Source organism: Actibacterium lipolyticum, from assembly GCF_900184935.1.
Lineage (GTDB): Bacteria > Pseudomonadota > Alphaproteobacteria > Rhodobacterales > Rhodobacteraceae > Actibacterium_A > Actibacterium_A lipolyticum.
Genome location: NZ_FXYE01000001.1, coordinates 395483 through 508815 on the forward strand (window position 1 = coordinate 395483; position 113333 = coordinate 508815).

Sequence of the window (113333 nt, forward strand, 5' to 3'; positions counted from 1 at the left end):
CCCCGTCGACGCCCGCCTGCACCGCAATATCACCCCGGCCTTCACAGTGTCGGAACCCTACGTTTTCGACGGGTTGGAGTTCGGATTTGATTACCGGTCTCACCGCTTTGCCACAGCGATCTATCAGGCCCAAGAGGCGCGCTTCCGCGAGACGGGGCAGTTGACAGCTGTCAGTGAATCCCACCTCGATGAAGCTCCATATTTTGCCTATTCGACCGTCTGGGGCGGTGGCGCGCCTTGGGCTGTCATGACATTCAGCGGCGACCGGATCGATAGCAAACGGACAATCACCGTGAAGACGGCCTTTGCTTGGGATGCCCTGTTTGGCACGGACTACACGGCCGAACTTGTGGATGCACTGTCCGAACTGGGCGATCCTGAACGCGGCTGGCCCGAAGGCATCTATGAGGCGGATGGGGTCGTGAATGGCTCGTTCACGACGAACACCAATGCTGTTGTGCTGGCGTCACTCGCCTTTCGGGCTTTCGGCCCATTGTCACGCGTAAATCAGTGAGCGGCGCTGTGAGGGTGGTAATTCTTGGTGGGGTGGCTCTCACGCTTTGCATCGGGGTCAGTGCCGGGCAGGCGGCCCCCTGCGTCGGGAGCGATTTTACGACGCCGTTTCCGGGCGCGTCGAACGTCACAACACATGTTGTCGACGTCCCATCGCCGCGCTTTCCAGGGTTTTGGCAAGAGGGGACGAAAGACGGATATTTCTATATGCTCTTTGCCAATGGGGATGCCGTCTTGACGGCAGGTCGGGATAGCACTTGGCATATCTCGTATAGTTGTGACGCTGGTTTGGGTGAATGCTCAGCGCATATCGAAGGCACCCCTCCAGGCGAGGCAATGCAAGTTGCAGAGCAACTTAAACAATGCCTGCTGGAGGGCGAGGTTTCCCAAGCCGTCCAAGAGCCCGAAACGCGCCTCGTCGAAGAGGAGCCTCCAAACGTGCCTTCAGAAGAACCGGTTTCGCCCGCTCCACCTGAAGACCCCGCAACCTGCAGTGTGGAGACAATCGACGACGAAAATCTGACCCGCAAGCTGCAAGGCATGTTAGTCTTGGCAGGCGCTGATCCTGGCCCTTTGGACGGCATCCCCGGTGCCATGACCACCAACGCTTTGATTAGTGTTCTCGGCGAAACGGCGGCTCAGCTTCCCACTGAAGACGCAATCGCGGCACTGCGAGAGCTCATGTGCTCTGACAGTGATCGATAGGGGTGGACTGAACGCTGGAAGAATCTTCCGCAAGCCGATGCCGCAGAAGTGCTCAATTTCTGGCTTTCTAGATACAACCGCAGTATCGGTGAGCAATACCGAAGGTCCGGAAAGGGCCGTTACGCCCTCCCAGCTTTCGAGCAGTTCATTGCGTTTTGACAATCAAGTTTAACACATCCTAATTGGCATCATGAAGATATCTGTCGCAGTTGCTTTTATGTTGTGTGCCTCTGCCGCTGCTCTGGCTGCTTTCGTCTGGTCAGGTCCGTCCCAGATCAGGCATTACACCTTCGATGAACTGTCAGAATTGACGTGCGAGGAGCTTGGCGAACGCCACACCGAAGTCATCGATGCATACCATGACGCCGAGATTGCCCACTATGGGCGGACAGCTGCGTTTCATGCTGACCTTGGCATCCCATCCGAAGACGTTTTGCCATATGCTGTTCTGATGATGCGTTTTATGCGCGATAACAACATCAGCGAAACCAACCTAGTAACGCGGTCAATGCCCTGGCCTCTGCTCTATTCAGATTTTTATTATGAGATTTCGGGCACATGCGCGGCGAACCCGTCATGGCAAGCCGTCGAAGCGATGCGGCAGTCTGCATTGAAACTCGGTTTGATTGGCAGAAACGAAATTGATTAGGCTCAAGGACATGAAACAGAAATTTGGGCTGTATCTCGCCTCTTGCTGCGCACTTATCGGCAACATGGCGCAGGCGGGTTGTCCGGCAGGACAGGAACCCTTCACATCCTGCCAGATAGATGGCCGCAACACCGAGATCTTTGTCTGTTTCGACGATCAGGTCGTGACCTATAGCTATGGGTCTGTCGGCGGCACACCTGATCTGTTCCTGTCAGAACCTGTTGAGCGTGTTGACTATGAACCGTGGTCGGGTGTGGGGAAAGCGATCAGCGAAAGTGTTACCTTTTACAACGGAGACTTTGCCTATGACGTTGGTGGCGGCTTTGACCGTCCGTTTTCTGAAGAAGAAATGCGAGAGCCAATCAGGCGCTTTGGCTGGGTAGAGGTGACCCAGAGCGGTGAAATAGCCGCCAGTCTCGAATGCATCCCTGAAACGGTGAGCTACGGTTTTGGCGGCGGCATCCATGACATCAAAGTGGCGGCTGGGCAGTCGTGGGACTCGGCCTCCTTTACATGGGTATCCGACAGTATTGTGCCGCCGGTCACGCCGCTTCTGCTGGAAAGCCATCTGTATGAGACAGTCGAAGATTGCCTGCCCGCATCAGAGTTCAGTCTGAATGGCATCAGCATGGGCGATCCGTTGGATACGCTCGGCAAGCTTGGATCACCAGAAACGGTCACAGACCCTTTTGGGAGCGGCGAGTTGATAGATCGGATGGTCCTTGTTGGCGCGAATATCGATATTTTCCAGGATAAGGTTTATGGAATGTCCACCACATCGCCAGGTTGGGACACGCCCGCAGGGCTTAGGGTTGGTCTGACCCGTGGCGAAGTGATCCGTATTCTGGGGCGGGTGCCAAACGGATATACTGCCACGTCAGATAGGTATTATACCCACGTCTGCTCTGACGTGCGAGATGCTGAGGACGAATGGGGTATCTTGATTGAATTTGGACAGGACAAACGTGTGGGCAGTATCAGCTTTGTAAGTCCTTCGTATTAGCATCAGACCGCCGTTTGCGTCGCTTCCTGCGATAGTGTTCCCAAGCAGCCCAAGCCAGACACATTGTGATCGCACCAGCATACACGGCGAGGATCGGACGTTCGCCCTGATCTGGCAAAAGCAGAAACGTCGGCACGGTGATGATGGTCACGAATATGGCCAATGCATACCGAATTGGAATGGTCCGAAAAACAAAGACCATTGCAAGCCCATAGATGCTGAGGAAGACCCAATAATAGTAGCCGAAGATTCCATAGGCGACAGTCAGCAATTGCTCAACCAATAACTGCGCACGCGCTATTGAAACCACAGCAGATTACTTGAAGTCTGTGACCCTACCGCCGAAGCCGACGTTCCTGCAGCTTGCAGCATCGAACACTATGGGCTCCAATCGGACATTCGCTGCGTTATGAGGCAGCTTCCGCAATGCGAAATGGCTCAGTCGTGGCGAACTTCCTGCCAAAAAAATAGTAACGACCCAAATTTTGAGCTTTGCACTTGAATGGCAACTTTATGGGGACAAGAAAGGCAAGATCACTAACAATGTCATTTAGTGGGGTCAGAGAATTCAAAGGCTTAAGAATGTGAAATGGCAATACTACGGGACAATCCACACCCCGTTGTTGTCGCGATCCGGACCCCATTATTCCCGAAGGGCCAGCGCGGCGTTGCGTCACTTCGGTGGATCGCGTTCAACAGTTCTCGGACAGGAGAACCCTGAATGGAAATTCCCGCTTGATCCACAATGATTGCTCTGCGCCCGAGGCCCACTCGGCGATCGCAGAGATTGCGCCTGCCATGATCTCGAGACCAGGATGTTCGAGGATCACGTGGACCTGTCCCGACTTCAACATCGCGCGGGTTGTCTCTGTCAGCTCGTTGCCCACGACACAAATGTCTGACCTGCGGGCGTCGCGCAGGGCGGCGACAGCGCCTTCGAGCCCGCCGCCGATGACAAAGATGCCGCGCAAGCGACTGCCTGCCTGGCCCAGCAAGGTGGTGACGGCTCGCGCTGCACCGATGTCGCATTCGTCGCTCGACAAGGCGGGAAGGACGGACAACCGGCTGTCTCTTTCTCTTAGGAAGGCGCGAAAACCCTCTTCTTCTGTCTGTTGATTGTGGAAGAACGCGCCTCCATTGACCAATCCGATACAGCCCTCGGGACCCGCCAGTCGCGCCATGAACCAGGCCGCAGTGCGCCCCAGTTCCATTTCGTTGCTAGCGATCAAACCCGGGGTGGTTTCGCAGGTCAGCCCGGAAATTACCGGCAGCGCCGGGACGCCGCGGTGGGCCAGATCCTGAACGGCTGACCGGACCTTTGGATGGTCGATGCAGTGGCAGGCAATAACGTCACATTGTCTCTCAAGATCCAGAAGCGCTGCAACCGTGGTGTCAGGGTCCGGGCTGGTCAGGTGTCGGGTGATAAGCCGAGCCTGTATATCATGACGCGATTCAGCGATGGATTGTGCGTGGTGCGCCATATCCAGAAACGTGCGCCTTTCCCGGGTGTTCAGCAACAGACCGATGCGGCAGGCCGGCGCTTCGGTGCGCAGGCGGCTGCGGATGATCGCGACGCCGTGAAAGCCTATATGTTCAGCGACCTCCAGCACCTGCTCCACCGTGGCGCGTTTGACCGGCAGGCGTCCGGTCATAATCCGGTCGATGGTCGAGACGCTGACGCCGCAGGTCGCGGCCAGCGCCTTGTGTGTGATCCTGTCCACGTCGCCTCCTGCGGCCTCCCTGAAACGGGCCATACCTTCGGATCTCATAATCTTTCATTTTGACGTTTTGTGAAAGCCTCCAGCGTGGATCGCTTGCTGGTGGCCAGTGGCGTTGATCTAACAGCCCTCCAACGGAGGGTGAGCGATGGATCGCTGGGCGGAATTTCAGATATTTGTGAAGATCGCCGAAGAACGCAGCATGACCCGTGCCGCCGAGGTGCTCAACAGCTCGACCTCGGGCGTGAGCCGCCAGTTGACTAATCTGGAAAGCCGTCTTGGCGTGCGTCTCATCCAGCGCTCCACCCGTCAGCTCAGCCTGACCGACGAGGGAGAACGCCTTTATGGTCAGGCGCGTGATCTGCTGTCCATCTGGGAAGAGGCCGAAGCCAACATTCGCCTTGGCTCGCACGAGCCCACGGGGCGTCTGCGGATCGGGGCTTCTTTGTCGTTTTCCCTTCTGCATCTGATGCCCGCCGTGGCCGAGTTCCGGCAGCGGTATCCTCAGCTGGCGGTCGAGATCGTCTCGTCCAACCGCTATTATGACATCATCGAAAACGGGCTGGATCTGGCGATCCGCCTGCGCCGGGTCGAGGCGGACAGTTCGATCACTATCCGCAGGCTGGCCGAAACGCGCCGCCTTCTGGCGGCCTCGCCGGCCTATCTGGCACAGCGCGGCGTGCCGCAGCGGCCCGAGGATCTGCTGTCGCACGACATGATCCTTTATACGCTGGCCGACAATTGGAACGATCTGCAGTTCACCAAAGGCACCCAAAGCGCCAAAATCGCCGTATCCGGCACGCTGAACATGAACGACGGTCAGCTGATCTGCGAGGCCGCGCGCAAGGGGCTGGGGATTGTGGCGCAGCCCACCTACATCCTGCAAAGCGATCTGGAGGCAGGCCGACTGGTGCGGGTTCTGGACGATTGGGATCTGCCGCGCCTGACCATGAACATCGCCTATCCCAGCAAGTATTTCGTGCCGCTGCGAACGCGGCTGTTCATCGACCATCTAGTGCAGACGTTTCGCGAGCTGGGCCTTGAAGAGAGGTGGACGGCATGAGCTACGCTTTTTGCAAAATCTGCAAGAATGTTTCCCGGACTCGGTTGTTAATCCCGTTTCGGGAAACTGTTACCACCATCACTAGGCTGAAGGCGTGCCTCCAAACAGCGGGGCACATGATGGAGATCAGCCCTCAAAACTCTCTGGGAGGAGAATGGATATGAAAAAAGCACTGGCTCTGGCCATCCTTTCGTCGAGCGGGCTTGCCGGCCCTGCAGCGGCTACCGAAGCAGGCAAGGTGTTCTTCCTGCTGCCGAACACCACAACCATCCGCTTTGAAAGCCGCGATGCGCCGTTCTTTGTCGAGGCGCTGAAAGAGCGCGCGCCGGATGCGGTTGTGACCGTGCAGAACGCACAGGGCGATCCTCAACAGCAGCAACGCCAGATCGAAGATGCGATTGCTCAGGGCGCGGATTTGATCCTGCTGACCTCGGCGGATGCAAACCTTGTGGCCGGCGGTTTGGCTGCCGCGCAGGCCGATGACGTGCCCGTTGTACTGTATGACCACGACGCCATTGGCGGCAAGGCAGAGGCGCATGTGGTGTTTGACTCTCTTTCGGTTGGGCAGGCACAGGGCCGCCGCGCCGCTGAGCTGATCAAAGGTCTGGAAAAGACCCCGGTGAAGGTCGCACGCGTTAAGGGCAACCAAGGCGAATACGGCACCGGCCAATATGAAAAAGGGCAGGACGAATTCCTGATGCCGCTGGTTGAGCAGGGCAAGGTTGAAATCGTCTGTGACCAATACACCCAGAACTGGGATCCGACCCTTGCACAAACCTTTGCCGAAGACTGTCTGACCCGCAACGGCGGCGATGTGGACGTGTTTCTTGGCATGAACGATGGCACCACCGGCGGCTCAGTCGCGGCTCTGATCAGTCAGGGCTATGCTCCGGGTGACAAGATCGTCACCGGCGGTCAGGATGCCACAGTCGAGGCGCTGCGTTACATCGCGCAGGGCTGGCAGGACAACTCGGTCCTGAAGGATCTGCGCCTTGAGGCAAATGCCGCTGCAGACGTGGCTGCCTCGATCCTAAGCGGAGAGGGCGTGCCCGCCAGCCTGATCAACGGCAAGGTGAACAACGAGTTCATGGACGTTCCAGCGGTCTTCCTGCCTGTCAGCAACATCACGGCTGACAGCCTGAGCGACGTTGTCACGGCCGGTGTCTGGACCTGGGGCGAGATCTGCCAGGGTGTCGAAGACACCGCCATTTGCCAGCAGAACCAATAAATCAAGACCGCAGGCGGCGCGATCCGCCGTCTGCACCACCACACATGGGAGGACCCATCATGACGGACATGAGTGTCGGTCGGGAGAGGCATGTCCAGGCGCAGGGCGCTGCGCCGCTGATCTCGATGCGTAACATCCACAAAAAATTCGGTTCGCTGCACGCGCTGAGAGGGGCGTCTTTGGATGTCCATGCAGGCGAGGTTGTGGCCCTTGTGGGGGACAATGGCGCGGGCAAGTCCACCATGGTCAAGGTCATGGCGGGCGCCCATATGGCCACCTCGGGCGAGTATGACTTTGAAGGCAAGCCGGTCAAAATTAACTCACCCACCGATGCCAATGCGCTTGGCATCCAGACGGTTTATCAGGATCTGGCCCTGTGCTCGAACCTTGACGCTGTGCAGAACCTGTTTCTGGGCCGCGAACTGACCGGATCGGGCCTGTTTGGCCGTCGGATCAAACGGGCTGAGTGCGAGGTCAAGGCCCGCGAGGTTCTGTCCCGTATGCGCCTTGGCAACCTGTCCCTGACCCGCCCCGTGGGGGCCATGTCGGGCGGGCAACGTCAGAACATCGCCATTGCGCGCTCCATCTTGTGGACGCCCAAGGTGGTGATCTTGGATGAACCTACTGCTGCGCTTAGCCATTCGGCCGCCGAGCAGGTGGGCGATCTGATCCGCAGGCTGGCCGATCAGGGCCTAGGTATCGTGGTGGTCAGCCACGACATCCACAATTTCGTCGTCAACGCCACCGACCGCATTGAGGTCATGCGTCTTGGTGCCAATGCCGCCAGCTTCCGCACCGGCGATGTGACGGGCGAACAGGTCGTCAACGCCATGGTCGGTGGCAACGAAGGCGTCAATCTCGCGGGGTGACCGCGGCACAAATCGAAGGAATTCCCCATGGCAGAAGCCATCACATCCGCGCCGCCTCTGGTGCGCCGCCGCAGCATCGGCGAACTTCTGGCCCGCGATCTGCGCGCCCTTCCCATCGTCATCGGCCTTGTGGCGCTGTGGATCTTTTTCGCCACGCAAAGCGACGTCTTCCTGACCGCACGCAACCTGTCCAACCTTCTGGTGCAAAGCACCGTGGTTGGCATCATGGCGCTTGGCATCATGTTTGTGCTGCTGGTCAAGGAAATTGACCTCTCGGTGGCCGCGATCAATGGCGTCACATCCGTCTTTATGGCCAAGATCATCGTGGAGGCCGGGGTAAACCCTTGGGTCGCCGTGCCTCTGGCCATTTTGCTTGGCGCGCTGATCGGCAGCCTGTCGGCGCGGTGGGTCACGTATGTGGGTGTGCCGTCCTTTGTGGTTACGCTGGGCCTTGGCCTTGCGCTCAACGGATTGCAACTGATCCTGCTGCCGGCAACCGCACGTTATAGCCTCAATGGCACCGGCCTTGAGAAGATCGCCCTGATCAACATCAGCGGCAATGGAGCCTGGCTGGTTCTGGCAATTGGAGTTCTGGCCTTTGCCACGCTGGTCCTGTCCGAGGCGACAAGCCGCACCAAGGCCGGGCTTGAGACGCCCATGATGCGCGCGGTGATTTTGCCGGTTGCGGCTGCGGCGGTTTTTGGTCTGATCGTGGTGTCGATCCTTTCGGCGCATAAGGGTATTCCGCTGATCGTTTTGATCTTTGGCATCCTGCTGGGGCTTGGCGGTTATGTGCTCAAGCAGACGCAGTTTGGGCTGTATCTCTATGCTGTTGGCAACAATGACGAAGCGGCGCGCCGTTCCGGGATCAAGGTTCACCAGATCAAGATGGCGGCCTTTGCCATCGCGGGCGGTGTTGCGGCGCTCGCCGGTGTGATCGCCGCCTCGCGGACCCTGGGTGTGGGCGTCTTTTCCGGCGGCGGTGTAGGCGGTGGCACGCTGCTGTTAGAATCCATCGCAGCGGCAGTGATCGGCGGGGTCAGCCTGTTCGGCGGACGCGGTTCGATTCATGCGGCGCTTCTAGGGGCGCTGGTCATCGGCACCGTCAGTAACGGTCTGAACCTTATGGGGGTCGAGAACGAGATCCGTCTAATCGTCACCGGTCTGCTGCTGGTGCTCGCGGTTTCCATCGACAAGCTGATCGAAAAGGCCACCGGCCAGCAGAGCTTCTGATCCGAAGCCTGTGCCCAAGGGATCCGCGCCGCCCTCCCTCCTCCCGGCGCGGATCCTACAGTTTCAATTGTGGCGCGCGCCACCACGCATAGGAAAAGGCCATGTTGCAGACCACAGACGACAGCTTTGACGGCGGCTATTTCGAAGAGGAACGCTCCTCCGAGGTGGTCAACTCCCGTATCGGTGACGCCGCAGATCCGCGGTTGAAAGAGGTGCTGAGCGTGCTGACCAAGCACTTGCACAATGCAGTGAAGGAGATCGAGCCCACGCATGAGGAATGGTTCGCCGCGATCCGCTTTCTGACCGAGACGGGCCAGATGTGCAGCGACTGGCGGCAGGAATATATCCTGCTTTCCGATGTGCTGGGCGTGACCATGCTGGTGGATGCGATCAACCACCGCCGTCCGTCAGGCGCGACGCCCAACACCATTCTCGGGCCATTCTATATCGAAGGAGCACCGGAGTACCCCAACGGCGCGAACATCTGCCTTGATCACAAGGGCGAGCCAACATTGGTGCGCGGGCGCGTCACGGATGTGGATGGCAACCCGGTCGCAGGCGCGCGGATCGACGTTTGGCAGACCAATGATGACGGGTTCTACGACGTTCAGCAGAAAGAAGAGCAGCCCGAATACAACCTGCGCGGCGTCTTCACCTCGGATGCCAACGGGGACTACTGGTTCCAGACGGTCAAGCCGCGCTTTTATCCGATCCCTGATGACGGGCCGGTGGGCAAGCTGCTGGGCGATCTGGACCGTCACCCCAACCGCGCTGCCCATATGCATTTCATTGTGACGGCAGAGGGCTATGACGAGATCATCACCCATATCTTCACGCCCGATTGCCCCTACCTGAAGGAAGACACGGTTTTTGGCGTCAAGAAGGATCTTGTGGCCGAATTTCACACCGTAGACGATCCCGCGATGGCTGCGCAATACGGTCTGCCGAACCCGTTTCTGTTGACGGACTGGAACTTCGTGCTGGCACCGAAACCCCAGCCTACATCCCCAAGGGACCCCCAATGAACATCACCGATATCGAGCTTTGCGCCTCTTACTGGACTGTGGCGGGCAATACCTATCCCGGCGCGCCGTCCGAGATTAGCCCGTTTCCCCTGACCGAACGGGCCGAGATCTGCGGGCGCACCGGATGGCGGGGCATGGGCTTTGTCATGGACGATATGGAGGCTTCGATCGACCGCTACGGCCTGTCTGGTGTGCGGCATATCTTTGCGGACAACAACATTCGCCACGTGGAGCTTGAGTTCCTTTTGGACTGGCACCTGACGGGCGAACGGCGAGCGGCCTCGAACAGGATGTATGCCCGTATGCTCGAGATCAGCGACGCGCTTGGGGTGGGCAAGATCAAGCTGGGCGGCGGCGTCTTTGAGACCAAAGCGCCGGACACAGGTGCGATGCGCGCGGCGCTGTTTGACATCTGCGAGGCGGCAAAGCCGTTGGGCATCGACATCGTGATCGAGTTTCTGCCCTTTGCCTCCATCAACACCATCGAGCGTGGGCTGGATCTGTTCCGCGATCTGGGCGTGAGCAATGGCGGGCTTTTGGTGGACACTTGGCACGTTCAACGCGGCGGGATGAGCGCCGAAGACATCCGCAAGATCCCCACAGAATTTCTGCGCGCCGCCGAGCTGGACGATGCCGGCCCCGAGGTTATCGGCGATCTGTTCAACGATTCCACCCATTACCGCCGCCCCTGCGGAGAGGGCGCAATTGATATCGCGGGCCAGATTCAGGCGATGCTGGATCAGGGCTACCGCAGCTATTGGGGGGTCGAGCTGATCTCGGCCCACCACCGCCACCTTCCGCTACAGATGGCGGCCACCCATGCCTATGACACCACTTTGCGCCAGTTTGATGCCGTGACCCTACCGGCCGACTGACGCCCCAAAAGGACCAAACACATGATCGGAATTGCCGTTCTTGGCGCTGGCCGCATTGGTAAGATCCATGCGGTCAACGCAGCCACCAACCCTGATGCCCGCCTAATTGCCGTGGCAGACCCCTTTGCCGAGGCCTGCGGGCCGCTGGCCGCCCAGCATGGGGCGGAGGCGATGACAGACCCGATGGCCGCCATTGCGCGCGATGACGTGGACGCCGTGGTGATCGGCACGCCCACGGACACCCACATTGGTCTGCTGACGCGCGCGGTCGAGCTGGGCAAGGCGGTCTTGTGCGAAAAGCCAATTGATCTGGACATTGGCAAAAGCGCCGAGGCCGCAGCAAAGGTCGAGGCGTTGAAGGGCCGCGTGATGCTGGCCTTCAATCGCCGCTTTGATCCCACCTTTGCCGAGGTGCGCCGCGCCATTGACGCGGGCAAGATCGGCGCGGTGCGGCAGGTGGTGATCTCAAGCCGTGATCCGGGAATGCCGCCCGAAGGCTATGTGAAATCCTCTGGTGGGTTGTTCCGGGACATGACGATCCACGATCTGGATATGGCCCGCTGGCTGCTGGGCGAAGAGCCGGTCAGCGTCACCGCCATGGCCTCGCGCGTGGTCGATCCGGCGCTGGTTGAACGCTATGACGATTACGACACCGCGATGGTGATCCTGCAAACCGCAAGCGGCAAACAGGCCCACATCAACAACTGCCGTGAGGCGGTATATGGCTATGACCAGCGGATCGAGGTTCTGGGCGAAACCGGCATGCTGTCGCATGACAACCTGCGCCCCACCACCATGCGGCTGACCACCGCCTACATGACCGATGCGCAGCAGCCGCTGCTGAACTTTTTCCTCGAACGCTACACCGCCGCCTACCGAGCCGAGATGGACGCCTTTGTGGCCGCTCTGGCGGGTGGCACTCCGCTGCCCACCACCGCCGCCGACGGGGTGCAGGCGCTTCGGCTGGCCGAGGCCGCGCTGGAATCGGTGCGCAGCGGCAAAACCGTTTCGGTTTGATTTTTACAGGGAGAACAAAGACATGACCTACGCCATTGGCTCTGACACCCCGCTTGGTATTGCCTGCCTGGGGATCACCCACCCGCACACCTCGGGCCGCGTCAAAGCGTTCAAACGCATGGCTAACGCCCGCGTTCTCGGCGCCTATGATGACAGCCCACTTCTACAGGCCTTTGTGGACGCGATGGAGATTGAGGCCCGCAGCAAGGACGAGATCCTGTCAGATCCCAATGTCCATGCGGTGATGATCCATCCCAAAAGCTATCGCATGGCCGATTGGGCGATCGAGGCCATGGAGGCGGGCAAGGCCGTTCTTTGCGAAAAGCCCGCTGGGCGCGGATCTACCGACACCGCCCGGCTTGTTGAGGCGGCAGAGCGCACTGGTCAGCTGTTTCAGGTGGGCTATTGCTGGCGTTATGCACCATCCGTCGACAAAATGCAGGAGGTTCTGCAAAAGGGCCAGCTGGGCAAGATCCTGCAGGTGCGCGCCCATGCGGGTTGTTCCCACAATGAGGCCGACACAGACCACATGCGCCAGCCGGGCGACATCGGCGGGGCCTTTTACGTCATCGGCTGCCACACCATTGACCGACTGCTTTTGCACTTTGGCATGCCCAAATCAGTCAACGCGCGGATCTCCAAGTTTGACGGCGTGATGCCCGACAACGCCCGTGAAGACGCCGCCGGGGCGATCCTGAATTACGATGACAAGATGATCACCGTGGACTTTATGTCCTGGGAGCCGATGCCCTGGACCGAAAGCTGGGACATCACCGCCTATGGCACAGAGGGCGTAATGCATTCGCGCCCCATGCCCTCGACCTATAAGATCTATAGCACTGGAAAACACGGGCTGCCGCAGGGCTGGACCGAGTATAACGAAAACTCATTCCCCGAGATCTGGGCCGTGCGCAAAACCGTCTATTCGCCCGAGATCGCCGAGATCGGCAATCCGGTCTACTTTGACCGCGAAGCGACGGCCTTTGAACAGTCGCTGCGCACGGGGGCGGCCTCCAACGTGCCGGCCACTCAGGCGCACAACATCAACCTGATCCTCGAAGCCTTGTTTGCCTCGTCCCAGCAGGGCGGCGGTGAAGTCGTGCTCTGACACAGCGGTCAGACAAAACAGCGCTGTGTCCCATGCCGGGACGCGGCACGAGATTGGTGAGGACAGAATGATCAAGCATATCGTCATGTGGAACATGGCCGGCGACACCGCCGAAGAACGCATCCGCGCCGCAGAGCATCTGCGCGCCCGGTTCGAGGAAATCCGGGAAGAGATTCCGGGGCTTTTGCATCTGGAAGTGGGCTTTGATCACAGCGGCGTGGACTATGCCTGTGACGTTGTCCTGTACACCGAATTCGACAGTCAGGAAGCGCTGGATGCCTATGCGACCCATCCGGCGCATCTGCGGGTCAAAGACGCGCTCGGCGCATCCCGGATTGCGCGCCATCAGGTGGATTACCGCCCCTACCAAAGGTTGAACCATGATTAATTTCACTTACACCGCTTTGCCCTCCCGCGTGGTTTTTGGCGCGGGAAAGCTGGCTAGCGTGGCCGAGGAGGTTCGCGCCATCGGGGCCAGCCGCGCTCTGGTGCTTTGCACGCCGCAGCAAACCAAGCAGGCCGAGCAGGTGGCCGCGCTTTTGGGCGACTGTTCGGCGGGCATCCATGACGGTGCCGAAATGCATGTGCCGATCGAAAGTGCCCGCAAAGCGCGCGAGATCGCCCGCGCGCTTGGGGCCGATTGCGCGGTGGCGGTGGGCGGCGGTTCGACCATCGGGTTGGGTAAGGCGATTGCGCTCGATTCGGGCCTGCCGATCATCGCGGTGCCCACCACCTATGCCGGATCCGAGATGACGCCGGTGTACGGCATCACGGAAAACGGCATCAAGACAACGGGTAAAGACGAGCGTGTGGTGCCCAAATCAGTGATCTATGACCCCGAACTGACCTATTCCCTTCCGTTGGGCATGTCGCTTGTCAGCGGGATGAACGCCATCGCCCATGCGGCCGAGGGGCTATATGCCAAGGACGGCAATCCGGTGATGTCGCTGATCGCAGAGGAGGGCATCCGCGCGCTGGCCGCCGGGCTGCCTGCGCTGCGCGCCGGGGCACAGGACGCCGAGGCGCGAGCGCAATGCCTGTATGGCGCGTGGCTCTGCAGCAGTGTTCTGGGCCATGTGGGCATGGCTCTGCACCACAAACTTTGCCACACGCTGGGCGGGAGTTTTAACCTGCCCCACGCCGAAACCCACAGCATCGTTCTGCCCCACTCGCTGGCCTACAACAGCCCCGCCGCGCCGGACGCAATGGCGCGCATTGCCCGCGCTATCGGAGCCAAGGACGGGCCAAAGGGCCTGCATGCGCTGGCGCAGCAGCTCGGGGTGCCCATGGCGCTGCGGGATTTGGGTGTGGTCGAATCCGATCTGGACCGGGCCTGCGATATTGCGCTGTCCAACCCCTACTGGAACCCGCGTCCTATCGAGGCCATGCCCCTGCGTGCGGTGCTTCAACGCGCATGGGAAGGCTCCGCGCCTCAGCCCTGATCCGTCCGGCTCGCCACCCCACAAACAATTAGTCCGGCCATTGAGCGCGAAACTCGAAGTGCCGGACCGCCCGTGACCAGCATGTGCTGCAGATGAAAAATGTTCACATCCCGCGCTTGGACCAGCAGTCAGTGGGAGGAATGGGTCGGGATACAGACATCATGTGATTAGTTCCATTTCCTGCACTGTGCTGCCTGCCCGGTGTAGCACGTAGACTGTCCGTTTCCGGCGTGTCGTTACCACTCCTGCGCAATGCAGCATCAAGTGCTAGGGGCTCGGAGCTGCCACTCACTGCAAAATGCGTCAACGTCGGCTTTTGCGCCGAAGACCTAGGGTGAACCTATTTGACTGCAACGGGTGGCAGGGGATTGGTTTGAATTTAGTGGAAGCTGGTGAGTTTTTTGATTGCGATGTGGCTGAGGTAGGTCCTTACGGTTTTTTTGGTCAAGGGCTGCGGTGAGGTGATAGATGTGCCTTGAAATAGAAGGGATTTTTGGGTGTGGGTAGGTAATGTCGAATGGAGCGTCACAGTTGTTGTGGCGTGTCACGCGACATGACCTAAACGTTTCAATAGGTCATTTTGACGGGTGATACGAAAGAGTGGCCTCGGGTATCATCCGAGGCAGTTTCAATGTCTGGCTGGGACTGGTGAACTGTGAAGGTAGGGGGCTGAAGGTGCCGCCGTTTCAACATACGCGGCGGAAGCTGGGCTTTCACTGCGAGTTCGGTGTCCGCCGCCTTTGGCTCCAAAAAAAACCTGACGACGTACAGCGGGTAACTATGTCATGACCGTCATTTAGCTTGTTGAATCTATTGGATAACTATAGTCAAAATCGCGACGATAGTTACTTTCACAAACAGGGCAGGAAGCATCATGAAGGCAGTGACAGGCGTAATTGTCGATCTTGAGGGTAGCAATCAGCAGATCGACAAACGCGACGATGGGCAGCTGGGGTATTTGGAAGACAACATCGAAGGCGCTGGCGTTCTTCAAGAACTGGCAGACAATCGCGGGACGCTAAAGGCGAAGCTTCGCACGCCCGACAACGAGGTTGCCCAAGTTTCTGTGCCATCTGCGAATTTTATGAAGCATGGCGACGTCGTCACTGTTGTGAAAGATAATGACGGCTGCGAGTTCTACTATGAGAACCGCACGTCTGACCGGACATGGGGGTTTTCGCGCTGTCCCGCAGATAAGCGGCGGCTAACAAAGTTTGCCCGAGCAGGGATCAACTGGGGCCTTTTTGGTGGGTTACTTGTGGGGCTGCTGGCGAGTCTGGGTCGCGGCCAGTCGGTGGGCCTCAATTTGACCGCGGGCGCATTCATTGTGATCGCGATCACTTCGATGATTTGGAGCCTGACAGGACGTCCACGCGCGGCGCGGCGTCATCTGGCGGCAGCAAAGGATTTGGCGCGGGGCCACAAGTCTACACATGAGTATTCATTGATGAGGAAGAGAAGGCAGTTTTGTTGGGCGGTAGGGAGCGCCCTGCTGGATAACAATGATTACGTCGGGTATTTGCGGGCTGTCTTCTTCAGCGCGCATAGGCGATCCCGCGCTGTCCGTGATCAGGTTTTTTGGAACCAAAGGCGGCGTAGCCTAAGAGAGAGTTTGGCCCATCAGTGTCGTCGAAAAAATTCGAAACGTGGTTATTGCCACGATACTACTTGAAATTGTGATGAATATGAATGCTGCCAGCTTAGCAGAAAGTTCACGGTCATGGTATTTTGGCTTCGAGCCAATGTACGAAAGGCAGTTTTAAGAAATTTCCGATGGAGCTGTCGTAGAGAAAATCGAACGCCTCACAGCGGCAGATGTTTCCGAGATACTTTCCGATCTTTCGGAAAATGAAGAATTTGTAGCATTAACCAGATCATACGTTGCACGCTCGAAAGGTTCCGCTCCAGAATTGTTGGAAGCCGAAGTGGACCTGTCGCGGTTTGATGCCGCTCCTTTGATAGCATTTATTGCAACAAAGGAGACGAACTATGGGACTGAAACGGACGGACGAATTCCGCGCTGATGCGGTACGGATTGCGCTGACCAAAAAAATGCGAGATTCTTGAATTAATTTGTCACTTGCACTTGCTTGTTGGCGCAACACCGGACAATCGTTCACACGAAAATTCAATCGGAATAGGAGCATGCGTGTCCCTCTTCATTATCGTAGCTCTGCCGTTCCTCGGCGCGTTGCTTCCGGGCTTGATGAACTCCGCTGGTCGGGCGGCAACAGCTGGCGTGACTTTCGCCATCTCACTGGCGGCATTTGTCGGCCTGTTGACTAACTTGCCAACGGTACTGGCTGGCGAGGTTGTGATGGCCCGGGTCGACTGGATGCCATTGCTGGGCCTTAATTTCTCTTTGATGCTGGACGGTCTGGGCTTTTTCTTTGCGCTCCTGATCCTTGGCATTGGTCTTCTGATCATCGCTTATGCACGCCATTATCTGAGCCGCGATGACAATATGGGGCAATTTTTCACCTATCTGTTGCTTTTTCAGGGCGCAATGGTGGGGATTGTTTTAAGCAATAACATATTGCTTTTGTTGGTTTTTTGGGAATTAACGTCGTTATCATCTTTCCTGCTCATTGGTTACTGGAAGCACTTGCCTGAAGGGCGTCAGGGCGCGCGCATGGCTTTGACGGTCACAGGTATGGGCGGTCTTGCGATGATCGGTGGCATGCTCATCTTGGGCGAAATCGTCGGGAGTTATGATCTTAGCGTCATTCTGCAGAACCGTGACGCGATCCAGGCCGATCCGCTCTATGTTCCAGCACTTCTTCTGATCCTATTGGGGTGCTTTACAAAGTCGGCGCAGTTCCCGTTTCATTTTTGGCTGCCCCATGCGATGGCGGCCCCTACGCCTGTCTCCGCTTACCTGCACTCTGCCACAATGGTGAAGGCGGGAATCTTCTTGATGGCGCGCATGTGGCCGGTTCTATCTGGCACCCCAGAATGGTTCACAATCATTATGACGGTGGGACTGATCACAATGGTCTTGGGGGCGGTGATTGCGCTGTTCAAGCACGACCTGAAGGCGTTGCTAGCGTTTTCGACGGTCAGCCATTTGGGATTGATCACCATGCTTCTTGGCACGGGGACCGCCTTCGGTGCGATGGCGGCTGTGTTTCACATCCTCAACCATGCGACGTTTAAGGCTGCCTTGTTCATGTCGGCGGGGATCATTGATCACGAGGCACATACGCGTGATATCAGGCGGCTGGGTGGCTTGCGAAAATTGATGCCCGTGACCTTTGTGATCGCGAGTTTGGCGGCTTTGTCTATGGCAGGGATACCGTTGCTAAACGGATTTTTGTCCAAAGAAATGATGCTGGAAGAAGCCAATCATACCGTGCTTTTCAACTCCCCCTGGTTGGTGCCCGCATTGGCAACCTTTGGATCACTGTTTTCAGCGGCCTACTGTTTCCGCCTTATCGGGCATGTGTTTTTCGGCCCGGTGCGCGACGACTACCCCGCCAAACCACATGATCCCGGTTCCGGCCTTTGGCTGCCACCAGCAATTTTGGTTGTATTCGTCGTTCTCATCGGGGTCGCGCCGTTTATGGCTGAACCGTTCGTCAAGCTTGTCACGGCATCCTTGTTAGGTGACGCCGCAGAGGTTCCAAAGGCGTATTTCAAGATCTGGCATGGGCTTGTTCCGGCGCTTTACATGTCCCTTATAGCCGTGGTCGGTGGCTTGCTAATGCTCCTGATCTTCAAACCGTCGCTGCGCCTTTGGGACAAAGCACCGCGCCCGGAAGCCAAGGTCATTTTTGAGGCGATCGTTGAGGGTGTGGTTCGATTGGCCCGTGCATTGATCCTGCCGCTACACAATGGTGCGTTCACGCGGTATGCGGCTATCGGGGCCGTTGTGTTTGTCGTCGCTGGTTATCACGCATGGACCACCGGGACAGTCGGGGCAACAACTCGCACCTTGCAAGCCGTGAATTTCGTATCCATCGCTGGTTGGATGATGCTGGTGGCCGCGACAGTTGGCATGGTTCTCATGCATCGCAACCGCCTGCTGTCGTTGATCCTAATTGGCATTGTCGGCCTTATGGTCTCGATCGGGTTTGTATACTTTAGCGCGCCTGACTTGGCGATGACCCAATTTACGGTCGAAGTCGTGACGATCATCTTGCTACTTCTTGCGCTAAATTTTCTACCCAATACGACCCCTATCGAAAGCTCGATCTTGCGCCGTGTGCGTGACGCAGGGGTCGCCGTGATCGGAGGGCTCGCAACCTTCGCGCTATCTTACCACTATATTCTACGTGATGCGGTCAGCGCGCCTATTTCAGAGTTCCATGTGGCCAATTCCTACAAGGGTGGTGGTGGCACGAATGTGGTCAACGTGATCCTCGTCGATTTTCGTGGGTTCGACACATATGGCGAGATCATCGTGTTGGGCATCGCAGCCCTGCTGATTTATGCGCTGACAGAATCATTGTTGAGCGGGCCCGTGCGCGCACGATTGCTTAACCGTAAACCTGATCAGGCACGGGCTGGCGACAAGCATCCAATGATGATGGTTGTGATGACACGTGTCATTATGCCGGTTGTGTTGATGGTCGGCTTCTACATCTTCCTGCGGGGCCATAACGAACCCGGCGGAGGATTCATCGCTGGCCTGATCGTTTCGATCGGTGTCGTCATGCAGTATATGGCGAGCGGGTTCGGTTGGGCTTCGGCAAGACTGAGATATCCATATCACGGGGTGATTGGGGCCGGTGTTTTGATCGCCGGTCTAACGGGCATCGGGTCTTGGTTTGTAAGCAAGCCGTTCCTGACATCCGATTTCACATATGTCCGCATCCCGCCCTTTGAAAAGTTCGAGCTGGCCACTGCTGCACTGTTCGACCTGGGTGTTTTCCTTGCAGTTGTCGGTGCCGTGATGTTGTCACTTGAGAGTTTCTCTCGTCTTGCACGGCTTGCCCAAGAGCCCAGCGATGATGAACCAATGGACATTGACCCGTCACGAGACGACTTGCCAACCAGCTTGGCGTCTTCCGAAAAGGAGGGCGTGTAGCATGGAACTGCTTGTTTCTTCTGCCATTGGCATCCTGACCGCTGGTGGTCTCTACCTTTTGCTGCGCCTACGGACATTCCCTGTGATTTTGGGGATCTCACTGCTCACCTATGCAGTGAACGTCTTTCTGTTCGCTTCTGGTGGTTTGACAATCGGGGCACCGCCAATTCTACGAGACGGAATAGATGCCTACACTGATCCGCTCCCCCAAGCGTTGGTCCTGACGGCCATCGTCATATCGTTCGGGATGACGGCGGTTGTGGTTATGATAGGCCTTGGGGCCTTCCTTGGCTCGGACGATGACCATGTGGATGATCAACCAGAGCCCGACGAAGATCGGTCGGAGAGCACGTCATGACCCATTGGATTGTATTGCCCATCATTCTACCTGCTCTGGTCGCACCTTTTATCGTTCTCGCGGCGCGGTATCACATTGGGATTCAGCGCGTCTTGTCTGTGGCAGGCGTTTTGGCGTTGATTGCGGCGGCCTGTGGCCTCGCTTTGCAATCGGCTGACGGGACAATCACGTTGTACCAGATGGGCGATTGGGCCGCACCGTTTGGCATCGTTTTGGTCGGCGACAGATTGTCGACGATGATGGTTCTGTTGACGGCCGTGCTTGCGCTGTTCGTTCTTCTTTACGCCATTGGATCTGGCTGGGACGACCGAGGGCGGCATTTCCATGCCTTGTTCCAGTTCCAGCTAATGGGGATTATGGGGGCGTTCCTGACAGGTGACCTTTTCAACCTGTTCGTGTTTTTCGAAGTGCTTCTGATCGCCTCTTACGCGTTGATGATCCATGCCGGAGGGAACGCACGGCTTCGGGCTGGCGTACAATACGTGCTGTTCAACCTTATCGGCTCAACCCTTTTCCTCTTCGCGCTTGGGTCAATTTACGCCGAAACCGGCACGCTCAATATGGCCGATCTGGCCCATCGGGTGGCACTCATCGGGCCGGAAGAAACCGTTGGTATTCGTGTGGCGGCGGTTCTGTTGCTACTGGTGTTTGCGATCAAAGCCGCGATTGTGCCACTGCATTTCTGGTTACCATCCAGCTATGCAGAAGCGCCGGCTCCTGTTGCAGCTTTGTTTGCGATCATGACCAAAGTTGGGGCCTACGCAATTATCCGGGTTTATACGATGATCTTCCCTCCAGAATTGGAGGTCACTGCAGGCTTGCATGATACATGGTTGCTGCCCGCGGCCTTGGTCTCGTTGGCCCTTGGGATGGTGGGTGTTCTCGCGGCTAAAAGGCTGGACCGGCTTGTCGCTTTTTCAGTGATCGGCTCGATGGGCATGGTGATGGTGTCAATCTCGCTGTTTACGCCTGCTGGCATCGCGGCAGCGCTGTATTACATTGTGCATTCGACGTTGGCAGGGGCCACGCTTTTCCTGATCTCGGACCTTGTGCGCACGGGGCGTGCCGACCTCAAGCTCACGCAACAACCGACTATCGCGGGAAATTCTCTGACAGCGGCACTGTTTTTTGTAGGTGCCATTGCGATGGCAGGACTCCCACCATTGTCTGGTTTTCTTGGGAAGCTATTGGTGCTCGACGCTGCGTTTGATAGCAATTTGGTAGTTTGGATCTGGGTGATTGTTCTGACATCAAGCTTGATCAGTATTCTTGGGTTCGCTCGGGCTGGCAGCATCCTGTTCTGGAAGGCTCACAGTGTTGAGCGAGGAGATGATATCGAAATGATGTCACCTCCCGCGACCTTGTCTTATGTCGCAGTCGGTGGGCTGGTTTCGTTGTTGGTGGCCCATACCGTCTTCGCAGGACAAGTTCACAGGTACACCAGCACCATGGCGGCTCAGCTGTTCGCACCAGAACCATATATTTCCACAGTGCTGGATACGCCCGGAAAACTGAGCAAACCGAAAGGGGACCACTGAAGTGACACGCGCACGTAATTGGCTATTGCCGCATCCCTTTCTGACGCTCTTGCTTGCTGTCGTTTGGATGCTTCTGCAAAACGAAGTCTCTGCTGGGATGGTCGTCTTTGGCGTTATCCTGGGGATCATCATTCCAAAAATAACTGCGATCTGGTGGCCAGATACCCCAAAAGGCTTCCGCCTTGGCAAGATGATTACCTATAGCTTTATAGTGCTGTGGGATATTCTGGTGGCCAACATTCAAGTCGCTTGGATTGTTCTGTCTGTTCCGAACTCAAAGCTAAGGCCAGCTTGGATCGTGGTTCCCCTAGAACTGCGCCAACCCGAGGCGATCACCATGCTTGCCGGAACAATCACTTTGACACCCGGAACTGTTTCAGCGGATCTATCAAGCGCAGGTCACAGCCTGCTTGTGCATGTCCTGCATACCGATGATCCCGACGCAATCCGAGATGAAATCAAATCTCGCTATGAGCGACGCCTGATGGAGATATTTCAATGACAGCCGCTACGGAGTTGATGAATATCGCAATTTTCGTCGCGTTCGTGACGCTCGCCCTTGGGCAAATCCTGTCAATGGTCCGACTGGTGCTTGGGCCTACATCTGGAGACCGGATACTGGCACTGGATACAATGGTTATCAATGCTCTGGGGCTTGTTGTTCTTTTGGGAATCTATCAGGGCGTACAAATCTATTTTGAGGTTTCGCTTCTGATTGCGATGTTGGGTTTCGTGTCAACAGTCGCACTTGCACGTTTCAAATTGCGTGGGGACATAATCGAATGAGTGTTGAAATTCTTGGAACATACGCAGTCACACTTTTTTTGTTGATTGGGTCAGGATTTGCCGCGGTTGGGGTTCTCGGGCTTCTGAAGTTCAACGATTCCATGACACGCCTACATGCACCTACAAAAGTTGGGACAGTCGGGATTGGTGCTCTGCTTTTGGCGTCGGTCGGCCATTCTTTTCTTATTGGCGGCTCGTCGATGCATGAGCTGCTCATCATGGCATTTCTTTTCGTGACAGCCCCAATTTCGGCCAACTTCATCGCAAAAGTTAATATTCATTCCCGCTCTTGTGAAACACCACCTGCGCCACTGCAAGATTCGACATGGTCTACCTTGAATGTTCCTGAAGAGGAGCGCGAAGTTGAGGAGAAGCCGAGCTAAGCATCTAGCCCGAATGATAGTTGCCTAACGCATCGAAAATTTGGCGAGGTCTTTTCCTAAACGAGTCGAACGTCAGACAAGGTCAGCGTTGAAAGATACTTCGACGCCAATGCCCTCGCAATTGCCAAAGCAGCGCAACGACACCAAAACTGGGGCAGAATGGCCTTAGTGCGTGATGGGCTGCTGCCTGAAAATGGAAAACCCCGACATAAGAAACTCAAGATCCTGATGCAGAAATGCTTGGTCCACATCTTGGATCTCGTGAAAAGCTCAGCCTCGACTAAGAGCGCCAAGCAACTCGGAATCGGCATCAAAGGATTTGAGGCGTTGGTAAATGACGGTCTCCTCCGGCCGATCAGAAGCGGCCCACAAGAAATGGCGATTTCGGCCAAAAGAAATTGAGGGCTTTTCGGGTCAGCTCCGTGAGCATATTGCTGGCAACAGCCCGGCTGACGAAGAAGACGATTGCAGCATACATCAAGCGTGCTTTGCATATGGATGTACAACGCCTCAGGTCGTCCGGCTCATTCTGACGGACCAGTTGGTTGGCTCGTGTCAGCATGAAGCCGATGATGGCATCAGCGGCATCCGTATTCGTAAAACGGAGCTCGTGACCAAGCTTCCGATTTTCACCAGCGATCACGTCACCGAGCATGATCTGAACAAGCGGCTTGGCTTGACCTAGGCCGAACTCAAACAGCTGCATGAGCTCAACCTGTTGCCGTGCTATCCAACTCCATCGGGCTGCCGACGGAGAATTCGGAATAGTGTGAGCGACGTAATTCTTGACCAGTTTCTGGAGCGATTTCAAACGGTGCGCAGTGCGGCCTTTTGTTTGCTTTTAGGCTTGCAAGACTCGCGTTTTACCCGGGCGAAGTTGGGGTTCTATACGGGCAATTTGGAAAACTCATTATTTCAAAGTGTTGAAAGTGGAAAAGACGCGATTTCGGACCGGACACCACAATGAAGAGCAACAGATTCAGGCTCTTCGAGCGACCGCAAGCATGCCTTGGTCACACCGGCATGCCGGCAGCACACCTTGCCTGCCCGATCAGATTCGCGTGTCCGCTGTCTCTGGCACAAAGGCACATCGAAGCATTGAATCACTAATATGTGCCCTTGCCCAACAGGTGAAGCGCGGCCGAGATAGCGCGGGAATCCCGCCGAAATGACACAACCTATACGAAATTGCTTGTACAGTTATTCTTTTGAGCAATCGGTATGTCCATTTTTCATCCAATTTATGTGGTCTTCTAGCGTGAAATGAAAAAGACCCAAGTTGCGAGGGCGGTCCAAGCTGTTCACGACGCTTCTCCCTTGGTTCGTGAAAATGGGCGCACTCAGACTTCATGGTTCGTACTAGTACTCAGGCGTCGGCGACGTTGGACGCCGAAGATCAATTTGATAGCGAGACAGGCGCGTTCAACCAGACAAAGGTGATATTAAACACGTCTTGGGGCATCATTTTGTCATGCCTCGGCTGGATTGCCCTTTCCTACTATCTGGAAGAGTTGCTAATCGCGGCCATCATCGCCCCGGCACTGCTTGGAACTATTGTTGCAATGGTGCTTGCAAAGCTTGGCAAACCTTTGCTGGCGCGAGTCATTTGGGTGTCGTCGGGCATCGTTGCTGTGACATTGGCAAATTTCACGCTCCATCCCGCTGCCAATCCTGAAATCATGTATCTTGTGCTGATCGGCGGGCCGTTCCTTACCTTCGCAATTGGGCGTGAAAACCTACAGCTTGCCCTGACACTAAGCGCGACCGCGGTTTCCCTAAGTTCGGTATTGATCCTCGGGCACGACTATTTTGGGCCGCCTCTGGTTTCAGAAGAAGTCGCGGAAAAGTACATTGCGCCGGGCACATTGGTAATGGTGCTTGTGCTTGTCAGCCTTGAGATGGCGACCTTCGGCATCATGGCGCATCATTTCCAAGAGAAGCTGGAAGCGTCGCGCAAAAAGGCGCGGCTTGCCAGCCGTGCCAAGACGGATTTCCTTGCAGCAATGAGCCACGAGATTCGGACCCCCATGAACGGGGTCGTCGGGATGATTGAAATTCTTGAGAACAGCAATCTTTCGACCGAACAATGCCGCATCGTTGAAACCATTCACGATTCATCTATGGCGCTGCTTACAATCATCGAAGATATCCTCGACATGTCGCGGATTGAGGCTGGCAAGCTTGAGCTGGCGCTTCAAAAGACGGACATCCTGTCGGTTTTCGAGAAATCCGCAGACACACTGCGGCCCTTCGCCGAGGCGCACAATGTCTGCCTGTCGATCTATTCTGACCCGAACCTTCCACAGTACATGACATGCGACCCTGGGCGGTTGCGTCAGATCACGCTGAACCTGCTATCCAACGCCATCAAATTCTCAAAGCGGCCTGCCGAAGATGAATGCGGCCATGCCATATTGGTGGTGCAACTTGGAAAACACGGTGCGCTTGAAATCATCGTTGCCGACGACGGCATCGGCATCGACTCCAGTTTTCTGGAAAACCTGTTCGATCCGTTCGAGCAGTCGTCAAAGGTCAAGGTTAGCAATTTCGGCGGTTCCGGGCTGGGCCTTGCGATTGTCGCGCAACTTGTCGGGAAATTCGGTGGCGTGATCGAAGTGGCAAGCGAACTGGGGCAAGGCGCAACCTTCACGGTTCAGATGCCAATCGTTGATCCCGAAGGGCGCGTAGACCCACCAGACCTGCGTGGGAAGACGATCGCCTGCTACAAAGGGATGAACTGGAGTTTGGGGCATTTCCAGCAGTTTGTCGAAACCTGTAACGGTGCCTTCAAGGTCTATGAGACCAAGGAAGACCTCGTCGCTGCCGCTCAGTCGCACAGCGAAGATGTCGTTTACCTTGTCTGCTATCGCGATGAAAACAGCGGCGGAAACGGACCTACTGGACGTGATGCGTGGGATTTCCCGCCCGACACCAAAGCGATATACCTAACGCGGTCGCAGAACCATTTGTCCGATCAATACGCACGAAAACATATCGTTCTGTTGGGTGGGCCGGTTCTGCCCAGCGCCTTTGCAGATGCCCTAAGGCGCGCGTTTGATCCCACATTCGTGCCGCAGGAACCGCGCGGTGTAACCACTGAAGAGGCGCAAAAGTGCACTAAAGATCCAAGCGCCCCACGCATTCTGGCGGCTGAAGACAACAAAATTAACCGGCTGGTTTTGGTTGCCCAACTGGAAAAGCTTGGCTTCACCGCGGTCGTGGTAGAGGACGGTGCCAAAGCCTATGAGCTGTGGAAGCGCGGTAGTTTCGACTTGATCCTGACCGATTGCCAAATGCCAGAACTGGACGGGTTTGAACTGACCCGGATGATCCGCACGGAAGAGGCGCAAAATGGCGGGCGGCGCATTCCGATCATCGCGATCACGGCAAATGCTTTGCGTGGCGAGGCTGACCATTGCTTGTCCGTTGGGATGGATGGCTACTTGTCGAAACCGACCAGCCTAAGCGGGCTTGAGGACACCCTGAATCGGCACCTTGCCAAAGACGTTTTATCGGGACGCCACAGGTAGGTATCAAGCCAACGTAAATCACGCCCGGTCGGTGCCACGGGGGGGGGCGGCATTTTCAAGCATGCAGCAGGGGCGATCAACAATCATCCTCCGTCGCCTCGGCGCCTATTCCCCTGCGCTTACGCAGCAATGCCCCGGCTTCGTAGTAATCCGAAGCCGAGGCTTTGGCGTTATTACGGCGTATTCCACAAACAGGACATGTAGATGATCCCGTAGTTTGGCCGTTTCGCGACAACTGATGGAAGCGGGCTTTCGGGTGCGCAGGCTCTTATCCTGACCAGCCGGGCCGGTTCCCCAACCGATCGATAAGGAAGTCCATGAATATCCGGGTCTTTGGTGTCAGGACGTTCGAACGGGGATAGACAAGCCAGAGGACCGCGTGATCGTTCAGCTTCCAATCAGCAAGCACGCGGACCAAATGGCCTGCCGCGATCTCTGTTTCGACGTTCCAAAGCGAATTTATCGATATTCCAGCGCCAGCAACGGAAGCCGCACGCTGTGCGTCACCATCGTCGACAATGGCCCGGCATGTCATGATCGCTGGGTCCAAGGTCGCAATTTCCCCGCTGGAACTGATCAGTTCACGCGCTTCGACATTCGCCCAGGCAAGGTAGCGATGGCCTTTTAGGTCAGACGGTAGCGTGGGTATCCCATAGTCCTTCAGGTAGTCTGGCGAAGCGCATAGGACGCGAATGTCCTCCGACAGTTTCCGCCCCTTCAAGCTGCTATCGGCCAGAGGCGCGCTTCTTAGCGCTAGGTCGAAGCTGCCTTCGATGGCGTCAAACCGCGTGTCCGAGAGGCGAAGGTCCAAGGTAAGATCGGGATAGAGTGACTGAAACTCCGGCAGAAGCGGCATGATGTGGAGTTGCGCAAAACTGCTTGGAGCGGCAAAGCGCAAGGTCCCTTTTGCTCCAACGTCCTGCCCCCCAAGTGCGGCCCGTGCAGCATCGGCCTGAGCCAGCATCTCCCGCGCGTAGGGCAGAAACTCCGAGCCTTCCAACGACAGCGATACCTTGCGGGTGGTGCGACGCAGAAGTTCGACGCCCAACTCGTTCTCAAGCTTGGCAAGGCGGGCGCTGGCGACCGCAGGGGCAAGGCCAAGCGCGCGCCCGGCTGCGCTGATGTTCAACCTCTCGGCGGCCATGACGAAGAGACGCAGATTGTCGGTATCCATCCAATTATATCCAAAACCGGTAAACTGTAATCTGATTTGCCTATATTTTATAGATTTCAACAAGTGATATCTGTCGATCCAGACGCAGTAACGCCCAATGGAGCCGGCCATGAACGCCATCACCAAGATCACCTCGGATCTGCAAGCGCAGATCCTCGACGCCTTCAACTTTCGCCACGCGACCAAGTTTTTCGACCCAGATCGCAAGATCAGTGAAGAAGAATTCGAGACGATCCTCGAAGCCGCGCGCCTGTCGCCAACCTCGTTTGGCCACGAACCGTTCAAGATCGTGATGATTCAGACGCAAGAGAAGCGCGAGCTTTTGCGCGAGTTTTCTTGGGGCGCCAACGGAATGATGAGCGGCACCACGGGCCAGTTGGGCACGGCGAGCCATTTTGGTATCATCCTTGCCAGCACCGCCGAAACGATGGCCGCTGGATCGGGATACCTCCAAGACCACTATCGCAACGTCAAGAAATTGCCTGACGAGGTGATCGAAATCTTCAACGGTGCCTATGGCAACTTCCAGACCACCGACCACAAGATCACAACGGACCGCGAGATCACCGACTGGTCTGGCAAGCAAGCCTATATCGTATTGGCGAACATGATGACGGCCGGTGCGCTGATGGGCATCGACAGCTGCCCGATGGAAGGTTTCGACATGGGCCGCACTACCGAAACGCTGGCAGAGCATTTTGGCATCGACACGGGCAAATGGAAACCGGCCGTAATGTTCGCTTTCGGCTATCGCGCCAAGGATCCCGAATTTCCCAAAACCCGCCGCACCATCGCGGACACCGTCAGCTGGTTCTGACACCGAACCCGGCAGGATCGACCTGCTATCACGACCTGATCGAAGGCAATGACATCCTTGCCTGACCTGCACCGGTCGGCCTGTAACGGGCCGACCGTCCCCGCACGAAAAGGAGACACCCGATGACACGCAGTGGAACATTGAATTACCACGTCCACAAACCTTTCCGTCAGGCGTTCGAGATCGACGCGGGCGGGATTGTCGGCAACCTCATCTCGCCCGAACTCGCTGCTACCGAGGTCGCTCTGAAAGATCAGCGTGACGGCAACGTCTCAGCAGACTTCATCGAAGATGGTTTCGCCTTCGCCCATGTCCCGACCAGCGTCTCCGATTTCGAGGCCGAAGGCTGGCAGCAAACCTACGATGCCGAGTTGACCGACCTCTTGCAACGCAAGCTCGGCGCGAAAGAGGTGATCGTCTTCGATCACACGGTTCGCATCGACGGTTCAAATGCCGATCGCCGTCCTGCCCGCAACGTTCACAGCGACTATAGCCCCAAAGGCGCAGAGCAAAGGATCGTAGACATTCTGGGCGCAGAGAAGGCCGCGGACTGGTCTGCGGGCCACTATGCGTTCATCAACGTCTGGCGCCCCGTTGGTGCCCCTATAAACAGCGCGCCCTTGGGCTTTGTCAGGCCCTCAAGCGTGGCCGACGCCGACTGGATCGAAATCGACCTGATCTATCCCGATCGTAAAGGCCAGATCATGGGGCTGGCGGCGAACACGCAGCACGAGTGGGTCTATCGCTCCCGCATGACGCCAGACGAAGTGGTCTTCTTCAACATCTACGACAATTCTGGGCGGCCATCCGTTGGCCACAGTGCGATTGACCTTACCGAAGACCCGAATGTCACAACCATCCGCAAGAGCATCGAAAGTCGCACGCTTGTGCGGTTCCAGAATGCGTAAGGCGGCTTGATGTTAGACAGCAAGAAAGCCGAAACATTCTGTCGCCTGAACCGGGCCTACAACACCGTGTTTCAGCCGAACCGGCTTAGCATCGGGCTGGTGGTGCCGCTTGAAGCACATGGCAACAACCCGGTGCCCGATATGGCCCGGCATCTGGAGCGTGCCCAGATGGCCGAGGCATTGGGGTTCTCGTCGCTCTGGCTGCGCGATGTGCCGTTCAACGTGCCAAGTTTCGGTGATGCCGGGCAAGTGTTCGATCCGTTCGTCTATCTGGGGGCATTGGCGGCTTCGACCCGTGAAATCGCGCTTGGCGTCGCCAGCGTTGTCCTACCGCTGCGTCACCCAGCCCATGTCGCCAAGGCCGCCGCCTCAGCAGATGTGCTTTCGGGTGGGCGTATGCTTCTTGGGATCGCCTCGGGCGACCGGCCAGAGGAATACCCGGCTCTGAACATGAGCTTTCCCGATCGGGGGGATCGTTTCCGCGACAGTGTGGACTATCTCCGCGCCATGGCCGAGCATTACCCGCGTCTGGATGCGGCGCAGGGCACGCTTTCCGGCCAGATCGACATGCTGCCTAAACCCACGGCGGGCCGGGTTCCGCTGTTGATCACCGGCGGCAGCCAGCAATCCCCCGACTGGGTCGCGCAGAATGGTGATGGCTGGATGACTTTTCCCCGCGATGCCGCATCACAGGGACGCGTGGTCGCCGATTATCGCCGCCGGATCAGCGAGGCCGGTCTGCCGGACAAGCCGGTCATGCAGTCGCTTTATGTCGACCTTGTAGACAGGGCCGACGCCCCGCCGCGCCCGATCCACCTTGGCTTTCAATCTGGCACCGATTTTCTGCGGCAGTATCTTAACGAAGTGCAACACCTTGGCATCAACCATGTCGCTTTGAACCTAAGGTTCAATAGCGCCAATATCGAAGACACGATGCAACGGCTGGCGGACGCGCTTTTGCCCGAATTTTCCAATACGGAGAAACGAACATGACCAAGACCATTCTAATCACTGGCGCGACCGATGGCATCGGACTTTTGACGGCCAAGACGCTTGCCGCCGAGGGCCACAACGTCCTTCTGCACGGGCGCAGCGACGAAAAATTGCAGGCCGCCGCGCGTGAGGTGGGCGGCAACCCCCAGACTTATCGCGCCGATCTTTCCCGGCTGGACGAGGTCAGCGAACTGGCGGATGCGGTGCTGTCTACTCATGACCACCTTGACGTGCTGATCAACAATGCGGGCGTGTACAAGACCTCTGAAACTCGCACCAAGGATGGGCTCGACGTGCGCTTCGTCGTCAACACAATCGCGCCCTACGTGCTGACCCGCCGCCTCTTGCCAATCATCCCGAAAGACGGCCGTGTGGTAAACCTCTCTTCTGCTGCGCAAGCGCCGGTAGATCCCGCCGCTATGCGTGGCAAGACAGCGTTGGACCACATGGGCGCTTATGCCCAAAGCAAGCTGGCGATCACCATCTGGACGCAGGACATGGCGAAGGGTTACCCGGATGGCCCTGTCTTCGTAGCGGTCAATCCCGGCTCGCTTCTGGCGTCCAAGATGGTCAAAGAAGGCTTCGGTGTCGCTGGAAATGATCTGCAGATCGGGGCGGACATCCTGCGCCGCGCTGCGCTGTCCGACGCGTTCGCGGACACCTCAGGCAAGTATTTCGATAACGACGCCCACCGTTTCGGCCTGCCGCACCCAGCCGCTGACGACACGGGGCATGTTGCCGCTGTCATGGAGGTGCTTCGCAAATTGGCAAATCATCAGGATTGATTGCGGAACTGCCCCGCATCTGCGTGCGAATGGCCAGCTTAGCCACAAACAGGACAAGTTGGCCGTTTTTATTCGGTCTAGAAGGGGTCTACCTCGATACCGCGGCCAGTAGCTGGGCCCGATAGGATTCCAAACGCGCGCTGGCGTTGCTGTCGACGAACATGACGGCACAGAGGAACGCGATGGTCGTGATCAGCCCTGCGCGCCAAACCGGACTATTCATCACGATGATCAGCGCGGCCGCGGCGACGATCAACAGCGGCATCACCTTGAAGACCGCCGTTCCGTATTGCGCCACCGTTTTGTCGACGCGCATAACCTCGGACGCGACAAAGCCGGGCCCGTCCTGTGCGACCGCCGGGCCGAAACCTGCAAGACTGCTCCATGTGCCGTACAGTAGGCCACCGCCAAGGATCAGCAGCAGCATGCCTGCCACCAGCGTCGGCACCACGTAGGCGCGCGCCATATCCGTGCGCCCGATCTGCCAGAATGCAATACTCGCGGCGATAAACAGCGCGCCCAGCAGGATGAAGACGCTGTTAGAGATCATTTCGGCCTTGGCCCAGTCTGTGGCGGTTTTCAGTATATCCATCTCTGCTTCCGGTCTTGGTGGGGGCAATGCGTCCCGGGTGAAAATTCGGCCGTCAAACGGACCAGGTGAAGCCGGTGGCCTGCTCTGAGCCTTTCCAAAGGCGGGACATGACAGCCTTGTCATGCGCGTGGGGTTCAAGCGTACCACGACCCACGGGGCCCACGAATTCCATTCGCCCGGTGGGGCCATAAAGGGCGCGCTGCTCTAGCCCATCTTCGGTTGCGCACATGACTTCGGGATAGGCGCCTTTTTCGGCCGTCTGCACCATCGGCGTCTTGGCCATCAGCCACCATGTGATCCGTGTCATCAGGCCACCACTGGTACTGATCAGCGAGGTAGCGGAGGAGCCGGGATGACAGACATAGACCTCGACATTGCGAGAGGCCTGCTTGACCCTGTCCTGAAGCTCATACGCGAACATCATCTGCGCCAGCTTGCTTTGGCTGTAGGCCGTGTTCGCGCCATAGCCCTTTTCCCAGTTCATGTCGTCGAACTTAATGGTGCGCAGACCCATCTTGTAGCCGAGGCTGGCCACCACAACGATGCGGCCGGCGGCCTGCTCGATGCGATCAAACAGCATCCCGCACAGAACGAAGTGACCATAATGGTTGGTGCCCAGTTGGCTTTCGAACCCGTCCACGGTCAGTTGGCGGGTGGGCACCTGCGCGATGGCCGCGTTGCAGATCAGCGCGTCGATACACGGAACGGTGTTCAGAACCTCCTGTGCGGCGGCGCGCACGCTGGAAAGATCCGACAGGTCCATGCGGACAAAACTGACGTCAGCCTGCGGACCGAATTCGTTCTTCAATCCCTTTATGGCGGCTCCAGAACGCTCTGCGCTTCGGTTCAGCATCACCACCTTCGCGCCTTGGGTCAAAAGGATGCGCGCGGCCTGAAACCCCGCGCCTGCATTGGCACCGGTGATGAGGTAGGTCTTCCCCGCGAGGGAGGAAAGGCGATCTGGGGTCCATCCCTTAGCGCCAAAGAGCGTATCTGCCATGTGTCTGATCCTTCCAATATCTGCGCCGGTTGGGCGCTGGTGTTGATCTGGTAAATAAATCTCATAGGTCGCGCGAAATAGGTGCAATAGTCGCGAATACTTGCCCGATTGTATCAATGCCATTGCAGAGCGGCATTTGCGCGCAATACAAATGGCGCATGAGCAAGAACACCATCAGGCAGATCATCGAAACCCGGATGCCAAAGGACGGTATGATCGACACCGGCATCACGGGCGTCCAACTGTTCCGCGCGACGCAGGCTGTGCCCTGCGCCCCAGCGGTTTATGAACCCTGCGTCATCGCGATTGTCAGCGGTGGCAAGGAAACCGTGTTGGACGGGGAACGCTATGTCTATGACAACAGCGAATACATGTGCTGCCCAATGTCCATGCCGGTAGAGGCGGGGACGCCAACCGCATCCTCCGAAAACCCGCTTTATGGTGTTTATGTCGCGCTCGACCAGCGGCTGATGACAGAGCTGACGATTGAGATGGAGACCACCGGCAGCCGCCTCCCCACGACCAAGGGCATCGCACGAGGTATTCGGCTGGCCCGCTGGGACCATGGTTTCCTCGACGCACTCTTGCGTTTGGTGCAACTGGGGAACAACCCGACCGACACCGCCGTGCTGGGCGACGCCCGGCTGCGCGAGCTGTATTACGCCATCCTCAAAGGCGAGGCTGGCGCGTTTGCCCGGCAGGCCTTCGGTCCCGGCAACGCGATCGCCCGGTCCATCGCGCATGTATCTTCCCGGTTGGATGAGGCCGTCTCCATAGACGAGATGGCCGCCCACGCAGGCATGAGCCGCGCGGTGTTCCACCGCAAGTTCAAGCAGGCCACGACCCTGTCGCCCATCCAGTTCGTAAAATCCATGCGCCTGAACAACGCCGCAATGAAGATCGCAGGCGGCATGACCGTTTCAGAGGCCGCGATGGATGTCGGCTATGTCAGCCCCTCTCAGTTCAGCCGCGAGTTCAAGCGCATGTACGGCCAATCGCCAAGGCAATGGAGCGATGCACATCAATTGCCTGCGGGCATGCTGTAACGTCTGAAGGGTTCTGGCAAGCACGAGCCGCCTTGCAGATGTCGTAGGGTGACCTCAGACATCCCGATGCGTGTATGAAGGCTGGCAACAGCTTTCAAAATGTGAACGACTGATCCAAGAGCGTCCCCCGCCACCGACACAGCAGCGGCTTTCAAAGTACCGTCGGATACTTGAACGGCGGTTCTAAACAAAAGAAGCAGACGCGCATCGAAAGCGCAGCATCAAGAGCCTAGTGCGCTAAGCCGCCATTCTTCGCGCAACAGGAACCAACGTTGCTAAATCGGCACTTCCGGTCCAAGGCCCACCATAGCGGAGCCCCTGCAATCTCGGTGCGCCGCACGCCCTTCCGCTATTATACTTTACTCCCCTGCGGGATGGTCGGCGGGGCGCTGTTCAGCTTTTCAATCGCGAAACCGGCTGCGCTTTTGTATGCGGCCATGAACTCGTCGCGCTCGGCCGGCGGCACGACGGCGTCGATGTCGGCGAACTCCCCGCCACAGCGATCATCAACCAAGTTCAAAAGCCCGAATGGTCCTGCCCCACGATTTCGCAAGATCAGCTCGGATACGGGGCCGCACAACTGCTCGTCAAAGGCGGCCAGTGCCTGCACCGTTAGTCCGTGCTGCAACACCTTGGCCCCCAGGATACGCGCATCGACGATGGCTTGGCTCGCCCCGTTCGACCCTGTGGGATACATCGCATGGGCCGCGTCGCCCATCAAAGCGACAGGACCGTCCTGCCAAGTCGGGATTGGGTCGCGGTCAATCATCGGGTTTTCATACACCGTGTCGGCACCGCGCAGCAGCGCGGGCACGTCGAGCCAATCATATGTCCACCCTTCGAAATGGTGGATGAATTCGTCAATCTCGACCTGTTTGAACCAGCCGCTGTCGCGCTCGCCCGGCTTGTCATAGGTCACCTCTGCAATCCAATTGATCGCGGCCAACCCATCCTCGTCTACATGCGAGATCGGATAGATCACCATGCGATGCTTGTGAGTGCCCAGCCCAATAAATGACGATCCAGTGCGGATCGGTTTTGCCCGTGTCGTTCCGCGCCACATAACCGCACCGCCCCAGTGAATCGGCGGCTGGTCTGGGTGCATTTGGGCCCGAACGGCCGAATGGATCCCGTCCGCACCTATCAAAAGGGTCCCGGTCTCTCGTTGGGTGCTGCCATCGGACCGCTCGACAATCGCGGTCACGGTCCCGTCGCCGTTATGTTCATAGCCAGTGACACGCGCGCCTGTCTGCACCGCGTCCGGCCCCGCGCGCTCCAACAGCTTGCGATAAAGCATCATGTGGAATTCACCGCGATGCGCCGCGTATTGCGGCCAAGCATACCCGGCCTCCAAGCCGCGCGGCTCGCTGTAGATTTCGTTGCCGTTCAAACCGACAAGCGCCCATTCTAGGGCGGGTAGGCCTACACGATCCAACTCGTCGGTGGTGAACCCCAAGTCTAACAACTCGCGCACGGCGTTGGGCTGGATATTGATACCCACGCCCAAGGGGCGCAGTTCTTTGGCGGATTCGAACACGACAGAGCGAACACCGATCTGGTCAAGCGTCAGTGCCAGCGCAAGCCCCCCGATACCACCGCCGGCAATCAACACTCTCGGTTCCGTCATGCTTTCAGCCCTTCTCGTAATTTTTCTAAGTTCTACAAGGCTTTCACCTTGCTTCCAAGCATCGGCCTGCGACCAACTGGCATTGTCTCCAATGCTGGCCGCCCTGCCGCCTGTACGGGGGCGGACCTTGACCATCAGAAACGAGCCGTTTTCGACAAATCGCGATGCTACGACGAAGGCCAGACCGAGCCCATCGCTGCGGCATGGAAAACGGCCTCGCTTGCTCTGGACAGGCTGCTCTTCGGCGGCCATTCATGCGCCAAACCGCGCATGACCGCCTGCTACACCAAATCCTACTTCGCTTGTTTCAGGGCTAATTCCTGCGAAGCGCGGCGCAAATATTCCTGAGTGGATAGGCCAACCGCTTTCGAACGTCGTTTTCGCCCGTGCCAGAAACGCGTGAGTTTTGGCCGGTTCTACCGTACCGCACGCCTTCGCTGCCAAGTTGACCGAGGTCATGGCCCGCGGTCCCAGCGACGCTTAGCCTTTAGGCATGCAGGAGGGCGTCATGTCAAAAAGGTACCGCACCGAGAGCCGGGTCGCTGGCGTCCTGTTCATCATTGCGACAGCTGCGACCATGGCGAGTCAAATGATCGTCGAACCGATCCTCGACCGCGCGACTGAGGTGACCGTACTTGCCGGGCGCGAAGGGGCGTTCAGAACCGGCGTGCTGCTTGAAGTTTTGAACGCTCTGGCGAGCGCCGGGATCGCGATCGCTCTGTTCCCGATACTTTGGTGCTGCGTCAGGGGGCTGGCCGTCGCTTACGCCGGGCTGCGGACGATCGAGGCCAGCACCGGGATTGCCGCGGTTTGTGGTCTGTTGTTGCTGCTCTCGCCCGACATGGGTGAAATCGGGTTAGTCTGGCACGATTGGGCCTTCCTGTTGCTGCTGCTTGTCTTCAGCACCAGCGCTTGCGTGCTTTACCCGGTGCTTTTCGTCTTCCGGCTCGTGCCGCGCGTGCTGTCGGTTTGGGGGCTGATCGGCGGCCTCATGCTGGCGGTCTCCGTCCTGCTCATCTTGTTCGGCCGGATCGAGTTCGGCTCAATGACTGACTTGGTGCTCTCCCTGCCAATCTGGATCAACGAGATGGCGCTGGCACTGTGGCTCATCTTCCGCGGCGTAGACATGTCGGCGCTGCCGACTGAGAGGTTGATAGACTGAGAGCCCCGAAAATGCGGCTGCACGAAGTCCAATTGGGGTGCCCCTAGATTTCCCTCGCTTTGAGGCCAGGAGGCCAGCAAGGGGACGGGCAATTACAGCGACGCGTTCAAGCGGGACGCGGGGCCTCAGATCACGGTGCGGGAGGTTTCACGGCGTTTGGGCGTCAGCACACCCTCTGTGTACGACTGGATAAAGCTGTTTGGCGATCCTGCGCCGAAGAAGCCCGGCGCGGTTGAAAGCGTAGTCCATGCTTTCTAGGGCGGCGATGCCCAGAGGGTTGGTCGTTAGATATTTCATCGTGTCATTGGCATGAGCGAGTTGCGCCGCTGCCAGCCCCAATGTCAGTGCTGTTGCTGCGACCCGGACAGGGCGGGAAAGGGTCAAGGTATTCAAGCGCGGTCTCTTGATTTTTTTGACGGCGGGACACCCACCGAACGTGGTTCGGAAACAAGGGTGACGTAAGTTGTTATGAAGTAAGGCCTTTTTTGTTGGTGGGTAATTCATTGATCGTTCTCAGCCATCCCCTCCGCTTCGCGGTAACCTTGCGTTGCCGAAGTGCCCCTCTCGCATCATGCTTCAGCACCTGACCAATCGGTGAAGCGCCTTGGTGCTCTTAACACTGTCAGGCGAAACTTTGCGTTACGGGGCCTTACGCCGGGCCATCGTGAGGATCAGTGAGCGGATGCTCTCCGAGACATTGAATGCACTGGAAATTGATGGGCCGGTACATCGCGACTTTCGTTGAAGTCATGCCGCCACATGTCGAATATCGCCTGACCGACTTGGGAGTTGAAGCTGCCGCGCGTCGGCGCCGAATGGGCAGGACGGGGTGTGATCGGGCCCGATGGGATCTGTCAGGTTACCAGAATAGACGGAATCGATCGGTTTTGCCTGGTCGCGTGGGGCGAAGAAGTGTGCGAAATCAAATCGCTGTAGTGCTTGATAGGCTGAAGTGGATGCAATTTTTGAAATCATGAATTTCCTTTTTGCACATTTATGTGTAAGAATCGCTTCGGGCGACGGATTTTCCGCGCCAACGGAGGAGGAACACCATGAAATTCAAAACCACACTCACGGCCCTTTCCCTTTTGGGAGCGTTTGCAACTAGCGCAAACGCCGAAGGCAAGGAGATGTTGCTAGGCACCATGGCGGTGCCCGGCACAACCGTTGAAACCGCGTCCCATCTTTTTGCTGAAAAGGTTGCCGCCGAGATGCCCGGTCAGCTTACGGTGATAGTGAACGACTCGCTGTTGAAAGGCGCACAGCTGGCACCATCCGTCCGGGATGGGGTCGTCGACGCAGTGGTCGCAGTGCATCCCTATCTCTCTGGCTCCGAGCCTGTGATGGGGCTCCAGAACCTGCCGGGTGTCATCCGAACCGCTGAGGAATATCAAGAGGTTCTCGCTGCTTTCTGGCGAGAAGACCTGCGCTCCCTTTGGAACGACAACTGGAATTCTCATGTGGTAGCCGAAGGCGCATGGGCTACACATAATCTTTTCACCGCCAAGCCTGTGGAAACCCCCGAGGATTTCGCGGGGCTGAAAATCCGCGTCCATAATGCCGAAACCGCGCGCTTCATCAGCCAGCTCGGCGCTTTGCCCACGCCGCTGGATGCCTCTGAAATGGCAGCAGGGCTGGAACGTGGCGTGATTGATGGGCTGTTCACCCCGTCTTGCTATGCCTACAAGCAGGAGCTGTTTCGCTCTGCCTCGCACATCGGGAACTGGCAGATCGGTCCGATTCAGGGCTGGGCAATCCTGATCAACAACGACAAGTGGAATGCGCTCAGCGCGGACGAACAGGCCGCATTGACCGCCGCCGGCGAGGCCGTCGAGGCCGAGATGTGGGCAAACTTTGCAGCCAATACCGCCGAGTGCGTGGATGGCATGATCGCCGACGGCGCGACCTATTTCGAAGCTTCTGACGGGGACATGTCGGCCATCTTCACCGATGCGAACACCCAACCGGTCGTCGACGATTGGAAATCCCGCATGGCTGACAAAGGCTTTGACGGTGACAAGACACTTGATCAGGCGATGAAGGCCGCGGCGGGCGAATAAGTCCCTTTTTCCAAGGAGAACACCATGTCATCAACCGCACTTCATGCGGCGGACCAGTCCCCTGATCCCGCGGACACCGCGGGGGCAGGCGGCGGCTGGCAGGTCGCGGGTCTTCCCGGCGCGCTCTGCGTCGCAGCTCTACTGATCATCTCGGTTTTTGAAATTACCGCGCGTTACGGATTCAATGCGCCCACCTTCTGGGCGACGGAAATATCGACGTATGTCGGCGTAGCAGCTGTGTTTTTTTCACTGGCCTACGCCGAGGTGCGGGGCGAACATGTCCGCGTCGAGGCGTTTTTGGAACAGCTACCTGAGGCCCGGCGCGTCCCGATCCTGAGGCTGGCCAATTGGCTGGGCGTGGTGTTCATCGCCTTCTGCTCGGTCGAATTGAGCCGCTATATGGTGGCAGATTACACCGCAGGGACGCGGAACTGGGGGCTGATGTCGACGCTGCTGTGGATTCCACAGGTGCCGGTCGTACTGGGGTTGGTCGGGTTCACGTCAATCCTGACATGTCGCGCGGCCGACGGCGCGGGGCGGAAGCACGTGGCGGTGCTGATAGTCGCGGGCGCCGCCGTGGCGGGATTTTGTGCAGGCCGCAAGGGACTGTCGGTTGCGGGTCATACCGTCCCGTGGAGCTTGCTGATCGTTATTGGCGCGACCGCTATCTCGGCCGCGATCACCACCGGCTGGCGCAGTGGGGCGGTGATGGCCGGTTTGCTGGGCGTCGCCTGCGCCGCGATGATGCTTGCCGCCGGTGGCGGGCAGGCTGGCGCGGCCATCGTGATCCTGATCTTTGTCTTCGTTTTCCTCGCCTTGGGGATGCAGGTGGCTGTCGCGCTTGGCCTTGTCGGTGCGCTTGGTCTGATCTTCCTCCCGCCGATCCCGCAGACGGTCGTGGTGGCAGAACGCGTCTGGAACGGCGTCAACTCTTTCACTTACACAGCTGTACCCATGTTTGTTTTGATGGGTAGCCTTCTGATGCGTGCCGGCATTTCGCGCAGCCTTTTCGACGGGCTGGTCGTCTGGATGGGGCGCATTCCGGGTGGGCTGGCACAGGCCACGCTGACGGCCAGCGGGCTGTTTGCGGCCCTGTCCGGGTCCTCGATCGCCACTGCCGCCACGATTGGCAAAGCCGCAGGGCAGGAAATGCTGGATCGCGGCTACAAGCCGTCACTGGCGCTTGGCTCTATCGCCGGGGGCGGGACGCTTGGCATCCTGATCCCGCCCAGTGTACCGATGATCATTTTTGCGGCGATGGTCGGCGTCTCGGTAACGAAGCTGTTCGTTGCGGGCATCGTTCCGGGCTTGATGGTGCTGACCAGCATGATGGTAGCCGTCTGGATCTGGTGCCTGCTGAAACCCGAGGCAGGCCACACGGGCCGCGCTTATTCAATGGCCGAGAAAGCTCGTGCCTTTGTACAATTCGGCCCGTTCCTAGGTCTGATCGTGATCGTCATCGCATCGCTCTATTTCGGGGTCGTCACAGCGACCGAGGCCGGCGCACTTGGTGCTGCCCTTGCGCTGATCCTCGCGGGGTTTTCCGGCAAACTTTCGTTTGACATGATCCGGGGGGCGCTTCTGGAAACTGCCGCGCTGACCGGCGGCATCCTGTTCATTGTGATCGGGGCGGGGATGCTTAGCTGGCTGGTCGATTACCTGCGCATCGCGACGATGTTGGTCGAAGCGGTTGAGGGCAGCGGCATGCCCGTTGTGTCTGTCCTGCTGATGCTGATGGTCGTTTACCTGATCCTCGGCATGTTCATCGACCCGATTTCCATGATGCTGATGACGGTGACGATCACCTATCCGATTGTCCTACACGCGGGATATGACGCGCTGTGGTTCGGCATTGCCCTGATGATGATGATCGAAGTCGGTCTCATCACGCCGCCGGTCGGCATCATCCTGTTCGTCCTGCGCGGTCTGTTCCCACAGGCCTCGTTCAAAGAGATTTCGACCGGGTCTCTCGTCTTTGTCGGCGTCATCCTAGCCAATGTCATCCTGATTGCGGTGTTCCCGCAGATTGTCACCTGGCTGCCAAGCCTGATGCGCTGATCAACACTCAATAGGGAGGAGGAATTCCCATGCCAAACAGAGAGCTAACCCCGCAGATCACCGCCCGCGTGGCCGATCTGACCGGTACATATACTGCCCCTGACGCCTGCGCCGGTTTTTTGCTGTGCGATCGGCATCCGGCAGACCGCGTGGCCTATCGCATCATCGGTGAGGGCGCGCCCGTCGACCTGACCTTCGGTGCGCTCAAGGCACGCTCCGAAAAGCTGGCCAGCGGGCTAAGCCAACTGGGTTTTGGACCCGGCGACCGGATCGCGACGTTGATGTCGAAAGGCGACGACTACCTTGTCACGTTGCTGGCGGTTTGGCGGCTTGGCGCGGTCTACGTGCCATTGTTTACGGCCTTCGCGCGCGGCGCGATTGAAATGCGTCTTGAATCAAGTCGTGCGAAACTTGTGGTGTGCGATGCCTCCCAAAGATCGAAACTAGAAGGTCTGGTGGGTGACGCCTTGCCTGACCTGAGGGTTGGTCAGTTTGAAGAGGTCGACTGTGATCTGTCGATGCGGGCCATCGAACGCTCTGGCAAAACCGGGTTCCCGGCTTATATCGCCGGCGGGGATGGCGCTGTGATCGAGGTCTATACCTCGGGCACGACCGGCAAGCCCAAGGGTGTTGTCGTTCCCTTGCGCGCTTGGGCCGGGTTTCAGGCCTATGGCGAATTCGGTCTGGGCTTGACGCAGGGCGATGTCTTCTGGAACGCGGCGGATCCAGGTTGGGCCTACGGGCTCTATTTCGGGGTGATTTCGTCGCTCACTAATGGCGTAACCGCGATTATGCATACCGAGAAATTCTCCGCCGACGGCACTCTTGCCGTGCTGCGGGATCAAGGGGTCACGAACTTTACCGCCGCGCCAACGGTCTACCGTAGTCTTAAGGCGCATGGGGTCGAACCGGGGGGCATCCGACTGAAGAATGCCTCCAGCGCTGGGGAGCCGTTGACACCGGATGTGAACGAATGGGCTCCAAATACGCTTGGGGTCGAGGTGCATGACCACTTTGGCCAGACCGAGGCCGGAATGCTGGTGAATAACCATCACCACCCTGATCTGAAGCGACCGATCAAGCCGGGGTCGATGGGCCAATCGCTGCCCGGCTGGGACATGACGGTGGTCGACGCCGAAACACACGAAGAGCTTGGCCCCGATCAGCCAGGCCTGTTGGCGGCGCGCCTTTCGAAAAGCCCATTTGCGTGGTTTTCAGGTTACCGCAGCGCGCCCGAGAAGAACGCTGAGCGGCTAACGCCTTGTGGCCGCTGGTATCTGACTGGCGATCTGGCAAAATATGATGCCGAAGGGTCTTTCCGTTTCTCATCGCGGGATGACGACGTGATCATCATGGCGGGCTATCGGATCGGGCCGTTCGACATCGAGTCCGTGATCTCGACCCACCCGGCCGTGCGCGAGGTTGCCGTGGTTGCGGTGCCAGACGAAATCCGGGGCGAAGTTCTGGAAGCCGTCGTCGTGCTGAATACGGGGTCCGAGCCTTCGGACGTCCTGTCAGACGAGATCAAGCAGAAGGTCCGCACGGATTACGCCACCTATGCCTATCCGCGTCGGGTGCACTACCGGGAAGATCTGCCCAAGACGCCTTCAGGAAAGATTCAGCGCTTCTTAATCCGACAGGATCTGCGCCGCGCGCTGGAGGTGTCGGAATGAGGCTTCAAGGCAACGCAGGGATTGTGACCGGGGCCGCGTCCGGCCTTGGTCGCGCTACAGCCGAACGGCTGGCGGCCGAAGGCGCGCAGCTTGTCCTGATAGACATGAACAAAGACGGCCTGGAAAAAGTCCGCAGCAACTTGCCCGGCACCCATGTCACCGCCCAGGCAGACATCTGCGATCCCGATCAGGTGCGTGCGGCGATAGACGCGGGCGTTCAGGCCTTTGGTGCCCTGCGGTTTGTGGTGAACTGTGCCGGCATTCCTTCGGCAGCCAAGACTGTGTCGCGCGGAGTGGCGCATGATCTGGACCTCTGGAACCGCGTCATCGGCATCAACCTGACAGGATCGTTCAACGTGCTGCGTCTGACGGCCGAGAAAATGATCGCCAATGACGAGGGCGGTGACGGCCAGCGTGGGGTGATCGTCAATACCAGCTCCATCGCGGCGTTTGATGGGCTAAAGGGACAAGCCGCCTATACCGCCAGCAAGGCGGCGGTTGCGGGCATGACGCTGCCGATCGCGCGTGACCTAGCCGATCACGGTATCCGCTGCGTCGCCATCGCGCCGGGTGTGTTCGAAACCGAACTGACTGCCAGCGTGCCCGAAAAGGGACGCGAGGCGATGGAGCGCAACTTCCTCTTCCCGCGCCGCACGGGCCATCCGGCAGAGTTCGCCGACATGGTGTTGACGCTGATCACGAACCCTTACCTGAATGGCGACTGCTTCCGCATCGACGGCGGCACCCGCTTTGCCCCATAGCCTCCGGAGACCCTTAAATGACCAAAGATGTCTATATCCTCGGCACCGCGAGAACCCCGATCGGGGGGCTGCTGGGTGAATTGTCCGGTCTGAGTGCCGTCCAATTGGGGGCACATGCCGCCCGCGCGACGGGCGAACGCGCGGGACTTGCCCTCGAAGCGGTCGAGCAGTGTTTCATGGGCTGCGTCCTCCCTGCAGGGTTGGGGCAGGCCCCCGCGCGACAGGTTGCCCTGTCCGCGGGCCTGCCCAGATCGACGCAAGCCACGACGGTGAACAAGATGTGCGGATCCGGCTTGCAGGCCGCGATCCTGGCGCACGACCGGATCAAGGCGGGCGGCGCGTCGATCATCCTTGCCGGAGGAATGGAAAGCATGTCCAATGCTCCGCATCTGTTGCCGCGCCAACGGCAGGGGATAAAGTTCGGCAATGGGGCAATCATCGACTCCATGTCCCGTGACGGCCTTGAAGATGCTTATGAACCGGGTACGCTGATGGGGCAGTTTGCGGACCGATCCTCGGTCGCGCATCAGGTCAGCCGCGAAGAACTGGACGATTTTGCCGTCATGTCGCTGGAACGCGCCATGGCCGGGGCCTCAAGCGACGAAATCGCCGAAGTCGAGGTCACCTCGCGCCGTGGAGTGCAGGTCGTGAGCACCGACGAACAACCCCGCAACGCGGATATCGGCAAGATCCCGCAGTTGAGGCCGGCCTTTGGCCCAGAGGGGCGCACGACGGCGGCCAATGCGTCGTCGATCTCGGATGGGGCGTCGAACATGATCCTTGCGACGGCCGAAGCCGTTCCAGCGCAGGCGCCCCGCGTGCGCATTCTGGGGCATGGCTGTTATGCCGCTGATCCCGACCAGTTCTGTTCCGCGCCCGGCTTTGCGATGGCGGACCTGCTGTCCACGATCGGCTGGGAGGCCGAGGATGTCGACCTATATGAGGTGAACGAAGCCTTTGCCGTGGTCCCCATCCTTGCCGCACGCCACATCGGTGTGTCGCTGGACAGGGTGAACGTCCGTGGCGGCGCCTGCGCCCTTGGCCACCCAATCGGGACCAGCGGGGCGCGTATTGTGACGACTCTCGTCAACTCTTTGATAGCGCGCGGTGGCGGGCGGGGCATGGCCTCGATTTGCCTCGGCGGCGGAGAGGCGTTGGCCATGGCACTGGAGGTGACCGGATGACCCAGACCCAAGCACAGACAAAATCGCGCACCCTGACCCGGATCTGCCGGGTGGAGAACGGGATCGCTTGGATCACCATGGATCGACCCGACAAGGCCAATGCCGTCAGCACCGCCCTGCTGGCCGATATCCTTGAAGCACTGGATGCGGCCGAGCGAACACCCGGTGTCAACGCAGTGGTGTTCTCGGGCGAGGGGCGGCATTTCTGTGCTGGCGCGGACTTGTCCGAATTTCTGGCCGAGGGCGCGTCGGCCTTTCGTCGCCTTCTGAACGCCTTCCGCGAGGTTTGCACCCGTTTCGAAAAGTCGCCCCTGCCGATAATTGCCATGGCGCAGGGGGCCGCACGGGCCGGTGGCCTTGAGCTGATGCTTTGCTGTGATGCGGTGGTCGCCGATGAGGGCGCGACAATCGGCGACGCGCACATGTTGCGCAACCTACTGCCGGGGGGCGGCAACAGCGTCCGCCTGCCGCGCACCATCGGGCATCAACGCGCCAAGTGGATGATCCTATCGGGCCAGTCGATCTCGGCAAAGCAGGCGCAGGACTGGGGGATCGTGACCCGGTGTGTGGCGCAGGGCTCCCTGCGGTCAGAAACCCTCAGCGTCGTGGCTGAAATGACCGTGGGGCATCGCGATACCATCGCACGCGCGAAATCGCTGCTGGTCGCTGTGGACAAGCTTGGCTTTGAAGAGGCGCTGCAGAACGAGATCGTGCATCTCGAGCAACATTCCACAAGCCAGGCTCTGAGAAAGAGCTTGGCCGGGTTCCTCCGCGCCTGAATTTGGCAGGTGCGCTGGCGGCCAGGATCCGGTGCGCCAGCTCGCCTCCAAACCTCACGACGAAACGCAGTTAAGCGGACGCCTTTCCGACCACGGCGCGCACACAGAAATCCGCGATGGCCTCGACCTGGGCCAGTTGCTCTGCCTCAGTGATATCGTTGACCCGGGCCATCGGTCCAACCAACGCCTCGAACAAAGACCCAACAATGCAAGCGGCCGACACTTGCGCGGGTTGATCCACAAAGGCCCCTTCGTGAATGCCCCGGTCAATCACTGTCTCGAAAACGCGCATCAGTTTCTGGCGATAGCGCAGCCGCTCCACCTCAATCTCGCTTTCGACGGGTTCGGCGACAAGCGCATACCCCATCCGGCGCCCCCGGACCGCGCGGCTGCCGAAGGTGTAGGCGCACCGACGCAGAATTTCCTTCGCAGGCTCGTCCCCCATGGCGATGCCGGCTACGACATCGACCTCATGCTGGGATACATGCGCGACGACTTGGACCAGCAGGGCTGTGCGCGACTTGTAATTGCGATACAGCGTCCCCTGGGCAAGCCCGGCGCGTTCGGCAATTGTGCTGATCTGCGCGTCACGAAAACCCACCTCAGACACGAGTTCTATTGCGGCCGCCAAAAGCCGCGCCTTTTTGTCATGCTGCGGAAAGGCAACCATTCCCGGCGTGTCAGACAGCACAGCTGGCGCGGATGCCGGCAGTTCAGGAGCAACTCCGGAGTGCTTCGCCTCATGCTCAAGATACCAATTTTCAGCAAAACGGCGTGCTTCATCAAGATTTTCGGTTTTTGTGCTCGCCCGCTCGCTCACACCACCGAAACTGCCCTGACATTGCCAGTAGCGACTGTTTGCTCTGCGGTACAGGTTTACCCTGCCTCCGACCGCCTCGTGTTTTTCGCTTTTCATGGTGCCCAAGTCCTGCCGTGTGAAAAATTTATAATCAAAGATCAGTGTTTTCACAATGTTCTTCAATTTCAGATGCCCACGGCTGCCATGGCGGTGCGGTCCTTAACGCAAGCTGGGCCATTTCGACCTTTGGCACCCGGTTGAAGCTGTTTTTTCGCCAGAAATGCGGCAAAAATTCCGGGGAACTGCTGGGAATGGCCGTAGCTGATTTCAGTGTCGATCAGCTCCAGGTTAACTTGCAAGGCCAAGCTCAATGTCCGCTTTAGGCCGAGGACCTGAAGCGCGTTCGTGCGAGCGGCCAATGTCAGCTTCCGGCCCAAAGCTGCCGTTCATCCCGTGATCGACTTGCTGCAATGCGGCCCGCCATAGGAGACATCGCTGCAATGGCGCGATCTCGGCCTGCTCAAAAGACTGGAACGCGGGACGGAGCGGACCTTCGGAAGCTTCTAGCGCAATACCTGAGCGAGTTCGTACGCTCTCCTGCGCTCTCGGTGGAGCAAATCATTGGCTGATGCTGGTGCGTCTAAGACAAGGTCGTTGAAACTTCCCATTCCGCCATACAGACCCAAGAACAATTGGACACAATAACCATCTGAGTTTTCGGCGATCTGCCGGACACGTCGGACTTTCTTAAGCCAGTGACCTTTTTCATGTTGGGCAAGTAGCTTCTCCAAATGGGTAAGGCTTTCCATGAAGTCAACAAGGTCAGGGTGCAAATTCGGCGGTTTCATGGCACCACTCTAACTGCCCAGAGCATCGTTTCAAAGTAGGTCCTGTTTGGTAGGTCTGGGCTCCTAGCGGACCTCGGAGGCGGTTCAGCATCTTTGGTATATGGACGAAAGACCGGCTTCACTCATCGGCCCAAACCTGCCGTCCGAATTACTTTCTGTTGCTGCGTCAGCATTGACGCTTAGGGTTTTCTATGCGGAACATTATGAACTTTCTAAAAAATTACTTAGTTGGCCGCTTCTTAGAAATAGGTAGATGTGTCATCAAGGGCGGATTGATTTATCTTGATGAGAGATTCCAGTGGCCATACTTTTGGATACCGATTGGGGTGGGCCGTTTTATGACGCGATTTCGTTTGAGTATTGCAGTCGGAAAGACGCCGAGCCACTAGAGCGATACAAACAAGAGTGTGAGCAGCGCTTACGCGAGCTTGATTTCCAAAGGTTCAAAGAAAAAAAGCATCCGTTTGAGATGAGATGGGTCGAATATCCAAGATGGGCTGATCACGTGCCGAACCGGATACGGTTAACCAAGGGTGTGGCCTTACCAGATTACGTGCATGATTCCGGGTTCGGCATGTTGGCGTCCGAAACTCTCAAAGGTTTGATAGAAGACGTAGAGCCACCCGGCGCGGGCTTTTCATTGTTTCCCATCGATGTGTATTTGCCAGATAACAGTTTGTATCAGGAACAATATTACGTTTGGGATGTTTTCCGAAAGGTTGACGCCATCGACCCGAGTTCCAAAGGCGTGAAGTCGGTCGGCGGCCCTGTGGATGGGCATCATTCTTGGACCTATACAGCAGGCGGCGTCAAAAGAACTCGGGAAACGCTTGCCGTCAAACGGGATGTTATCGCAGGTATGGCGGCATGGAACGACATTCGTATGAGCAATGGCGGTTGCTTCATCGCGGATGCCTTGTTCAATAAAATGCAATTTCACGCTCTGACCGGATTTAGCCCCAGGTCCGAATGGTCGGAAGTTTAGCCACGTCGTTGTTGACTTTAGAGGCGTCGCAAAAGTTTCCTAACTTTGGGTTCAAACCTACCGTTCTCCGCTTTGCAGTATCTCAAACCTCAGGTATCCGAAGCCCGGTCACGAACGGCCCAAACCGGACCTTCATCCCGGCGTCCAGCGCAGCATTGCAGCTTCATCGAACCGGTCATTCGCTCCGCACGCGAGAATATGCGTGCCCCGATGACTGCAATGCGGGACAAAGCGGTCGTTGCCATAGCAGCAGTATCACTTAACATTGCGAGTCTCAAAACTGTTCGTAAATGCATTGTGCCGGGTTAAGCTTGCACTTCCCGATATGGAGCTGGATGAAGGCTTGGCGGCCTTGTGCCAATCCTCAATAACAGATGGAATCAAGTCGGATATTTTCACTCTGTGACCTGTAAATAGCTTTGTTCACTACGTAGTCGAAGCTGTTGATCGTGTTATCATGGACCTTTTCCCAGCGCGGGCCCCAGATCAACTCGATTATCTGTTCACGTGACCACCCTGTTCTAATGAGGGTCCGGGTCGTCGTGGACAGCAATTTAGCTCTTTGCTTATACGGTATTGCGGACAATCGCGTGACCAGTCCCGACGTCACCTCTTGAGGGTATTCGTCTGTTAACAAGCACAGTCCCACAACGATATTATTGGCCGCCTCGGCATTGGGCTGTTCGTCGAACCGGGCAAACTCGCGGTCTAGCGCGGCAAAAAAAGGTGCCAGCGCGGGTCGCCCGGCATACGCCAACACCTTGACCAGATTCGGTGCTGTTTGGAGATATTGCAATTGCTCCAGAATGGCCAAGTACGGCTCCAGATCCGCCTGCGCTTCTTCCGTATAGTGCGAAAACACCTGAGCATGCTCTCTTGAAATGTCTTCCTTACGGTCAACGTGGTACTCTAACCGTTCCATTGCCTCGGTTCTGAACATTTTGGCCAGCGCCGGATCGTGCGCCGCAGCCAACCCGGCTGCCTGTTCAAGCCACCTCTCACCCTGCGTGTATTTCTTTTGAATCGCTGCAAGCAACAGTTCGGCATCTTCTTTTTCGAACTGGTCGGATTTCTTAAGCTGGTCGAAGAAATCCTGCATCGCATACGGCGAAGCCACCTGGTCGCCTTGCGGCCCTTCGATCGCCCTGCGTAATTGTTCGCGTGCGTTCTTCAGCATATCAATTTTGGGCAACGTGACTGAACGGGCAAAAGTTTTGTCGATAAAGCTTGTGGTCGGCTTCATTTTGGTCGGGGCAAGAGGCCACGTCTTGCGACGGGCAACATGGTATTTTGCATATTTGGCACCACCTTGAAACAAATGTTCACCGACATCGCTGACCAAAATGAGCGGTGTCTGCAAATGCTCAGCTTGCGTTTCAGTGCGACGGAAAATTATGTTGGTTTGGCCGTTTTCGACCGTCGCTACTTCCGTGGTAGAGGTTTGGATCTGCCCCGGTGCAATTTGCAGAATACCCACGGGCTCATCGAGTTTTTCACTATGGGTACGCCACGACAGCATCATTTCTGCGTGCGCTGGTGTCGCTTGCCCAGGCACGATACACAGATTTGACAGCCGCATTCTCTTCTGCATCCGAAGTGAAAGGCTCTTGGGCGGTGTGCAGCCCGGAACCAGATCGATGCGATGTGCCGCGCTGCTAAGACCATCATTGGCCAGTGACACCACCTCCCGAGCTCGTCCCGTAACAAGGATCCAGCTACAGATTTCGTCGCAGCCCTCGCCCCATCCCTGCAGAGACACCACCTCGGCAGTCAGGTTCTCCGGTGGCTCACCGATGCTTTTCGCGCTCAACTCCGCCAGTTTCACATCGATCACGCGATTAACCTGGTAGGGCAGAAAGGTGACCACGCCGACAGGCACCGCCAACGCGACAACCCAGGCAGCACGGTGCATGAATGGCCGAAAAAGGAAATACAACAGCCGCGCGGCCAACAGCACGGCGAACACCGTTGGTATGATGGCGAAGAGCTTCACGATGGCGAAACTCAATCCCGGAAAAACGAAATTCGACAACGCTGCAATCAAATGAATTTGGGCGTCGAGACCGAACACGAGGGCCGTTGCCAGGCCGAGGACAGCCAATAGTACATCGATTGTAGAAATTTTCATGGTAAACTATTTTACTAACATCGTAGCGTTTCAAAACACGGGTTGTTGCCGTTTATGTTCTGAAAGAGGAATGGGGCCGATTTGTGAAACCACGATGGTATTCATTAGTAGAAAAGAATGGAGGTCAGTGCGCAGGGCAGGCTCCGACCGACCTATGCCCGCCAATCCACGACGGTGACAAGCCATGCCCGTATTGACCCCTTAACCACATCACAAGGCAACATTCAAAAGCCGTGTAAAGCGGCCCATATCCTACCTTGGCCGAAGATCATGATGCCGCGCTGCGGTCCGTCAATCCGGACATTCGCTGCGGGCGCACGGAATAGACTCCATCTGACGACCGGATCGCGGAGTTATCGCTTCGAATACGTTCTTGACTGCTTAAAATCTTCCACTAAGCCGTTTGATGTCTATCGGACAATTGTGAATTGATAGCGGCAACAAGACGCAAATTCGAAAGCACATAGAAACATGCTGACAAATAGTGATCTAGTTGAACTGACAAACTTTCGTCGTGCTCTTCACCGCCGCCCCGAAATCTCTGGCGAAGAAATAGAAACAGCAAGAACCATTGTTGAGGCGCTGAAGCCGATGTCGCCCACACGGATTGTGACTGGGCTGGGTGGACATGGTGTGGCAGCGGTCTTTGATAGTGGTCAAGACGGTCCGGCGGTTCTGTTTCGCGCTGAACTTGATGCCCTGCCTATTGAAGAGCGCAACGGCTCAATTGCGTGGCTTTCTGAAAGTCCTGGCAAGAGCCATGTCTGCGGCCATGATGGCCACATGACAATGCTGCTTGCGTTGGGGCGGATGATCTCGCGCAAGCCGGTCGCCAAAGGGCGCGTGATATTGATGTTTCAGCCTGCGGAAGAAGATGGAAGCGGTGCCAAAGCTGTCGTCGCGGATCCGGCCTTCGAAGACCTTAGACCAGATTGGGCCTTTGCCATCCATAATGAACCTGGAAGCCCATTTGGGTTTGTTTCGACTCGCATTGGGCTGATGAATTGCGCGTCCTTAGGGCTAAAGATCACGCTTAGCGGAAAAACGGCCCACGCCGCGGACCCGCAAGACGGTGTCTCACCTGCCTTGGCTGTCGCCAAACTAATCCCTGCACTTGATGCACTCGGTCACGGCGAAGGCGGACCACGCAATGACGATTTTCGCTTGGTGACAATCACCCATGCCAATATCGGTGAGCCGACTTTCGGAATTGCCCCCGGTGAAGCGGAAGTATTTGCAACTCTGCGCACGGCAGCTGACGCAAGCATCGAAAGTCTCGAGGACGCAGCGCGAGACCTTGCCGCTTCTGTGGCGAATGAATTCGGGCTGGGAGTCAGTTTTGATGTCCACGACCATTTCGCGGCTTCTGTAAATGACGCAGAGGCGTATGCAGTCGCAGTGAAGGCAATGGATGCAATCGGTGTCCCACATGGGGAAGAGAGCGTGCCAATGCGTGCATCCGAGGACTTCGGTGTATTTGGATGGAACGCAAAAGCCGCGATGTTGTGCCTGGGACCGGGCGAAGATCATGCTGCCTTACACAACCCGGATTACGATTTCCCCGATGACTTGATCCCAATCGGAAGTTCAATCTATGAACGCATCGTGCGCGATTTGCTGGGAAGCAAGTAGCGCTTTGCGAACGCCCGTTCTTGATGCAGCTGTTCGCTTCGATACGTTTAGAATGTTAACTTGGGTTCGAAGCTGCCGTTCTCCACATTGCAGCAAGTCCAGCATCCCTGGTGTGTCTGACCTCAGACAACCTATGTGGTCGCCCTGCCGGAATCTCAGCCCGTCTCAAGTATGGTGAAAGAGTTTATGGCCATCCTTCGCGAGACTGCTGCGTCTTTTGGCACAGATGGGGGGGCAGGGGGTGATACCGCTCTTCTAAACGGGTTGCCCTTCAAACTGCGCAAGGGTTACACCGCTATCGTGCAATTCACGGCGAACTTCGGCTGCAATGCGGACCGCTGTGGGGGTGTCACCGTGAAGGCAGATCGTATCAATACGCGTTTCGATGCGTTTGCCGCTTTCGGTGATTATGGCACCTTCGCGGACCATTTCGGCCATGCGGCGGCCTGCCTCGTCCGGGTCATGGATCACGGCACCGGGCAAGGCGCGATCGACCAAAGTTGCGTCATCGTTATAGGCCCGATCCGCAAAAATCTCGCAGGCAACCTTGCAGCCTAAGGCAGATGCGGCGCGTTGCTGGGCTGTGCCAGCCAAAACCATAATGATAATATCGGGGGCGATATCGAGTGCGGCTTCATAACAGGCCTTGGCCATCGCCTCATCCTCGGATGCCATATTTGCCATTGCGCCATGAAGTTTAAGATGGCGCACCGAGCTGCCAGCGGCCGCCGCCATCGCCTGAGCGGCACCCAGTTGATAACGCACAAGATTCTGAAGGGAACCAATAGCAAAGTTCATCCGCTGACGCCCGAACCCGTGCAGATCAGGAAAGCCCGGGTGCGCGCCGACGCCAACGCGCTTTTGCGCCGCCGCCTTCATTGTTGCGGCCATCACGTCCCAGTCGCCGGCATGAAATCCGCAGGCGACATTGGCGGAGGTCACGATATCCAGCAAGGCCGCGTCATCGCCCATTTTCCAAGCGCCATAGCTTTCGCCCATGTCGGCATTCAGATCGACCGTTTGTGCCATCCTAAACTCCTTCAATGTCTTCGTTTCCGGCGACCACTCCGCCGATCAGATTGTATGAAAGCAGATCGCGCATAAGACGCGGATCGCGGATCAACGGGCGGCAGTGCTTGCCCAGCTCTGCGCGCCGTTTGGCCTCTGCGCGCTCCATATCTACAGCCTCTTCCAGATCGACAAAGCGAAACCGCAGTTCGGCCCCTGCCGGTGCCTGTGCCACGCGTGGCAGATCGCAGGGCAGAACTGTGCCGATCCTAGGATAGCCGCCGGTGGTTTGGCATTCGACCATCAACACAAAGGGCATGCCATCGCCGGTGATCTGAATGTCGCCCGGCAACACAATTTCAGACACCACGTTGCGCCCGCCCTCGATGTGATATCCCCCGCCTTGAGGGGTCAACGCCACACCCATTCTGTTTGCCCGGGCGGCACGGTGCAGCGGTTCGGCTTGCAGGCGGTCTAGCTCGGCCTTGCCGAAAAGATGGGTTTGAAAGCTGGGGGTGAGGCGAACCGCACCGCCGTGAAAGCGGTCTTCAGGTTCTATCATCCTGTTTGTTTCGCTTCCCACGTCGGTGCCAATGGCCAGCGTATCGCCATCCTGTAACAGCGTGCCGATTCCGGCGGCGAGGTGCGCGGACGCGGCACCCAAAAACGGGTCTGCAGCAAACCCGCCGCCAACATGCAAATAACCGTAACAGCCCGCCGTGGCGGCACCAATGGACAAACGCGCACCAGCAGGCAACCGGTGCGACGCGTTCCACACCACCGCCTCGCCGTCGATTGTTGCACGCATGGGCGCGCCCGTAAGTGCGATGCGCATGTCCTCGTTGGCCTGAAATTCCCCGCCCAACGCTGCCATTTCCAGCGCAAGCGTATCGGCAGGCTGACCAAGCAACGCTGCGCCTTCGGCCAGCGCCAGCCTGTCTGCTGCCCCACCGCGCGACAAGCCAAGAGCCAACTGGCCGGGGCGCCCCATGTCCTGCAATGTCATGCTGGGGCCGGCGCGTAAGATCGACAGTTTGGCGCTCATTTGATCATCTCGTAGGTTGCGCCGCCGTCGGGATCGCTGCGCATGTTGTTCAATGACGCGGCATCCGTGGCGATGAACTGCACCTCGTCACCGGGCCGCAAAAGGATCGGTTCGTCCGCCTTGGGTTGGAACAGGTTGATTGCCGTCTGGCCGACATGCTGCCAGCCAGTCGGCGCAGAAACACCAAACAGCACGAATTGCCGGATCGCCACGACCAAAGCACCTTGCGGGACGCGGTCCGTCAATTGGCTTTGGCGGGGAATGTCCCAGACTTCCGGCAACTCACCAAGATAGGGCTGACCGGGCGAAAAGCCGAGCGCCTGCACCCGCACGCGCGCGTCTGATAGAGAGGTGACCGCCTCGGCTTCGCTCATCCCCGCTGCCGCGGCGGCCTGCGCAAGTTGCGGGGCCAGATCGGTGCCATAAACTGTTGGAATGCGCCAAAACCGCCGCCCCTCCGGCAAGACCGCGTCGAACCAGTTGCGGCGTTTCAAAAGGGTTTCCACCTTGGCTTGCAACACGTCGTGCGGCAGGTGCAAAGGGTCAAAGCGGACGAAACAAGACACTAGTGTTGATGATGTTTCCTCGACCCCGTCCCAACCTTCGGCCTCGACTGCAGCACGAAAGGCCAATGCGGCACGGTTGGCAGGTTCGCTTAATTTGTCACCAAAGCTGATCAACAGACCGTCCACACCGCCGGTGCGGATCATGGGGAATTCAGGTGTTGGATAGGTCACATCTGCTCCGGCAGGTATGTCACGATAGAGGGAAAGATTATGATCATCACCAATGCGACGATCATCAAAAAGAAAAACGGCAGTGCAGCACGGGCGACAGTCAGGATATCGCGCCCCGTCAGCGATTGTAGCACGAAGAGGTTGAAGCCCACCGGCGGGGTGATCTGGCTCATCTCGACTACGATCACCAGAAAGATGCCAAACCACAGCGGGTCAATTCCGGCCTGCTGCACCATCGGCATAATGACCGAGGCGGTCAGCACCACAACCGAAATCCCGTCAAGGAAACAGCCAAGGATCACGAAGAACACGGTCAGCGCGGCCAGCAGGGTAAAGGTCGACAGACCAAGCCCGCCGATCCATTCGGCAAGGCTACGGGGGATGCCGGTAAAGCCCATGGCAACGGTAAGGAAAGACGCACCCGCAAGGATGAAGCCGATCATGCAGGACGTCACAGTTGCGCCCATCAAGCCATCAACAAAGCTCGCACGGGTCAGCGTGCCGGAACTCCATGACAGGATCAGCGCCAGCACGACCCCGACGGCCGCGGCATCCGTGGGCGAGGCGATGCCAGCATAGATCGAGCCGATAACCCCGCCGATCAGTAGCATGACCGGAAGCAAACGACGGGAGCGACGCAGCTTTTCGCGGAAAGTGGCAGAGATATCTTCCATGGGGAGGGTGTCGCGGTTCAACATGGCCCAGATGGCGACATATCCCACGAAGAGGGTCACCAGTAAGACACCTGGAAGAACGCCGGCGATAAACAGCCGCGCGATGGATTGTTCGGTCGCCACGCCATAAACGATTAGGATGATCGACGGCGGGATCAGCAGCCCCAGCGTCGCCGATCCGGCCAGCGTCCCGATCACCATCTTTTCAGGATAGCCGCGTCGCGACAGTTCAGGGATCGAAAGTTTGCCGATGGTGGCGGCCGTTGCCGCCGATGATCCGGACACCGCAGCGAAGATCCCGCAGGCAAAGACGTTGACGTGCAAAAGCTGCCCCGGCAGGCGGTTCATCCACGGCGAAAGCCCGGTGAACATGTCATCGCTGAGGCGCGATCGGAATAGGATTTCACCCATCCAGATGAACAGCGGCAGCGCGGCCAAAGCCCAAGAGTTCGAATGCCCCCACATGGTCGTCGCCATGACAAGGCCGAGCGGCGCATCAGTGAACAGCGCCATGGCGGCGATGCCCACACCCAGCAGCGAAAGGGCAACCCAAAGCCCCGCGCCAAGGAAGGCAAAAAGAAGGACAATAAGAATGACCGAAAGGACGGCAACAGACATGGCTCAGGCTCCTATTCGCTCAGCAGGTTTTCGCCCTTGCCGTCCCAAGACGCCGGACGACCGCGCAAAAGGCCGACCAGTTCGTCGAGCAGGGCAATGGTGAGTATGATCAGGCCAAGCGCGACCGGCAGTTGCGGCAGCCAGAGCGGAACAGAGACCATGCCGGATGACCGGTCTCCAAATTCAAAAGACTCGTAGACCAGCAGGATGATATACCAGCTCGCGTAGGCGCTCATCCCCAGAGCAATAGCGACGACGATGATTTCAACGCCGCGCTGAGCCCGCGCCGACAGGCGGCTCAGCAGCAGCGTTACGCGGATATGCCCGCCTTCCCGCAACGCATAGGCCAGCGCAAGAAAGGTAGAAGCGGCCAAAAAGAAGCCGGTGAAATCAGCATAAGACGGGATCGTCAGCCCAAGGCCGGTTCCGGTAATCACGGCGGCGATCTTGTCTGCAAGGTTAAGGCAGACCTGCACGAAGACTACGGCCACGATGGCCACAATGAATGCCGCAGCCAGCCCGCCGGCTGTTCGGTAGAGATTGTCTAAGGCTTTTCGCATTACCGCCTCCTTACAGGTAAGGGATGAGTTAGGCCGGGCGCGGTGGTGCGCCCGACCTGCAGGGTTACTGACCGTAGGCGCTCAGAAGCGCGGCACCGGCGTCGCCTGCTTCGGCGGTCCAGTTTTCCAGCATTTGCGCACCAATCTCGCGCAGCCCTGTCATCAGCTCTTCGGAGGGTTCGACAACGATGATGCCGTTTTCAGCCAGAACCGCAGTCTGTGCCTCGGTTTCGGCACGGCTCATTTCCCAGCCGCGGGCTTCTGCGGCGGCGGCTGCTTCAAGAACGGCGGCCTGGGTGGCGTCGTCCAGACGGCGGAAAGAACGGGTGTTCACCACCACGACGTTTTTCGGGATCCAGGCCTGAATGTCAGTGTAGTGGGTCAGGAAGTCCCAAGCCTTGGAGTTCACGCCGGTTGAGGGGGAGGTGATCATTGCCTCAACACGTCCGGTGCTGAAGGCCTGCGGAATATCCGGATTTTCGACCTGCGTCGGCGCTGCGCCTGCGAGGTTGGCGAATTCTTCGAGGGTGGCGTTATAGGTGCGGAACTTCAGCCCTGCGAGGTCTTCGACCGAGGTGATCTCGTTGTTGGTATAAAGCCCCTGCGGCGGCCATGGCACCGAATAGAGCACCATCATGCCCTGTTTTGCCAGCAACTCGGAAATAGCATCCTTCTGGGCGGCCCAGAGCCTTTCTGCGTCATCGTAGTTTGTCGCAAGGAAAGGCAGCGAATCCGCGCCAAAGGCCGGGTCTTCATTGGCCAGAAGCGACAGGAAAAACTCGCCAATGGGCACCTGACCGCTGCGCACCGCTCTGCTGATTTCGGGGTGCTTAAAGAGCGATGCCGCCGAATGGACGTTGATTTCGAGCGCGCCATCTGTGGCAGCGGCTACATCAGAGGCAAATTCGGTGATGTTGACTGTGTGGAAGGTCGCGTCTGGGTAAGGTGTCGGCATATCCCAGGTTTCAGCCTGGGCACTGATGGCCAGACCCGCCAGAGCGGCGGCAGTTCCGCCAAGAATTCGTGAAATGAGCATCGTGGTCTCCCTGCTTTTGTTGGATGCAAGCAAGGTTGCATTACGTTTACATTTCGTCAACGTTTTATAATTGTCGACTGCGGGCGCGAGTTGTGACTGTTGAAATAGTAAGAAAATATCGACATCATATGCGAAAAATATCAGCGATTTGCACATGAAGAGGGCTCGAAATGACTGACAAAACCACCGCTGACCGTCGAATCGTCTCCTCCCGGCATCTGGCCGAAGGCGATGGCTGGGAACTTTCAGAGCTTGAGTTTGGTCTGATCGTGGGCTTCAACGCCTTCTCGCGATGGGTCACACGCTGCATGGCTGCTGCGGGCCAGCCCGACCTCAGCCCGCTCGAAATTCTGATCCTGCATAACGTCAACCACCGGGACAGGGACAAGCGGCTCTCTGACATCAGCTTTCTGCTCAACATCGAAGACGGCCATACGGTGAACTATGCCCTGCGCAAATTGCTTAAGGCCGGACTGCTGGTTTCGGAGAAGAGGGGCAAGGAAGTATTCTACCGCACTTCGGCAGAGGGGATCGCGCTGTGCAAAGCCTACCGCGATGTGCGGCGGCAATGTCTACTGGAAGGGCTGTCACCCACGGATATGAGCGGCGCTGAGCTGCGCGAACTGGCCCGTATGCTGCGCGCACTGTCGGGCCACTACGACCAAGCCAGCCGCGCAGCCGCATCGCTTTGAAATCGCAGTTCGCGCCAGCATCGAGACCGGACCTGCCTTCGTCTTCGAGGGGCACTCACCGTGTATTTCGATCGTCCGATTGGCTTTTCGCGCTCCAAACAGCAGCCGGTTCGGAATTTTTCGCAACGGCGGTGAACTGACCGGACCCCGACCTTCGAACTTTTGCTTCCGCCTGAAGCTAGTGTTTGCAGTCAATGTCGGCTTGTTCGTCGGGCAAAACTGTTTTCGCGCATCGCCGCGAATGACGGCTCTTCGTCCTGGGGGCCGGATTCAGAGCCTCCAGACCTCATGCACCGATGCAGTTCTTGGAAACTAGAAAAACAGCCAACTAGGCTGAAACCCACCCGTCAAAACCGCCAAATTTGGTAAAAGGTGCGGTCTGACCCGGCAGAAGTTGCGTTTCAAGCCGGACGACACAGAAATTTTGAAAGTGGCTGGGGTGGTAGGATTCGAACCTACGGTACACGCTACCAAAAAGCGTTGCCTTACCACTTGGCTACACCCCAACTGTGGGCGGTTAATTACGCCGGACTGGCCGGCTCTTCAAGCCCCATTTCAACAAAAATTTCATGCAAGCGTAACTATCTTCAAATGACTGTTCACAGCCGGATCGGATGCGCCTTGGCCAGCGTGTCAAAGGCCATAAGCGTTTCGACCAATGCCGACATCTGATCCAGCGGGATCATGTTCGGACCATCGGATGGCGCGGTATCTGGCGCTTCGTGGGTTTCAATGAACACCGCAGCGATTCCCAACGATACGGCGCAGCGCGCCATGACCGGTGCGAATTCGCGCTGGCCACCGGATGCCCCGCCAAGTCCGCCGGGTTGCTGCACCGAATGGGTCGCGTCCATAACCACCGGATACCCGGTCTTCATCATTGTCGGAAGGCTGCGCATGTCTGCAACCAAAGTGTTGTACCCAAAAGAGGTGCCGCGTTCCGTCAGCAAAATTCGCTTGTTTCCCGTCGCTTCGACTTTGGTCACAACATTTTCCATGTCCCATGGGGCAAGGAACTGGCCCTTTTTGATGTTGATCACCGCGCCGGTTTCACCTGCGGCAACCAAAAGGTCAGTTTGACGGCAAAGGAAGGCAGGGATTTGCAGGATGTCGACAACTTCGGCCACCGGCGCGCACTGCTCGGGAGAGTGGATGTCGGTCAACAGGGGCACATCCAACGCTTTTTTGACACCAGCAAGGATGTCCAGCCCGGCCTCCATGCCGACACCACGTTTGCCGGAAAGAGAGGTGCGGTTGGCCTTGTCATAAGACGCCTTGAAGACAAAGCCTGCGCCAACTGCCGCGCACGCCTCTTTCATGGTGCCAGCGATCATTTGGGCATGATCGGCACTTTCAAGTTGGCAAGGTCCGGCGATAACCGTCAGCGGATGGTCGTTGCCGATGGTCAGCGAGCCGATTTGTACGTCATTCATTTAGCCGGATACCTGTTCTCTGAGGATGGATGCAGTCAGCGATATCATCAGGTATATGCCGCCGAAGATCAGAAACGCCAGAAGCGTATTTTCAAATGCGCGCGGATATGTCGGTTCGTCGGGTGCGATGGGGATCACGCCCAGTTCAAGATACCGGACCTGACGGTTCGCTTCGATCCGCGCGGTTTCAACCTGTTGCAATGCCTGTTGCAGCAACAACTGACGGTTCGCCAATTCGGCCTCAGCAATGCGCAGCTCTGCCGAAATGCGGGCCAAAGATTCCGTGCCGGTGGTGCTTTCGGTCATTGACGCGCGAAGCTCTTCAACAAGGTTTTCAAGCCGCTTAACGTCACCGCGGACGCCATCAACACGGGCTTTGTTGGGGCGTGCGTTATCAAGCAACTGATCAAGCTGAAGCCGCTTTTCGCGAAGTTGGCTTTCAAAAGAGGTGATCTGCCCCATCAGCGCACTTGTTTCAGACACCGGGTCAAGCACGCCCAGCTTTTCCTGAAGCTCTAACACCCGGTTTTGGGCATCGGTCATACGCTCTTCCGCGCGCTCATAGCTGCCAATCGCGCCTTCCATCTGATCGCCGCGCAACCGTTGGGTCAGGCTGTCGACGCGTTCTTCGGCGTATGAAATGAGGGCTTTTGAAAACGCAGCAGAGGTTTCCGGGTCGGCCGCGACAACCTCCATCTTCATGATGCCTTCGGTTGGATCATAGCCGATTTTTACGTTTTTCTTATAGACCTTATAGGCCGCTTCGCGGCTGGCATCAGCATCCAGTTTTTGGATGGGGTCGATGTGATCTTGGCTGAAATGATCGCGAAAACCCAGATCATCATCCAAGCGCCGCATGGCATCACGCGATTCCAGATAGCTTTGCACCGTGATCGAATCCTGCTGCACGGCCAGCCCCGTTCCCGCGAACATGCTGCCCAGCCCGCCACCAAGCGAGCTTTCGGCCTGTTGAATGACGAATTCGGATTTCGTTGCATACATCGGCGTCGCGATCGCAAAGTAGTAATACCCAGCAAGCAAACCGGGCAGAAATACAAACGCGAACAGGCGCGATAGCATAAGGAAGAAACGCCGCCGCCTGCGCCGCGCGATGTCTTGTTGGATGCGATAAACCTGATCCGCAGCCGAAGGCGGTTTGCCAACTTCGGTCGATGGCAGATTGTCTTTTCGATCTTGCGGAACGGTTTGCGGCAGCTTGGGCTTAGCCTCTTCCGTGGTGGTCTGATCCGTGGTTGCCAGTTCTAGCAGGTTTGCCTTCTGGAAGGGGTCAATGCCTTGTTTGCGAAGCTGGCGGACCGCATCAAAATCGGACGTGGGGGAAAGCCCATGTTTTTGGGCCACCCGGCGTGCCATACGCAATTGGCGCCCGGTCAGCCCCTCTTTGCGGATATCTGCGATTTCGGCATCAACACGGGGTTCATCCGTTTTAGGAAGCCGGTCCGTTTCTGACAGCTTTTTCAGTTCGGGTTCTTGTGCCGCTGTTGGGAATTTCTTGTCGCCAAAGCCGTCGTCAACCGGCTGCTGCGCCACATTTGCGGCGGCAGTGGTTCCACCAGCAGGTGGCGGGTTCCGACGAGCGCGGTACTTTTTAGCCCTGGGTTTGGTAGTCATACAGCGCTTTCGCCTCTTCCAGCGTGTCAAACATATGCAATTGGCCGTCTTTCAAGACAGCCGCAGATCGGCAGAACTTTTCAAGCGTCGCGGCCTGATGTGACACGACGATAATTGTGCTTTTTTCCAACCGTTCGCGCAGGATGCCACCTGCTTTCTTGTTGAATTCGACATCTGTCGTCGAAGGCATACCTTCGTCAATTAGATAGATGTCGAACTCCAATGCCAAGAGCAGCGAAAAGCAGAAACGAGCTTTCATCCCCGAACTGTAGGTGCCCACGGGCATATCGAAGTATTCTTCCAGCCCGCACATCCAGCGCGAGAATGCTTCGACATAGTCGGGGTCTAGCCCGTAAAGCTGTGCGATATAGCGGGCGTTTTCCCGCCCAGTGTGCCGCCCAACAACGCCGCCCATAAAGCCCAGCGGGAAAGAGATGCGGCTGGTACGGGTAATGGTGCCTTCATCGGGCTTTTCCAGCCCAGCCATCATATTGATCAGGGTCGTTTTGCCGGTGCCGTTCGGGGCCAGAATGCCAAGCGAGTTGCCCAATTCCACGCGGAAAGACACGCGATCAAGAATAACCTTGCGCTGCGTCCCCGTCCAAAAGGATTTGCTGACGTCCCTAAACTCTATCATTCACTCGCCTTGGCGCTGCCCATCGCCGCTTTATTACCGTTTTGTGTTCGACGTTTCCGGTAAAACAACACTACTCATACATCTAGACTTCATTATGTCGGATGCGTTTCTCAATTTTCAATGAAGATTGGGGGGCGTGCACGGGCAAACTGCACGCGGTTTTCCCCGGCAATGCTATTCTTAGCTTGCCGGGGAAAGGTTTTGATTAGGCGTCCTGCTTTTCGATCCGCAGAATGCGGCCCGCAACGATTGCGATGATCGCTGCGGCAAAGCTGAACAATGCACCCATTTTAGCAGCATCCTGAACACGGACACCTTCCAGATGCACTGTTCCGTCAAACGCAACAGAGGCGATGAACAACGAGACCGTAAAGCCGATGGCGGAAACGCAGCCGATGACAAACAGGTCAGACGTGCGCATTCCGGCAGGCAGGCCAAGACGCATAGGATGCGCCGCGATGTAGCCAAAGATCATCACGCCAAGCGGTTTACCAATCAGCAGACCAGCCAGAACCAGCCATGTTGGCGACCCGATGGACGAGAATTCAACACCGGCATTCAACAAGCCGAAGAGGAACAGGATCAGCTCTACGAAGTGCTTCAGCGAGTGTTCGATCTGGTTCAGAAGGTCGGTCAGATACTGCTCTGCCTCAGAGAAGATACCGAAGGCGCGGTCCGCATGTGGGATCGTCGGAACAATCGGCAGCAGACCCAGCGCTGGGTGAATGCCAGCCTCTTGGAAGCCGTACCAGCTTAGCGCGCCAGCGATCAGGTAGGGCCAGAACGACAGGTATTTGCGGATCCAGCTGGATTTCGTGCGCAGTTGATCGCCCTTGTCCAACTGACGTGGAAGCCAGTTAAACAGAACAAACACGGTAATTGCGGCACCCAGTGAAAGCAGCAGCCATTCAGGCGCAAGCTCTGCCGACGGATAGAAGATCGCCAGAATGATCAGGCCAGCAGCATCATCTGCGATGGCCAGCAGCAGCAGGAACCGGACAGCAGGGTGGCCTGCGCCGAACACGATGCGTCCGACAAGATAGGAAAACGCGATGTCGGTTGCCGTTGGGATCGCCCAGCCGCGGCTCACCGCGTTATAGGTTTCAGAGCCCAAAATTGCGGCAAGGCCAAGATATACGGTAATCGGTCCGACCATTCCGCCAAGTGTGGCAATCAACGGGGTCGCAGCCTTTTTGCCGCGCAAAGAGCCGTTCTTCAGAATGACCGCTTCCCAGACTTCTTTTGCGGCAATCGCAAAGAAGAATGCCATCAGCACGTCGTTCACAAGATAATGCAGGGTCAAAGTTCGGTGTATATGACCTTCAACCTCGTGCGCGTGGCCGATGATGAAGTCGTCGATCAGTATGAATTCGACGAAGTCATGATACGAGTGTGCATCAACGTTGACCCAAACCAGTGCGATTAACGCGCCGAGTATCAGCAACAGCGAATAGTTGGTTACAAAATCCCATACGCGATACATGCATATTCCCCGTGGTTTTCCGCGTTGAAATAGTGCATGCGAAAAGGGGGGGCAACCTTCGCATGGCTGTTAGGCGGCGACGCTCCAAATTACGCCCGCAATTATCGCTCCGATCATGGCAAATCCGATGTACGCGGCGAAAACTTTGGGCTTAACCAGCGCCCATACCGCGATTGCGGCGGGAATGCAGCTTACCCCACCTGCCAGAACGAAGGACATTGCCGCGCCGTCGCTCATGCCTTGTTGCAGCAAGCTGTCAACCAGAGGCACCGCCGCGAAGCCGTTCAGATAGGCAGGGGCGCCCACAAGTGCGCCCAGCAGGATCGGGCGCAGCCCATCACCGCCCAGCACATTGGCGATCAACTCGGCCGGGACGTAGTGCAGCATCAGCGCTTCGATCATATAGGCAAGCAACAGCCACTTCCCTAAGAACATTGCGTTTTCGATCACGGTTGTGCGGAACGTTTTGCGCCGGGAATCTTCTTTCCAGAAGGCCCAGACAGGTTTCCCACTAAACGGGGAGGGGCCGCACCCACAGCTGCCACAGCTGGATTTTTGCGGTTTCAGAGGATCGCTGAATATCGCCGTTCGGGAAAGAGCACTTGTCGAAAGCCCGCCGAACAGCCCGATGCCAACCGCAGCAAGCGTTTTCGCAATCGCGAAGTCAAAGCCAAGTGTGCCCGACGTTACAAGGAACATCGCCGGGTCCATCAATGGCGAGGCAAGCCAAAATGCCATGACCGCAGACAGTGGCGCGCCGACAGCCAACATTGCCGCGATGAACGGAATCACCTCGCACGAGCAAAAGGGCGAAAGCCCGCCCATTGCGGCGGCCAGAAGGATCATGCGCGTTTCGCGCCCTTCAAAGGCTTTCGCCAAAAGGGCTTCGGCCCCAGTCGCCTTAAGATACCCAACGGCCAATACTGCAAAGACGATGAACACGCCGGTATGGGCAATGGCACCTGCGGCGAAGGTCAGGGTCGGCCACAGCTGAGCCATGTCGAATATGGCTATGGCGACGGGGATCAAAAGGATCGCAAGCCAAGCCTTGTCAGTTCGCCGCCAAAGTGCGGGAAGCCGCGCGGGTGTCAGGGAAGCATCAGTCATGGGTATGCCCTTCATGCGGCTTGTCGGCATCGGCACAGCATTCTGACAACAAGAAGCGCGATAGGGCCTCCATCTCGTCATAGGCGGCGGCAATGCAGATGATGGAACGGCCCTGGCGAGCCTGCGTAACCAACCCGGCTTGGGTCAGGATCTTCATGTGGTGCGTCAGCGTGGAGCCTGTGACACCGCTTCGGTTGCCTAGTTCGCCAATCGGCAAACCGTTGGGGCCTGCGCGTACCAGACAGCGCAGCACCAAGAGGCGCTGTTCGGATCCAAGTGCCGCAAATGTGGATGCGGCACGGGCGAGGGTTGCGTCATCAAGCTCTGAGTGTTTCATATTTTTATATTTCTAGAAATATCGAAATGAGTCAACCGATATTTGGAAATCCCACCGAAAGTGGTTAAGTCAGGCCCATGTCCGCCCCACTGGAAACCCTAAAGACAGAGCTTTCGGCCTGTGCCCTGTGTGCTGATCGTTTCGCGCAAACGGCCACTGCCCACAGGCCCCGTCCGGTTTTGTGGTTTCAGCCCGGTGCGCGCATCTTGGTGGCGGGGCAGGCGCCGGGGATGCGGGTTCATAAGGCGGGCAAGCCGTTCTTTGACCCTTCGGGTGATCGCCTGCGTGATTGGATGGGCTTGGACGAGGCGCAGTTTTACGACCAATCGCGTGTCGCTGTCTTGCCCATGGCGTTTTGCTTTCCCGGCTATGACGCAAAAGGGGCTGACCTGCCGCCGCCGAAGATTTGCACAACCACATGGCATGACCGCATCGTGCCGGAACTGGGGGATGTGCCGTTGACGTTGCTTATCGGTGGATACGCCCAGAAATACTTTTTAAAGGCTGGGGCAAAGGGCGGTGTCACCCGCACGGTTGACCGCTGGCGCGAACATGCGCCGCGCGTCTTTCCCTTGCCGCACCCGTCGTGGCGGAATACGGGATGGCTAAAGAAAAACCCGTGGTTCGCATCGGAACTGCTGCCCGAACTGCGCGCACGCGTGAAAGAGGTGATGGATGACTAACGAAACCCCGCTGGATCATGCGCATATGGCGATGGAGGCCGCACCGGGCGACGACGCCATGCGCCTGCGCTTCTTTGAGCGGTTGGCCGATTGCGAACTTTTCATGCTGCTGGTTGCAGAACCTGAAGGGGATAACATCACCCCACAGGTGTTCGAACTTGAAGGCGGGTCATTCATTTTGGTCTTTGACCGCGAAGAACGCTTGGCCGAATTCGTGGGCGACACGGCCCCCTATGCGGCGTTGTCGGGCCGCGTGATTGCCAACATGTTAGAGGATCAGGGCATTGGCCTTGGTGTGAACCTTGGCGTCGCCCCATCGTCGATCCTTATCCCGGCAGAGGCTGTCAGCTGGCTGGCCGTGACCCTTTCCCAACGCCCGACCGAGGTAGAGGCCTCGCCGGTTGAAATCACAGCCCCCGCTGGCATTCCCGACTTTTTGCTGACGGCGCTGGACACCAAGATGGCGACCGCGGCGGGGCTTGCCCCGTTGGCCTACCTTGTCGGCGTAACATATGAGGGCGGACAGCACGGGCATATGCTTGCCTTTGTCGGTGCGGTTCCGGGTGCCGAAAACGCCTTGGCCCAAGCCGCGAACGAGGCGCTGACCTTCAGTGGGATCGAAGCGGGCGCGATTGATGTGGCGTTCTTTAGTGCAACTGACCCTATGGCCGCCCGGTTGGCTCGTGTCGGGTTGCGGTTTGATTTGCCAGATCTGCACCAAACGACACCAAGCGGGCCGTCGGCCCCCGGAATGGACCCGAACAAGCCGCCAAAGCTGCGCTAGGGCTCAATACCCTTTCGCGCGATCGACCAGAAACAAGAACGGCTCGCCTGCTTCGCCACGGCGGATGTTTTCTGCGATGACTTGCGACGCCGTGGCGGGCCGAGTTTCAGATGCAATATGCGGCGTGACCGTCACGTTGGGATGCGCCCAAAATGGATGTTCGCCCGGAAGGGGTTCTTGGCGGAACACATCCAGCGTTGCATGGGCGATGTGGCCCGCGTTCAGCGCGGCAAGCAAGGCATCATCGTCAATCAACGCCCCACGTCCAGGGTTGATGACCACACCGCCCTTCGGCATCAGCGCCAGCCGCTCGGCGTTCAGCAGGTTTGCGGTCGCGTCCGTCAGGGGTAGTAGCAGAACCACGATTTCTGCCTGACGCAGCGCTTCGGCAAGCCCATCGTCACCGCTTAGGCAGGTAAGGCCGGGGATGTCTTTCTGGCTGGCGCTCCAGCCCACGACGTTGAACCGCAGGGCGGCCAAAGCTTCGCCGCAGGCACGGCCAAGGGCGCCCAAGCCCAGAATGGTAACCGTGCGATCCCGCGCCAAAGGGGGCACCACGGGGTTCCACGCACTGTCTTGTTGGGTGATCTGCGCATCCATCCCAAGGTGGTGTCGCAAGACATGGCCAGTGACCCATTCCACCATGCCTTCTTCCAGCCCGGCATCGACCATGCGGCACAAGGGCTGCGTTAGCGTCTGGTTGCCGACCACCTGTTCGACCCCGGCCCAAAGGTTCAGTACGGCCTTGCATCGCGTGAACGGGGAAAAGTCGCTGACCGTCCCGTTGGGGGCGAAAACGATATAATCCATGATTTCGGGTGAATCGGTTTCAGTGAACAGATCAACCGCCAACCCTGCATTGGCAAAGGCATCACGCAGCGGGTCCTGATACTGTTGCCAACGGTATTCATTGGCCGCAAACAAAACGTTCAGGGTCATCTTCCCCTCGGCCGGTGAATATGGGCGCTTTGGATCAGCCCGAAGGCCACCATCAGAACCAGCATGGCCGAACCGCCATAAGACACCAGCGGCAAAGGCACACCCACAACCGGGGCCAGCCCCATCACCATCGACATGTTCAGCGCGAAGAACAGGAAGAACGTGGTGGAAATGCCAAGGATCAGCAGCGACGAGAACCGATCTTTGTTCTGAAGCGCCGAGGCGATGCAGAACAGTATGATAAGCGCATAAAGCACCAACAGGGAAAACGCGCCGACAAAGCCGAACTCTTCGGCCAGTGTGGTGAAGATGAAATCGGTGTGCTTTTCAGGCAAGAAGTTCAGCCGGCTTTGCGTTCCCTGCATGAAACCTCGGCCCGACCATCCGCCAGACCCCAACGCGATTTTCGACTGGGTAATGTGGTACCCTGCACCAAGAGGGTCGGTGGATGGGTCAAGGAACGTATCAATCCGCCGGTACTGATAATCCTTTAGCAACTGCCACGGCGTGTCGCGCGACATAAAGACCCCGGTTACCAGCCCAACCCCGATGGCAGCGACGACCGCGAAGTAAAGCCAGTGAACCCCGGCGGCAAACATCACTGTTGCCCCACCGACCACCAACAACAACGCGGTTCCAAGGTCCGGTTGGCGCAGCACCATGAAGGTTGGCAACAGGATCAGGCCAAGCGGGATCAACACAAACAGTGGGCGGGATACTCGTTTCACGTCCAGCCAATCGTAATAGGCGGCAAGGATCATCACGAGCGTGATTTTTGTAAGCTCGGACGGCTGCAGGCGCATAAATCCAAGGTCGATCCAGCGCTGGGCGCCCATGCCGACCGCACCAAAGAATTCGACCAACAGCAGCAACAGGATGGACAGCGAAAACGCCAGTGCCGCCATGTTTCGCCAGAACCAGATCGGAACGAAGGCCACGAAAAACATCGCGGCAACGCCCATACCAAACCGTTTCATCTGAGGTTCGGCCCAAGGTGAGAATGACCCACCGGCGACCGAATATAGCATCATGAACCCAACGCCCGCGACTGCGGCCAGCAACAGGAACAGCGCCCAGTTCAAAAACAGAACTTTGCGTAGGCCCGTTGGGACGGTTTTGACGTTGTATTCAAGATAACTCATGCGCGGCTCCGCCCTGTTGGGGCCGCTTCGGGGGCGCGCAGGGGCAGATTGTCGAACAGTTCTCCGATTTTGCCCCGCTGGTTCTGCGGATAGGCGGCCAGTGGCGGGACATCGCCATAAAGCGCCCTCAGCGCTATGTCGCGCGCGATAGGGGCCGCTGCGGTGGATCCGCCGCCGCCATGCTCCACCACCACCGAAACGGCGATACGCGGGTCCTTATAGGGCGCAAAAGACACGAACAGCGCATGGTCGCGCCGTTCCCAAGGAAGGTCTTCGTTGCGGGAAACGCCGCGCGCGCGTTCTGCGGCGGTAATGTTTCGCACCTGACTGGTTCCGGTCTTGCCCGCCATCTGCATTTCATCCACGGCGACTCGGGTTTTATATGCCGTGCCGCGCCGATTGTTCGAAACAGAATACATGCCCCGCCGGACATAGTTCAGCAAGATGGGGTTCACATCCAGCGTGTCGCCACCACCGCTGGGTTGTTCCACACCGTCAATGGATTTGATCAGCCGTGGCGTGACGGTGCGCCCGGTGGCGATCCGCCCCGTCATAACTGCAAGCTGAAGCGGAGAGGCCAGAACAAAACCCTGCCCAATTGCTGCGTTCAGCGTGTCGCCCACAACCCAATCTGCACCACGCGCGCTGGCCTTCCACGCCTTCGTCGGCATCAACCCTTCGGCCACCGCAGACATGGGAATATCGTGGCGCGTTCCCAGACCAAGCCGCCGTGCCATGGCGCTGATCTTTTCGATGCCCACCCGCCGGGCGATATCGTAATAGTAAACGTCGCACGACTGTTCGAGGCTTTTGTTCAGGTTCACATGGCCGTGCCCGCCGCGCTTCCAGCAGTGGAACCGCCGTCCGCCGCTTTCCAGATAGCCGGGGCACCACACCGTTTCGTCCGCCGAAATAACCCCGTCTTCCAACGCGGCCAGTGCGGTGACCATTTTGAAGGTCGATCCGGGGGGATAGGTGCCCTGCACCGTTTTATTGGCAAGGGGGCGGTAGATGTTTTCGGTCAGCTCTCGGTAATCGGGAACGGAAATGCCGCGCACGAATTTGTTTGGATCGAACGTAGGTGCCGACGCAATGCCAAGCACGTCGCCTTCGGCCAGATCCAAAACCACGGCAGCCGCACTTTCGCCCGACAGGCGGGCCTGCATGAAGTTTTGAAGGCCATGATCAATTGAAAGCTGAACGTCGGCCCCGGCCTGCCCGGGGGTCCGGTCCAGTTCACGGATGACACGGCCAACGGCGTTGACCTCAATCCGCTTGTTGCCAGCCTTGCCGCGCAGCATATCCTCCATCTTCGCTTCGGCGCCGGTTTTGCCGATCTGAAAGCGGGGGATTTGAAGGACGGGGTCGGGGTTTTCCAGTTTGCCCAGATCATAGTCAGACACCGGGCCGACATAGCCAACGATATGCGCGAAATCCGAACCCATCGGATAGGTGCGCGACAGGCCGACCTCGGGCGTGACGCCGGGCAGGGCAGGGGCGTTAACCGCAACCTCGGCCACTTCTTCCCAGCTTAGGCGATCAGCAATAGTGACGGGCACAAACGCGCTGCGGCGTTTTATTTCCTTCAAGGCGCGTTCGATATCTTCGTCGCTAAGCCGAACCAGGCGCGAAACTTTGGCAAGGGCCTGTTCCACATCCCCTGCATCCTCGCGAACGATCACGATCCGATAGTTTTGTTCGTTTTGTGCAAGTGGCTGCCCGAATCTATCGAATATCAGCCCCCGTGTGGGCGGAATAAGACGAATGTTGATCCGGTTTTCTTCGGCTAACAGGCGGAACTGATCGGCCTGATCAACCTGCATGTACCGCATCCGCAGCGCCAAAGCGGTCATGAACGAAACCTGCGCACCACCAAGCAATAAGGCCCGGCGCGAAATCTTGCGCGCGCTTTCTTCGACGTCTTTTGGCGAATGCTTCATCGTTGCATCCTTTGCGTGTCCATCTCTGCCTTGGTCAGACGGCGGAGGTTGAAAACACTTCGGCACAGGAAAACGACAGCGGGATAGACTGCGACTGTCATGATCGCCTGAACGAACGCCATCGCAGGGCGCGCGTGATCCACGGCCAACAGGTTCAGGACCAGCACATATGCCGTCGTGATTGCGCCGATGACCACAGCGGTAAACGCCCATTCCGCAGGAAACGAAAGCTCGGTCGAGGTGTTGTGGCGGCTGCGCAGAAATTCACCCCCGCCCAGTGCCAAAGCGGTCCACAATCCCGGAGGGCGCATAAGCAGCATATCAGCGGTCAGGAACACACCGGCGAAAAGCAGGGGCGGCAGATAGTCGGGGCGCCGCTGAAGCCACGCAAAGGCAAGGCAAAGCAAAAGGTCCGGGCCGGGAACGCGACTTGGCATCGTGCTGAGCGGTAACAGTTGAAGGAATAAAAGTGCGGCCGCCAGAAGCACGAACAAGACGCGATGGATGGCGCGATCTGATGTGACGGGGTCAATCATTCCGTGCCCTCGGCCGCTGAAAGATCGGTCGTCATGGGCGGGCCAATCGGGCTGGGCGCGACAAGCCCCCCGGTATCGCCGATCACCTCGTTTCCGTGACTGCGCAGAACCCTTAGGAATTCCAGACGCTCATAGTCGGCCGCCATCCGTACGCGAATGCGCCGATCCGCGCCAAGGGCAATTTGCCCGACAAGCAAACCTGCGGGAAAGACACCACCGTCGCCAGACGAAACAACCTGATCGCCCGGGCGGATTGCATCAGGGTTTTCCAGAAACTCAATCGGCGGCGCAGCGGTGTTGTCACCCGCCAAGATGGCGCGCTGCCCCGACGGTAGGATAGTCACCGGAATGCGGCTGTTCGAATCCGTCAACAAAATCACACGCGCGCTGTTTTGCCCGACGCCCGAAATGCGACCCACAAGGCCAAGCCCATCGGTCGTGGCCCAGCCATCGATGATACCGTCGCGCGCGCCAACGTTCAGAAGCACCGATTGGTGAAACGGCGATCCGCTGTCTGCCAAGACCACCCCGGTGATATAGGTCAGTTGCGGGTCCAGCCGCACCTTGTTCAGGTCCAGAAGCTTTGCGTTTTCCTGCTCCAGCTGCAGCGCGGCCTCTTTCCAAGCTTTCATCTGGCGCAATTCGCGGCGCAGTTCTTGGTTCTGTTCGTAAATGCGGGTGTAGGACTGAAAGTCATCAACCATACCGGCGACCTTTGTCACCGGCGTCAGCGCCCAGTCGAAGGACGGTACAATTGCGTCAACCAGTGCCGCGCGGAACCGTTCAACACGCGGGCTGTCGATGCGCCAGATTAGAAACAAACCCGTCAGGCAAAAGCACAGCACGCCGATCACGATATTTCGGATCGGGCGCATATAGTCCGCTTGGTTGTTTCTGTCTCTTGCCACGTCGGCCTCTCTTCAGGCGCGGGCGGGGCGCGCTGTTAGCTGTCGTAATCTATGACATGACGGAGTTGTTTTTCATACTCCAGCGCTTTGCCCGTACCCAAGGCAACACAATTCAGTGATTCATCAGCGACCGAAATCGCCAATCCGGTCTGTTCACGCAGGGCCAGATCAAGTTCACCCAGCAACGCACCACCACCTGTCAGCATAACACCGCGATCCACGATATCGGCTGCAAGGTCTGGTGGGGTGGCTTCCAGCGCGGTCATGACGGCTTCGCAGATTTGCTGAACCGGTTCGGCCAATGCTTCGGCCACTTGTGCCTGATTAATCTCAATTTCCTTCGGAACGCCGTTCAACAGGTCGCGCCCGCGAATCTGCATCGACGCACCGCGGCCATCGTCGGGCATCCGAGATGTCCCGATAGAGGTCTTGATGCGTTCGGCCGTTGCCTCACCAATTAACAGGTTTTGCTGACGGCGCAGGTAGGAAATGACGGCGTCGTCCATCCGGTCGCCACCAACACGAACGGAACGCGCATAAACGATGTCGCCCAGCGAAAGAACCGCAACTTCGGTCGTGCCGCCGCCGATGTCGACAACCATGTTGCCGGTCGGGTCGGTGATGGGCATGCCTGCACCAATCGCCGCTGCAATCGGTTCGGCAATCAGGCCCGCGCGGCGTGCACCAGCCGACAGAACCGACTGACGGATCGCACGTTTTTCAACGGGGGTCGCGCCGTGTGGAACACAGACGATGATTTTTGGTTTGGTGAAGGTCGTGCGCTTGTGAACCTTGCGGATGAAATATTTGATCATCTCTTCCGCAACATCAAAGTCGGCAATTACGCCTTCACGCATCGGGCGGATCGCTTCGATGCTGCCGGGCGTCCGGCCCAGCATCAGTTTTGCGTCTTCGCCAACAGCCAGCACTTGCTTGCGGCCATCTTTAACGTGAAACGCAACCACGGAAGGCTCGTTCAGGACAATCCCTTTGCCCTTGACGTAAACCAGCGTGTTTGCCGTCCCAAGGTCGATCGCCATGTCAGACGAAAACAAACCACCAAATGCCGCCATGCAAGCGTTCCCGTTTCCAATGCCTTTGCCTCGACTCTAATGGTCAAGGGCCGAATTGCCTTATAGGCGGCGCGTGGGCATAGCGTAAAGGGGGGCGCGGACGCAAATCAGCGCAATTCTGCCACAATTGGTGGATGGCGAACGAAAGCGGCAGAACCGATGTCGCCCGATGGGCTTTCGATTCTGCCGATTCATTTCCAAAGGGCCGTGTTTTTCGGCCGCTTGATATTCTGTTAGGCGTTCTTACGACGTGACCGACGACGCGCTGCCGCAAACAGCCCCAGACCGCCCAAAAGCAATGGCGCAGTCGCAGGAAGCGGTACAGCCGCAACCGTCAGCGCCAGATCATAGCGAAGGCGGAAGCCATCTTCTTCCGACGCGGTGCCGCCGAAAATGGATACGCTGTAAGTCCCCTCTCCGAGGCCGGCGTAGAATGAGCCGCCATCGTTGAAGTCATAGTAATCAACCGCAAGCACTGTGGTCAGCGAAGCATCGGTGATCGCTACATAGTAAGTTGCGTCTTCCGGGTGATCGCCGAAGCCAATCACACTGACAGTCGTCAGAAGCTCATCAGGACCAATAGAGAAGATCAGGCTATCCTGAGTATCCCCAAGATCTACAGCGTCCGAGTTGCAAAGAATACCAGTGCCCAAATCTTCGCACTCGCCCCGGATTTCACCGGTGATGGTATTCAGGCCAAGATCAAGCGTCCCAATGCTGGATGCGGTCGAAAGACCATCCGCAAGATCCGGGGGTTCAGTTACGGTAACAGCAGAAGCGGGTACCGCGAGGCAGCAAAACACTGCAAAAGAAGCGAAAATATTTCTCATTATTAAGTACACCTTTTATAAGGCAATACCGGGTCTCAAAACCCAGCAAACAACACACTACGGACACGCAGCCCGTAAATCGAGCATTCCATTGCCCCGAAAATGTCATGGTTTCGCCGAGTCGGTCAACCCAAAGTTAACGTTGGGTCGACCTCTGGTTGCAGCTGCCTGTTTTTTGGGCGTTTAGGAGGCCATTGGAGCAGGCTTTGTCTTTTCTCTGCGAACAATCAGGTTGTTAAGCGCATTAATGTAGGCTTTCGCAGAGGCAACGACCGTATCGGTGTCAGACGATTGGCCCGTCACAATTTTGCCATTTTCTTCCATCCGAACGCTAACGGTTGCCTGCGCGTCGGTGCCTTCGGTCACAGCGTGCACCTGATAAAGTTGCAGGCGCGCGTCATGCGGAAACAACGCGCTGATCGCGTTAAAGGTGGCGTCTACTGGGCCATCGCCCTGAGCGGTGACTTGGTGGTCTACACCGTCAATCGTCAGGGTCAGATCCGCGGACTGAGGCGCCTCAGTTCCGCAAATAACCCGCAGAAATTTCACTTGCAGATAGCCGTGGCCCACGTCCGAGGTGCTGTCGGTCATCAGCGCGATAAGGTCGTCGTCAAAGACTTCTTTCTTACGATCCGCCAGCGCCTTGAAGCGAACGAACACGTCCTTCAGCTGATTATCGGCCAGTTCATAGCCCAGATCACGCAGCTTGGCGCGCAGGGCGGCACGGCCCGAATGCTTACCCATCACCAGATTGGTTTCGGACAGGCCCACATCCTCGGGGCGCATAATCTCGAACGTTTCGGCGTTCTTCAGCATGCCGTCTTGGTGGATGCCGCTTTCATGTGCGAAGGCGTTCTTACCGACGATGGCCTTGTTATACTGAACCGGGAACCCAGAAACCGAGGCGACCCGGCGGCTGATGTTCATGATCTTGGTGGTGTCGATGCCGGTTTTGAATGGCATGATGTCATTGCGCACTTTCAGCGCCATCACCACCTCTTCCAGTGCGGTGTTACCGGCGCGTTCGCCCAGACCGTTGATCGTGCATTCGATCTGGCGTGCGCCAGCTTCGACCGCGGCAAGGCTGTTGGCGGTCGCCATGCCCAGATCGTTGTGGCAGTGGGTGGAAAAGATGATCTCATCCGCGCCGGGGACTTTTTCGATCAGCATCCGGATCAGATCGGCGCTTTCGCGCGGGGCGGTATAGCCGACGGTGTCGGGGATGTTGATCGTCGTCGCGCCTGCCTTGATGGCGATTTCCACGACGCGGCACAGGTAGTCATGTTCGGTCCGCGTGGCATCCATCGGCGACCATTGCACGTTGTCGCACAGGTTGCGGGCGTGGCTGACGGTTTCATGGATTTTATCCGCCATCTCGTCCTGCGTCAGGTTCGGAATGGCCCGGTGCAGCGGCGAGGTGCCGATAAACGTGTGGATGCGCGGCTGGGCGGCGTGTTTCACAGCCTCCCAACAGCGATCAATGTCACCGAAAGCGGCGCGCGACAGGCCGCAGATCACGGAATTGACCGAGTTCTTGGCGATGTCGGATACGGCGGCAAAGTCACCCTCAGACGCGATGGGGAAGCCAGCTTCGATGATATCAACGCCCATTTCGTCAAGCATGGTGGCAATTTCCAGCTTTTCGTCATGGGTCATCGTTGCGCCGGGGCTTTGTTCGCCATCGCGCAGGGTTGTGTCAAAAATCAGGACTTGGTCCTGTTTGGCTGAATCGGTCATGTTGGTATCTCTCTCTTAGTCCTTAGCTGCGATATGGCGCTGGATACCCCTGAGCGGTCGCGCCGATGGCACGCTCAGAGGCAGCTAAGAAGAAGAAGCGCACGGGGGCAGAGGGCCCGCAAAGCGGCCCCGCGGCAATTGGTGATATGCTGTTCCCGTGTCATTACGGCGAAATATACGCGCCGGATTGGAAAATGAAAGCCGAAATTGTTGGTTTGACGGCAGGAATGGTGCCGCTAGGTGATGGAGGGCATCAGGGGGCCCTATGAAAACGGCATTGATCATCGGAGAGAGCGGTGGAATTGGCGGCGCATTGGCGGGCGAATTGCGGGCGCAGGGCGTATCGGTCACCGGTCTTTCGCGCAGTCGCGATGGGTTGGATGTAACCGACGAGGAGTCCGTCGTCACCGCGTTGGGTGCATTGGATGGCCCGTTTGATTTGATCGTCGTCGCCACCGGCGCGTTAGAGGTTGCCGGCCAAGCCCCTGAAAAATCCATAAAGGCGCTAAGCCCCGCAGCGATGATGGATCAGTTCGCGGTTAACACCATCGGCCCCGCGATGATCCTGAAACACGGGGCGACTCTGTTGCCGCGTGACCAGCGGGCGGTTTTCGCGGTTTTGTCTGCGCGGGTGGGTTCCATCGGTGATAACCGGTTGGGCGGGTGGTATTCTTATCGTGCTGCAAAGGCTGCAGTGAATCAGGTCGTCCATACCGCCGCCATCGAAGTGGCCCGAACGCATCCGCATTCAATCTGCGTTGCGCTGCACCCTGGCACGGTGGCCACGGATTTTACTGCCAAGTATCTGGGCCGAAACCCTGCTGTTGCACCTGATACGGCCGCGAAGAACCTGATCGGGGTGCTGGGTGGGTTAAACCCAGCCGACACGGGCGGCTTTTTCGATTGGGCCGGAAAGCCCGTTCCTTGGTAAAAGTCAAATGACGGTGGACCGTCTGCGGTGGTTTCGGTAAGGCTCTGGCAAACGCAGAACCGAAGGAAAACGCCCCATGTCCGGCCATGGCGACCCCATTCCAATGACCGCCCTCAAATCCGCCCCCCTTAAAGGTGTGGCCGAAGTGCCGGGCGATAAGTCCATTTCGCACCGGTCGCTTATCCTTGGCGCGATGGCCGTGGGGCAAACCCACATCACCGGCCTTCTGGAAGGTGGCGACGTTTTGGATACCGCCAAAGCCATGCGCGCCTTCGGGGCAGAGGTCACGCACCTTGGCCAAGGGGAGTGGACGGTAAACGGTGTGGGCGTCGGTGGTTTCGCCGAACCCGAGGACGTGATCGATTGCGGCAATTCGGGCACCGGTGTGCGGTTGATCATGGGCACGATGGCGACTTCGCCAATCACCGCGACCTTCACGGGCGACGCATCGCTGCGGGGCCGCCCGATGGGCCGCGTGACCGACCCAATCGCACTTTTCGGTGCTGAATCTTATGGCCGCAAAGGTGGGCGCCTGCCGATGACGATCGTGGGTGCGGCTGATCCGATCCCGGTTCGCTATACTGTGCCGATGCCGTCCGCGCAGGTGAAATCGGCGGTTCTGTTGGCAGGTCTCAACGCGCCGGGCCAGACCGTTGTTATTGAAAAAGAGGCAACGCGCGATCACACCGAACGTATGCTGACCGGCTTTGGCGCAGAGATTGTGACCGAAGACACCGACGAAGGCCGCGTTATCACCCTGACCGGCCAGCCAGAGCTTAAGCCGCAAACCATCGCCGTTCCGCGGGATCCGTCGTCCGCCGCGTTTCCTGTGTGCGCCGCGTTGATCGTCGAAGGGTCTGACGTGTTGGTGCCCGGTATCGGCCTGAACCCAACTCGCGCGGGTCTGTTCACTACGCTTCAGGAAATGGGCGCGGAACTGACCTTCGAAAATATGCGCGAAGAGGGGGGCGAGCCTGTGGCCGACCTGCGCGCGCGCTTCTCGGACAACATGCAAGGGATCGAGGTTCCACCGGAACGCGCCCCTTCGATGATTGACGAATACCCGATCCTGTCGGTCGTCGCCTCGTTCGCGAACGGCAAGACAGTAATGCGCGGCGTGAAAGAGCTGCGCGTGAAGGAAAGCGACCGGATCGATGCCATGGCCCGCGGGCTGGAATCATGCGGCGTGACCATTGAAGAAGACGAAGACACGCTGATCGTTCATGGCATGGGCGCAAACGGCGTTCCCGGTGGGGCGACTTGTGCCAGCCATCTGGATCACCGCATCGCGATGTCGTTCCTGTGTGCCGGCATGGCCGCGCAGAACCCGATTTCGGTGGATGATTCCAGCCCCATCTCGACTTCGTTCCCTGTGTTCGAACCGCTGATGGAAAGGCTGGGCGCCAGCTTTACCCGGGTAAACAAATGAAAACCGGAAGCTGCCTTTGCGGCGCTGTGCGCTATCAGGTGACGGGGCCAATGCGGCCCGTCATCGCCTGTCATTGCGTTCAATGCCGCAAAAGTAGTGGCCACCACGTTGCCGCCACATCCGCCCCCCGCGATGATGTGATGATCGAAGGAGAGGTGACTTGGTACGCCTCTTCCGATGAAGCGCGGCGTGGGTTTTGTGGCACTTGCGGGTCGCAGTTGTTCTGGGATGGGCCGGGCAAAAACCTTTCGATTTTTGCCGGAACACTGGACAACCCAACGGGGCTAACCCTTGCCGGGCACATTTTTTGCGCCGACAAAGGGGATTACTACGATATCGCCGACGGCACGCCGCAGTCCGAAGGTGAGGACCCTAACATGACGACGCAGGTAAAATGAGCTTCACGATTGCAATTGATGGCCCCGCCGCAGCGGGCAAAGGCACGATTTCCAAAGCGGTGGCCGCGCATTTCGGCTTCGGGCATCTGGATACTGGGCTTTTGTACCGTGCCGTGGGCCGCAAAACTCTGGATGGAATGCCCGCCATCCAAGCCGCGCAATCGCTAACGGCTGACGATCTTAAGGCAGATGACCTGCGCACGGGGCACGTTGCCCAAGCAGCATCCAAAGTGGCGTCTATCCCCGAAGTGCGCGCGGCATTGGTTGATTTTCAACGCGCGTTTGCACGCCGTTCGGGCGGTGCTGTTCTGGATGGGCGCGACATCGGCACGGTGATCTGCCCCGACGCCGAAGTGAAGCTGTATGTCACCGCATCGGATGAGGTCCGGGCCGAACGGCGATATCTGGAGCTTTCGGCCAACGGCCATGCCGTAACCCGCGAAGGCGTTCTGGAAGATCTGCGCGAACGCGATGCACGCGATAGCGAACGCGCGACGGCCCCGCTGAAACCAGCCGACGATGCATATCTGGTCGATACATCCGGCCTAAGTATTGATCAGGCGATTGCGGCGGCGATTGCGGCTGTTGATCAGGTCAAACGATAGCTGCGGCAATGTTTCCGGCCCCTTTACGCGGGTTTTCGCCTTCTGCGCTTGATATACTAAGAAAAACAGTCTAGTTACGCGCCCGTCGACAAGGCGGTTAAGCCATACACAAGACGTGAGCAGGGTCTGGGGATTTCTCCGGCCCTTCGTGTTTTTTGGTGGTGCCGTTCAATGACCAACCCAAAGACCGGCGGAGACAACCGCGTGGCCAGCAAAATCGTTATGTAAAGGAAACTGAGACCACATGGCTCAAAACACATCGATGGAGGAATTCGAAGCCCTCCTGCAAGAAAGCTTCGAAATCGACACTCCGGACGAAGGTTCGGTTGTCAAAGGTCGCGTGATCGCTATCGAAGCGGGTCAGGCGATCATCGACGTTGGCTACAAAATGGAAGGCCGCGTTGAGCTTAAAGAATTCGCAAATCCTGGCGAAGCTCCTGAAATCGCAGTTGGTGACGAAGTTGAGGTTTTCCTCGACCGCGTTGAAAACGCACGTGGCGAAGCTGTTATCAGCCGCGACAAAGCGCGCCGCGAAGAAGCTTGGGACCGTCTGGAAAAAGCATACGCAGACGATGCACGCGTCGAAGGCGCGATCTTCGGCCGCGTCAAAGGCGGCTTCACTGTCGATCTGGGCGGCGCAGTTGCGTTCCTTCCTGGTTCGCAGGTTGACGTTCGCCCAGTGCGTGACGCTGGCCCACTGATGGGTCTGAAGCAGCCGTTCCAGATTCTGAAAATGGACCGTCGTCGTGGCAACATCGTTGTTTCGCGTCGTGCAATCCTTGAAGAATCGCGTGCCGAACAGCGTGCCGAAGTTATCGGCAACCTGACTGAAGGTCAGGCAGTTGACGGTGTGGTTAAGAACATCACCGAATACGGTGCGTTCGTTGACCTGGGCGGCGTTGACGGCCTTCTGCACGTCACCGACATGGCATGGCGCCGTGTGAACCACCCATCCGAGATCCTGGCGATCGGCGAAACCGTTAAGGTTCAGGTCATCAAGATCAACAAAGAAACCCACCGTATCAGCCTTGGCATGAAGCAGTTGCAGGACGATCCGTGGGATGCTGTCGAAGCCAAATTCCCGCTGGAATCGGTGCACATGGGCCGCGTGACGAACATCACCGACTATGGCGCATTCGTAGAGCTGGAGCCGGGCGTCGAAGGTCTGGTTCACGTTTCCGAAATGTCTTGGACGAAGAAGAACGTTCACCCTGGCAAAATCGTTTCCACCTCGCAGGAAGTGGAAGTTATGGTGCTGGAAATCGATACCGCCAAGCGCCGCGTTTCGCTGGGTCTGAAGCAGACCATGCGTAACCCATGGGATGTGTTCGCAGAAACGCACCCCGTCGGCACCGAAGTCGAAGGCGAAGTCAAGAACATCACCGAATTCGGTCTGTTCATCGGCCTCGACAACGACATCGACGGTATGGTTCACCTCTCCGATCTGTCTTGGGATCAGCGCGGCGAAGAAGCCATTCAGGACTACCGCAAAGGCGACGTTGTCAAAGCGATTGTTACTGAAGTCGACGTTGAGAAAGAGCGCATCTCGCTCTCCGTTAAACAGCTGGGCGGCGATCAGTTCGCAGAAGTTGTCGACGGCGTTAAGCGTGGTTCGATCATCACCGTTGAAGTGACCGCAATCGAAGAAGGCGGCGTCGAAGTGGAATATGAAGGCATGAAGTCCTTCATCCGCCGCTCTGACCTGTCCCGTGACCGTGCCGAGCAGCGCCCAGAGCGCTTCCAGGTTGGTGACAAGATTGACGTTCGCGTAACTAACGTTGATTCCAAAACGCGCCGCCTTGGTCTTTCGATCAAAGCACGCGAGATCGCAGAAGAGAAAGAGGCAGTACAACAGTACGGTTCCTCGGACTCCGGTGCATCGCTTGGGGATATCCTTGGCGCGGCGCTGAAAGGCGACGAAGAGTAAAATCGCCCGAATCGGCGAAGCGAACGGCCCTGCATCGCGCGGGGCCGTTTTGCGTTTTGGCCCGAATTCGTCTGGGTTTGGGTGTGCAAAGTCTGCAAAGCACCGGCACATGACCGCCGATTTCGCATCCCTGCGTTGAGTGCGCCTGCGTTTTTCCAGCTTTTCCAATGCTTTCTGTTTCTCACTCTGAAAAACAGGCCTATAGTCAAACGGCTCGTACAACCTACAAACGCGCATTTTTTAACGCTGAACGGGGGGACTGTTTTTTATGATCCGATCAGAATTGATTCAGAAGATCGCGGATGAGAACCCGCATCTTTACCAGCGCGATGTTGAGCGCATCGTGAACACGATTTTCGAAGAAATTATTGACGCAATGTCGCGGGGCGACCGGGTGGAACTGCGTGGTTTTGGCGCTTTTTCCGTTAAAAAACGGGATTCCCGCACCGGACGGAACCCACGGACAGGTGAGTCCGTTGAGGTTGAAGAAAAGTTCGTTCCGTTCTTTAAGACAGGTAAGCTTTTACGCGACCGACTTAACGGCAAATGAACGGACCTATCTGATGTTTCGGTATCTTCGGTATCTTTTTCTTGTGGCCCTTGGGCTGTGTTTGATCGTTGTTGCGCTGGCAAATCGTGACATCGTGACCCTTAGCCTGCTGCCCGAGAGCATGGCGACCTTTGCTGGTATCGACTGGAAAATCCGGATGCCGCTGTTCCTGGTGATCTTTGGCGCGATTGTCGCAGGCCTATTGATCGGTTTCGTTTGGGAATGGCTACGCGAATCTCGTCAGCGCGCCGAAGCTGCGCGCGCCAAGCGCGAGGCCGCAAGCCTTGGCCGCGAAGTAAAACGCCTGAAAGCCAAACCCGCAGCAGAGCAGGACGATGTTCTGGCGCTGCTTGAGGATGGCGGCAAGGCGGGCTAAACCGCCTGTTATGGGACCGAAAGACATCAGAGTTAAGATTTGCGGCCTGTCCGAGTCGGCGCATATTGATGCGGCGGTCGCGGCTGGTGCGACCTATGTTGGCTTTGTGTTTTTTCCCAAATCGCCACGTAACGTCAGCATTCAGCAGGCGCGCAGCCTTGCCGCTGCGGTGCCACCGGGTGTGGCAAAGGTCGCACTGGTTGTGAATGCCGATGACGCGCTGCTGGATCAGATCGTCGCCGCCGTTCCGCTGGATATGCTGCAACTTCACGGAAGCGAAACGCCGGAACGCGTGGCAGAGGTGAAGGCCCGATATGGCCTGCCAGTGATGAAGGCTGTCGGTGTCGCGGATGAAAGTGATTTACCACAGCTTGTGGAATATGGCCGCGTGGTTGATCAGTTGTTGGTCGATGCCAAACCGCCGAAAGGCGCGGACCTTCCGGGCGGTAACGGGCTTTCCTTTGATTGGCGGTTGATTGCGAACCGGCGCTGGCCGGTGCCGTGGATGTTGGCCGGCGGGCTGACCCCCGAAAACGTCGCCTTGGCGATTCAGATGACGGGCGCCAAGCAGGTCGATGTCTCTTCCGGGGTGGAAAGCGCGCCGGGGGTAAAAGACCCTGATCTGATCGCGAAATTGATCGCCGCGGCTAAAGGCTGATAAATCGCACTGCCATCGGCTTTACCGCGCCCTACATAGGCATTAAACGCGGATAGGACTGAACGGGAGACGCACGATGGCCGAAGATCTTTTCAACAGCTTCATGAATGGCCCTGATGAAAATGGCCGTTTCGGCGATTTCGGCGGGCGCTTTGTATCCGAAACGCTGATGCCGCTGATCCTGAGCCTTGAGGAAGAATACGAACGGGCCAAGACCGACCCGACCTTTTGGGCGCAGATGGACGATCTGTGGAAACACTATGTTGGTCGCCCCAGCCCGCTTTATTTTGCCGAACGTCTTACCGAACACTTGGGCGGCGCTAAGATTTATCTGAAGCGGGACGAACTGAACCACACCGGCGCCCACAAGATTAACAACGTTCTGGGCCAGATCCTGTTGGCGATGCGTATGGGCAAGACCCGGATCATCGCCGAAACCGGGGCAGGGCAGCACGGCGTGGCCACGGCCACGGTCTGCGCGCGCTTCGGCCTGAAATGCGTCGTCTATATGGGCGCGCATGATGTAGAGCGTCAGGCGCCCAACGTGTTCCGTATGCGGCTGTTGGGGGCCGAGGTTGTGCCGGTAACATCCGGGCGCGGCACGTTGAAGGATGCGATGAACGATGCGCTGCGCGACTGGGTGACCAACGTGCACGACACGTTCTATTGCATCGGTACGGTTGCTGGCCCGCACCCTTATCCGGCAATGGTTCGCGATTTCCAGTCGATCATCGGCAAAGAAGTGCGTGAGCAGCTTCAGGAACACGAAGGCGAGGGCCGCTTGCCCGACACGCTGATCGCAGCCATCGGCGGCGGTTCCAACGCGATGGGGCTGTTCTTTCCGTTCCTTGATGACAAATCCGTCAATATCATCGGCGTAGAGGCCGGCGGCAAAGGCGTGAACGAAAAGATGGAACATTGCGCATCGCTTACTGGCGGTCGCCCAGGTGTGCTGCATGGCAACCGGACCTACCTTTTGCAGGACGATGACGGGCAGATTTTGGAAGGCTTCTCTATCTCTGCGGGTCTCGATTACCCCGGCATCGGGCCAGAGCATTCCTGGCTGCACGATACAGGCCGTGCCGAATACGTTTCCATTACCGACAAAGAGGCGCTGGAGGCGTTCCAGCTGAGCTGTAAGTTGGAAGGGATCATTCCCGCCCTGGAACCGTCGCACGCCTTGGCACATGTCACCAAGATCGCGCCTGATCTTCCGTCTGACCATATCATCGTGATGAACATGTGTGGCCGTGGCGACAAAGACATATTCACGGTTGCCAAGCACCTTGGCTTTGACATGAAGACCAGCGACTAAACCGTCGCCTGTTTTAGATGGAAGGCCCCGCAGGAAACTGCGGGGCCTTTTTGCATGGGTTTGTAGAAAGACCGCCAAAAGCATTCATAAACTTTGGTTTATATATGTGTTTCTAAACTTTCGGAGAATGGGAACCGGCCGCACGCATTGCTTTGTATTTCCCAACGGCCATGCACAGGGTTTTGGTCGGGCTTGGAAAGGAAAGACAATGAAACTTACAAATTTTGCCGCTGCCTCTGCCGCTGCTATCCTGCTTGCAACGACAGCGCTTTCGCAAACCACCAACGATGATGTCTTGGATGGTATCGTGTCTGAACTGGCCAAAGAGGGCTATTCGCGTATCGAAGTAAAACGCAGTGCCACCCAGTATAAGATCGAAGCGACCGGCGCGACGGGCAAAGTAGAGCAGGTATACGATGCCAATGGCAATCTGCTGAAAGAAGAGATCATCGTGGACGGCCAAAAGATCGAGCGTGTCTATGACGCCGACGGCAACGTTACGAAAGAAGAAGTCGAAGATTACGACGACGACGACGATGATGACGATGATGATGACGACGATGATGATGATGACGACGATGATGATGATGATGATGACGACGACGACGATGAGGATGATGAAGACGACGACTAAAGCGAAGTCCGTGCAAAGCGGCCTTGCGGCTTGACGTCACGTTGTTCCCGCGCCCACCCTTCGCGATGTTGAAGGGTGGGCGCACTGTCGCCCCAAACTGGTGAAAAGGATGAAACGCAGAACGCTCCTTACATATGCTGTTGCGATGGTTTTCTGGGCTGGTGCCGCGTTTGCATCGGGTCTTCAAAACCGCGTCATCGAACAACTGCGTGCCCAAGGGTTCACGCAATTCGAAGTCAGCCGCACCTTTCTTGGCCGAACTCGGATCGAGGCAAAGAAACGAGGATGGGAGCGAGAGATTATCATCAACCCTCGTACCGGTGAGATTCTGCGCGATTACTGGGAACAAGAGGGGGAGGATGACGAACCACGGCTATTCGATCCATCCGATGATCATTCGAGAGAGTCAGACGATGATGACGACGATGATGAGGATGATGACGACGAGGAAGATGAGGACGACGAAGAGGACGAGGATGACGACGACGAGGAGGATGACGATTGATGTTTCAGCCTCGTTGCCAAGCTAAGGCCGATCCGCTTTTGAACAGAAAGAAAAGCGTTTGAAAGATAAGGCCGTCATTATCGTCATTCTTGTGGTTCAAGCCATCTGCGCGGTATTTTTCGTGTCGGACATTGCGTTGACCGTGGTCGGTTATCGAACGACACCGATCAGCTGGCAAACCCGCGAATTTCTTGAAGTTGGTGCCGCCGTTGGCCTGTTGTTGGGTGTCGTCCTAGGCGCGATCGCCCTGCGCTGGGCGATGCAGCGCTCTGATAGGTACAAGCAACAGCTTCGGGTGGCCTCTGGTGCTTTTGCAGAGCTGTTGCAGGATCGTTTCGATGACTGGGCCCTGACGCCAGCTGAAAAAGACGTGGCGCTTTTCGCAATCAAGGGCCTTTCAACCCATGAAATCGCAGCGGTTCGCAACACTTCGGAAGGGACGGTGAAGGCGCAAACCAACGCGATCTACCGAAAGGCAGGGGTAAGTGGCCGCCCTCAACTGCTAAGCCTGTTTATCGAAGACCTGATGGGCGACGCGCTTGTCGAAAGTCCCGTGATCAGCCAGCAAGAGGGTTAGTTTAAACCTATCTAAGGATCGGCTGAGCGTATTCTTTCAGTACGTCAAGCGGCACCACCTCTAACGCCCTTGCGTGGGTTGAGGAAAGCTTAACATTCGGCGCACAGCCTTCGTCATGCGCCTGCATGAAGCGTCCGGCACATAGGCACCACTGATCGCCAGGGCGCAGCCCTGGAAAGCCAAATTCAGGATTGGGCGTGGACAGGTCATTACCCACGTATTTGGAAAACGCCAGAAACTCTGCGGTCATGATGGCGCAGACCGTGTGGCTGCCGTGATCGTCGGAGCAGGTATTGCAGTGTCCGTCGCGAAAATATCCCGTGACAGGGTCGTTCGAACAGGGTGCTAAGGTTTCGCCTAGAACGTTCACATTCGGATCTCTTTTAAGCATCGTATGTCCCTATGTTGGGGCGCTTACTTAAAGCGGTCAGCCAATCGTTGAAGCGGGTTGCGTGTGTCCTTCGCCGGTGGTTCGGGTGTTGCTTGCGGTTTCGGGGCCGGGTCTTTCGGCGTGGTTTTCGATGAACGGGGCGGTGCCACGCGCAGCGCGACTGCGTTCATAAAGCGCCCGGTGTCGCCATCGGCCAAGGCAGGCGCGCCGTCGCTGATGCCGCGAATAAGGTCATCCAGCCAGTTTTGGTCAGCCTTGGCAAAATCGTTCAGCACATAAGACGCGACCTTATCCTTATGGCCGGGATGCCCGACGCCCAGACGTACACGGTGATAGCTTTCGCCGATATGGCCGTGGATAGAGCGCAGGCCGTTATGCCCGGCATGCCCGCCGCCAGTTTTGACGCGGCATTTGCCGGGGGCCAGATCCAACTCGTCGTGAAAAACTGTCACATCGTCGGGGGTCAGTTTGTAAAAGCGCAAGGCTTCGCCCACCGACTGTCCGGACAGGTTCATAAAGGTTTCAGGCTTCAGCAGAAGCACCTTTTCGCGGCCCAGACGGCCTTCGGCAATCACGCCCTGAAACTTTGTGCGCCACGGCGAAAACCCGTGATCTTCGGCAATACGGTCCACAGCCATAAAGCCGATATTGTGCCGGTTGCCCGCATATTTCGCGCCGGGGTTCCCCAGCCCTACGAAAAGCCGCATCCTGCGCCTCCTGCTGTTAACTTGCCTTTAACTAGGCACAGTATTGCAGGGTCGCAAACAAAAACGCGAGGCCAAGGCCCCGCGTTTTCAATTTCGATCAGAGGTCGGGGATTACTCCTCGGTGCCCTCTTCAGCTGTTTCTTCGCCTTCGGCCTCTTCTTCGTCAGCGCCAGCAGAACGCAGGCCGGACGGAGCAGAGATGTTCGCGATCACGAAGTCACGGTCGGTGATCATCGGGCGCGCGCCTTCTGGCAGCTTGATGTCGGAAATGTTGATCGTGTCGCCAACGTTCAGGCCTGTCAGGTCAACTGTAAGTGTCTCAGGGATATCACCCGCAGTAACTTTCAGTTCGACTTCTGGGCGTACAACAGTCAGAACGCCGCCTTTTTTCAGACCGGGCGCAGCCTCTTCGTTGACGAACTCAACAGGGATGAAGAGGTTGATGCGCGACGTACGGCGCAGGCGCATGAAATCAACGTGGATTGGAAGGTCTTTGACCACATCACGCTGCACACCGCGACAGATTACGCGCACGTCTTCCTGACCTTCAACCTTCAGGTTGAAAAGGGTCGAAAGGAAACGGCCAGCTTTGAGGCGCTTCAGCAGTTCGTTGAATTTCAGGTTAATCGCGATTGGCTCTTCGCCGCCGCCATAAACAACACCTGGAACAAGTTCTTCACGACGAGCTTGACGAGCGGCCCCCTTGCCTGTCCCCGCACGCGCCGTGGCGTTCAGATCTGGAATTTCTCCAGCCATGATAATTCTCCATAATAAAAGGGCATCCTCCAAGGGTGTATGCCCGGTTGAACGCGCGCGTATAGGCGAGAATCCCGCTTTTGGGAAGAGGAAACCGTTAATTTGGTGCAGCAAGGTGAAAGGCTTTTCTAATCTGTCGAAAACGGTGCAGTTATGGCCAAGGCCAAGAGGGGAGCATTCGATGGTCATTCATAAGACGCCGTGGCGTGCGGTTGCGGCCATGTTTGCCCTTAACGGCGCTTTGTTTGGGATGTGGGCATCACGCATTCCGGCGGTCAAACTGCAACACGCCCTGTCCGAGGGGAGCCTTGGGTTGCTGCTGCTTCTAATGGCGGCGGGCGCGATTGTGGCGTTTCCGTTCGCGGGGCGCGCGGCTGATCGGCTGGGCTCTGCGTCGATTACGCGGCGGGTTGCTTTTGCCAATCTGATTGCGCTTGTTTTGATCGGGCTTGCCCCGACGGTGTGGGCGTTGGCTGTGGCGCTGTTCCTGTTTGGGGCCACACATGGCGGTGTCGATGTTGCCATGAACGCGTGGGCGGCCGAGGTGGAGCGCCGGGCGGAGCGTCCGATGATGTCGTCTTTTCATGCCATGTTCAGCCTTGGAGCCGGCGTGGGGGCCGGCACCGGTTTTCTGGCGGCTAGCTATGGGGTTTCAATTCTTTCGCATTTCGCGCTGTGCGGGGTGGTGATCACGGCTGTAACGATGTGGCTGGCTGGGATCGATTGGGTTTCTGAAACCTCCGTATCCAAGGGCGCACCGGTTTTTGCCTTGCCCAAGGGCGCGCTGTTCTTCGTCGGTCTTGTCGCGTTTTGCTCGACCATCGGGGAGGGCGGCATCGCGGATTGGAGCGCGGTTTATTTGCAAAGCGTCACCGGCGTGACCCAAGCGAAGGCTGCGTTAGGGTATGTGGTGTTTTCGGTTGCGATGGTCGCAATGCGTTTGGCGGGGGATCGGGTGGTTCAAACGTTTGGTCCGCTGAAAACTGCGCGGTTGGCGGGTGTTGCGGCGACGGTTGGTGTGATGATTGCGGTTGGGTTTGGAACCTATGCAACGGCGCTGATCGGTTTTGTGCTGATGGGGCTTGGGTATGCGTTGATTGTGCCGCTGGCCTTTTCGCGGGCGGCGAATGACCCAATGGTGCCGCAGGGCGTGGCAATCGCCAGCGTCGCGACCTTAGGATATGGGGGCATATTGCTTGGCCCCCCCGTCATCGGTTTCGTGGCAGAGGCGACTTCAATCAGGGTCGCCTTTGGTATCCTTGCGGTGCTTGCATTGTTGATTGTCGGCCTGTCGGGCGCGTTGCGCCAGCGACAGGTTTAGTTTTCAACAGGCGCTTCCACTGCGGGTTCGGCTGTGGTTCCGGCCGCGTTGCTTAGAACGCCGTTTTCCCATTCTCCGGTTTCTTCTTCGCCGGTGGCATAGCGCATTGTGCCTTCGCCCTGACGTTTGCCCGCGCCAAACATGCCGTCATAGACGTCACCGTTTGCGTAGGTCGCGATGCCTTTGCCGTCGATTTCGCCAGCACGCCATTCACCATCATAGACGAACCCGTCAGGCATGGTGATTTTGCCCTGACCATCACGCTGACCGGCGACAAACCGGCCCTCGTAAACTGTGCCGTCGGCGTATGTCGCTTTGCCCGCACCTTCGCGCAGCCCGTCTTTCCACGCGCCAGTATAGGTGTAACCATCGGTGTAGGTCATCGTGCCTTGGCCGTGGTTCTTGGCATTCTTGAACTCGCCATCATAGACCAGCCCGTTGGCATAGGTGGCAACGCCTTTGCCCTCGATAATGCCGGCGACCCATTCACCGTCGTAGGTTGCGCCGTCGGGGTAAGTGATTTTGCCGATGCCATCTGCCAGATCTTCGCGGAACTGCCCAACATAGACGGACCCATCCGGGTAGGTCACGGTGCCGTTGCCTTCGATCCGGCCTTCGTTCCAGTCACCGTCGTACATATAGCCGTCCGTGCCGCGGAACGTCCCGTGGCCCTGACGCGCGTCATTCTTGAATGCGCCTTCGTAGATGTCGCCGTTGGCATAGGTCACTTTGCCCGCGCCGTGCCGTTCGCCATTGACCAACAGGCCTTCGTACACATCGCCATTGGGCTGGGTCAGCTTGCCAAGACCGTTGATCTGGCCGTCTTTCCACGCACCGGTGTAGGACAGGCCGTCTGTCATTGTCAGGCTGCCTTGGCCCGAGCGCTGGCCGTTCTTCATGTCGCCTTCATAGATCGCACCGTCGGGATAGGTGATCAGGCCTTGACCATCCTTCACGCCATCAACCCACGTGCCCTGATAGATAAAGCCATTGGGGCTTGTCATTGTGCCGGTGCCATGGTGCAGCGCGTTGCGGAACTCGCCCTCGTACACAACGCCGTTGGAATAGCGCGCTACGCCACTGCCCGAGATTTTGCCGTCAAGCCAGTCGCCTTCATAGGTGCCGCCATCGGCAAAGGTGATTTTGCCAAATCCTTCGGGTTTGCCGTTGGCGAAACTGCCTTCATAGACTGACCCATTGGGGAAGCGCGCAACACCAGTGCCGCGAATTTCGCCATCAACCCATTCGCCAGAGTATTCGTAGCCATTGGGCAGGCGATAGGTGCCGCGCCCGTCCTGTTTGCCGTTTTTAAAGGTGCCTTCATAGATGCCGCCGTCATCATACTGCTTGGTGATGACCTTATCGGCGTCCTGTGCTGCCGCCATGCTGGCCGCAACAATGAAAATGCCCGTCAGAACTGTGCCTGCTTTGCGCACAAGTGCCCCCTTAACGCTTGTTGCAACCGCCCATTGTTGCGCGTCGAGGTTAAATGAGCCGCCGAGGGCTTACAACGGTTTTCGCCATCAATCGGCTTTCACTTGCCGGTATCTCTGGTAAGACGTCATTTGGACAAAGGGGGCGCCGATGGCCGACAGTTTTCGCCTGACACTAGCACAGCTTAATCCAACAGTTGGTGCGCTAAGCGCGAACGCCGACAAAGCACGCGCGGCTTGGGCCGAAGCGAAGGCCGCCGGTTCTGACATGTTGGTGCTGCCGGAAATGTTTATTACCGGCTATCAGGCCCAAGATTTGGTAATGAAGCCAGCATTTACTGCCGATGCGATGGCACATGTCGATGCTCTGGCAAAAGACTGTGCAGACGGTCCCGCGCTGGGCATTGGTGGCCCGTATTGGGACGGTGAACAGCTGTTCAACGCGTACTTTGTCCTTCAGGGCGGAAAGATCGCAGCGCGCGTGTTGAAGCAACGCCTGCCGAATGAAACGGTTTTTGACGAAGAGCGGTTATTCGCTGAGGGTCCCGAACAAGGCCCGTACAGCATCGGCCCCGTGCGCATTGGCACCCCGATTTGCGAGGATGCGTGGCACGGTGAAAGCGTTTGCGAAACGCTTGAGGAAACCGGCGCGCAGATATTGGTGGTTCCCAACGGCTCGCCCTATTACCGCAACAAGCTGGGCGTGCGCCAATCGCATATGGTGGCGCGGGTCATCGAAACCGGCTTGCCGCTTGTGTATCTGAACATGGTGGGCGGACAGGACGATCAGGTGTTTGACGGCGCCTCGTTCGTGTTGAACCCGGGCGGCAATCTGGCCGTACAGATGCCCGCCTTTGACGAGGTCATCACCCATGTCGATTTTGAACAGACCGCCGAAGGCTGGCGCGCTGTTGACGGTGAAAAGGCTGCGCAACCCGATGCTTGGGAACAAGATTACCGTGTGATGGTCACCGCCCTGCGGGATTACCTCGGGAAAAGCGGGTTCAAAAAGGTGCTGCTGGGCCTGTCCGGCGGGATTGACAGTGCGATTGTTGCGACCATCGCGGCCGATGCCATCGGGGCTGAAAACGTGCGCTGCGTGATGCTGCCATCCGAATATACCTCGCAATCCTCGCTGGATGATGCCGAAGCCGTGGCAAAGGCGTTGGGCTGTCACTATGACTATGTGCCCATCGCGCAGTCCCGTCAGGCGGTGACCGAAACGCTTGCGCCGTTGTTTGCGGGCAAGGCCGAAGATGTGACCGAAGAAAATATTCAGTCCCGGCTGCGTGGGCTGTTGTTGATGGCGATGTCCAACAAGTTTGGGGAAATGCTGCTGACCACCGGCAACAAGTCAGAGGTCGCGGTGGGTTATGCCACGATCTATGGCGACATGAACGGCGGGTATAATCCGATCAAGGATATGTACAAAACCCGCGTGTTCGAAACCTGCCGCTGGCGCAATGCCAACCACCGCGACTGGATGATGGGCCCCGCGGGCGAGGTTATTCCGCCCCGCGTGATCGACAAGCCCCCGTCGGCAGAATTGCGCGAGGATCAGAAAGACGAAGACAGCCTGCCGCCCTATGACGTGCTGGACGCGATCCTGACGATGCTGATCGACGAAGAAAAATCAGTGGCCGAAGTGGTGGCCGCCGGGTTTGAGCGCGAGGTTGTGAAACGGGTCGAACACCTGATCTATATCTCGGAATATAAGCGGTTCCAGTCCGCGCCGGGTCCGCGCCTGACGTATCGTTCGTTCTGGCTGGACCGGCGCTATCCGATTGTGAACCGTTGGCGGGATAACAGCTAAAGCCGCGTCAGCGGGCATTCTGCGACCAACCGTTCCGCGTCCTCGCGCGTGCACAGGCGCGTGGCGTCCGTCATGACCGCCGCGCTGGCCGATGCCGCGCCGCGTTGCAGGGCGGTGCCATAATCGCAGCCTTGCGCCAGCGCCAAGGTGAAACCGCCGACAAAACTGTCGCCTGCGCCGACCTTGCTTTTCACTGGCACATCCGCGGCCATCGCGTGCAGGCGTTCATCTTTCGTGGCCAGAACCGAACCATCGGCCCCGCGCGCCACAATCACGGCTTCGGCGGCCCCCTTAGCAACCAGCGAGGCGGCGAATTCCGCGCTGTCTTCGCGGGTGGGAAGGGGGCGCTTGGCCAGCCCTTCGGCCTCTTCCCCGTCCATGCGAAGGATAAACGGAGGTGCGGTTTTCGCCTCGGCCAGATGGTGAAGGGCATCGCCCGAGGTATCGACGATTACGCGCGCACCGGTGGCCGAAAGCGCGGTACAGACAAGGCTGGCAAATTCCGGCGGGATGCCGGGCGGTTGGCTGCCGCTAAGAACAACATACCCGCCCTGCGGCACGGCATCGGCAATCGCTTTCAGCACGCTGTTCAGTTGGGCCTGATCCCAGTCGGGGCCGGGCATGACAAAACGGTATTGCTGGCCCGTTCCGCGATCAGTCACCGCAAGGCTTTGCCGGGTCGCACCGGGGCTGTCGAAGGGCAGGGTGCTAATCCCTTCATTGGCCAGAAGTCCCAGCAGCATGTCACCGGTTGCACCGCCGACGGCCACCATGGCGCGGCTTTGTCCGCCCAATATCCCAATCGCCCGCGATACGTTGATCCCGCCGCCTCCGGGGTCGGTCATGGGGCGATCACACCGCAGCTTCGGCCCGGCCTCCACATGATCAACCGACGTGGAAAGATCGACCGCCGGGTTCAGTGTAACCGTTAGGATGTCGTGCATAGGGTACTGCCTTGTCTGCCGTTTTGCGCAGAGTGACAGGTGGCGGCGGCTTCGCCAAGTGGTGAACGTCGCGCAAAATCTGGGCCGAGTGTGTTGAGGCAGGCGGAACGGTTAAGTTCTTGCGCTTAGATTTCCGCTCAATTGTAGCCTTGAGCAGAAATCGGATTCTGGACAACTTTCCAGCACCCGCTAGTCGCTTCATATTCAGAGGGCAGCTCAGGGCGCCGAAACGCCCTGAGTGGGTTTGTTTACGACGCGGTTAGCATCATCTGATAGCTGGCCGGGATATAGCGGAAGCTGTCATCGCGGGCCTCGACATAACCCAGCGCGGGGAAGGGCATGTGATACCCGATGAACGGGATGCCATCGGCGGCCATCATATCCAGCATCCGGCGGCGGGTGGCTGCTGCGGCGGCTTTGTCCATGTCGAACTTCACCTCCCAATCAGGGTAGCCCACCGACCAGACGTAGTGGTTGGCAAAGTCCGCGCCCAGCACAAGGTTCTTTCCCTCGCTTTCCAGCATATAGGCCATATGCCCCGGCGTGTGCCCAAACGCCGCCATTGCGGTGATGCCCGATGCGACAGAGCCGTTATCGTCAAGGAAGGTCATCTTTTCGGCCAGCGGCTTTACCTTGCCGTCAAAGCCATCGTTGCCCATCTTGCCCCAGGCGTCGAACTCGACCGCGCCGGTGACATATCGGGCGTTTGCGAAAGTCTGACCTGCATCGCCCGACAACCCGCCGATGTGATCGCCGTGCATGTGAGTGATGACGACGGTATCCACCTGATCCGCGGAATAGCCTGCGGCCTCTAGCGCGCTGGTGATGCCGGCGGGGTTTAGGCCGGTGTCAAACAGCACAAGTTCGTTGCCAGTATTGACCAGCGTCGGTGTGAAAAAGAACTGCGCGGCGTCCACGGGGATGTGGTTCTTTTTCGAAACGGTGGCGAATTCATCCTCGGTCACGTTCATGCCGAAGATGGTTTGGGGGTCTGGCACGGTGCGTGTACCTGCCAAAAGCGTGGTTACTTCGAACCCGCCCAGTTTGAAGCGGTTGTAGGGCGCAAAGCCCAAGCCGTCTTGCATGGGTGCTTTTGCTTTGGCGGCGGTGCTAAGGCCGCCAGCCAACGGCAACGCCGCGCCGCCGATTAGTGCCTGACGGCGGGTCAGTGAAAATGGATTAGCCATGATAATCTCCCAGCGATGTAATCAGTCCCATGGGGATGGTAGCCTTGATCGGCGGTTTTTCCATCTCACGAGGTTGCGAGCAGGGCAGATTGTCAGCAAAAGCCCTTGTCATATGGACAATTGCGCCCGTCTGTGAAACAGCAGCGCCCAACAGGAGACCGCAATGACCGTTACCCGTTTCGCCCCATCGCCCACCGGATATATCCATGTTGGCAACCTGCGCACCGCGCTGTTCAATTATCTGATCACCCGTAAGGCGGGTGGACAGTTCATCCTGCGTCTGGATGACACGGACCCTGAACGGTCAAAGCAGGAATACGTTGATGCCATCAAGGAAGACCTTGAATGGTTGGGCATCACATGGGACCGGGTCGAACAGCAGTCAAAGCGGTTGGATCTGTACAACGAAGCATCCGACAAGCTGCGCGAAATTGGCCGGTTTTACGAATGCTTCGAAACGCCGACTGAACTGGACCTGAAGCGTAAGAAGCAGCTGAACATGGGCAAGCCGCCGGTCTATGACCGCGCTGGTTTCAACCTGTCGGAAGATGAAAAAACCGCGCTGCGGGCGGAACGTTCGGGCCACTGGCGTTTCCTGTTGGATCAGGAACGGATCGAATGGAACGACGGCATTCTTGGCGACATCTCTATTGATGCAGCGTCGGTGTCTGACCCGGTTCTGATCCGTGGCGACGGCCAGTACCTCTACACGTTGGCATCCGTTGTGGATGACACTGAAATGGGCATCACCAATGTTGTGCGTGGTTCGGACCACGTAACAAACACAGCGACCCAGATTCAGATCATGCAGGCGCTGGGCGGAACGGTTCCGACCTTTGCGCACCATTCGCTTTTGACTGGCCCGCAGGGCGAGGCGTTGTCGAAACGTCTTGGCACTTTGTCGTTGCGCGATCTTCGTGCGCAGGGTGTTGAACCTATGGCGCTGTTGTCTTTGATGGCGCGTTTGGGTTCTAGCCAACCGATCGAGCTGTGTTCGACGATGGACGAGCTGATCGAAGGATTCGACATTTCGAACTTTGGCGCTGCGCCAACCAAGTTTGATGTGAATGACCTGTTCCCACTAACCGCCCGCCATCTGCATGCCCAGCCACTGTCGGCTGTGGCTGACGATGTGGCCGCGCTGGGCGTTCCTGCCGATAAGGCCGAGGCGTTCTGGGGCGTGGTTAAGGAAAACATCACCGTTAAGGCAGACATGGCTGAATGGTGGGATTTGTTCCAAAACGGAACAACGCCGCTGGTGGAAGATGAAGACAAAGATTTCATCGCGCAGGCATTCGAAATGCTGCCAGAGCCGCCCTATACCAGCGAAAGTTGGGGCCAGTGGACCGCAGCGGTGAAAGAGGCGACGGGTCGTAAAGGCAAGGGTCTGTTCATGCCGTTGCGCAAAGCCGTGACTGGCCGCCAGCGTGGTCCAGAAATGGCCGACGTGCTGCCATTGCTTCAGAAAAAGCCGGGTTAAGCGGCGACCACATTCGCAGATACACGGACGAGTTGCGCATCGACCAAGCGCTTCTCATCCGCGTGCAGGGTTTGGTGGCGCGGATAGATTGGCGCGCTTCGGTCATCCTTGATCGGGGCGTCCCAACCATCGGTGGTGTCGAAAAAGCGGATAACGCCCGCTTCGCCATATTCGCGCAGATACCCCTGAACAACCACATCAACATAACTCAGCAAGATCGGGTGCCGCGCATCTGGCGAATCTGAATGTTGCGGCGCGACGGCATAGATTTGCACATCACCGGCGTCGGGCGCCTGATGGTGCAGGGGGCCGGTCACCGGGTGCCTGTCATATGCATGTTCACGTTCATCCAGCGCGGCCCAGTCGTGGCCGGGGACGGCGGCGATTAGCCCGTCGATCTGTTCGCCATGCGCCGGAACCGCTGTCAAAAACGCAACCGGGCGCAAAGTGGTGTGCCGCCACGCCCTGCGCCAGCCGGAAATCTGTGCCGGGAAAGCATGCGCATAGCTGTGCGTCGCACGATTAACGAGCGAGCCATAGCCGAAAAAGAAGGGATCTTTCATAACAAACAATGTGCAAACGCTGTTGGTGAATTCAACCCCTTGCCGCATTGCGGCACTTGATCTAGTGTCTGCGACATTCGCAGCGGGAGAATCTGGTTTCCCAGTGCCGAAGGAGCAACCGCCCCGGTAAACTCTCAGGCAAACGGACCTCTGCGAACGAAGAACTCTGGAGAGTGGCGCTTGCGCCCGCCGAAGGGATAACGATCTCAGGCGAATGGACAGAGGGGGCATCGGGTTTGCGGCCATTCAGGGTCGTTCGTGCGATGCCGGGATCTGACCGGCTAATATGGGATGGGCCGGATGGCAGAACTGAACCGAACGGGGCTTTACGACTTACACGTGGAACTGGGCGCCAAGATGGTGCCGTTCGCGGGCTATGACATGCCGGTGCAATATCCGCTTGGCGTGATGAAGGAACATTTGCATTGCCGGGCCGCAGCGGGGCTGTTCGACGTCAGCCATATGGGGCAGGTCATCCTGCGCCCGAAATCCAGCGATCTGGCCGATGCCGCCTTGGCGCTGGAGACTCTGGTTCCGGTCAGCGTTCTGGGCCTGAAAGAGGGCCGCCAGCGGTACGCGTTTTTCACCAATGACGAAGGCGGTATTCTGGACGATCTGATGGTTGCCAATCGCGGTGAGCATCTGTTTTTGGTCGTAAACGCAGCTTGCAAAGCCGCCGACATCGCGCACCTGAAAAAGCACCTGTCAGACACCTGCGATATTACCGAAATCACCGACCGCGCGCTGTTGGCGCTGCAAGGGCCGCAGGCCGAGGCCGTGTTGGCCGACCTTGCCCCAGGCGTGGCAGAGATGCGGTTCATGGATGTCGCGGTGCTGTCGTCTGACTTTGGCGATCTGTGGGTGTCGCGGTCCGGTTATACCGGCGAGGACGGCTTTGAAATCTCGGTCGCGAACGCAAACGCCGAACGTTTTGCGCGGGCGTTGCTTGTGCACGACGCGGTTGAACCCATCGGTCTTGGGGCACGCGACAGCCTGCGGCTAGAGGCGGGGCTTTGCCTGTATGGCAACGATATCGACACGGCGACTTCGCCGGTTGAGGCCGCGCTGACATGGGGCATCCAAAAGGTTCGCCGTACAGGTGGTGAACGCGCGGGCGGCTTTCCCGGCGCGGAACGCATTTTGGATGAACTTGATAATGGCACGCGCCGCCTGCGCGTCGGCCTGCGCCCAGAAGGGCGGGCGCCGATGCGGGCAGGCACGCAGTTATTTGCCAGCGAAGATGCAGCGCAAGCCATTGGCGAAGTGACCTCTGGCGCGTTCGGCCCATCGATCGAAGGGCCAATGTCGATGGGTTATGTCACCAGCGAACACGCCGCAACCGGCACAACGATTTACGGCGAGGTTCGCGGCAAACGCCTTCCCGCCACGATTGCGGCTCTGCCGTTCAGACCATCCACCTATAAACGTTGAGGGACGTTACGATGAAATTTACCGAAGAACATGAATGGCTGCGCGTCGAAGATGATGTGGTTGTTGTAGGTATCTCAGAACACGCCGCCGAACAGTTGGGCGATGTAGTGTTTGTGGAACTGCCCGAAGAGGGCACCGAGGTTACCAAGGACGAAGAGGTCGTGGTGATTGAAAGTGTCAAAGCGGCGTCTGATATCCTTGCCCCCGTCGATGGTGAAATCGTTGAGGTGAACGAGGCATTGGTGAACAACCCCGCCTTGGTCAACGAAGACGCACAGGGTGATGCGTGGTTCTTTAAGATGAAGGTCGCGGATATGGCCGATCTTGACGAATTCATGGACGAAGCCGCCTATAAAGACTTCATCGCGTAAGCCGGAGCCAGCGCAGATGCCATTTTCCCCGACCGATTATCAGCCTTACGATTTCGCCAACCGCCGCCATATCGGCCCATCCCCAGAAGAGATGGACGAGATGTTCAAGGTTCTGGGTATTAACAGTTTGGAAGAGCTGATTGACCAGACGGTGCCGCAAAGTATCCGTCAGGCCGATCCGTTGGAGTTCGGCAAGCCGAAATCCGAACGGGAACTGATCTGGCATCTGCGACAGGTCGCCAAGCAGAACAAAGTGTTCACCACGATGATCGGGCAGGGGTTCCACGGCACCGTGACGCCCCCGGCCATTCAGCGGAACATTCTTGAAAACCCCGCTTGGTACACGGCCTATACACCCTATCAGCCAGAGATTTCACAGGGTCGGCTAGAGGCTCTTTTGAACTATCAGACGATGATCTCTGATCTGACAGGGCTGGAAATCGCCAACGCCTCGCTTCTGGACGAGGCGACGGCCTGTGCCGAGGCGATGACAATGGCGCAGCGCGTGGCCAAGTCGAAGGCCAAGGCGTTTTTCGTTGATGAAAACTGCCACCCACAGAACATCGCCGTGATGCGCACCCGAGCAGAGCCGTTGGGGATTGAGGTGATCGTCGGCGCGCCCGAAGATCTGAACGCCGAACAGGTGTTTGCCGCGATCTTCCAATATCCCGGCACATACGGCCACCTGACCGATTTCACCGACGCCATCGCGGCCCTGCACGGGGCCAAGGCGTTGGGAATCGTTGTGGCGGATCCGATGGCCCTGACGCTGTTGAAAGAGCCGGGCGCGATGGGCGCTGATATTGCCGTTGGCAGCACACAGCGTTTCGGTGTGCCGCTTGGGTATGGCGGGCCGCATGCTGCGTATATGGCGTGCAAGGATGATTATAAGCGCGCGATGCCCGGCCGGATCGTGGGTGTGTCGATTGATGCGCGCGGGAACAAGGCCTATCGGCTGTCCCTGCAAACGCGGGAACAGCATATCCGCCGTGAAAAGGCGACCTCGAACGTGTGCACGGCGCAGGCGTTGTTGGCGGTGATGGCCAGCTTTTATGCCGTTTTCCACGGTCCCAAGGGCCTTCGTGCGATTGCGCAGCGTATTCACGTGAAAACCGTTCGTTTGGTGAAGGGGTTGGAGGATGCCGGGTTCGATGTGCAGCCCAAGGCGTTCTTTGACACCGTAACGGTCGAAGTCGGTGCCATGCAGGGCGTGATCTATGACGCCGCACAGGCGCGTGCGATTAACCTGCGCAAGGTCGGTAAGACCAAGCTGGGCATCACGCTGGATGAAACCACGCGTTCGGCAACCATCGTTGATCTGTGGGCGGCTTTTGGGATCACCCGCAAAGACGATGACCGCACCCCAGAATTCCGCGCACCCGAGGCGCTGCACCGGCAGTCCGAATATCTGACCCACCCGGTGTTCCAGATGAACCGCGCCGAGACTGAAATGATGCGCTATATGCGCCGTCTCGCGGATCGTGACCTTGCGCTTGACCGTGCGATGATCCCGCTGGGGTCCTGCACGATGAAGCTGAACGCCGCGGTCGAGATGATGCCGATCACCTGGCCCGAATTTTCGAACGTCCACCCCTATGCCCCCGCCGATCAGGCCAAGGGATACGCCCAAATGATCGATGATCTGTCGGCGATCCTGTGTCAGGCAACGGGCTATGACGCGATGTCGATGCAGCCAAATTCAGGCGCGCAGGGCGAATATGCGGGCCTGTTGACCATCGCCGCCTATCACAAGGCGCGCGGCGAAGGGCACCGGAATGTCTGCCTGATCCCCGTGTCGGCGCATGGCACCAACCCGGCCTCGGCCCAGATGTGCGGGATGAAGGTTGTGGTCGTGAAGTCCGCCGAAAATGGCGACATCGATCTGGCCGATTTCCGCGCCAAGGCCGAAGCGGCGGGCGATAACCTTGCCGCGTGCATGATCACCTATCCCTCTACCCATGGTGTGTTCGAAGAGACCGTGACAGAGGTTTGTGACATCACCCATGAATTCGGCGGGCAGGTCTATCTGGACGGCGCGAACCTGAACGCGCTGGTCGGCCTTGCAAAGCCCGGAGAGATTGGCAGCGACGTCAGCCACCTGAACCTGCACAAGACATTCGCCATTCCCCATGGCGGCGGTGGCCCCGGCATGGGGCCAATCGGGGTTAAGGCGCATCTGGAACCGTATCTTCCCGGTCACCCGGAAACGGGCGGGCAGGTGGGGCCGGTTTCGGCATCGCCATATGGCTCGGCCTCGATCCTTCTTATCTCGTGGGCGTATTGCCTTGCGATGGGCGGGGCGGGCCTGACGCAGGCGACCAAGGTGGCGATCTTGAATGCCAACTACATCGCCAAGCGGTTGGAGGGCGCATATGACGTGCTGTTCACTGGCGTCAAGGGGCGTGTGGCGCATGAATGCATCCTTGATACCCGGCCATTCAATGAAAGCGCTGGCATCACGGTGGACGACATCGCAAAGCGGCTGATCGACAACGGCTTCCACGCCCCAACGATGAGCTGGCCAGTGGCGGGCACGTTGATGGTTGAGCCCACAGAATCCGAAACCAAGGCAGAGCTTGACCGGTTCTGCGATGCCATGCTGGCCATCCGCGATGAAATCCGCGCGGTTGAGGCAGGCGAGATGGACGCAGATAATAACCCGCTGAAACATGCGCCCCACACGGTGAACGATCTGGTTGCGGATTGGGACAGGCCATACAGCCGTGAACAGGGGTGTTTTCCACCCGGTGCGTTCCGGGTGGATAAATACTGGCCGCCAGTCGGGCGCGTGGACAACGTATTCGGCGATCGGCATTTGGTGTGCACCTGTCCTCCGCTAGAAGACTACGCCGACGCGGCAGAATAACGAACCCAAGGGCGGCCAAGTGCCGCCCTTGTAGTTTGTGACAGCGGTTAATACATCGCTCCTAACTTTGATGTAGGAGGCGAAAATGACTGCAAGCCTTAAACTTGTCTGTCTTGAGTGTGGCAGTGCAAATCGCGTACCCGCAGACAAGCTTGGCGCGGGGCCAAAGTGCGGCACCTGTGGCGGGCGGTTGGCTGACGGTAAGGTCCGGGCGCTAGATGTATCGACGCTGCAAAAGGCCGCGAAGACAGACCAGACGCCGTTGTTGGTCGATTTCTGGGCGCCATGGTGTGGCCCGTGCCGCGCAATGGCACCGCAGTTTGCGCAGGCAGCACAAAAACTCGCGCCCGACGCGCGCTTGGCGAAGATCGATACCCAGGAACATCCCAAAGCGTCGGCGAAATACGGAATCCAGGGAATCCCCGCGCTTATCCTGTTCCAAAATGGGAAAGAGGTCGCACGGCTTGCCGGTGCCCGACCGGCGTCTGACATCGAAAAATTCGTGCGGGCTAAGGCTAAAATGCCGACGAAATAGCCGGTTCAAATCGCTGTACCTAGTGCGGCGGATTGCTTAGGGTTTGGCGAAACCAAATTAAGGGGCGTTACGATGTCTGATGCGACCGAAACCACAGAAGTGGCCGCGAACTGTCTGGGTGTTGATGTCCCGCATTCCCCTTACCTAAATGAAACTCGGATCGAACGTATCAACGGTGCACGGTACGAAGGGCAAGAGATCAAGGGCGCGTTGCATGTTGTGCAAGAAGGCGACCACGTACTTGAACTTGGTGCCGGGCTGGGAATCGTTGGGTCAGTTGTCGCCAAAAACTGCAAACCGGCGCGTATGATTTCGTTCGAGGGGAACCCGTCGCTTATTCCGCATATTGAGAAATTGTACGCGATGAACGGCTTGGGCGACGTCATCTCTGTTCGCAATCAAGTGTTGATCAGCGCCAAAGATCGCCCCCAATCGCTGCCGTTCCATGTTCATAAAAGCTATTTGGGTTCATCCCTGAACCCAACAGCGGTGCGGAGCAAGGAAACGGTTGATGTGGCGACGGTGGCTTATGATGACGTCCACAAAGACCTGAAGCCAAACGTCGTCCTAATGGATATCGAGGGTGGCGAACTGGAATTTTTGGAGCACGCAAACCTTGATGGCGTGCGCGCCATCGTGATTGAATTCCACCCCGGCGCCTATGAGGTTTCTGGGATGCGCCGCTGTAAAACGATTTTGCGTGAGGCCGGGTTTGCCCCGATTGAGGGGCTTTCGTCACGTACTGTCTGGGTCGCGGAACGCACAGAAAAGTGACAAAAAAAGGGCGCCAATGGCGCCCTCTTCAATCTCTTTAGCCTAAATTAGGCCAGAGCGATGTTGGTTGCGCTTTCGCGACCGTCACGGCCAGCTTCGATGTCGAAGGTGACTTTCTGGTTGTCAGCAAGCGTACGCAGACCAGCGCGTTCCAGTGCAGTGATGTGCACGAACACGTCTTTGCTGCCGCCATCGGGTGCGATAAAGCCGAAACCTTTAGTTTCGTTGAACCATTTTACGGTGCCAGTAGCCATCCGTAGTCTCCTAAATTATGCTGCCCGCGTAGGTGCGGCAGCCCGGCTTAGTCAGTGCAAGATCGAAGGACTGACAGCCGTAGAAGGAAGACAGTGGTCGATAGAGAATAACGTCGCCTTCCCCACATGCGCCTTATGTTTCTTATTTGCAAGGGGAAAGGTGGAAAATTCACGCGGCCGTTACCATGCGAAGTTTTCACATTTGTCGCGGCTAGCAACAGTTGCAGTGATGCCGATGGTCGGAAAACAGGCCAGAAAATCATGCTGTTTTGGAAACTGGCGACCACAAGCCCCGAGGATGCGAGGCTTGCAGCCGCTAGGTTTACTGCGAGAAACGCTGCAGCGACTGGTTACAGTATTGAGCTTAGAAGATAGTAATTGAGTAGATATCGGAAGAAGCCGAAACGTCCCTGCACATTCACAAAACATACGCACCGCAGGGGTAAAAATTCCCGGCTTTTCGAACTCAATTGCAAAAATCAATCGTCTCAATACCTAACCGTACCGCATCGCGCGAAACAAAAAAGGTCTGCAATACCGGACTTTTCGGGCAGAATTACGGCAAAAGTATAGCGCGCTTGAAAAACTCATCTTTAGGTTGTAGCGTTGATTCTATCGGAGGTTGAATGATCCAGGCTCTTGCGAAGAACCACTCACAGGATCACGAAACTGGCCGAACCGAAATTGACGACCTACAAACGACGACCAACAAACGAGGACTCTGCCATGACCACTCTTCTGGATAAAGCCCGCACCGGACGCAGCAACGCCCTTGCCAACCGTCTTTCCACCCAGTCGGATTGCACAGTAGACATCGGAACTCGTGAACGCTTCCTGGCACCGCGCCGGAACGAAAGCCTCCCTTTTATTTCCGCCCGCGCACGGTTCTAATTCCTCCCTGCGGGGAAATGCCAAGACGTCATTGAGCAGGCGGGCCGCCGCTACGGGGTATAGGTGCACACCCCGTGCGGCGTAACGCAAAGAATATCTAGTTTGGATGGTTAACGCCCAGCAGGTGGTCTGCTGGGCGTATTTTTATTGGGATCAGTTGTCGCGCTTGCCTTTTGAAGCTGGGCCGACAGTATTGTCCAACTTGCCCTTAGCCCGCTGAACCATCTTGCCACGCATTTCATTCTCGCCGGGGGTGTCCGCGCTCTTTTCCTGATTGGTATCATGGTATTTTTCGAGCAAGGTATCGATTGCCGTTGTCCACGGGTTCGCGTGCCCTGCGAAAGCGGGCGTAAAGGAAAGCGCAGTCAGCGCTGCGGCAAAGGTCAGTAACTTCATTGTTCTTCCTGCTATTATTGGCTGTTAAAGGGCTCGTGCCGAGGTGAAGGGGACCCGACACAAGACCCTTTTCTGTCGCCGCAATATAATATGCATGATATTGAATGTAAGTGGGCGGCTTCCTATATATATAGGAAGCGCGCGGAAGACCGCGCATCAGTTCAACATAGGATGAGAAAATGACCTTAGATCGTGCCGTAATGCTGTTTGCAGGTATCATGATCCTGCTTAGCGTCGTTCTTACCGTTTATGTTTCGCCGCTTTGGATGTGGTTCACCGTGTTCATCGGCGCGAATCTGATCCAGTCGTCATTCACCGGGTTTTGCCCAGCGGCGATTGTGTTCAGAAAACTTGGTGTGAAAAGCGGGTCTGCTTTTGCATAAAAGGCAAAGGCCCCAAAAGAAAAAGCGCGGAGGAAACCTCCGCGCTTTTCTGTTTAGCGACTGAATTTTTTGTACTTAACCCGTTTCGGTTCGACCGACTCAGGGCCAAGGCGACGGATCTTGTCTTCCTCGTAGGCTTCGAAGTTGCCTTCAAACCATTCCACGTGGGCCTCGCCTTCGAAGGCCAGAATGTGTGTACACAGGCGGTCAAGGAAGAAGCGATCGTGCGAGATGATGACCGCGCAGCCGGCGAAATCTTCCAACGCCGCTTCCAGCGCCTGAAGGGTTTCAACGTCCAAATCGTTGGTAGGTTCATCGAGGAGGAGAACGTTACCGCCCGCCTTCAGCAATTTGGCCATGTGGACACGGTTACGTTCACCGCCCGACAGAAGGCCAACCTTTTTCTGCTGATCGCCGCCCTTGAAGTTGAAGGACGAACAATAGGCGCGGCTGTTTACTTCGGCGTCGCCAAGCTGAACGATGTCCAGCCCGTCCGAGATTTCTTCCCAAACGGTTTTGTCCGCGCCCAACGCATCGCGGGACTGATCGACGTATGACAGCTTAACGGTGTCACCAATGGTGACAGAGCCGGAATCGGGTTCTTCCTGACCAGTCAGCATACGGAACAGCGTGGATTTACCGGCGCCGTTCGGGCCGATGACGCCGACAATGCCACCCGGGGGCAGGGCAAAAGACAGGTCTTCGATCAACAAGCGGTCGCCGTAGGCTTTGCTCATGTTTTCGATCTCGATCACCTTGCCGCCAAGGCGTGGGCCGTTGGGGATGATGATCTGAGCGCGCGACAGTTTTTCGCGTTCGGACTGGCCAGCCAGCTCTTCATACGCATTGATACGCGCCTTTTGTTTGGCCTGACGGGCTTTCGCACCGGCGCGGATCCATTCCAGTTCGCGCTCAAGCACTTTCTGTTTGGATTTGTCTTCGCGCTGTTCTTGCTCCAGCCGTTTGGCTTTTTGATCCAGCCACGCGGAATAGTTGCCTTCGTAAGGAATGCCGCGGCCACGGTCGAGTTCAAGGATCCAGCCAGTGATGTCATCCAAGAAATACCGGTCGTGCGTAACGCACAGGATGGTGCCCTTGTATTCGATCAGGTGCTTTTGCAGCCAAGCGATGGTTTCCGCGTCAAGGTGGTTGGTCGGTTCGTCAAGCAGCAGCATGTCAGGTGCTTCAAGTAGCAACTTGCACAGCGCCACGCGGCGTTTTTCACCACCGGAGAGGGTTTCAACGGGTGCTTCGTCGGGGGGGCAGCGCAGTGCCTCCATCGCGACGTCGATCTGGCTGTCCAGGTCCCACAGGTTGTTGGCGTCAATCTCGTCCTGAAGCGCGGCCATTTCGTCGGCAGTTTCGTCAGAGTAGTTCATGGCCAGTTCGTTGAACCGGTCAAGCTTGCCCTTCTTTTCTGCCACGCCCAGCATCACGTTTTCACGGACGGTCAGGTTGGTATCCAGTTCGGGTTCCTGTGGAAGGTAGCCAATTTTGGCACCTTTCGCGGCCCAAGCTTCGCCGGTGAAATCCTTGTCGATGCCCGCCATGATGCGCAGCAATGTGGATTTACCCGCGCCGTTGACGCCGACAACACCGATCTTAACGCCGGGAAGGAAGGAGAGGCGGATGTCCTCGAAGCACTTTTTGCCGCCGGGATAGGTCTTGGACACGCCGTCCATGTGATAGACGTATTGGTAAGATGCCATTTGCCGCCTCTTTCAGAGAATTCGCTTTGGCAATCATCTAGACAACCAAGCGCAAAAGGGCAATCGCTGCGTTCAGGTGGCGAAATCCAACAAAAAACGGCGCCTCGATTGAAGCGCCGTTTTGAACGTTATCTGGTGTTGTGCTTAGGCCGCTTTACGGCGACGGCGGCGTGCCACGATCGGCAACAGGCCAAGACCGCCAGCAAGCGCTGCGCCTGCGAATGGCACGGGCACGGTGCTTACAACGCCAATCGTGGCAGTTGTGGAATAGCCGGGCTGTAGCGCATTGCTGGCGTCATCAAACCCGACGGTGACAATACTGCCATCCGAAAGCGTGATTGTGACGGGGCTATCGTCCCATGTCAGAACACCGCCAACCAGCGAACCCGCAATTACCGTATAGGCGTTGTTCGTACCAGTTATCGTGGTTGTTGCATCAACCGGATCAGTGAAAGCGAGTGTCGCAACGATGTCATAGGTCCCAAAGCCGCGTCCGCCTGCGGTGTCGAACTCTAGAAAGTCAAACGTTTCGGTCGCGCCTTCAGCGATTGTGTATGTCCCACCAAGCGAGCTGGACAGCGATGCAGTTGCGACGCAGTTACCAACGATGCAAGTGGTGTTCGTCATGGAGACGCTTGATGCGCCAACATCGATTGTAAAGTCGATTGTCGATGCATTCGATGCATTTGCGGCAAGCGCGAATGTGCCGGCCGCTACAAATGCAAGAGCAGTATGCTTCATTTCCGTTACCCTTAATTTCCGCCGATTTTCCCGAAAAAGTGGGCCACCAGCGTGCTTTTGAAAATTGTTTTAGTGCTGGCCAGAAATTAGCACCCCATGCTGCGCGCGCAAAAGGTTAACGAATGCCTAATGGAATATTCGCAGGGAAAACAACCTAGGGGGGATCGCCTGAAGCGACTTACGCGCGAAAGCTGCGCAAAAGTGCTGCTAAAATAGGCGAAATCGGAAAATTTCGACCTATCACACCGAAAAGGCACGTGACCTTTCGCGACTCATGTTTCGCAAACGAAGCTAAATCGCCTGCGAAACACTAAAGCTCAATTCTTTCGGTCGGGCCGATTAAGCCGCCTTGCGGCGACGGCGGCGTGCGACCAATGGCAGTAGAACAAGCCCACCACCAAGCATCATAGATGCGCCCGGCAGAGGAACGATGCTGAGAACCGTAAAGGTTGCCGATGTCGTCACGCTGTCGGTCAATGCGACAAAGCCTTGTTCGAATTCCATCAGGATTTCGGTGCCATTCGCCAGTGTGATAACTGTCGTGGCATCATCCCAAGACAGGCCACCCAGCAAGATCGTTTCGATCCCGTTCAGTGCGGCCACCGCACCAGACACGGTTGCCGTGGCGCCCAGCGGGCCCGAGAATGCCAAAGTTGCTTCGATGTCGTAAACTCCGAACCCAACACCACTGCCAGCGGCAAAGGTCAAGAAGTCGACAGTAGCAGAGTCGCCTTCGCCCAGCGAATAAGTGCCGCCAAGCCCAGAAGCAACGGACGCGGTAAGCGAGCAGGTGCCAATGCAGCTGGTCGGCGTCAGCGATACGCTGGAGGCGCCGGTATCGATTGTGAAGTCGACGGTCGAAGCCTCTGCAGTGGAAAGTGAACCAAGTGCTAGAGAGCCAACCGTAGCGAGTGCAAGTGCAGCGGTTTTCATTCCAAAATCCTTTTAGCGCACTGTCATGCTCTGAACTTGAGCGGCGCATGGTGTCTATTAACTCACTGATTCATAGCACGATCCGCCACATTTTAACAGTATTAACGCCGTATTTTAGGCGAAGTTCCGCCATGAAATTTTCATGTTCAACAAAGCGTTTAAAATTCATGTATTTCAATCGGTTCTGGAAACGATCACTGTCTGGCCTGTTATTTTGCTTCGCTGCGACTGCGAAAAAATGTGGAGCGCGCAATTTGTCGCATCAATTGACAGCCGCGAGGGATTGGATGAATAAGCCCCTGCTGGCCCGAACGGAGGAACCAGGTGCGCCATAGTTTGCCACATGCGGCTCCGGGCCAGATTGTTGGGCTTTTGGGCGGGTCATTTGATCCCGCACACGACGGTCATGCCCACATCACCAAAGAGGCCCTAAAGCGATTTGGCCTTGATCAAGTTTGGTGGCTTGTGTCGCCGGGCAATCCGTTGAAGGCAGAAGGGCCCGCCCCGATGGCACAACGGCTGGATGCGGCGCGGCGTGTGATTGCGCACCCACGTGTCAAAGTCACCGATATCGAAGCGACCATTGGCACGCGGTACACTGCGGCGACCCTTAGTGAGCTGAAGCGGCTTTACCCCTCCACGCGGTTCGTTTGGCTGATGGGCGCGGATAACCTTGCGACTTTTCACAAGTGGGATCGCTGGGAATGGATTATGGAAAACGTCCCGATTGGGGTGATCGCGCGTCCGGGCCTGCGCCTTTCGGCGCGGGTTTCCAAGGCGGCAGAGCGTTATGCCCGATACCGCATCCCCGCGCGGGCGTCATTTACGTTAGGGCGCTGTGATCCGCCCGCGTGGTGTTTTGTGAACATTCCAATGGTCAATATCTCCTCTACCGAAATTCGCGCCAAAGGCGGTTGGGCGCGATAGCACGAATTTGTCACCGCAATAGGTGGTGTTCGGGCTTGTTCGTCGGGCGGTGATTTGGTTCACTCCGCCGCATGAGTAATAGGTCTTTCAAGGTTTCGCGGCGCTGGGTGATGGCTGGCCTCTTGGCTGGTGTTGCTGACGGCGCTTTGGCCGAGCCGCTTTCGCGTTCTATCGCGCCCCGTGCGCGCCCCGGTGATTATCGAAAAGCTGCGGTCGCCAGTGTTGATGGGCTGATCGCCAAGGCCGGGCTTAGCGGTAAGGTCGGATTCGTCGTCGCAGATGCGCGAACCGGTCTGGTGCTAGAGGCGCGAAACCCATCGGTGCCGATGCCACCAGCCAGCACCGCGAAGGTTCCCACGGCACTTTATGCACTAAGCGCATTGGGTAGCGGTTACCGTTTCAGAACGCAGTTGATTGCAACTGGATCGGTGCAGGGTGGTAGCCTTGCCGGGGATCTGGTGCTTGTGGGCGGTGGTGACCCGGTTCTGAATACCGATCAGTTGGGTGATTTGGCGGCACGGCTAAAGGCGGCTGGCGTGCGCGAAGTCCTGGGTAAGTTCCGGTATTATGCCGGCGCGTTGCCACAGGTCGCATCGATTGATCCGGGGCAGCCAGATCACGTGGGGTACAATCCTTCGATTTCCGGGTTGAACCTGAATTTTAACCGGGTTCATTTCGAATGGCGCCGGGCGTCCTCTGGCTGGGACGTGTCGATGGATGCGCGGGCTGAACGCTTTCGCCCTCAGGTTAGCGTTGCGCGGATGAAAATCGTGAACCGCCAGGTGCCCGTCTTTACCTATAGCGACGGAAAAGGCGTTGATGACTGGACAGTTGCCAGCGGCGCGTTGGGCAAGGGCGGAAGCCGCTGGCTGCCCGTCCGCAAACCCGCAGCTTACGCCGCAGAGGTTTTCCAAACGCTTGCGCGCGGGCAGGGGGTCGCCATGCCGCGCGCGTCTGAAATGACGAACCCGCCGCGTGGCACCGTGTTGGCACAAACGCAAAGCCCGGAATTGCGCGTCATTCTGCGGGACATGTTGAAATATTCGACCAACATGACGGCAGAGGTTGTTGGGATGACCGCGACAGGAACCGCGACGGGGCGGCCTGCTTCGCTTTCGGCGTCGGCGTCCAAAATGTCCACTTGGTTGCGCGAGACGTTGGGTATGACGCAGGCAAAGTTTGTGGATCATTCCGGCTTGGGCGAACAGTCGCGGGTTTCGCCCGGTGATATGGTGCGCGCCCTTGTTAAGGTTGGGCCTGATGGCGCGTTGCGCCCGATCCTGAAAGAGCTTTCGATGCTGGATGCCAAAGGCAAGGCAGTAAAGGGCCATCCGGCGCGCATCCGGGCAAAGACAGGCACTTTGAATTTTGTAAGCGCGTTGGCAGGGTATGTGACAGCCGAAGATGGGACGGAACTGGCGTTCACGATCTTTGCCGCGGATGAAGGACGCCGGGCAAAGATCGCAAGAAGTGATCGCGAACGCCCCGAAGGTGCGTCGGGGTGGAACCGGCGCGCGCGAATTTTGCAGATGCAGCTGATCGACCGTTGGTCAACGCTTTACGGGAGTTGATCGCCCGGCTGCTTGAAATTGTGGTCTTGAGGGATGAGCTTGCGTTGATTGCGAAAGCGACCCTTCGGGGGCTTGATTTGGATCAGGGGGAAGACAATGCGCAGCTTTGATGAGATTTTTCACATCGCCGCTGAACGAAAAGGCGGTGCGGATGCTGTTGAAGCAACCCTGTCGCACCCGAAATCGCATGATGAATTGGCCCAAATCACCGATGATCGCTGGCTTGCGGCAATGGCACGCGGAATCTTTCAGGCGGGGTTCAGTTGGAAGGTAATCGAAAACAAATGGCCCGGTTTTGAGGCAGCCTTTGCAGGGTTCGACCCCGCCCGTGTGGCATTCTTTCACGACGAAGACCTTGACCGACTGCTTAGCGACACAGGTATCGTAAGAAATGGCAAGAAAATCCGCGCCGTCATGGATAACGCGGGTTTCGTGCAAGAGCTTGCGGCCGAGCACGGCTCGGCGGCTAAATTCTTTGCGGAATGGCCCGACGATGATTTCGTGGGGTTGCTCGCCCTGATCAAGGCGCGTGGATCCCATCTTGGCGGGACGACCGGGCAATATCTGTTTCGCAGCATGGGCAAAGACAGTTTCATCCTGTCCAAAGACGTGGTTGTCCGTTTAATTGCTGAAGGTGTTGTCGATAAAACGCCGACGTCTAAGAAGGCGCTTTCAGCCGTGCAAGGCGCGTTCAACGATTGGAAGGCGCAGTCCGGCCGCTCAATGACAGAAATCAGCCGGACGTTGGCTCTTAGCGTCTAGCTGCTGAAAGCCCGATGTTAGAGATGCGCGTTTTTAGATAGAGATATGCCGCGCCCGGGCACCGCGTTCGATCGCCGCGCCATGCAGGCGGTCGATGTTCAGCTCGTACCGGATTTCTTCCAGCAAGCGCAGTTCGCTTTCCAACAGCGTTCCGTCCGCGGCGGCAACATCGCAGGCGATTGCATATGCCGTTTCAAACAGACGCTCTGGCAGGGCTTCGCGTACGAGGCCGAAAAGTGCGTCGAGGCCGTCTTCTTCTTCAAATAGGTCAAACACGGTTTGCGCGATCAGGGTAATGCGATCCTGATCGAAGCCCGCGAAGACGGGAAGGTGATTCACGATGCGTTGAATCGTGACCAATTCGGACGTCCGGATCGTTTCGTCCGAAGCTGAAACAGCGATCATGATGGCGACAAGGCTGTCTTGCGCCGTCAGCGGCAGGGCAGTTTCGGTCATATCTTGTTCCTTCCGGGTAGGTGTTGCGGTGCAGAATATTGACGACACGCCCCGCGCACAATAGGTAGCGGAGCTTGTTAGGCATGGGGCCTGACGGTGAAAAGAGTATGAAAACATGACCGATCTGCGCGACGCCGCGATGACTTCCAAAGCTTGGCCCTTTGAAGAAGCGCGTCGGCTGCTTAAACGGTACGAAAAGGCCCCGCCTGAAAAGGGCTATGTGCTGTTCGAAACGGGGTACGGGCCAAGCGGCTTGCCGCATATCGGTACGTTCGGCGAAGTGGCCCGCACGACCATGATCCGCCGCGCGTTCGAGGTGATCAGCGATATCCCTACGCGCCTGATCTGTTTTTCGGACGACATGGACGGGATGCGCAAAATCCCGGAAAACATCCCGAACCGTGAGGCGCTGTTGCCGCACGAGCAAAAGCCGCTGACGTCTGTGCCTGATCCGTTCGGCGAATTCGAAAGCTTTGGCCACCACAACAACGCGATGCTGCGCCGGTTCTTGGATACGTTTGGGTTTGAATACGAATTCATCAGCGCGACCGAGTTCTATAAAGAAGGCCGCTTTGATGAGGTTCTGAAGCGCGCGGTCGAACGTTATGACGACGTCATGAAGGTGATGCTGAAATCGTTGCGCGATGAGCGGGCGCAAACCTATTCCATCTTCCTGCCGATCCACCCGGAAACGGGTAAGGTGCTGTACGTGCCAATGAAGGAAGTGAACGCGACCGATTACACGATCACGTTTGACGACGAAGACGGCAAAGAATGGACCTTGCCTGTCACCGGCGGCAACGTGAAGCTGCAGTGGAAGCCAGACTTCGGCGCGCGCTGGGCTGCGTTGGACGTGGACTTTGAGATGTACGGTAAGGACCATTCCACCAACACGCCGATTTATGATCGCATCTGCGAAATCCTTGGCGGCAAGAAGCCAGAGCATTTCACATACGAACTGTTCCTTGATGAGAACGGCGAGAAAATCTCCAAGTCGAAGGGCAACGGCCTGTCGATCGATGAATGGCTGACCTATGCCTCGACCGAGAGCCTGAGCTATTTCATGTATCAAAAGCCAAAGACGGCTAAGCGCATGTTCTTTGACGTGATCCCACGGGCGATGGACGAATACCATCAGCAATTGCGCGCCTATCACACGCAGGATGCGGTGCAGAAGGCAAACAACCCGGTGTTCCACATCCATGGTGCGAATGTACCAGAGTCGAAAATGGTTGTTCCATTCTCGATGCTGCTGAACTTGGCTTCGGTTTCGGGCGCTGAGGACAAAGAGACCCTGTGGGGCTTTATCCGTCGCTATGCACCTGATGCGACCGCCGAAACGCACGCCGATTTGGATGCGGCTGCGGGTTACGCGGTGCGGTATTACAATGACTTCGTGAAACCGACCAAAGTGTTCCGCGCACCGGACGAGAAAGAGCGCGCCGCGCTGGAAGATCTGGTTTCACGCCTGAAGGCTTGGGACGGTGGTCTGGATGCCGAAGAGCTTCAATCTTTGGTCTTTGCAGTGGGCAAAGAGCATGGGTTCGAACCGCTGCGCGATTGGTTTAAGGCGCTTTACGAGGTTCTGTTGGGCGCATCGCAAGGGCCGCGTTTCGGTGGCTTTATCGCGCTTTATGGTGTCGATGAAAGCATCGCGCTGATCGAAAAAGGGCTTGCTGGCGAAATCAGCTAAACGCTTTTTACGTTGTAAGAGCAGTAGTTTACGGGCGGCCCGGTGGTTTTGATGAAACCGCTGGGCCGTTTCGTTCGTACCATTGGTATATTCCCCAACAGGAGGTGCCACTGTTGCGAACTTTCATTTTGCCCGTTTTTGCGGTTGCCGCGTTTGTTGCCCCTGCGTTTGCGCAACAGGAAAGCACGGTTATTGAAGGTGTGATTCGCGACCAAATCAGCGCGTTTCAGGCCGACGATTTTGAGCGCGCGTTTACCTTCGCTTCGCCCATGATCAGGGGATTGTTTGGGACGTCAGAGAACTTTGGCCGCATGGTCAAACAGGGGTATCCGATGGTGTGGCGCCCAGGCGAGTTGCGGTTCCTTGGGTTGGACGGCGTCGGCAGTTTGCGAAGCCAGCGCGTTATGATCACCGATCAGGAAGGACGCGTACATATTCTGCAATATGACATGATCCCAAGCGCGGATGGTTGGCAGATTAACGGCGTGCAGATCGTCAAAGAAGAGCTGGGTGCATAGCAATCTAAACCCGTTGTTAAGCAATCCCTGCTAGGTCTCTGCACTGACCCGGACGATGTGCGCCGGTTCGATTCCTCACGACAGTAACTGACAATTGAGCGGAGCTTCGGCACCCATCGCATTGGGATGCCCGATGCGCCGGGCGCCTGCGTGCGCATATGAAAGGGGTTTGTATGAACAAGGCAATTACCGACGGACTGGTCTTTATGCCACCTGCATTTGCCAGCGGGCTGGATGTCTGGTCAAGCGAGGATGGCACGGCGGGTTCGGCCACGTATGACGGGGCGGCGAACGCGGCGTTGGTCACGGCGGATCAAGACTTTGGCGGCTGTCTTGAGATATCGAAAACGGATGTAACTCATAAACTGCGCCACATGGGGCAGACACCGATCATCCCCGGTTGCTATTTGCGCGTCACCGCGCGGGTTAAGGCGATCAGCGGCAACCTGCCCGAAGTGCGCATTGCGGCATGGGCAGGTTCCGGCAGTGAAACGCATGTTCAGGGGTTGGTGGAAACGGGGCCGCTTGTTCCGCTTACGGCCTATGGCGAAGTCGTAACGATTACAGCGATCATTGGCGCGGGTCAGCGCGGTGGTGTCGATATGCCGTGGGGCACCGCGCCTGTTTATGCCCATATCGGTCTGGATCTGACGGGCGCGACCGGGGGCGTGGTGCGGATCGACGATATTGAGGTCGAGGATGTTACCAGCGTGTTCCTGCGGGAAATGCTCGACTGGGTGGACGTGCGGGATTTCGGTGCCGTTGGCGACGGCGTGACCGATGATAGCGCAGCGTTTGAGGCCGCAGACACGGCCGCAAACGGACGTTCTGTTCTGGTACCTGCCGGCACTTATCTGTTGAATAATCATGTAACCTTCGAAAACAAGGCGCGTTTTGCGGGCACGGTTGTGATGCCCAGCAATTTGCGGCTGACGCTTACAAAAAACTTTGATCTGCCAAGCTATATC

111 protein-coding genes, 1 tRNA gene, 1 pseudogene and 1 riboswitch (2 of these 114 running past the window's edge) are annotated in these 113333 nt (G+C 57.7%); of the genes and pseudogenes, 69 read left to right on the forward strand and 44 right to left on the reverse strand.

The window, feature by feature from the left end:
• From COL8621_RS01945 to COL8621_RS01960, 4 genes are all read left to right on the forward strand, one after another.
• On the forward strand, positions 1-514 hold the 3' portion of the coding sequence (locus COL8621_RS01945) for a DUF3131 domain-containing protein (protein ID WP_093965649.1). It extends 851 nt beyond the left edge of the window; 514 of the gene's 1365 nt are visible here — the last part of the coding sequence; its start codon lies off the left edge, out of view; the stop codon is at positions 512-514.
• 335 nt (positions 515-849) lie between these two features.
• Positions 850-1218, forward strand: coding sequence for a hypothetical protein (locus tag COL8621_RS18935; RefSeq protein ID WP_141137804.1), 369 nt, complete (start codon positions 850-852; stop codon positions 1216-1218).
• A 190-nt stretch (positions 1219-1408) separates the two neighbouring features.
• A complete protein-coding gene (locus COL8621_RS01955; RefSeq protein WP_093965651.1) occupies positions 1409-1867 on the forward strand; it encodes a hypothetical protein in 459 nt (152 codons plus the stop codon).
• Positions 1868-1877: 10 nt separating this feature from the next.
• Positions 1878-2870 carry a hypothetical protein gene (locus tag COL8621_RS01960; protein WP_093965652.1) on the forward strand — a complete coding sequence of 331 codons (993 nt, stop codon included), beginning with the start codon at positions 1878-1880 and terminating at the stop codon, positions 2868-2870.
• 692 nt (positions 2871-3562) lie between these two features.
• Here the strand turns inward: COL8621_RS01960 and COL8621_RS01970 are convergent.
• Positions 3563-4639 carry a LacI family DNA-binding transcriptional regulator gene (locus tag COL8621_RS01970; protein ID WP_093965654.1) on the reverse strand — a complete coding sequence of 359 codons (1077 nt, stop codon included), beginning with the start codon at positions 4637-4639 and terminating at the stop codon, positions 3563-3565.
• A gap of 97 nt (positions 4640-4736) precedes the next feature.
• On the opposite strand from COL8621_RS01970, the gene COL8621_RS01975 reads away from it, so the two are divergent.
• From COL8621_RS01975 to COL8621_RS02055, 17 genes are all read left to right on the forward strand, one after another.
• Positions 4737-5651, forward strand: a complete 915-nt coding sequence (locus COL8621_RS01975; protein WP_093965655.1) for a LysR family transcriptional regulator — start codon at positions 4737-4739, stop codon at positions 5649-5651.
• Between the two features lie 160 nt (positions 5652-5811).
• A complete protein-coding gene (locus tag COL8621_RS01980) occupies positions 5812-6879 on the forward strand; it encodes an ABC transporter substrate-binding protein (protein ID WP_235823696.1) in 1068 nt (355 codons plus the stop codon).
• Between the two features lie 59 nt (positions 6880-6938).
• Positions 6939-7748 (forward strand): ATP-binding cassette domain-containing protein, encoded by an 810-nt coding sequence (locus tag COL8621_RS01985; protein WP_235823699.1) that lies wholly within the window; start codon positions 6939-6941, stop codon positions 7746-7748.
• Positions 7749-7775: 27 nt separating this feature from the next.
• Positions 7776-8981, forward strand: coding sequence for a sugar ABC transporter permease (locus COL8621_RS01990; protein ID WP_093965658.1), 1206 nt, complete (start codon positions 7776-7778; stop codon positions 8979-8981).
• 101 nt (positions 8982-9082) lie between these two features.
• Complete coding sequence (locus COL8621_RS01995; RefSeq protein ID WP_093965659.1) at positions 9083-10006, forward strand: intradiol ring-cleavage dioxygenase; 924 nt, start codon at positions 9083-9085, stop codon at positions 10004-10006.
• A complete protein-coding gene (locus COL8621_RS02000; RefSeq protein ID WP_093965660.1) occupies positions 10003-10881 on the forward strand; it encodes a sugar phosphate isomerase/epimerase family protein in 879 nt (292 codons plus the stop codon). The genes COL8621_RS01995 and COL8621_RS02000 overlap by 4 nt, the downstream gene beginning before the upstream one ends.
• A gap of 21 nt (positions 10882-10902) precedes the next feature.
• Positions 10903-11898, forward strand: coding sequence for an inositol 2-dehydrogenase (iolG, locus tag COL8621_RS02005; protein WP_093965661.1), 996 nt, complete (start codon positions 10903-10905; stop codon positions 11896-11898).
• A gap of 22 nt (positions 11899-11920) precedes the next feature.
• On the forward strand, positions 11921-13006 hold the full coding sequence (locus COL8621_RS02010; RefSeq protein WP_093965662.1) for a Gfo/Idh/MocA family protein: 1086 nt from the start codon (positions 11921-11923) through the stop codon (positions 13004-13006).
• A 67-nt stretch (positions 13007-13073) separates the two neighbouring features.
• Entirely contained in the window at positions 13074-13394 is a 321-nt protein-coding gene (locus tag COL8621_RS02015; protein WP_093965663.1) for a Dabb family protein, read from the forward strand.
• On the forward strand, positions 13387-14448 hold the full coding sequence (locus COL8621_RS02020) for a maleylacetate reductase (protein WP_093965664.1): 1062 nt from the start codon (positions 13387-13389) through the stop codon (positions 14446-14448). Before COL8621_RS02015 ends, COL8621_RS02020 begins: the two co-directional genes overlap by 8 nt.
• 874 nt (positions 14449-15322) lie before the next feature.
• On the forward strand, positions 15323-16120 hold the full coding sequence (locus COL8621_RS02025; RefSeq protein ID WP_093965665.1) for a hypothetical protein: 798 nt from the start codon (positions 15323-15325) through the stop codon (positions 16118-16120).
• Between the two features lie 477 nt (positions 16121-16597).
• Positions 16598-19477 (forward strand): monovalent cation/H+ antiporter subunit A, encoded by a 2880-nt coding sequence (locus tag COL8621_RS02030; RefSeq protein WP_093965666.1) that lies wholly within the window; start codon positions 16598-16600, stop codon positions 19475-19477.
• Position 19478: 1 nt separating this feature from the next.
• Positions 19479-19835, forward strand: a complete 357-nt coding sequence (locus tag COL8621_RS02035) for a Na+/H+ antiporter subunit C (protein ID WP_093965667.1) — start codon at positions 19479-19481, stop codon at positions 19833-19835.
• Complete coding sequence (locus COL8621_RS02040; protein ID WP_093965668.1) at positions 19832-21373, forward strand: monovalent cation/H+ antiporter subunit D; 1542 nt, start codon at positions 19832-19834, stop codon at positions 21371-21373. Before COL8621_RS02035 ends, COL8621_RS02040 begins: the two co-directional genes overlap by 4 nt.
• A 1-nt stretch (position 21374) precedes the next feature.
• Positions 21375-21875 carry a Na+/H+ antiporter subunit E gene (locus COL8621_RS02045; protein WP_093965669.1) on the forward strand — a complete coding sequence of 167 codons (501 nt, stop codon included), beginning with the start codon at positions 21375-21377 and terminating at the stop codon, positions 21873-21875.
• On the forward strand, positions 21872-22159 hold the full coding sequence (locus COL8621_RS02050; protein ID WP_093965670.1) for a K+/H+ antiporter subunit F: 288 nt from the start codon (positions 21872-21874) through the stop codon (positions 22157-22159). The genes COL8621_RS02045 and COL8621_RS02050 overlap by 4 nt, the downstream gene beginning before the upstream one ends.
• Positions 22156-22542, forward strand: a complete 387-nt coding sequence (locus tag COL8621_RS02055; protein WP_093965671.1) for a cation:proton antiporter — start codon at positions 22156-22158, stop codon at positions 22540-22542. Before COL8621_RS02050 ends, COL8621_RS02055 begins: the two co-directional genes overlap by 4 nt.
• Positions 22543-22897: 355 nt before the next feature.
• Here COL8621_RS02055 and COL8621_RS02060 read toward each other — a convergent pair whose 3' ends face one another.
• The gene (locus COL8621_RS02060; protein WP_093965672.1) at positions 22898-23248 is read right to left on the reverse strand and encodes a hypothetical protein; all 351 of its coding nucleotides are present in this window, start codon (positions 23246-23248) and stop codon (positions 22898-22900) included.
• A gap of 643 nt (positions 23249-23891) precedes the next feature.
• On the opposite strand from COL8621_RS02060, the gene COL8621_RS02065 reads away from it, so the two are divergent.
• Positions 23892-26072 (forward strand): ATP-binding protein, encoded by a 2181-nt coding sequence (locus tag COL8621_RS02065; protein ID WP_093965673.1) that lies wholly within the window; start codon positions 23892-23894, stop codon positions 26070-26072.
• A 268-nt stretch (positions 26073-26340) separates the two neighbouring features.
• Here the strand turns inward: COL8621_RS02065 and COL8621_RS02070 are convergent, their stop codons facing one another.
• Positions 26341-27246, reverse strand: coding sequence for a LysR family transcriptional regulator (locus COL8621_RS02070; protein ID WP_093965674.1), 906 nt, complete (start codon positions 27244-27246; stop codon positions 26341-26343).
• A 109-nt stretch (positions 27247-27355) separates the two neighbouring features.
• Between COL8621_RS02070 and COL8621_RS02075 the strand changes: the two genes are divergently transcribed.
• From COL8621_RS02075 to COL8621_RS02090, 4 genes are all read left to right on the forward strand, one after another.
• Entirely contained in the window at positions 27356-28063 is a 708-nt protein-coding gene (locus COL8621_RS02075; protein WP_093966870.1) for an NAD(P)H-dependent oxidoreductase, read from the forward strand.
• Between the two features lie 122 nt (positions 28064-28185).
• Positions 28186-28971 carry a CmcJ/NvfI family oxidoreductase gene (locus tag COL8621_RS02080; protein ID WP_093965675.1) on the forward strand — a complete coding sequence of 262 codons (786 nt, stop codon included), beginning with the start codon at positions 28186-28188 and terminating at the stop codon, positions 28969-28971.
• Positions 28972-28980: 9 nt separating this feature from the next.
• Complete coding sequence (locus tag COL8621_RS02085; protein ID WP_093965676.1) at positions 28981-29964, forward strand: LLM class oxidoreductase; 984 nt, start codon at positions 28981-28983, stop codon at positions 29962-29964.
• The gene (locus COL8621_RS02090) at positions 29961-30749 is read left to right on the forward strand and encodes an SDR family NAD(P)-dependent oxidoreductase (protein WP_093965677.1); all 789 of its coding nucleotides are present in this window, start codon (positions 29961-29963) and stop codon (positions 30747-30749) included. The genes COL8621_RS02085 and COL8621_RS02090 overlap by 4 nt, the downstream gene beginning before the upstream one ends.
• A gap of 88 nt (positions 30750-30837) precedes the next feature.
• Here COL8621_RS02090 and COL8621_RS02095 read toward each other — a convergent pair whose 3' ends face one another.
• Together COL8621_RS02095 and COL8621_RS02100 are read right to left on the reverse strand one after the other, a co-directional pair.
• Complete coding sequence (locus COL8621_RS02095) at positions 30838-31341, reverse strand: hypothetical protein (protein WP_093965678.1); 504 nt, start codon at positions 31339-31341, stop codon at positions 30838-30840.
• Positions 31342-31393: 52 nt separating this feature from the next.
• Positions 31394-32341, reverse strand: a complete 948-nt coding sequence (locus COL8621_RS02100; protein WP_093965679.1) for an SDR family oxidoreductase — start codon at positions 32339-32341, stop codon at positions 31394-31396.
• Between the two features lie 158 nt (positions 32342-32499).
• Between COL8621_RS02100 and COL8621_RS02105 the strand changes: the two genes are divergently transcribed.
• Positions 32500-33387 (forward strand): AraC family transcriptional regulator, encoded by an 888-nt coding sequence (locus tag COL8621_RS02105; RefSeq protein ID WP_093965680.1) that lies wholly within the window; start codon positions 32500-32502, stop codon positions 33385-33387.
• Positions 33388-33739: 352 nt separating this feature from the next.
• Here COL8621_RS02105 and COL8621_RS02110 read toward each other — a convergent pair whose 3' ends face one another.
• Positions 33740-35014 (reverse strand): flavin-dependent oxidoreductase, encoded by a 1275-nt coding sequence (locus COL8621_RS02110; RefSeq protein WP_093966871.1) that lies wholly within the window; start codon positions 35012-35014, stop codon positions 33740-33742.
• Between the two features lie 508 nt (positions 35015-35522).
• On the opposite strand from COL8621_RS02110, the gene COL8621_RS02115 reads away from it, so the two are divergent.
• From COL8621_RS02115 to COL8621_RS02155, 9 genes and pseudogenes are all read left to right on the forward strand, one after another.
• Positions 35523-36176, forward strand: a complete 654-nt coding sequence (locus COL8621_RS02115; protein ID WP_176438415.1) for a DUF4386 domain-containing protein — start codon at positions 35523-35525, stop codon at positions 36174-36176.
• A gap of 96 nt (positions 36177-36272) precedes the next feature.
• Positions 36273-36377: pseudogene (locus COL8621_RS18940) on the forward strand (helix-turn-helix domain-containing protein); the annotation flags it as partial.
• Positions 36378-36783: 406 nt separating this feature from the next.
• Positions 36784-36921 (forward strand): winged helix-turn-helix transcriptional regulator, encoded by a 138-nt coding sequence (locus tag COL8621_RS19420; RefSeq protein ID WP_370804584.1) that lies wholly within the window; start codon positions 36784-36786, stop codon positions 36919-36921.
• A 307-nt stretch (positions 36922-37228) separates the two neighbouring features.
• Positions 37229-38236 carry a TRAP transporter substrate-binding protein gene (locus COL8621_RS02130; RefSeq protein ID WP_093965683.1) on the forward strand — a complete coding sequence of 336 codons (1008 nt, stop codon included), beginning with the start codon at positions 37229-37231 and terminating at the stop codon, positions 38234-38236.
• A 24-nt stretch (positions 38237-38260) separates the two neighbouring features.
• Positions 38261-40294 (forward strand): TRAP transporter large permease, encoded by a 2034-nt coding sequence (locus COL8621_RS02135; RefSeq protein ID WP_093965684.1) that lies wholly within the window; start codon positions 38261-38263, stop codon positions 40292-40294.
• A 29-nt stretch (positions 40295-40323) separates the two neighbouring features.
• On the forward strand, positions 40324-41967 hold the full coding sequence (locus COL8621_RS02140; RefSeq protein ID WP_093965685.1) for an AMP-binding protein: 1644 nt from the start codon (positions 40324-40326) through the stop codon (positions 41965-41967).
• Positions 41964-42728, forward strand: coding sequence for an SDR family NAD(P)-dependent oxidoreductase (locus COL8621_RS02145; RefSeq protein ID WP_093965686.1), 765 nt, complete (start codon positions 41964-41966; stop codon positions 42726-42728). Before COL8621_RS02140 ends, COL8621_RS02145 begins: the two co-directional genes overlap by 4 nt.
• 17 nt (positions 42729-42745) lie before the next feature.
• Entirely contained in the window at positions 42746-43912 is a 1167-nt protein-coding gene (locus tag COL8621_RS02150) for a thiolase family protein (protein WP_093965687.1), read from the forward strand.
• A complete protein-coding gene (locus COL8621_RS02155; RefSeq protein WP_093965688.1) occupies positions 43909-44691 on the forward strand; it encodes an enoyl-CoA hydratase/isomerase family protein in 783 nt (260 codons plus the stop codon). Before COL8621_RS02150 ends, COL8621_RS02155 begins: the two co-directional genes overlap by 4 nt.
• A gap of 70 nt (positions 44692-44761) precedes the next feature.
• Here the strand turns inward: COL8621_RS02155 and COL8621_RS02160 are convergent, their stop codons facing one another.
• The 3 genes from COL8621_RS02160 to COL8621_RS19425 all read right to left on the reverse strand — a co-directional run bounded on the left by COL8621_RS02160 (position 44762) and on the right by COL8621_RS19425 (position 46338).
• Complete coding sequence (locus tag COL8621_RS02160; protein ID WP_207652070.1) at positions 44762-45661, reverse strand: TetR/AcrR family transcriptional regulator; 900 nt, start codon at positions 45659-45661, stop codon at positions 44762-44764.
• A 14-nt stretch (positions 45662-45675) separates the two neighbouring features.
• Complete coding sequence (locus COL8621_RS02165) at positions 45676-45909, reverse strand: hypothetical protein (protein ID WP_141137806.1); 234 nt, start codon at positions 45907-45909, stop codon at positions 45676-45678.
• Positions 45910-46053: 144 nt separating this feature from the next.
• Entirely contained in the window at positions 46054-46338 is a 285-nt protein-coding gene (locus COL8621_RS19425) for a DUF6966 domain-containing protein (protein ID WP_093965690.1), read from the reverse strand.
• 298 nt (positions 46339-46636) lie between these two features.
• Between COL8621_RS19425 and COL8621_RS02175 the strand changes: the two genes are divergently transcribed.
• Complete coding sequence (locus COL8621_RS02175) at positions 46637-47323, forward strand: imm11 family protein (protein ID WP_093965691.1); 687 nt, start codon at positions 46637-46639, stop codon at positions 47321-47323.
• Between the two features lie 364 nt (positions 47324-47687).
• On the opposite strand, the gene COL8621_RS02180 is transcribed toward COL8621_RS02175, so the two are convergent.
• Positions 47688-49451 (reverse strand): hypothetical protein, encoded by a 1764-nt coding sequence (locus tag COL8621_RS02180; RefSeq protein ID WP_093965692.1) that lies wholly within the window; start codon positions 49449-49451, stop codon positions 47688-47690.
• 471 nt (positions 49452-49922) lie between these two features.
• On the opposite strand from COL8621_RS02180, the gene COL8621_RS02185 reads away from it, so the two are divergent.
• The gene (locus COL8621_RS02185) at positions 49923-51083 is read left to right on the forward strand and encodes an amidohydrolase (protein ID WP_093965693.1); all 1161 of its coding nucleotides are present in this window, start codon (positions 49923-49925) and stop codon (positions 51081-51083) included.
• A gap of 255 nt (positions 51084-51338) precedes the next feature.
• Here COL8621_RS02185 and COL8621_RS02190 read toward each other — a convergent pair whose 3' ends face one another.
• From COL8621_RS02190 to COL8621_RS02215, 6 genes are all read right to left on the reverse strand, one after another.
• Positions 51339-52112, reverse strand: a complete 774-nt coding sequence (locus COL8621_RS02190; protein WP_093965694.1) for a LamB/YcsF family protein — start codon at positions 52110-52112, stop codon at positions 51339-51341.
• Position 52113: 1 nt separating this feature from the next.
• Positions 52114-53136 carry a 5-oxoprolinase subunit C family protein gene (locus COL8621_RS02195; RefSeq protein ID WP_093965695.1) on the reverse strand — a complete coding sequence of 341 codons (1023 nt, stop codon included), beginning with the start codon at positions 53134-53136 and terminating at the stop codon, positions 52114-52116.
• Positions 53133-53846 (reverse strand): 5-oxoprolinase subunit B family protein, encoded by a 714-nt coding sequence (locus tag COL8621_RS02200; protein WP_093966873.1) that lies wholly within the window; start codon positions 53844-53846, stop codon positions 53133-53135. The genes COL8621_RS02195 and COL8621_RS02200 overlap by 4 nt, the downstream gene beginning before the upstream one ends.
• Positions 53847-53869: 23 nt before the next feature.
• Complete coding sequence (locus COL8621_RS02205; protein ID WP_093965696.1) at positions 53870-55165, reverse strand: TRAP transporter large permease; 1296 nt, start codon at positions 55163-55165, stop codon at positions 53870-53872.
• Between the two features lie 11 nt (positions 55166-55176).
• Positions 55177-55725 (reverse strand): TRAP transporter small permease, encoded by a 549-nt coding sequence (locus COL8621_RS02210; RefSeq protein ID WP_093965697.1) that lies wholly within the window; start codon positions 55723-55725, stop codon positions 55177-55179.
• A gap of 64 nt (positions 55726-55789) precedes the next feature.
• Positions 55790-56761 (reverse strand): TRAP transporter substrate-binding protein, encoded by a 972-nt coding sequence (locus tag COL8621_RS02215; RefSeq protein WP_093966874.1) that lies wholly within the window; start codon positions 56759-56761, stop codon positions 55790-55792.
• Between the two features lie 170 nt (positions 56762-56931).
• On the opposite strand from COL8621_RS02215, the gene COL8621_RS02220 reads away from it, so the two are divergent.
• A complete protein-coding gene (locus COL8621_RS02220; RefSeq protein WP_093965698.1) occupies positions 56932-57453 on the forward strand; it encodes a winged helix DNA-binding protein in 522 nt (173 codons plus the stop codon).
• 431 nt (positions 57454-57884) lie between these two features.
• Here COL8621_RS02220 and COL8621_RS02225 read toward each other — a convergent pair.
• The 7 genes from COL8621_RS02225 to COL8621_RS02255 all read right to left on the reverse strand — a co-directional run bounded on the left by COL8621_RS02225 (position 57885) and on the right by COL8621_RS02255 (position 64082).
• A tRNA-Gln gene (locus COL8621_RS02225) sits at positions 57885-57959 on the reverse strand.
• 93 nt (positions 57960-58052) lie between these two features.
• On the reverse strand, positions 58053-58886 hold the full coding sequence (gene kdsA / locus COL8621_RS02230) for a 3-deoxy-8-phosphooctulonate synthase (protein ID WP_093965699.1): 834 nt from the start codon (positions 58884-58886) through the stop codon (positions 58053-58055).
• Positions 58887-60518 (reverse strand): KpsE/RkpR family capsule polysaccharide export protein, encoded by a 1632-nt coding sequence (locus COL8621_RS02235; RefSeq protein ID WP_093965700.1) that lies wholly within the window; start codon positions 60516-60518, stop codon positions 58887-58889. It abuts the gene before it with no gap.
• The gene (locus COL8621_RS02240) at positions 60496-61155 is read right to left on the reverse strand and encodes an ABC transporter ATP-binding protein (RefSeq protein WP_093965701.1); all 660 of its coding nucleotides are present in this window, start codon (positions 61153-61155) and stop codon (positions 60496-60498) included. The genes COL8621_RS02235 and COL8621_RS02240 overlap by 23 nt, the downstream gene beginning before the upstream one ends.
• Before the next feature lie 205 nt (positions 61156-61360).
• On the reverse strand, positions 61361-62638 hold the full coding sequence (locus COL8621_RS02245) for a Na+/H+ antiporter NhaA (protein WP_093965702.1): 1278 nt from the start codon (positions 62636-62638) through the stop codon (positions 61361-61363).
• A 69-nt stretch (positions 62639-62707) separates the two neighbouring features.
• Positions 62708-63745: a permease gene (locus COL8621_RS02250; RefSeq protein ID WP_093965703.1), complete on the reverse strand. Its 1038-nt coding sequence runs from the start codon at positions 63743-63745 to the stop codon at positions 62708-62710.
• A complete protein-coding gene (locus COL8621_RS02255; RefSeq protein ID WP_093965704.1) occupies positions 63738-64082 on the reverse strand; it encodes an ArsR/SmtB family transcription factor in 345 nt (114 codons plus the stop codon). The genes COL8621_RS02250 and COL8621_RS02255 overlap by 8 nt, the downstream gene beginning before the upstream one ends.
• A 77-nt stretch (positions 64083-64159) precedes the next feature.
• Here COL8621_RS02255 and COL8621_RS02260 point away from each other — a divergent pair, with 77 nt between their 5' ends.
• Together COL8621_RS02260 and COL8621_RS02265 are read left to right on the forward strand one after the other, a co-directional pair.
• Positions 64160-64765 (forward strand): uracil-DNA glycosylase family protein, encoded by a 606-nt coding sequence (locus tag COL8621_RS02260; protein ID WP_093965705.1) that lies wholly within the window; start codon positions 64160-64162, stop codon positions 64763-64765.
• Positions 64758-65549, forward strand: coding sequence for an SseB family protein (locus COL8621_RS02265; RefSeq protein ID WP_093965706.1), 792 nt, complete (start codon positions 64758-64760; stop codon positions 65547-65549). The genes COL8621_RS02260 and COL8621_RS02265 overlap by 8 nt, the downstream gene beginning before the upstream one ends.
• 3 nt (positions 65550-65552) lie before the next feature.
• On the opposite strand, the gene COL8621_RS02270 is transcribed toward COL8621_RS02265, so the two are convergent.
• From COL8621_RS02270 to COL8621_RS02305, 8 genes are all read right to left on the reverse strand, one after another.
• On the reverse strand, positions 65553-66488 hold the full coding sequence (locus COL8621_RS02270) for a 2-hydroxyacid dehydrogenase (protein ID WP_093965707.1): 936 nt from the start codon (positions 66486-66488) through the stop codon (positions 65553-65555).
• Positions 66485-67630: a rod shape-determining protein RodA gene (rodA, locus tag COL8621_RS02275; protein ID WP_093965708.1), complete on the reverse strand. Its 1146-nt coding sequence runs from the start codon at positions 67628-67630 to the stop codon at positions 66485-66487. The genes COL8621_RS02270 and rodA overlap by 4 nt, the downstream gene beginning before the upstream one ends.
• The gene (mrdA, locus tag COL8621_RS02280) at positions 67627-69570 is read right to left on the reverse strand and encodes a penicillin-binding protein 2 (RefSeq protein ID WP_093965709.1); all 1944 of its coding nucleotides are present in this window, start codon (positions 69568-69570) and stop codon (positions 67627-67629) included. Before mrdA ends, rodA begins: the two co-directional genes overlap by 4 nt.
• A complete protein-coding gene (locus COL8621_RS02285) occupies positions 69567-70106 on the reverse strand; it encodes a hypothetical protein (protein WP_093965710.1) in 540 nt (179 codons plus the stop codon). The genes mrdA and COL8621_RS02285 overlap by 4 nt, the downstream gene beginning before the upstream one ends.
• Entirely contained in the window at positions 70103-71014 is a 912-nt protein-coding gene (gene mreC / locus COL8621_RS02290) for a rod shape-determining protein MreC (RefSeq protein WP_093965711.1), read from the reverse strand. The genes COL8621_RS02285 and mreC overlap by 4 nt, the downstream gene beginning before the upstream one ends.
• Before the next feature lie 35 nt (positions 71015-71049).
• On the reverse strand, positions 71050-72087 hold the full coding sequence (locus COL8621_RS02295; protein ID WP_093965712.1) for a rod shape-determining protein: 1038 nt from the start codon (positions 72085-72087) through the stop codon (positions 71050-71052).
• A gap of 233 nt (positions 72088-72320) precedes the next feature.
• Positions 72321-72917, reverse strand: coding sequence for a VPLPA-CTERM sorting domain-containing protein (locus COL8621_RS02300; protein WP_093965713.1), 597 nt, complete (start codon positions 72915-72917; stop codon positions 72321-72323).
• 183 nt (positions 72918-73100) lie between these two features.
• Entirely contained in the window at positions 73101-74654 is a 1554-nt protein-coding gene (locus COL8621_RS02305) for a 2-isopropylmalate synthase (protein WP_093965714.1), read from the reverse strand.
• Between the two features lie 265 nt (positions 74655-74919).
• On the opposite strand from COL8621_RS02305, the gene COL8621_RS02315 reads away from it, so the two are divergent.
• From COL8621_RS02315 to COL8621_RS02370, 12 genes are all read left to right on the forward strand, one after another.
• Positions 74920-75585 carry an SDR family NAD(P)-dependent oxidoreductase gene (locus tag COL8621_RS02315; RefSeq protein WP_093965716.1) on the forward strand — a complete coding sequence of 222 codons (666 nt, stop codon included), beginning with the start codon at positions 74920-74922 and terminating at the stop codon, positions 75583-75585.
• Positions 75586-75661: 76 nt separating this feature from the next.
• Entirely contained in the window at positions 75662-77014 is a 1353-nt protein-coding gene (gene aroA / locus COL8621_RS02320; protein ID WP_093965717.1) for a 3-phosphoshikimate 1-carboxyvinyltransferase, read from the forward strand.
• Entirely contained in the window at positions 77011-77412 is a 402-nt protein-coding gene (locus COL8621_RS02325; RefSeq protein WP_093965718.1) for a GFA family protein, read from the forward strand. Before aroA ends, COL8621_RS02325 begins: the two co-directional genes overlap by 4 nt.
• Entirely contained in the window at positions 77409-78017 is a 609-nt protein-coding gene (locus tag COL8621_RS02330) for a (d)CMP kinase (protein WP_093965719.1), read from the forward strand. Before COL8621_RS02325 ends, COL8621_RS02330 begins: the two co-directional genes overlap by 4 nt.
• A 244-nt stretch (positions 78018-78261) precedes the next feature.
• Positions 78262-79944: a 30S ribosomal protein S1 gene (rpsA, locus tag COL8621_RS02335; RefSeq protein ID WP_093965720.1), complete on the forward strand. Its 1683-nt coding sequence runs from the start codon at positions 78262-78264 to the stop codon at positions 79942-79944.
• 268 nt (positions 79945-80212) lie between these two features.
• Positions 80213-80494 (forward strand): integration host factor subunit beta, encoded by a 282-nt coding sequence (ihfB, locus tag COL8621_RS02340; protein ID WP_093965721.1) that lies wholly within the window; start codon positions 80213-80215, stop codon positions 80492-80494.
• A 13-nt stretch (positions 80495-80507) separates the two neighbouring features.
• Positions 80508-80870, forward strand: a complete 363-nt coding sequence (locus COL8621_RS02345) for a lipopolysaccharide assembly protein LapA domain-containing protein (protein WP_093965722.1) — start codon at positions 80508-80510, stop codon at positions 80868-80870.
• A 10-nt stretch (positions 80871-80880) separates the two neighbouring features.
• Positions 80881-81528, forward strand: a complete 648-nt coding sequence (locus COL8621_RS02350) for a phosphoribosylanthranilate isomerase (RefSeq protein WP_093965723.1) — start codon at positions 80881-80883, stop codon at positions 81526-81528.
• A gap of 76 nt (positions 81529-81604) precedes the next feature.
• Complete coding sequence (gene trpB, locus COL8621_RS02355; protein ID WP_093965724.1) at positions 81605-82843, forward strand: tryptophan synthase subunit beta; 1239 nt, start codon at positions 81605-81607, stop codon at positions 82841-82843.
• Between the two features lie 208 nt (positions 82844-83051).
• A complete protein-coding gene (locus tag COL8621_RS18945) occupies positions 83052-83477 on the forward strand; it encodes a PepSY domain-containing protein (protein WP_141137807.1) in 426 nt (141 codons plus the stop codon).
• Between the two features lie 109 nt (positions 83478-83586).
• Positions 83587-83982 carry a PepSY domain-containing protein gene (locus COL8621_RS19065; RefSeq protein ID WP_176438416.1) on the forward strand — a complete coding sequence of 132 codons (396 nt, stop codon included), beginning with the start codon at positions 83587-83589 and terminating at the stop codon, positions 83980-83982.
• Positions 83983-84040: 58 nt separating this feature from the next.
• Positions 84041-84559: a helix-turn-helix transcriptional regulator gene (locus tag COL8621_RS02370; RefSeq protein ID WP_093965725.1), complete on the forward strand. Its 519-nt coding sequence runs from the start codon at positions 84041-84043 to the stop codon at positions 84557-84559.
• 7 nt (positions 84560-84566) lie between these two features.
• Here COL8621_RS02370 and COL8621_RS02375 read toward each other — a convergent pair whose 3' ends face one another.
• The 3 genes from COL8621_RS02375 to COL8621_RS02385 form a co-directional block, all read right to left on the reverse strand.
• Positions 84567-84950, reverse strand: coding sequence for a DUF2237 family protein (locus tag COL8621_RS02375; RefSeq protein ID WP_093965726.1), 384 nt, complete (start codon positions 84948-84950; stop codon positions 84567-84569).
• Between the two features lie 23 nt (positions 84951-84973).
• Positions 84974-85657 (reverse strand): aminoacyl-tRNA hydrolase, encoded by a 684-nt coding sequence (pth, locus tag COL8621_RS02380; protein ID WP_093965727.1) that lies wholly within the window; start codon positions 85655-85657, stop codon positions 84974-84976.
• A 111-nt stretch (positions 85658-85768) separates the two neighbouring features.
• Positions 85769-86413, reverse strand: a complete 645-nt coding sequence (locus tag COL8621_RS02385; RefSeq protein WP_093965728.1) for a 50S ribosomal protein L25/general stress protein Ctc — start codon at positions 86411-86413, stop codon at positions 85769-85771.
• Positions 86414-86594: 181 nt separating this feature from the next.
• Between COL8621_RS02385 and COL8621_RS02390 the strand changes: the two genes are divergently transcribed.
• Positions 86595-87734, forward strand: a complete 1140-nt coding sequence (locus tag COL8621_RS02390) for an MFS transporter (RefSeq protein WP_235823701.1) — start codon at positions 86595-86597, stop codon at positions 87732-87734.
• On the opposite strand, the gene COL8621_RS02395 is transcribed toward COL8621_RS02390, so the two are convergent.
• A complete protein-coding gene (locus tag COL8621_RS02395; protein WP_093966876.1) occupies positions 87731-89119 on the reverse strand; it encodes an MORN repeat-containing protein in 1389 nt (462 codons plus the stop codon). The genes COL8621_RS02390 and COL8621_RS02395 overlap by 4 nt on opposite strands.
• A gap of 199 nt (positions 89120-89318) precedes the next feature.
• On the opposite strand from COL8621_RS02395, the gene COL8621_RS02400 reads away from it, so the two are divergent.
• Positions 89319-90980: an NAD+ synthase gene (locus COL8621_RS02400; RefSeq protein WP_093965729.1), complete on the forward strand. Its 1662-nt coding sequence runs from the start codon at positions 89319-89321 to the stop codon at positions 90978-90980.
• Here the strand turns inward: COL8621_RS02400 and COL8621_RS02405 are convergent.
• Complete coding sequence (locus COL8621_RS02405; protein ID WP_093965730.1) at positions 90977-91924, reverse strand: 1-phosphofructokinase family hexose kinase; 948 nt, start codon at positions 91922-91924, stop codon at positions 90977-90979. The two genes, COL8621_RS02400 and COL8621_RS02405, sit on opposite strands and share 4 nt — an antisense overlap.
• A 248-nt stretch (positions 91925-92172) precedes the next feature.
• On the reverse strand, positions 92173-93111 hold the full coding sequence (locus COL8621_RS02410) for an MBL fold metallo-hydrolase (RefSeq protein WP_093965731.1): 939 nt from the start codon (positions 93109-93111) through the stop codon (positions 92173-92175).
• A gap of 163 nt (positions 93112-93274) precedes the next feature.
• Between COL8621_RS02410 and gltX the strand changes: the two genes are divergently transcribed.
• Positions 93275-94591, forward strand: a complete 1317-nt coding sequence (gene gltX, locus COL8621_RS02415) for a glutamate--tRNA ligase (protein WP_093965732.1) — start codon at positions 93275-93277, stop codon at positions 94589-94591.
• Here gltX and COL8621_RS02420 read toward each other — a convergent pair.
• Positions 94588-95154: a gamma-glutamylcyclotransferase family protein gene (locus COL8621_RS02420; RefSeq protein WP_093966877.1), complete on the reverse strand. Its 567-nt coding sequence runs from the start codon at positions 95152-95154 to the stop codon at positions 94588-94590. The two genes, gltX and COL8621_RS02420, sit on opposite strands and share 4 nt — an antisense overlap.
• Positions 95155-95227: 73 nt before the next feature.
• A riboswitch (glycine riboswitch) is annotated at positions 95228-95314 on the forward strand.
• A gap of 140 nt (positions 95315-95454) precedes the next feature.
• Here COL8621_RS02420 and gcvT point away from each other — a divergent pair.
• The 5 genes from gcvT (at position 95455) to COL8621_RS02445 (ending at position 101131) form a co-directional block, all read left to right on the forward strand.
• The gene (gene gcvT / locus COL8621_RS02425; RefSeq protein ID WP_207652071.1) at positions 95455-96585 is read left to right on the forward strand and encodes a glycine cleavage system aminomethyltransferase GcvT; all 1131 of its coding nucleotides are present in this window, start codon (positions 95455-95457) and stop codon (positions 96583-96585) included.
• 11 nt (positions 96586-96596) lie between these two features.
• Positions 96597-96956 (forward strand): glycine cleavage system protein GcvH, encoded by a 360-nt coding sequence (gene gcvH / locus COL8621_RS02430; RefSeq protein WP_093965734.1) that lies wholly within the window; start codon positions 96597-96599, stop codon positions 96954-96956.
• A gap of 16 nt (positions 96957-96972) precedes the next feature.
• Positions 96973-99822 (forward strand): aminomethyl-transferring glycine dehydrogenase, encoded by a 2850-nt coding sequence (gene gcvP / locus COL8621_RS02435; protein WP_093965735.1) that lies wholly within the window; start codon positions 96973-96975, stop codon positions 99820-99822.
• 85 nt (positions 99823-99907) lie between these two features.
• Positions 99908-100357 (forward strand): thioredoxin TrxC, encoded by a 450-nt coding sequence (gene trxC / locus COL8621_RS02440; protein ID WP_093965736.1) that lies wholly within the window; start codon positions 99908-99910, stop codon positions 100355-100357.
• A gap of 72 nt (positions 100358-100429) precedes the next feature.
• Positions 100430-101131 (forward strand): FkbM family methyltransferase, encoded by a 702-nt coding sequence (locus COL8621_RS02445; protein WP_093965737.1) that lies wholly within the window; start codon positions 100430-100432, stop codon positions 101129-101131.
• A gap of 47 nt (positions 101132-101178) precedes the next feature.
• Here the strand turns inward: COL8621_RS02445 and COL8621_RS02450 are convergent, their stop codons facing one another.
• Positions 101179-101385, reverse strand: coding sequence for a cold-shock protein (locus COL8621_RS02450; protein WP_093965738.1), 207 nt, complete (start codon positions 101383-101385; stop codon positions 101179-101181).
• A gap of 726 nt (positions 101386-102111) precedes the next feature.
• Between COL8621_RS02450 and COL8621_RS19070 the strand changes: the two genes are divergently transcribed.
• Positions 102112-102276 (forward strand): hypothetical protein, encoded by a 165-nt coding sequence (locus COL8621_RS19070; protein WP_176438417.1) that lies wholly within the window; start codon positions 102112-102114, stop codon positions 102274-102276.
• 153 nt (positions 102277-102429) lie between these two features.
• Here the strand turns inward: COL8621_RS19070 and COL8621_RS02455 are convergent, their stop codons facing one another.
• Entirely contained in the window at positions 102430-102672 is a 243-nt protein-coding gene (locus tag COL8621_RS02455; protein WP_093965739.1) for a hypothetical protein, read from the reverse strand.
• 179 nt (positions 102673-102851) lie between these two features.
• Here COL8621_RS02455 and COL8621_RS02460 point away from each other — a divergent pair, with 179 nt between their 5' ends.
• On the forward strand, positions 102852-103055 hold the full coding sequence (locus COL8621_RS02460; protein WP_093965740.1) for a YgaP family membrane protein: 204 nt from the start codon (positions 102852-102854) through the stop codon (positions 103053-103055).
• A 53-nt stretch (positions 103056-103108) separates the two neighbouring features.
• On the opposite strand, the gene ettA is transcribed toward COL8621_RS02460, so the two are convergent.
• The 3 genes from ettA to COL8621_RS02475 form a co-directional block, all read right to left on the reverse strand.
• Entirely contained in the window at positions 103109-104764 is a 1656-nt protein-coding gene (ettA, locus tag COL8621_RS02465) for an energy-dependent translational throttle protein EttA (protein WP_093965741.1), read from the reverse strand.
• Between the two features lie 144 nt (positions 104765-104908).
• A complete protein-coding gene (locus COL8621_RS02470; protein ID WP_093965742.1) occupies positions 104909-105505 on the reverse strand; it encodes a hypothetical protein in 597 nt (198 codons plus the stop codon).
• A gap of 339 nt (positions 105506-105844) precedes the next feature.
• Positions 105845-106438 carry a hypothetical protein gene (locus COL8621_RS02475; protein WP_093965743.1) on the reverse strand — a complete coding sequence of 198 codons (594 nt, stop codon included), beginning with the start codon at positions 106436-106438 and terminating at the stop codon, positions 105845-105847.
• A gap of 324 nt (positions 106439-106762) precedes the next feature.
• Here COL8621_RS02475 and COL8621_RS02480 point away from each other — a divergent pair, with 324 nt between their 5' ends.
• The 3 genes from COL8621_RS02480 (at position 106763) to COL8621_RS02490 (ending at position 109698) form a co-directional block, all read left to right on the forward strand.
• Positions 106763-107365 carry a nicotinate-nucleotide adenylyltransferase gene (locus tag COL8621_RS02480; protein ID WP_093965744.1) on the forward strand — a complete coding sequence of 201 codons (603 nt, stop codon included), beginning with the start codon at positions 106763-106765 and terminating at the stop codon, positions 107363-107365.
• Between the two features lie 110 nt (positions 107366-107475).
• Positions 107476-108936 (forward strand): D-alanyl-D-alanine carboxypeptidase/D-alanyl-D-alanine endopeptidase, encoded by a 1461-nt coding sequence (gene dacB, locus COL8621_RS02485; protein ID WP_235823705.1) that lies wholly within the window; start codon positions 107476-107478, stop codon positions 108934-108936.
• A gap of 96 nt (positions 108937-109032) precedes the next feature.
• A complete protein-coding gene (locus tag COL8621_RS02490; RefSeq protein ID WP_093965746.1) occupies positions 109033-109698 on the forward strand; it encodes a DNA-3-methyladenine glycosylase I in 666 nt (221 codons plus the stop codon).
• Between the two features lie 33 nt (positions 109699-109731).
• Here COL8621_RS02490 and COL8621_RS02495 read toward each other — a convergent pair whose 3' ends face one another.
• Entirely contained in the window at positions 109732-110154 is a 423-nt protein-coding gene (locus COL8621_RS02495) for a tellurite resistance TerB family protein (protein WP_235823707.1), read from the reverse strand.
• A 115-nt stretch (positions 110155-110269) separates the two neighbouring features.
• On the opposite strand from COL8621_RS02495, the gene COL8621_RS02500 reads away from it, so the two are divergent.
• The 3 genes from COL8621_RS02500 to COL8621_RS02510 all read left to right on the forward strand — a co-directional run.
• Complete coding sequence (locus COL8621_RS02500) at positions 110270-111847, forward strand: lysine--tRNA ligase (RefSeq protein WP_093965748.1); 1578 nt, start codon at positions 110270-110272, stop codon at positions 111845-111847.
• A gap of 113 nt (positions 111848-111960) precedes the next feature.
• The gene (locus COL8621_RS02505) at positions 111961-112365 is read left to right on the forward strand and encodes a DUF4864 domain-containing protein (protein WP_235823708.1); all 405 of its coding nucleotides are present in this window, start codon (positions 111961-111963) and stop codon (positions 112363-112365) included.
• Positions 112366-112538: 173 nt separating this feature from the next.
• A protein-coding gene (locus tag COL8621_RS02510) for a glycosyl hydrolase family 28-related protein (RefSeq protein ID WP_093966878.1) crosses the window boundary here: on the forward strand, positions 112539-113333 show its start. Its footprint extends 1497 nt past the window's final position; only the first 795 of its 2292 coding nucleotides appear in the window; it begins with the start codon at positions 112539-112541; the stop codon falls past the right edge of the window.

Bases quoted from the DNA above. Each gene is read 5' to 3' on its own strand.
- COL8621_RS18935 (WP_141137804.1), top strand. From the start codon at position 850: ATGCAAGTTGCAGAGCAACTTAAACAATGCCTGCTGGAGGGCGAGGTT.
- COL8621_RS01955 (WP_093965651.1), top strand. From the start codon at position 1,409: ATGAAGATATCTGTCGCAGTTGCTTTTATGTTGTGTGCCTCTGCCGCT.
- COL8621_RS01960 (WP_093965652.1), top strand. From the start codon at position 1,878: ATGAAACAGAAATTTGGGCTGTATCTCGCCTCTTGCTGCGCACTTATC.
- COL8621_RS01970 (WP_093965654.1), bottom strand. From the start codon at position 4,639: ATGAGATCCGAAGGTATGGCCCGTTTCAGGGAGGCCGCAGGAGGCGAC.
- COL8621_RS01975 (WP_093965655.1), top strand. From the start codon at position 4,737: ATGGATCGCTGGGCGGAATTTCAGATATTTGTGAAGATCGCCGAAGAA.
- COL8621_RS01980 (WP_235823696.1), top strand. From the start codon at position 5,812: ATGAAAAAAGCACTGGCTCTGGCCATCCTTTCGTCGAGCGGGCTTGCC.
- COL8621_RS01985 (WP_235823699.1), top strand. From the start codon at position 6,939: ATGACGGACATGAGTGTCGGTCGGGAGAGGCATGTCCAGGCGCAGGGC.
- COL8621_RS01990 (WP_093965658.1), top strand. From the start codon at position 7,776: ATGGCAGAAGCCATCACATCCGCGCCGCCTCTGGTGCGCCGCCGCAGC.
- COL8621_RS01995 (WP_093965659.1), top strand. From the start codon at position 9,083: ATGTTGCAGACCACAGACGACAGCTTTGACGGCGGCTATTTCGAAGAG.
- COL8621_RS02000 (WP_093965660.1), top strand. From the start codon at position 10,003: ATGAACATCACCGATATCGAGCTTTGCGCCTCTTACTGGACTGTGGCG.
- iolG (WP_093965661.1), top strand. From the start codon at position 10,903: ATGATCGGAATTGCCGTTCTTGGCGCTGGCCGCATTGGTAAGATCCAT.
- COL8621_RS02010 (WP_093965662.1), top strand. From the start codon at position 11,921: ATGACCTACGCCATTGGCTCTGACACCCCGCTTGGTATTGCCTGCCTG.
- COL8621_RS02015 (WP_093965663.1), top strand. From the start codon at position 13,074: ATGATCAAGCATATCGTCATGTGGAACATGGCCGGCGACACCGCCGAA.
- COL8621_RS02020 (WP_093965664.1), top strand. From the start codon at position 13,387: ATGATTAATTTCACTTACACCGCTTTGCCCTCCCGCGTGGTTTTTGGC.
- COL8621_RS02025 (WP_093965665.1), top strand. From the start codon at position 15,323: ATGAAGGCAGTGACAGGCGTAATTGTCGATCTTGAGGGTAGCAATCAG.
- COL8621_RS02035 (WP_093965667.1), top strand. From the start codon at position 19,479: ATGGAACTGCTTGTTTCTTCTGCCATTGGCATCCTGACCGCTGGTGGT.
- COL8621_RS02040 (WP_093965668.1), top strand. From the start codon at position 19,832: ATGACCCATTGGATTGTATTGCCCATCATTCTACCTGCTCTGGTCGCA.
- COL8621_RS02050 (WP_093965670.1), top strand. From the start codon at position 21,872: ATGACAGCCGCTACGGAGTTGATGAATATCGCAATTTTCGTCGCGTTC.
- COL8621_RS02055 (WP_093965671.1), top strand. From the start codon at position 22,156: ATGAGTGTTGAAATTCTTGGAACATACGCAGTCACACTTTTTTTGTTG.
- COL8621_RS02060 (WP_093965672.1), bottom strand. From the start codon at position 23,248: ATGCAGCTGTTTGAGTTCGGCCTAGGTCAAGCCAAGCCGCTTGTTCAG.
- COL8621_RS02065 (WP_093965673.1), top strand. From the start codon at position 23,892: ATGGTTCGTACTAGTACTCAGGCGTCGGCGACGTTGGACGCCGAAGAT.
- COL8621_RS02070 (WP_093965674.1), bottom strand. From the start codon at position 27,246: ATGGATACCGACAATCTGCGTCTCTTCGTCATGGCCGCCGAGAGGTTG.
- COL8621_RS02075 (WP_093966870.1), top strand. From the start codon at position 27,356: ATGAACGCCATCACCAAGATCACCTCGGATCTGCAAGCGCAGATCCTC.
- COL8621_RS02080 (WP_093965675.1), top strand. From the start codon at position 28,186: ATGACACGCAGTGGAACATTGAATTACCACGTCCACAAACCTTTCCGT.
- COL8621_RS02085 (WP_093965676.1), top strand. From the start codon at position 28,981: ATGTTAGACAGCAAGAAAGCCGAAACATTCTGTCGCCTGAACCGGGCC.
- COL8621_RS02090 (WP_093965677.1), top strand. From the start codon at position 29,961: ATGACCAAGACCATTCTAATCACTGGCGCGACCGATGGCATCGGACTT.
- COL8621_RS02095 (WP_093965678.1), bottom strand. From the start codon at position 31,341: ATGGATATACTGAAAACCGCCACAGACTGGGCCAAGGCCGAAATGATC.
- COL8621_RS02100 (WP_093965679.1), bottom strand. From the start codon at position 32,341: ATGGCAGATACGCTCTTTGGCGCTAAGGGATGGACCCCAGATCGCCTT.
- COL8621_RS02105 (WP_093965680.1), top strand. From the start codon at position 32,500: ATGAGCAAGAACACCATCAGGCAGATCATCGAAACCCGGATGCCAAAG.
- COL8621_RS02110 (WP_093966871.1), bottom strand. From the start codon at position 35,014: ATGACGGAACCGAGAGTGTTGATTGCCGGCGGTGGTATCGGGGGGCTT.
- COL8621_RS02115 (WP_176438415.1), top strand. From the start codon at position 35,523: ATGTCAAAAAGGTACCGCACCGAGAGCCGGGTCGCTGGCGTCCTGTTC.
- COL8621_RS02130 (WP_093965683.1), top strand. From the start codon at position 37,229: ATGAAATTCAAAACCACACTCACGGCCCTTTCCCTTTTGGGAGCGTTT.
- COL8621_RS02135 (WP_093965684.1), top strand. From the start codon at position 38,261: ATGTCATCAACCGCACTTCATGCGGCGGACCAGTCCCCTGATCCCGCG.
- COL8621_RS02140 (WP_093965685.1), top strand. From the start codon at position 40,324: ATGCCAAACAGAGAGCTAACCCCGCAGATCACCGCCCGCGTGGCCGAT.
- COL8621_RS02145 (WP_093965686.1), top strand. From the start codon at position 41,964: ATGAGGCTTCAAGGCAACGCAGGGATTGTGACCGGGGCCGCGTCCGGC.
- COL8621_RS02150 (WP_093965687.1), top strand. From the start codon at position 42,746: ATGACCAAAGATGTCTATATCCTCGGCACCGCGAGAACCCCGATCGGG.
- COL8621_RS02155 (WP_093965688.1), top strand. From the start codon at position 43,909: ATGACCCAGACCCAAGCACAGACAAAATCGCGCACCCTGACCCGGATC.
- COL8621_RS19425 (WP_093965690.1), bottom strand. From the start codon at position 46,338: ATGAAACCGCCGAATTTGCACCCTGACCTTGTTGACTTCATGGAAAGC.
- COL8621_RS02180 (WP_093965692.1), bottom strand. From the start codon at position 49,451: ATGAAAATTTCTACAATCGATGTACTATTGGCTGTCCTCGGCCTGGCA.
- COL8621_RS02185 (WP_093965693.1), top strand. From the start codon at position 49,923: ATGCTGACAAATAGTGATCTAGTTGAACTGACAAACTTTCGTCGTGCT.
- COL8621_RS02190 (WP_093965694.1), bottom strand. From the start codon at position 52,112: ATGGCACAAACGGTCGATCTGAATGCCGACATGGGCGAAAGCTATGGC.
- COL8621_RS02195 (WP_093965695.1), bottom strand. From the start codon at position 53,136: ATGAGCGCCAAACTGTCGATCTTACGCGCCGGCCCCAGCATGACATTG.
- COL8621_RS02200 (WP_093966873.1), bottom strand. From the start codon at position 53,846: ATGATCCGCACCGGCGGTGTGGACGGTCTGTTGATCAGCTTTGGTGAC.
- COL8621_RS02205 (WP_093965696.1), bottom strand. From the start codon at position 55,165: ATGTCTGTTGCCGTCCTTTCGGTCATTCTTATTGTCCTTCTTTTTGCC.
- COL8621_RS02210 (WP_093965697.1), bottom strand. From the start codon at position 55,725: ATGCGAAAAGCCTTAGACAATCTCTACCGAACAGCCGGCGGGCTGGCT.
- COL8621_RS02215 (WP_093966874.1), bottom strand. From the start codon at position 56,761: ATGCTCATTTCACGAATTCTTGGCGGAACTGCCGCCGCTCTGGCGGGT.
- COL8621_RS02220 (WP_093965698.1), top strand. From the start codon at position 56,932: ATGACTGACAAAACCACCGCTGACCGTCGAATCGTCTCCTCCCGGCAT.
- kdsA (WP_093965699.1), bottom strand. From the start codon at position 58,886: ATGAATGACGTACAAATCGGCTCGCTGACCATCGGCAACGACCATCCG.
- COL8621_RS02235 (WP_093965700.1), bottom strand. From the start codon at position 60,518: ATGACTACCAAACCCAGGGCTAAAAAGTACCGCGCTCGTCGGAACCCG.
- COL8621_RS02240 (WP_093965701.1), bottom strand. From the start codon at position 61,155: ATGATAGAGTTTAGGGACGTCAGCAAATCCTTTTGGACGGGGACGCAG.
- COL8621_RS02245 (WP_093965702.1), bottom strand. From the start codon at position 62,638: ATGTATCGCGTATGGGATTTTGTAACCAACTATTCGCTGTTGCTGATA.
- COL8621_RS02250 (WP_093965703.1), bottom strand. From the start codon at position 63,745: ATGACTGATGCTTCCCTGACACCCGCGCGGCTTCCCGCACTTTGGCGG.
- COL8621_RS02255 (WP_093965704.1), bottom strand. From the start codon at position 64,082: ATGAAACACTCAGAGCTTGATGACGCAACCCTCGCCCGTGCCGCATCC.
- COL8621_RS02260 (WP_093965705.1), top strand. From the start codon at position 64,160: ATGTCCGCCCCACTGGAAACCCTAAAGACAGAGCTTTCGGCCTGTGCC.
- COL8621_RS02265 (WP_093965706.1), top strand. From the start codon at position 64,758: ATGACTAACGAAACCCCGCTGGATCATGCGCATATGGCGATGGAGGCC.
- COL8621_RS02270 (WP_093965707.1), bottom strand. From the start codon at position 66,488: ATGACCCTGAACGTTTTGTTTGCGGCCAATGAATACCGTTGGCAACAG.
- rodA (WP_093965708.1), bottom strand. From the start codon at position 67,630: ATGAGTTATCTTGAATACAACGTCAAAACCGTCCCAACGGGCCTACGC.
- mrdA (WP_093965709.1), bottom strand. From the start codon at position 69,570: ATGAAGCATTCGCCAAAAGACGTCGAAGAAAGCGCGCGCAAGATTTCG.
- COL8621_RS02285 (WP_093965710.1), bottom strand. From the start codon at position 70,106: ATGATTGACCCCGTCACATCAGATCGCGCCATCCATCGCGTCTTGTTC.
- COL8621_RS02295 (WP_093965712.1), bottom strand. From the start codon at position 72,087: ATGGCGGCATTTGGTGGTTTGTTTTCGTCTGACATGGCGATCGACCTT.
- COL8621_RS02300 (WP_093965713.1), bottom strand. From the start codon at position 72,917: ATGAGAAATATTTTCGCTTCTTTTGCAGTGTTTTGCTGCCTCGCGGTA.
- COL8621_RS02305 (WP_093965714.1), bottom strand. From the start codon at position 74,654: ATGACCGATTCAGCCAAACAGGACCAAGTCCTGATTTTTGACACAACC.
- COL8621_RS02315 (WP_093965716.1), top strand. From the start codon at position 74,920: ATGAAAACGGCATTGATCATCGGAGAGAGCGGTGGAATTGGCGGCGCA.
- aroA (WP_093965717.1), top strand. From the start codon at position 75,662: ATGTCCGGCCATGGCGACCCCATTCCAATGACCGCCCTCAAATCCGCC.
- COL8621_RS02325 (WP_093965718.1), top strand. From the start codon at position 77,011: ATGAAAACCGGAAGCTGCCTTTGCGGCGCTGTGCGCTATCAGGTGACG.
- COL8621_RS02330 (WP_093965719.1), top strand. From the start codon at position 77,409: ATGAGCTTCACGATTGCAATTGATGGCCCCGCCGCAGCGGGCAAAGGC.
- rpsA (WP_093965720.1), top strand. From the start codon at position 78,262: ATGGCTCAAAACACATCGATGGAGGAATTCGAAGCCCTCCTGCAAGAA.
- ihfB (WP_093965721.1), top strand. From the start codon at position 80,213: ATGATCCGATCAGAATTGATTCAGAAGATCGCGGATGAGAACCCGCAT.
- COL8621_RS02345 (WP_093965722.1), top strand. From the start codon at position 80,508: ATGTTTCGGTATCTTCGGTATCTTTTTCTTGTGGCCCTTGGGCTGTGT.
- COL8621_RS02350 (WP_093965723.1), top strand. From the start codon at position 80,881: ATGGGACCGAAAGACATCAGAGTTAAGATTTGCGGCCTGTCCGAGTCG.
- trpB (WP_093965724.1), top strand. From the start codon at position 81,605: ATGGCCGAAGATCTTTTCAACAGCTTCATGAATGGCCCTGATGAAAAT.
- COL8621_RS18945 (WP_141137807.1), top strand. From the start codon at position 83,052: ATGAAACTTACAAATTTTGCCGCTGCCTCTGCCGCTGCTATCCTGCTT.
- COL8621_RS19065 (WP_176438416.1), top strand. From the start codon at position 83,587: ATGAAACGCAGAACGCTCCTTACATATGCTGTTGCGATGGTTTTCTGG.
- COL8621_RS02375 (WP_093965726.1), bottom strand. From the start codon at position 84,950: ATGCTTAAAAGAGATCCGAATGTGAACGTTCTAGGCGAAACCTTAGCA.
- pth (WP_093965727.1), bottom strand. From the start codon at position 85,657: ATGCGGCTTTTCGTAGGGCTGGGGAACCCCGGCGCGAAATATGCGGGC.
- COL8621_RS02385 (WP_093965728.1), bottom strand. From the start codon at position 86,413: ATGGCTGGAGAAATTCCAGATCTGAACGCCACGGCGCGTGCGGGGACA.
- COL8621_RS02390 (WP_235823701.1), top strand. From the start codon at position 86,595: ATGGTCATTCATAAGACGCCGTGGCGTGCGGTTGCGGCCATGTTTGCC.
- COL8621_RS02395 (WP_093966876.1), bottom strand. From the start codon at position 89,119: ATGGCGGCAGCACAGGACGCCGATAAGGTCATCACCAAGCAGTATGAT.
- COL8621_RS02400 (WP_093965729.1), top strand. From the start codon at position 89,319: ATGGCCGACAGTTTTCGCCTGACACTAGCACAGCTTAATCCAACAGTT.
- COL8621_RS02405 (WP_093965730.1), bottom strand. From the start codon at position 91,924: ATGCACGACATCCTAACGGTTACACTGAACCCGGCGGTCGATCTTTCC.
- COL8621_RS02410 (WP_093965731.1), bottom strand. From the start codon at position 93,111: ATGGCTAATCCATTTTCACTGACCCGCCGTCAGGCACTAATCGGCGGC.
- gltX (WP_093965732.1), top strand. From the start codon at position 93,275: ATGACCGTTACCCGTTTCGCCCCATCGCCCACCGGATATATCCATGTT.
- COL8621_RS02420 (WP_093966877.1), bottom strand. From the start codon at position 95,154: ATGAAAGATCCCTTCTTTTTCGGCTATGGCTCGCTCGTTAATCGTGCG.
- gcvT (WP_207652071.1), top strand. From the start codon at position 95,455: ATGGCAGAACTGAACCGAACGGGGCTTTACGACTTACACGTGGAACTG.
- gcvH (WP_093965734.1), top strand. From the start codon at position 96,597: ATGAAATTTACCGAAGAACATGAATGGCTGCGCGTCGAAGATGATGTG.
- gcvP (WP_093965735.1), top strand. From the start codon at position 96,973: ATGCCATTTTCCCCGACCGATTATCAGCCTTACGATTTCGCCAACCGC.
- trxC (WP_093965736.1), top strand. From the start codon at position 99,908: ATGACTGCAAGCCTTAAACTTGTCTGTCTTGAGTGTGGCAGTGCAAAT.
- COL8621_RS02445 (WP_093965737.1), top strand. From the start codon at position 100,430: ATGTCTGATGCGACCGAAACCACAGAAGTGGCCGCGAACTGTCTGGGT.
- COL8621_RS02450 (WP_093965738.1), bottom strand. From the start codon at position 101,385: ATGGCTACTGGCACCGTAAAATGGTTCAACGAAACTAAAGGTTTCGGC.
- COL8621_RS19070 (WP_176438417.1), top strand. From the start codon at position 102,112: ATGACCACTCTTCTGGATAAAGCCCGCACCGGACGCAGCAACGCCCTT.
- COL8621_RS02455 (WP_093965739.1), bottom strand. From the start codon at position 102,672: ATGAAGTTACTGACCTTTGCCGCAGCGCTGACTGCGCTTTCCTTTACG.
- COL8621_RS02460 (WP_093965740.1), top strand. From the start codon at position 102,852: ATGACCTTAGATCGTGCCGTAATGCTGTTTGCAGGTATCATGATCCTG.
- ettA (WP_093965741.1), bottom strand. From the start codon at position 104,764: ATGGCATCTTACCAATACGTCTATCACATGGACGGCGTGTCCAAGACC.
- COL8621_RS02470 (WP_093965742.1), bottom strand. From the start codon at position 105,505: ATGAAGCATACTGCTCTTGCATTTGTAGCGGCCGGCACATTCGCGCTT.
- COL8621_RS02475 (WP_093965743.1), bottom strand. From the start codon at position 106,438: ATGAAAACCGCTGCACTTGCACTCGCTACGGTTGGCTCTCTAGCACTT.
- dacB (WP_235823705.1), top strand. From the start codon at position 107,476: ATGGCTGGCCTCTTGGCTGGTGTTGCTGACGGCGCTTTGGCCGAGCCG.
- COL8621_RS02490 (WP_093965746.1), top strand. From the start codon at position 109,033: ATGCGCAGCTTTGATGAGATTTTTCACATCGCCGCTGAACGAAAAGGC.
- COL8621_RS02495 (WP_235823707.1), bottom strand. From the start codon at position 110,154: ATGACCGAAACTGCCCTGCCGCTGACGGCGCAAGACAGCCTTGTCGCC.
- COL8621_RS02500 (WP_093965748.1), top strand. From the start codon at position 110,270: ATGACCGATCTGCGCGACGCCGCGATGACTTCCAAAGCTTGGCCCTTT.